Source organism: Kocuria sp. CPCC 205297 (genome assembly GCF_040981035.1).
In the GTDB taxonomy this organism is placed as follows: Bacteria; Actinomycetota; Actinomycetes; order Actinomycetales; family Micrococcaceae; genus Kocuria; species Kocuria marina.
On sequence record NZ_JAVKPY010000011.1, the window covers coordinates 1 to 115,343 of the forward strand.

At 69.1% G+C, this 115,343-nt stretch carries 94 protein-coding genes and 4 tRNA genes (1 of these 98 running past the window's edge); 34 read left to right on the plus strand and 64 right to left on the minus strand.

What is annotated here, in order from left to right:
- Window positions 1-409: 409 nt before the first annotated feature.
- The 3 genes from glgB to RF650_RS11000 form a co-directional block, all read right to left on the minus strand.
- Window positions 410-4,678 carry a 1,4-alpha-glucan branching protein GlgB gene (gene glgB / locus RF650_RS10990; RefSeq protein ID WP_368814927.1) on the minus strand — a complete coding sequence of 1,423 codons (4,269 nt, stop codon included), beginning with the start codon at window positions 4,676-4,678 and terminating at the stop codon, window positions 410-412.
- Between the two features lie 63 nt (window positions 4,679-4,741).
- Window positions 4,742-6,511 carry a maltose alpha-D-glucosyltransferase gene (gene treS, locus RF650_RS10995; RefSeq protein WP_131333367.1) on the minus strand — a complete coding sequence of 590 codons (1,770 nt, stop codon included), beginning with the start codon at window positions 6,509-6,511 and terminating at the stop codon, window positions 4,742-4,744.
- 115 nt (window positions 6,512-6,626) lie between these two features.
- Entirely contained in the window at window positions 6,627-8,663 is a 2,037-nt protein-coding gene (locus RF650_RS11000) for an alpha-1,4-glucan--maltose-1-phosphate maltosyltransferase (protein ID WP_131333987.1), read from the minus strand.
- Window positions 8,664-9,291: 628 nt separating this feature from the next.
- Between RF650_RS11000 and glgP the strand changes: the two genes are divergently transcribed.
- The gene (glgP, locus tag RF650_RS11005; protein ID WP_311254194.1) at window positions 9,292-11,922 is read left to right on the plus strand and encodes an alpha-glucan family phosphorylase; all 2,631 of its coding nucleotides are present in this window, start codon (window positions 9,292-9,294) and stop codon (window positions 11,920-11,922) included.
- Window positions 11,923-11,939: 17 nt separating this feature from the next.
- Here glgP and glgX read toward each other — a convergent pair whose 3' ends face one another.
- The 6 genes from glgX to RF650_RS11035 form a co-directional block, all read right to left on the minus strand.
- Entirely contained in the window at window positions 11,940-14,084 is a 2,145-nt protein-coding gene (glgX, locus tag RF650_RS11010; RefSeq protein ID WP_131333369.1) for a glycogen debranching protein GlgX, read from the minus strand.
- Window positions 14,071-15,039 (minus strand): 23S rRNA (guanosine(2251)-2'-O)-methyltransferase RlmB, encoded by a 969-nt coding sequence (gene rlmB / locus RF650_RS11015; protein WP_064846762.1) that lies wholly within the window; start codon window positions 15,037-15,039, stop codon window positions 14,071-14,073. The genes glgX and rlmB overlap by 14 nt, the downstream gene beginning before the upstream one ends.
- Before the next feature lie 84 nt (window positions 15,040-15,123).
- Window positions 15,124-16,566: a cysteine--tRNA ligase gene (gene cysS, locus RF650_RS11020; protein ID WP_131333371.1), complete on the minus strand. Its 1,443-nt coding sequence runs from the start codon at window positions 16,564-16,566 to the stop codon at window positions 15,124-15,126.
- Between the two features lie 138 nt (window positions 16,567-16,704).
- Window positions 16,705-17,238 carry a 2-C-methyl-D-erythritol 2,4-cyclodiphosphate synthase gene (ispF, locus tag RF650_RS11025; protein WP_131333372.1) on the minus strand — a complete coding sequence of 178 codons (534 nt, stop codon included), beginning with the start codon at window positions 17,236-17,238 and terminating at the stop codon, window positions 16,705-16,707.
- Window positions 17,231-18,079, minus strand: coding sequence for a 2-C-methyl-D-erythritol 4-phosphate cytidylyltransferase (locus RF650_RS11030; RefSeq protein ID WP_242670475.1), 849 nt, complete (start codon window positions 18,077-18,079; stop codon window positions 17,231-17,233). The genes ispF and RF650_RS11030 overlap by 8 nt, the downstream gene beginning before the upstream one ends.
- Before the next feature lie 18 nt (window positions 18,080-18,097).
- Window positions 18,098-18,583 carry a CarD family transcriptional regulator gene (locus tag RF650_RS11035; RefSeq protein ID WP_064846759.1) on the minus strand — a complete coding sequence of 162 codons (486 nt, stop codon included), beginning with the start codon at window positions 18,581-18,583 and terminating at the stop codon, window positions 18,098-18,100.
- A gap of 300 nt (window positions 18,584-18,883) precedes the next feature.
- On the opposite strand from RF650_RS11035, the gene RF650_RS11040 reads away from it, so the two are divergent.
- Window positions 18,884-19,423, plus strand: a complete 540-nt coding sequence (locus RF650_RS11040; protein ID WP_131333373.1) for a hypothetical protein — start codon at window positions 18,884-18,886, stop codon at window positions 19,421-19,423.
- Window positions 19,424-19,591: 168 nt separating this feature from the next.
- On the opposite strand, the gene RF650_RS11045 is transcribed toward RF650_RS11040, so the two are convergent.
- Window positions 19,592-20,272: a response regulator transcription factor gene (locus RF650_RS11045; protein WP_064846275.1), complete on the minus strand. Its 681-nt coding sequence runs from the start codon at window positions 20,270-20,272 to the stop codon at window positions 19,592-19,594.
- Window positions 20,269-21,456, minus strand: a complete 1,188-nt coding sequence (locus tag RF650_RS11050; protein WP_131333374.1) for a cell wall metabolism sensor histidine kinase WalK — start codon at window positions 21,454-21,456, stop codon at window positions 20,269-20,271. The genes RF650_RS11045 and RF650_RS11050 overlap by 4 nt, the downstream gene beginning before the upstream one ends.
- 233 nt (window positions 21,457-21,689) lie before the next feature.
- Between RF650_RS11050 and phoU the strand changes: the two genes are divergently transcribed.
- Entirely contained in the window at window positions 21,690-22,388 is a 699-nt protein-coding gene (gene phoU, locus RF650_RS11055; RefSeq protein ID WP_064846278.1) for a phosphate signaling complex protein PhoU, read from the plus strand.
- A gap of 195 nt (window positions 22,389-22,583) precedes the next feature.
- On the opposite strand, the gene RF650_RS11060 is transcribed toward phoU, so the two are convergent.
- Window positions 22,584-23,342 (minus strand): phosphoglyceromutase, encoded by a 759-nt coding sequence (locus RF650_RS11060; protein ID WP_131333375.1) that lies wholly within the window; start codon window positions 23,340-23,342, stop codon window positions 22,584-22,586.
- Window positions 23,343-23,410: 68 nt separating this feature from the next.
- Here RF650_RS11060 and RF650_RS11065 point away from each other — a divergent pair, with 68 nt between their 5' ends.
- The gene (locus RF650_RS11065; protein ID WP_131333376.1) at window positions 23,411-24,226 is read left to right on the plus strand and encodes a class I SAM-dependent methyltransferase; all 816 of its coding nucleotides are present in this window, start codon (window positions 23,411-23,413) and stop codon (window positions 24,224-24,226) included.
- Window positions 24,227-24,307: 81 nt separating this feature from the next.
- Here the strand turns inward: RF650_RS11065 and RF650_RS11070 are convergent, their stop codons facing one another.
- Both RF650_RS11070 and RF650_RS11075 read right to left on the minus strand, forming a co-directional pair.
- Window positions 24,308-24,655 carry a DUF2516 family protein gene (locus RF650_RS11070; protein ID WP_131333377.1) on the minus strand — a complete coding sequence of 116 codons (348 nt, stop codon included), beginning with the start codon at window positions 24,653-24,655 and terminating at the stop codon, window positions 24,308-24,310.
- A gap of 9 nt (window positions 24,656-24,664) precedes the next feature.
- Window positions 24,665-25,795 carry a PLP-dependent aspartate aminotransferase family protein gene (locus RF650_RS11075; RefSeq protein WP_368814928.1) on the minus strand — a complete coding sequence of 377 codons (1,131 nt, stop codon included), beginning with the start codon at window positions 25,793-25,795 and terminating at the stop codon, window positions 24,665-24,667.
- A 93-nt stretch (window positions 25,796-25,888) separates the two neighbouring features.
- Between RF650_RS11075 and tmk the strand changes: the two genes are divergently transcribed.
- The 4 genes from tmk to RF650_RS11095 all read left to right on the plus strand — a co-directional run bounded on the left by tmk (window position 25,889) and on the right by RF650_RS11095 (window position 29,454).
- On the plus strand, window positions 25,889-26,545 hold the full coding sequence (gene tmk, locus RF650_RS11080) for a dTMP kinase (protein ID WP_242670476.1): 657 nt from the start codon (window positions 25,889-25,891) through the stop codon (window positions 26,543-26,545).
- A complete protein-coding gene (locus RF650_RS11085) occupies window positions 26,542-27,669 on the plus strand; it encodes a DNA polymerase III subunit delta' (protein ID WP_131333380.1) in 1,128 nt (375 codons plus the stop codon). The genes tmk and RF650_RS11085 overlap by 4 nt, the downstream gene beginning before the upstream one ends.
- Before the next feature lie 14 nt (window positions 27,670-27,683).
- On the plus strand, window positions 27,684-29,252 hold the full coding sequence (locus RF650_RS11090; protein WP_131333381.1) for an alpha/beta hydrolase: 1,569 nt from the start codon (window positions 27,684-27,686) through the stop codon (window positions 29,250-29,252).
- Between the two features lie 126 nt (window positions 29,253-29,378).
- Window positions 29,379-29,454 (plus strand) — tRNA-Thr (locus RF650_RS11095).
- Window positions 29,455-29,973: 519 nt separating this feature from the next.
- Here RF650_RS11095 and RF650_RS11100 read toward each other — a convergent pair.
- From RF650_RS11100 to RF650_RS11115, 4 genes are all read right to left on the minus strand, one after another.
- Window positions 29,974-30,558: a hypothetical protein gene (locus tag RF650_RS11100; RefSeq protein ID WP_131333382.1), complete on the minus strand. Its 585-nt coding sequence runs from the start codon at window positions 30,556-30,558 to the stop codon at window positions 29,974-29,976.
- 51 nt (window positions 30,559-30,609) lie between these two features.
- Window positions 30,610-30,828 carry a YbdD/YjiX family protein gene (locus RF650_RS11105; protein WP_064846287.1) on the minus strand — a complete coding sequence of 73 codons (219 nt, stop codon included), beginning with the start codon at window positions 30,826-30,828 and terminating at the stop codon, window positions 30,610-30,612.
- Window positions 30,828-33,113, minus strand: coding sequence for a carbon starvation CstA family protein (locus tag RF650_RS11110; protein ID WP_368814929.1), 2,286 nt, complete (start codon window positions 33,111-33,113; stop codon window positions 30,828-30,830). Before RF650_RS11110 ends, RF650_RS11105 begins: the two co-directional genes overlap by 1 nt.
- A 117-nt stretch (window positions 33,114-33,230) precedes the next feature.
- A complete protein-coding gene (locus tag RF650_RS11115; protein WP_368814930.1) occupies window positions 33,231-34,214 on the minus strand; it encodes an NAD(P)H-quinone oxidoreductase in 984 nt (327 codons plus the stop codon).
- 182 nt (window positions 34,215-34,396) lie between these two features.
- Between RF650_RS11115 and RF650_RS11120 the strand changes: the two genes are divergently transcribed.
- Window positions 34,397-34,484, plus strand: a tRNA-Ser gene (locus tag RF650_RS11120).
- 639 nt (window positions 34,485-35,123) lie between these two features.
- Here RF650_RS11120 and RF650_RS11125 read toward each other — a convergent pair.
- The 3 genes from RF650_RS11125 to RF650_RS11135 all read right to left on the minus strand — a co-directional run bounded on the left by RF650_RS11125 (window position 35,124) and on the right by RF650_RS11135 (window position 38,876).
- Window positions 35,124-36,824 (minus strand): phospho-sugar mutase, encoded by a 1,701-nt coding sequence (locus RF650_RS11125; RefSeq protein ID WP_131333385.1) that lies wholly within the window; start codon window positions 36,822-36,824, stop codon window positions 35,124-35,126.
- Window positions 36,824-37,480, minus strand: coding sequence for a deoxyribose-phosphate aldolase (deoC, locus tag RF650_RS11130; RefSeq protein ID WP_131333386.1), 657 nt, complete (start codon window positions 37,478-37,480; stop codon window positions 36,824-36,826). The genes RF650_RS11125 and deoC overlap by 1 nt, the downstream gene beginning before the upstream one ends.
- A 100-nt stretch (window positions 37,481-37,580) precedes the next feature.
- Window positions 37,581-38,876, minus strand: a complete 1,296-nt coding sequence (locus RF650_RS11135; protein WP_131333989.1) for a thymidine phosphorylase — start codon at window positions 38,874-38,876, stop codon at window positions 37,581-37,583.
- Between the two features lie 122 nt (window positions 38,877-38,998).
- On the opposite strand from RF650_RS11135, the gene RF650_RS11140 reads away from it, so the two are divergent.
- Both RF650_RS11140 and RF650_RS11145 read left to right on the plus strand, forming a co-directional pair.
- The gene (locus RF650_RS11140) at window positions 38,999-40,273 is read left to right on the plus strand and encodes a NupC/NupG family nucleoside CNT transporter (protein WP_242670477.1); all 1,275 of its coding nucleotides are present in this window, start codon (window positions 38,999-39,001) and stop codon (window positions 40,271-40,273) included.
- 33 nt (window positions 40,274-40,306) lie between these two features.
- Window positions 40,307-41,242 carry a sugar-binding transcriptional regulator gene (locus tag RF650_RS11145; protein WP_368814931.1) on the plus strand — a complete coding sequence of 312 codons (936 nt, stop codon included), beginning with the start codon at window positions 40,307-40,309 and terminating at the stop codon, window positions 41,240-41,242.
- 159 nt (window positions 41,243-41,401) lie between these two features.
- Here RF650_RS11145 and RF650_RS11150 read toward each other — a convergent pair whose 3' ends face one another.
- The gene (locus tag RF650_RS11150) at window positions 41,402-43,405 is read right to left on the minus strand and encodes an FAD/NAD(P)-binding protein (protein ID WP_110919346.1); all 2,004 of its coding nucleotides are present in this window, start codon (window positions 43,403-43,405) and stop codon (window positions 41,402-41,404) included.
- 246 nt (window positions 43,406-43,651) lie between these two features.
- On the opposite strand from RF650_RS11150, the gene RF650_RS11155 reads away from it, so the two are divergent.
- The gene (locus RF650_RS11155; protein ID WP_368814932.1) at window positions 43,652-45,142 is read left to right on the plus strand and encodes an MDR family MFS transporter; all 1,491 of its coding nucleotides are present in this window, start codon (window positions 43,652-43,654) and stop codon (window positions 45,140-45,142) included.
- Between the two features lie 141 nt (window positions 45,143-45,283).
- On the opposite strand, the gene RF650_RS11160 is transcribed toward RF650_RS11155, so the two are convergent.
- Both RF650_RS11160 and RF650_RS11165 read right to left on the minus strand, forming a co-directional pair.
- Window positions 45,284-47,242, minus strand: coding sequence for a S8 family serine peptidase (locus RF650_RS11160; protein ID WP_368814933.1), 1,959 nt, complete (start codon window positions 47,240-47,242; stop codon window positions 45,284-45,286).
- A gap of 179 nt (window positions 47,243-47,421) precedes the next feature.
- Window positions 47,422-47,510, minus strand: a tRNA-Ser gene (locus RF650_RS11165).
- Window positions 47,511-47,709: 199 nt separating this feature from the next.
- On the opposite strand from RF650_RS11165, the gene RF650_RS11170 reads away from it, so the two are divergent.
- Entirely contained in the window at window positions 47,710-48,831 is a 1,122-nt protein-coding gene (locus tag RF650_RS11170; protein ID WP_368814934.1) for a glycosyltransferase, read from the plus strand.
- Between the two features lie 10 nt (window positions 48,832-48,841).
- Window positions 48,842-50,344 (plus strand): lipopolysaccharide biosynthesis protein, encoded by a 1,503-nt coding sequence (locus RF650_RS11175; RefSeq protein WP_368814935.1) that lies wholly within the window; start codon window positions 48,842-48,844, stop codon window positions 50,342-50,344.
- Window positions 50,345-50,366: 22 nt separating this feature from the next.
- On the opposite strand, the gene RF650_RS11180 is transcribed toward RF650_RS11175, so the two are convergent.
- From RF650_RS11180 to RF650_RS11190, 3 genes are all read right to left on the minus strand, one after another.
- Window positions 50,367-51,500 (minus strand): glycosyltransferase, encoded by a 1,134-nt coding sequence (locus tag RF650_RS11180; RefSeq protein ID WP_368814936.1) that lies wholly within the window; start codon window positions 51,498-51,500, stop codon window positions 50,367-50,369.
- A gap of 81 nt (window positions 51,501-51,581) precedes the next feature.
- The gene (locus tag RF650_RS11185; RefSeq protein ID WP_368814937.1) at window positions 51,582-53,732 is read right to left on the minus strand and encodes an ATP-dependent DNA helicase RecQ; all 2,151 of its coding nucleotides are present in this window, start codon (window positions 53,730-53,732) and stop codon (window positions 51,582-51,584) included.
- Between the two features lie 598 nt (window positions 53,733-54,330).
- Window positions 54,331-55,371 carry a hypothetical protein gene (locus tag RF650_RS11190; protein ID WP_368814938.1) on the minus strand — a complete coding sequence of 347 codons (1,041 nt, stop codon included), beginning with the start codon at window positions 55,369-55,371 and terminating at the stop codon, window positions 54,331-54,333.
- A 100-nt stretch (window positions 55,372-55,471) separates the two neighbouring features.
- Between RF650_RS11190 and RF650_RS11195 the strand changes: the two genes are divergently transcribed.
- A complete protein-coding gene (locus RF650_RS11195) occupies window positions 55,472-55,870 on the plus strand; it encodes an SRPBCC family protein (RefSeq protein ID WP_368814939.1) in 399 nt (132 codons plus the stop codon).
- 143 nt (window positions 55,871-56,013) lie between these two features.
- On the opposite strand, the gene RF650_RS11200 is transcribed toward RF650_RS11195, so the two are convergent.
- Window positions 56,014-56,089 (minus strand) — tRNA-Lys (locus RF650_RS11200).
- Between the two features lie 278 nt (window positions 56,090-56,367).
- On the opposite strand from RF650_RS11200, the gene glsA reads away from it, so the two are divergent.
- From glsA to RF650_RS11220, 4 genes are all read left to right on the plus strand, one after another.
- Entirely contained in the window at window positions 56,368-58,209 is a 1,842-nt protein-coding gene (glsA, locus tag RF650_RS11205) for a glutaminase A (protein ID WP_368814940.1), read from the plus strand.
- A gap of 43 nt (window positions 58,210-58,252) precedes the next feature.
- A complete protein-coding gene (locus RF650_RS11210) occupies window positions 58,253-58,873 on the plus strand; it encodes a hypothetical protein (RefSeq protein WP_035959140.1) in 621 nt (206 codons plus the stop codon).
- Between the two features lie 256 nt (window positions 58,874-59,129).
- Window positions 59,130-59,747, plus strand: coding sequence for a hypothetical protein (locus tag RF650_RS11215; RefSeq protein ID WP_368814941.1), 618 nt, complete (start codon window positions 59,130-59,132; stop codon window positions 59,745-59,747).
- Window positions 59,748-59,753: 6 nt separating this feature from the next.
- Entirely contained in the window at window positions 59,754-60,785 is a 1,032-nt protein-coding gene (locus RF650_RS11220) for an anion permease (RefSeq protein WP_368814942.1), read from the plus strand.
- Between the two features lie 207 nt (window positions 60,786-60,992).
- Here RF650_RS11220 and pstB read toward each other — a convergent pair whose 3' ends face one another.
- The 4 genes from pstB to pstS form a co-directional block, all read right to left on the minus strand.
- Window positions 60,993-61,772 (minus strand): phosphate ABC transporter ATP-binding protein PstB, encoded by a 780-nt coding sequence (gene pstB / locus RF650_RS11225; protein ID WP_368814943.1) that lies wholly within the window; start codon window positions 61,770-61,772, stop codon window positions 60,993-60,995.
- A 36-nt stretch (window positions 61,773-61,808) separates the two neighbouring features.
- Window positions 61,809-62,924, minus strand: coding sequence for a phosphate ABC transporter permease PstA (pstA, locus tag RF650_RS11230; RefSeq protein ID WP_085108135.1), 1,116 nt, complete (start codon window positions 62,922-62,924; stop codon window positions 61,809-61,811).
- Window positions 62,924-63,871 (minus strand): phosphate ABC transporter permease subunit PstC, encoded by a 948-nt coding sequence (gene pstC, locus RF650_RS11235; protein ID WP_131333400.1) that lies wholly within the window; start codon window positions 63,869-63,871, stop codon window positions 62,924-62,926. Before pstC ends, pstA begins: the two co-directional genes overlap by 1 nt.
- A gap of 149 nt (window positions 63,872-64,020) precedes the next feature.
- Window positions 64,021-65,133, minus strand: a complete 1,113-nt coding sequence (gene pstS, locus RF650_RS11240; RefSeq protein WP_368814944.1) for a phosphate ABC transporter substrate-binding protein PstS — start codon at window positions 65,131-65,133, stop codon at window positions 64,021-64,023.
- 252 nt (window positions 65,134-65,385) lie between these two features.
- Here pstS and RF650_RS11245 point away from each other — a divergent pair, with 252 nt between their 5' ends.
- From RF650_RS11245 to disA, 3 genes are all read left to right on the plus strand, one after another.
- Window positions 65,386-66,543 carry an aromatic acid exporter family protein gene (locus RF650_RS11245; RefSeq protein ID WP_131333402.1) on the plus strand — a complete coding sequence of 386 codons (1,158 nt, stop codon included), beginning with the start codon at window positions 65,386-65,388 and terminating at the stop codon, window positions 66,541-66,543.
- Window positions 66,544-66,600: 57 nt separating this feature from the next.
- Entirely contained in the window at window positions 66,601-67,992 is a 1,392-nt protein-coding gene (radA, locus tag RF650_RS11250; protein ID WP_368814945.1) for a DNA repair protein RadA, read from the plus strand.
- 108 nt (window positions 67,993-68,100) lie between these two features.
- On the plus strand, window positions 68,101-69,177 hold the full coding sequence (gene disA / locus RF650_RS11255; protein WP_085108129.1) for a DNA integrity scanning diadenylate cyclase DisA: 1,077 nt from the start codon (window positions 68,101-68,103) through the stop codon (window positions 69,175-69,177).
- Window positions 69,178-69,328: 151 nt separating this feature from the next.
- On the opposite strand, the gene RF650_RS11260 is transcribed toward disA, so the two are convergent.
- The gene (locus RF650_RS11260; RefSeq protein WP_368814946.1) at window positions 69,329-70,054 is read right to left on the minus strand and encodes a hypothetical protein; all 726 of its coding nucleotides are present in this window, start codon (window positions 70,052-70,054) and stop codon (window positions 69,329-69,331) included.
- Between RF650_RS11260 and RF650_RS11265 the strand changes: the two genes are divergently transcribed.
- Window positions 70,053-71,063, plus strand: a complete 1,011-nt coding sequence (locus RF650_RS11265; protein ID WP_368814947.1) for an A/G-specific adenine glycosylase — start codon at window positions 70,053-70,055, stop codon at window positions 71,061-71,063. The two genes, RF650_RS11260 and RF650_RS11265, sit on opposite strands and share 2 nt — an antisense overlap.
- On the opposite strand, the gene RF650_RS11270 is transcribed toward RF650_RS11265, so the two are convergent.
- The 20 genes from RF650_RS11270 to dacB form a co-directional block, all read right to left on the minus strand.
- Entirely contained in the window at window positions 71,047-71,565 is a 519-nt protein-coding gene (locus RF650_RS11270; RefSeq protein WP_368814948.1) for an amino-acid N-acetyltransferase, read from the minus strand. The two genes, RF650_RS11265 and RF650_RS11270, sit on opposite strands and share 17 nt — an antisense overlap.
- A gap of 115 nt (window positions 71,566-71,680) precedes the next feature.
- Entirely contained in the window at window positions 71,681-74,299 is a 2,619-nt protein-coding gene (locus tag RF650_RS11275; RefSeq protein WP_131333407.1) for an ATP-dependent Clp protease ATP-binding subunit, read from the minus strand.
- Between the two features lie 217 nt (window positions 74,300-74,516).
- Window positions 74,517-74,858: an Lsr2 family protein gene (locus RF650_RS11280; protein WP_368814949.1), complete on the minus strand. Its 342-nt coding sequence runs from the start codon at window positions 74,856-74,858 to the stop codon at window positions 74,517-74,519.
- 218 nt (window positions 74,859-75,076) lie between these two features.
- Window positions 75,077-75,349: a hypothetical protein gene (locus RF650_RS11285; protein WP_239318768.1), complete on the minus strand. Its 273-nt coding sequence runs from the start codon at window positions 75,347-75,349 to the stop codon at window positions 75,077-75,079.
- Between the two features lie 61 nt (window positions 75,350-75,410).
- A complete protein-coding gene (gene lysS, locus RF650_RS11290) occupies window positions 75,411-76,943 on the minus strand; it encodes a lysine--tRNA ligase (protein WP_368814950.1) in 1,533 nt (510 codons plus the stop codon).
- 24 nt (window positions 76,944-76,967) lie between these two features.
- Window positions 76,968-77,810, minus strand: a complete 843-nt coding sequence (gene panC, locus RF650_RS11295) for a pantoate--beta-alanine ligase (RefSeq protein ID WP_368814951.1) — start codon at window positions 77,808-77,810, stop codon at window positions 76,968-76,970.
- Window positions 77,807-78,799, minus strand: coding sequence for a Rossmann-like and DUF2520 domain-containing protein (locus tag RF650_RS11300; RefSeq protein WP_131333412.1), 993 nt, complete (start codon window positions 78,797-78,799; stop codon window positions 77,807-77,809). The genes panC and RF650_RS11300 overlap by 4 nt, the downstream gene beginning before the upstream one ends.
- Window positions 78,800-78,850: 51 nt before the next feature.
- Window positions 78,851-80,686: a PH domain-containing protein gene (locus tag RF650_RS11305; protein ID WP_368814952.1), complete on the minus strand. Its 1,836-nt coding sequence runs from the start codon at window positions 80,684-80,686 to the stop codon at window positions 78,851-78,853.
- Window positions 80,686-81,201, minus strand: coding sequence for a PH domain-containing protein (locus RF650_RS11310; RefSeq protein WP_131333414.1), 516 nt, complete (start codon window positions 81,199-81,201; stop codon window positions 80,686-80,688). Before RF650_RS11310 ends, RF650_RS11305 begins: the two co-directional genes overlap by 1 nt.
- Complete coding sequence (locus RF650_RS11315; protein WP_131333415.1) at window positions 81,185-81,739, minus strand: DUF3180 domain-containing protein; 555 nt, start codon at window positions 81,737-81,739, stop codon at window positions 81,185-81,187. Before RF650_RS11315 ends, RF650_RS11310 begins: the two co-directional genes overlap by 17 nt.
- Window positions 81,727-82,251: a 2-amino-4-hydroxy-6-hydroxymethyldihydropteridine diphosphokinase gene (gene folK, locus RF650_RS11320; RefSeq protein WP_098054258.1), complete on the minus strand. Its 525-nt coding sequence runs from the start codon at window positions 82,249-82,251 to the stop codon at window positions 81,727-81,729. Before folK ends, RF650_RS11315 begins: the two co-directional genes overlap by 13 nt.
- Window positions 82,248-82,664, minus strand: a complete 417-nt coding sequence (gene folB / locus RF650_RS11325) for a dihydroneopterin aldolase (protein WP_206399690.1) — start codon at window positions 82,662-82,664, stop codon at window positions 82,248-82,250. Before folB ends, folK begins: the two co-directional genes overlap by 4 nt.
- Window positions 82,665-82,671: 7 nt before the next feature.
- Window positions 82,672-83,619 carry a dihydropteroate synthase gene (gene folP, locus RF650_RS11330; protein WP_311254191.1) on the minus strand — a complete coding sequence of 316 codons (948 nt, stop codon included), beginning with the start codon at window positions 83,617-83,619 and terminating at the stop codon, window positions 82,672-82,674.
- Window positions 83,616-84,272: a GTP cyclohydrolase I FolE gene (gene folE / locus RF650_RS11335; RefSeq protein WP_131333418.1), complete on the minus strand. Its 657-nt coding sequence runs from the start codon at window positions 84,270-84,272 to the stop codon at window positions 83,616-83,618. Before folE ends, folP begins: the two co-directional genes overlap by 4 nt.
- On the minus strand, window positions 84,272-86,392 hold the full coding sequence (ftsH, locus tag RF650_RS11340) for an ATP-dependent zinc metalloprotease FtsH (RefSeq protein WP_064847374.1): 2,121 nt from the start codon (window positions 86,390-86,392) through the stop codon (window positions 84,272-84,274). The genes folE and ftsH overlap by 1 nt, the downstream gene beginning before the upstream one ends.
- A gap of 230 nt (window positions 86,393-86,622) precedes the next feature.
- Window positions 86,623-87,174, minus strand: coding sequence for a hypoxanthine phosphoribosyltransferase (gene hpt / locus RF650_RS11345; RefSeq protein ID WP_131333420.1), 552 nt, complete (start codon window positions 87,172-87,174; stop codon window positions 86,623-86,625).
- Window positions 87,171-88,340: a tRNA lysidine(34) synthetase TilS gene (gene tilS / locus RF650_RS11350; RefSeq protein WP_368814953.1), complete on the minus strand. Its 1,170-nt coding sequence runs from the start codon at window positions 88,338-88,340 to the stop codon at window positions 87,171-87,173. The genes hpt and tilS overlap by 4 nt, the downstream gene beginning before the upstream one ends.
- Window positions 88,341-88,377: 37 nt before the next feature.
- The gene (locus RF650_RS11355; protein WP_064847371.1) at window positions 88,378-88,839 is read right to left on the minus strand and encodes a hypothetical protein; all 462 of its coding nucleotides are present in this window, start codon (window positions 88,837-88,839) and stop codon (window positions 88,378-88,380) included.
- Between the two features lie 53 nt (window positions 88,840-88,892).
- Entirely contained in the window at window positions 88,893-89,987 is a 1,095-nt protein-coding gene (locus tag RF650_RS11360; RefSeq protein ID WP_085108082.1) for a zinc-dependent metalloprotease, read from the minus strand.
- 87 nt (window positions 89,988-90,074) lie between these two features.
- Window positions 90,075-91,514, minus strand: coding sequence for a D-alanyl-D-alanine carboxypeptidase/D-alanyl-D-alanine-endopeptidase (gene dacB / locus RF650_RS11365; protein WP_368814954.1), 1,440 nt, complete (start codon window positions 91,512-91,514; stop codon window positions 90,075-90,077).
- A 219-nt stretch (window positions 91,515-91,733) separates the two neighbouring features.
- Between dacB and RF650_RS11370 the strand changes: the two genes are divergently transcribed.
- Complete coding sequence (locus tag RF650_RS11370; protein ID WP_035959224.1) at window positions 91,734-92,249, plus strand: inorganic diphosphatase; 516 nt, start codon at window positions 91,734-91,736, stop codon at window positions 92,247-92,249.
- A 227-nt stretch (window positions 92,250-92,476) separates the two neighbouring features.
- Entirely contained in the window at window positions 92,477-93,271 is a 795-nt protein-coding gene (locus RF650_RS11375) for a hypothetical protein (RefSeq protein WP_368814955.1), read from the plus strand.
- A gap of 120 nt (window positions 93,272-93,391) precedes the next feature.
- Here RF650_RS11375 and RF650_RS11380 read toward each other — a convergent pair whose 3' ends face one another.
- From RF650_RS11380 to serS, 3 genes are all read right to left on the minus strand, one after another.
- A complete protein-coding gene (locus tag RF650_RS11380; RefSeq protein WP_098054239.1) occupies window positions 93,392-94,003 on the minus strand; it encodes a hypothetical protein in 612 nt (203 codons plus the stop codon).
- 73 nt (window positions 94,004-94,076) lie between these two features.
- Window positions 94,077-94,991 carry an HAD family hydrolase gene (locus RF650_RS11385; RefSeq protein ID WP_131333423.1) on the minus strand — a complete coding sequence of 305 codons (915 nt, stop codon included), beginning with the start codon at window positions 94,989-94,991 and terminating at the stop codon, window positions 94,077-94,079.
- An 87-nt stretch (window positions 94,992-95,078) separates the two neighbouring features.
- Window positions 95,079-96,383 carry a serine--tRNA ligase gene (gene serS, locus RF650_RS11390; protein WP_064847366.1) on the minus strand — a complete coding sequence of 435 codons (1,305 nt, stop codon included), beginning with the start codon at window positions 96,381-96,383 and terminating at the stop codon, window positions 95,079-95,081.
- A 126-nt stretch (window positions 96,384-96,509) separates the two neighbouring features.
- Between serS and RF650_RS11395 the strand changes: the two genes are divergently transcribed.
- Entirely contained in the window at window positions 96,510-97,451 is a 942-nt protein-coding gene (locus RF650_RS11395; protein WP_064847365.1) for a diacylglycerol kinase family protein, read from the plus strand.
- A 123-nt stretch (window positions 97,452-97,574) separates the two neighbouring features.
- Here the strand turns inward: RF650_RS11395 and RF650_RS11400 are convergent, their stop codons facing one another.
- The 4 genes from RF650_RS11400 to RF650_RS11415 all read right to left on the minus strand — a co-directional run bounded on the left by RF650_RS11400 (window position 97,575) and on the right by RF650_RS11415 (window position 100,783).
- The gene (locus RF650_RS11400; RefSeq protein ID WP_368814956.1) at window positions 97,575-98,969 is read right to left on the minus strand and encodes a GntP family permease; all 1,395 of its coding nucleotides are present in this window, start codon (window positions 98,967-98,969) and stop codon (window positions 97,575-97,577) included.
- A 5-nt stretch (window positions 98,970-98,974) separates the two neighbouring features.
- The gene (pheA, locus tag RF650_RS11405) at window positions 98,975-99,976 is read right to left on the minus strand and encodes a prephenate dehydratase (protein WP_368814957.1); all 1,002 of its coding nucleotides are present in this window, start codon (window positions 99,974-99,976) and stop codon (window positions 98,975-98,977) included.
- Window positions 99,973-100,308, minus strand: coding sequence for a rhodanese-like domain-containing protein (locus tag RF650_RS11410; RefSeq protein ID WP_098054231.1), 336 nt, complete (start codon window positions 100,306-100,308; stop codon window positions 99,973-99,975). Before RF650_RS11410 ends, pheA begins: the two co-directional genes overlap by 4 nt.
- 103 nt (window positions 100,309-100,411) lie before the next feature.
- A complete protein-coding gene (locus RF650_RS11415; protein WP_368814958.1) occupies window positions 100,412-100,783 on the minus strand; it encodes a hypothetical protein in 372 nt (123 codons plus the stop codon).
- 68 nt (window positions 100,784-100,851) lie between these two features.
- Between RF650_RS11415 and RF650_RS11420 the strand changes: the two genes are divergently transcribed.
- Together RF650_RS11420 and RF650_RS11425 are read left to right on the plus strand one after the other, a co-directional pair.
- Window positions 100,852-101,661 (plus strand): aminotransferase class I/II-fold pyridoxal phosphate-dependent enzyme, encoded by an 810-nt coding sequence (locus RF650_RS11420; RefSeq protein WP_144998919.1) that lies wholly within the window; start codon window positions 100,852-100,854, stop codon window positions 101,659-101,661.
- 214 nt (window positions 101,662-101,875) lie between these two features.
- Window positions 101,876-103,504 carry an amidohydrolase gene (locus RF650_RS11425; RefSeq protein ID WP_368814959.1) on the plus strand — a complete coding sequence of 543 codons (1,629 nt, stop codon included), beginning with the start codon at window positions 101,876-101,878 and terminating at the stop codon, window positions 103,502-103,504.
- A 133-nt stretch (window positions 103,505-103,637) separates the two neighbouring features.
- Here the strand turns inward: RF650_RS11425 and RF650_RS11430 are convergent, their stop codons facing one another.
- Window positions 103,638-104,678: an Lrp/AsnC ligand binding domain-containing protein gene (locus RF650_RS11430; protein WP_179861257.1), complete on the minus strand. Its 1,041-nt coding sequence runs from the start codon at window positions 104,676-104,678 to the stop codon at window positions 103,638-103,640.
- 367 nt (window positions 104,679-105,045) lie between these two features.
- Between RF650_RS11430 and RF650_RS11435 the strand changes: the two genes are divergently transcribed.
- A complete protein-coding gene (locus RF650_RS11435; RefSeq protein WP_276401447.1) occupies window positions 105,046-105,168 on the plus strand; it encodes a hypothetical protein in 123 nt (40 codons plus the stop codon).
- A 97-nt stretch (window positions 105,169-105,265) separates the two neighbouring features.
- Here RF650_RS11435 and RF650_RS11440 read toward each other — a convergent pair whose 3' ends face one another.
- Together RF650_RS11440 and RF650_RS11445 are read right to left on the minus strand one after the other, a co-directional pair.
- The gene (locus tag RF650_RS11440; protein ID WP_368814960.1) at window positions 105,266-105,562 is read right to left on the minus strand and encodes a hypothetical protein; all 297 of its coding nucleotides are present in this window, start codon (window positions 105,560-105,562) and stop codon (window positions 105,266-105,268) included.
- Window positions 105,563-105,721: 159 nt separating this feature from the next.
- Complete coding sequence (locus RF650_RS11445) at window positions 105,722-107,098, minus strand: NAD-dependent succinate-semialdehyde dehydrogenase (RefSeq protein ID WP_064847247.1); 1,377 nt, start codon at window positions 107,096-107,098, stop codon at window positions 105,722-105,724.
- Window positions 107,099-107,375: 277 nt separating this feature from the next.
- Here RF650_RS11445 and RF650_RS11450 point away from each other — a divergent pair, with 277 nt between their 5' ends.
- The 3 genes from RF650_RS11450 (at window position 107,376) to gabT (ending at window position 111,920) form a co-directional block, all read left to right on the plus strand.
- Window positions 107,376-108,824, plus strand: a complete 1,449-nt coding sequence (locus RF650_RS11450) for an APC family permease (protein WP_131333433.1) — start codon at window positions 107,376-107,378, stop codon at window positions 108,822-108,824.
- Window positions 108,825-108,927: 103 nt separating this feature from the next.
- Window positions 108,928-110,403 (plus strand): NAD-dependent succinate-semialdehyde dehydrogenase, encoded by a 1,476-nt coding sequence (locus tag RF650_RS11455; RefSeq protein ID WP_035959265.1) that lies wholly within the window; start codon window positions 108,928-108,930, stop codon window positions 110,401-110,403.
- Between the two features lie 173 nt (window positions 110,404-110,576).
- On the plus strand, window positions 110,577-111,920 hold the full coding sequence (gabT, locus tag RF650_RS11460; protein WP_368814961.1) for a 4-aminobutyrate--2-oxoglutarate transaminase: 1,344 nt from the start codon (window positions 110,577-110,579) through the stop codon (window positions 111,918-111,920).
- Window positions 111,921-112,115: 195 nt separating this feature from the next.
- On the opposite strand, the gene RF650_RS11465 is transcribed toward gabT, so the two are convergent.
- Window positions 112,116-113,162 (minus strand): hypothetical protein, encoded by a 1,047-nt coding sequence (locus RF650_RS11465; RefSeq protein WP_368814962.1) that lies wholly within the window; start codon window positions 113,160-113,162, stop codon window positions 112,116-112,118.
- A gap of 263 nt (window positions 113,163-113,425) precedes the next feature.
- Between RF650_RS11465 and RF650_RS11470 the strand changes: the two genes are divergently transcribed.
- A complete protein-coding gene (locus RF650_RS11470; RefSeq protein ID WP_368814963.1) occupies window positions 113,426-114,943 on the plus strand; it encodes an amidase in 1,518 nt (505 codons plus the stop codon).
- Window positions 114,944-115,067: 124 nt separating this feature from the next.
- Window positions 115,068-115,343: the start of a phosphoglucomutase (alpha-D-glucose-1,6-bisphosphate-dependent) gene (gene pgm / locus RF650_RS11475; RefSeq protein WP_368814964.1), read on the plus strand. It continues 1,359 nt past the right edge of the window; the window shows 276 of its 1,635 coding nt (coding positions 1-276); its start codon is at window positions 115,068-115,070; its stop codon lies off the right edge, out of view.

Genomic DNA, 115,343 nt, shown 5'->3' on the forward strand with positions numbered 1-115,343 from the left:
ACCAAAAACAAAAAAACTTTGGTATCAACAAACTAGACACACTATTGAGTTGACAAACAACAAACCACACCACACGGCCCCTCACCAGGGCCACAACGGTCGGTTGCGATCTGCAAGCTTAGCTGCGGGTGACCCAGGCTGCAACTCGAAATGAACTCTCGATTGCTTCCTGCTGTCACCGCTCTTCAGCGGCTTGCGGGGAACCATCCTAGCACACCTTCTCGCCGTTGTGCGCGGCTCGTCAGTGGTGGGATCGACTCCGTTTCGTTGCCCCGTTCGGCCTTCGCGGCCGCTGCCGTGGCAACTCGGAAGACATTACACGCCCCCGCGGGAGACGGCAAACCGGAGACGGAGAACCCGCGGGAGCACGTGCTCCCGCGGGTTCTGCATTCAATGATGCGTGACCTGATCAGTCCCGGTCGCGCGCCGTCGGGCTGGTGCTCGCACCCTTGGCCGGCTTCAGGAACAACACCGCGAGCGGCGGGACGGTGACCTCGGCGGACGCCGGCTTCCCGTTGTATGCACCCTCGGCCGCGGTGACCCGGCCCAGGTTGCCCACGCCGGAACCACCGAAGATGTCAGAGTCCGTGTTGAGCACCTCGTCCCACTCACCCGCCCACGGCAGACCCAACCGGAAGCGCTCGTGGGTGTTGCCCGCGAAGTTGGCCACGCACACGAGCGGGTTGCCCTGGTCGTCCCATCGGGTGAAGGACAGCGTGTTGCGCTTGGCGTCGTTGGCGTCGATCCACTCGAAACCGGACGGGTCATTGTCCCGTGCGTACAGGGCCGGGGTCTCGCGGTAGATCTCATTGAGGCTCTTCACCAGCTCCTGCACGCCGTGGTGCGGTGGGGTCTCGGAGAGCCACCAGTCCAGGCCGTGCTCCTGGGACCACTCGGACTCCTGGGCGTACTCGGTGCCCATGAAGATCAGCTGCTTACCCGGGTGGGCCCACATGTATGCGAGGTACGCGCGCACGTTGGCGAGCTGCTGCCACCGGTCACCCGGCATCTTGCGCAGCAGGGAGCCCTTGCCGTACACGACCTCGTCGTGGGAGATGGGAAGGATGAAGTTCTCCGAGTAGGCATAGACCATGGAGAACGTGGCCTTGTTGTGGTGGTAGTGCCGGTTGACGGGATCCTCGGCCATGTACTCGAGACTGTCGTGCATCCACCCCATGTTCCACTTGATCCCGAAGCCGAGACCGCCGGCGCTCGTGGGTTTGGTGACCCCTGGGAAGGACGTGGACTCCTCCGCAACCATGACGATCCCGGGATTGCGTCGGTACGCGGTGGCGTTGGCCTCCTGCAGGAACGCGATGGCCTCGAGGTTCTCGCGTCCGCCGTACTGGTTGGGCTCCCACTCGCCGTCGTTGCGCGAGTAGTCCAGGTAGAGCATGGAGGCCACGGCGTCCACGCGCAGCCCGTCCACGTGGAACTCCTCGAGCCAGTAGTTCGCGTTGGCCACGAGGAAGTTGCGCACCTCCCGGCGGCCGTAATCGAAGATTAGCGTGCCCCAGTCCTTGTGCTCGCCGCGGCGGGGGTCCGGGTGCTCGTAGAGCGGTTGCCCGTCGAACTTGGCGAGCGCCCACTCGTCCTTGGGGAAGTGGCCGGGGACCCAGTCCACGAGCACACCGATGCCGGCCTGGTGCAGCTGGTCCACGAGGTAGCGGAACTCGTCCGGGGAACCGAAGCGCGACGACGGCGCGTAGTAGCCGGTGACCTGGTAACCCCACGAACCACCGAAGGGGTGCTCCGCGACGGGCATGAACTCCACGTGGGTGAAGCCCTGCCACGTGAGGTACTGCACGAGTTCGCGGGCGAGATCCACGTAGCCGAGACCCATGCGCCACGAGCCGATGTGCATCTCGTACACGCTCATGGGTGCGTTGTGGGGATCCTTGGCCGCGCGGGCCTGCATCCACGCGTCGTCCTGGAACTCGTAGGAGGACTCGAACACGCGCGACGCGGTGGACGGCGGGATCTCGGTGCCGAAGGCCATGGGGTCCGCCTTGTCCCGCCACGAGCCGTCCGCCGCCCGGATCCGGAACTTGTAGGTGTCTCCGGAGCCCATGCCGGGCACGAACACTTCCCACACACCGCTGGAACCCAGCGAGCGCATGGCATGCTCGGAACCGTCCCACCCGTTGAAGTCACCAATCACGCGCACGGCCCGGGCATTGGGGGCCCACACCGCGAAGCTCACTCCGGAGACGTCCCCCATGGAGGACGGGTAGTGGTGCACGTGGGCACCGAGCACGGTCCACAGGGTCTCGTGCCGGCCCTCGCCGATCAGGTGCAGGTCCAGCTCGCCCAGGGTGGGCGCGAAGCGGTAGGGGTCGTCGACCTCGGCGGGCTCCTTGCCCGCATAGGTCACTAGGACGCGGTAGTCGGGGATCTTGCCCTCGTCGTGGGCGGGGACCACGCCGGTGAAGATCCCACCCCACTCGTGCTCGAGGGGGAACGTCCCGTTGAGCGTGCGCACCGAGACGTGCGTCGCGAAGCGTCGCAGGGTCCGGATGGTCACCGAACCGTCCGGGTTGAAGTGCGCCCCGAGCACCGCGTGGGGATCGTGGTAGCGCCCCTCGGCCACCGCTGCGAGCACGTCCGCGCTCACGGGCACGGGCCCGCCCGCGGGGTGCTCCCGTTCCGACGCCGCTGCGACGCTCTGCTGGGAAGTCCCGGCCCGAGTTGACGCGTGGTTCCCGCCCGCGGTCTCCGCCGGAGCCGTCACGTCATTACCGTCGGTGGTCCGAGCCGACGCGTCGTTCGTCCCGGTCGCCTCCGACGCAGCGCCCCGCGCGTTGCGCGGTTCCGCCGACGACGCCCGGCCGTCGGCGTGCTGCGCGGACTCGGATGCCGGGGTCGGCGTGGATTCGGGGCCCGTAGGAGTCGACGACGCCGCGGGGCTGGTGTTCTCGGGGTGTTCAGGGGTCACGAAATCCTCGGTTCTGGATGCAGGTGTGTGGCTCTCGTGTGTTTCACGCCTCACGTTACGGGAGCGCGCACGTTCAAGCGAACGCACCACGGCACCGGCCGGGACCGCGACCCAGCCCGGGCGGTTGCGCTGCTCGTAGACCACTTCGTACAGGCCCTTGTCAAGCCACAGGGCGCGGAAGAGCACCGAATCCCGGTCCACGCCAGAACCGCTCGTGTGGGCGTACCCCTCGAGGAACGCGTCCGAGACCGCGTCGGTCCAGGCGCTCATGTCCTCGTCCCGCTCGCGCGCGGCCATGGCGCCCGCATAGTCGAACGAGCGCAGCATGCCGACGACGTCGCGCAGGGCCACGTCCGGGCGGACACGCTCCTTAATGGGTCGTAGGGGCTCACCCTCGAAGTCCAGGATCCGGAACCCCTGGGCGTCGTTGTGCAGCACCTGGCCCAGGTGGTAATCACCATGGATCCGTTGCAGGGCGGGGATCTCCCGGATCCGGGACAGCTGCTCGAGCAGGTCCTCGACCTCGGCCCGGTAGGAATCGAAGTAGTCCCCGCAGGACTCCCACGCCCAGCGGATCCGCGAGGCGAGGTCGTCCAGGAACCGGCGCCGAGCATCGTCGTCCGCGGTGACGGGTTCGAAGGCGCCGAGGAGGTCGGCGTGGACGCGCGCGGTCGTGGCACCCAGCTCGGCCGCGAGCTCGGAGAAGTCCCGGGCATGGTTCGCCGCGTCCAGGGCCATGGCCCACGCGTCCCGCGAATCGGCGAGGAACTGGGCGGCTACCGCGAGCTGACCGGACGTGATGACCAGGCCCTGGCGCCACTGGGCGTCGAGCCATCCAGCCGTGGCCGGGACCGCGGTGGAACCGTGCGACGTGAGTTTGACGCCCACCTCCACGTCCGGGTTGCGCCCCTCCCCCACCACGCGGAAGAACTTCACGATCACCGCGTCGCCGCCCAGCGCGGAATCCGACTCCTCCGCGTCCTGCGGGGCGAGGATCACGGACGTGTTGGACTGCTCTGAGGAGATCACCCGCACCTGATCCGCGGAGCCAATCCGATAATCCGTGTTCATGGCCCCGGTGTAGCGGCCGTGCAGGCCCATCCCGTGGCGCAGCACCCCGCCCTCGGTCAGCTGCGCATCCATGATCCGCAGCACCCGGTCCATGAAACCTGGGTCCCCCACGGCGTCGTAGAGGTGGAACGTGGCCGTCTCGTCCGCGGTGGTGCTCTCGCTGCCCTGTGCCTCGGCGCGGGCCTCACTACGACCGGACGCGCCGGCCTTCTCCTGGGCGCCGGCGGTTTGACCGGCCTCCGGGGAGTCCTCCGAGGTGATGGGTTGGGCGGCCCGCGAGCGCTCCGAGCGGCGTCGTTCGCGGAAAGAACCCGCGTGCGAGATGGCGCGGCGCAGGAACGAGGCCGAGGCCTCCGCACCCGCGATCAGCTGCTCGGGCAGGGGACGGTCCGGGCCGCCGGAGCAATAGCTGCCGATCGCGAAGCGCTCGAGCTCGGGCAGGGCTTCGGTGCTGCGCACGACCGGTACGTTGAGTAATTCGCTGCGCTCGCCCACCGTGGCCTGGACCAGGAACATGATGCGTTCCGTGCCGCGATGCGATCCGGTGCCGGAATCCAGGGTCGCGCGGCCCACGACGCTCAAGCGCAACTGGTCCGTGGTGGCCGTGAACGGGAACCACCGCTGCCGCGGCAACCAGTCGCGCAACCTGTCGAGAAATTGCTGATCCGTCATGGAGGGTCCCCCGCTTTCGTCTGGACAATCACTGTTTCGCGCGCGGGCCGTACCCGCGCGCGCTCACTCGTTGCGCGTGGGCTTGATGATGGGCATGGCCACCGTCTCGGGGTGGGAACCGTCCGTGCCGGGGGTCGTGCGCAACCGGAGCCAGAAGAAGTCCTGCGAACCGAGCGTGATGCGGTAGTCGCCTTGTTCCGAGAAGGAGCCGAACGGTTCACCGCCGAACAGTTCCCGGGTGCCCCGGCCCGCGTACTCGGCCAGGTGCACGCTGCAGCTCGCGGGGACGTGGGAAAGGTTGAACACGCACAGCAGGGTCTCCCCCGCGCCGTCGTCCGCGTCCTGCGGGCTCAAGCGGCGCAGGAATGCCAGGACGGATTCGTGGTCCGTGCTCACGTTGACGTAGTCCCCCAGACCGAACGCCGGGTGCGCCTTGCGCACCATGAGCATCTGCCGGATCCAGTGCAGCAGGGAGGAGGACGACGCGAGCTGCGTCTCCACGTTCGTCTGCGTGTAGTTGTAGACGAGCGACTGCACGACCGGGAGGTAGAGCTTGCCCGGATCTGCGGTGGAGAAGCCGGCGTTGCGGTCGGGGGTCCACTGCATGGGTGTGCGGGACGCGTCGCGGTCGTCGAGCCAGATGTTGTCCCCCATGCCGATCTCGTCCCCGTAGTACAGGAACGGCGACCCGGGCAGGGACAACAACAGCGCGTGCGCGAGTTCGAGCTCCGCGCGGGAGTTGTCGAGCAGGGGTGCCAAGCGGCGTCGGATACCGATGTTCGCGCGCATGCGCGAATCCGGGGCGTACCACCCGAGCATGGCCTGGCGTTCCTCGCTCGTGACCATCTCGAGCGTCAACTCGTCGTGGTTGCGCAGGAACGTGCCCCACTGCGTGCCCCGCGGGATCTGCGGCGTGTGCTCCATGGTGGAGACGATGGGCGCGGCCTTCTGATCGCGCAATGAGTAGTAGATCCGCGGCATGATCGGGAAGTGGAAGCACATATGGCACTCGGGCGCCTGCTCCGTGCCGAAGTACTCCACGACCTCGTGCGGCATCTGGTTGGCCTCCGCGATGATCACGCGGCCGGGGTACTCGCGGTCCACCATCTCGCGCAGCCGCACGAGGAAGTCGTGGGTCCCGGGCAGGTTCTCGCAGTTGGTCCCCTCCTCCTCGATGAGGTAGGGGATGGCGTCCGCGCGGAAGCCGTCGATGCCCATGTCCAGCCAGAACTTCACGACGTCGAACACGGCCTCGACGACCTTGGGGTTCTCGAAGTTCAGGTCCGGCTGGTGGGAGAAGAACCGGTGCCAGAAGAACTGCCGACGCACGGGGTCGAAGGTCCAGTTGGAGACCTCGGTGTCCACGAAGATGATCCGCGCGTCCTGGTACTTCTCGTCCGTGTCCGACCACACGTAGAAATCGCCGTACGGCCCCTCCGGGTCCTCCCGGGAGGCCTGGAACCACGGGTGCTGGTCCGAGGTGTGGTTCAGCGGCAGATCGGTGATGACCCGCAGACCCCGCGCGTGGGCCTCCGCGACCAGTCGCTTGAAGTCGCTCACGGTGCCGAACTCGTCCAGCACGGAGTAGTAGTCGGAGATGTCGTAGCCGCCGTCCCGCAGCGGGGACTCGTAGAACGGGGGCAGCCACAAGCAATCGATCCCGAGCCACTGCAGGTAGTCGAGTTTGTCGATCAGACCCGAGAAGTCGCCGGAGCCGTCACCGTTGGCGTCCGAGAAGGCTCGCACGAGCACCTCGTAGAACACGGCCTTGCGGAACCAGTCCGGGTCGTGCGCGAGCCCGGGAGCGTTGAGTTGGAAAGGAGTGGTGCTCATGGTCGGCTGGACTGCCCTCTCGGAGAAACGTGCGTGTCGGTCATGACGGGTGCGGGGTGCCGGCCGCCGTGGTGCGCCGCGCTCAGCGGCCGGGGCGCACCACGACGGCGTTCGCTCACTTGACCCCGCGGCGGACGCTGAGCACGTGCGCGGGTTCCACGTACGGATCCAGGCGCACGTAGTTGTGGGTGCCCCACTTCCAGCTCGCACCGGAGATCAGGTCGTCCACCCAGAAAGAGCCGTCCTCGTTGAAGTCCTGGCCCTGCAGGTCCAGGGAGTCGAGGTCCAGCCACACGGTGGCCTCCCGCGCGCTGTGCGGGTCCGTGTTGAGCACCACGATCACGGTGTCCCGGACCTGCTCGCCGTCCCGTTCCACGGTCTTGGTCTTGCTGTAGGCCACGATGGCGTCGTCCGTGGAATTCTGCAGCGTGAGGTTCTGCAGGTCCCCGAGTGCGGGATGGTCCTTGCGGATCCGGTTCAGGCGCGTGATGTACGGCGCGAGCGACTCGCCGCGTTCCACGGCGGCGTCGAAGTCGCGCGGGCGCAACTGGAACTTCTCGTTGTCCATGTACTCCTCCGCCCCGGGACGAGCGACGTGCTCGAACAACTCGAAGCCGGCGTACACGCCCCACAGCGGGGACGCGGTGGCCGCCAGGGCCGCGCGCACCTTGAACGCGGCCGGGCCACCGAACTGCAGGTACTCGGTGAGGATGTCCGGGGTGTTCACGAAGAAGTTGGGCCGGTAGAACCCGGAGGTCTCGTGGGAGATCTCCTGGAGGTATTCCTCGATCTCCTCCTTGGTGTTGCGCCACGTGAAGTACGAGTAGGACTGCTGGAACCCGGCCTTGGCCAGCCCCTGCATCATGGCCGGACGCGTGAACGCCTCCGCGAGGAACACCGTGTCCGGGTGGTTCTTGCGCACCCTGACGATCAGCCACTCCCAAAACCACAGGGGCTTGGTGTGCGGGTTGTCCACGCGGAAGATGTCCACGCCGTGACCGATCCACAGCTCCACGACCCGCAGTATCTCGGCGGCGAGGCCCTCGGGGTCGTTGTCGAAGTTCAGGGGGTAGATGTCCTGGTACTTCTTGGGCGGGTTCTCGGCGTAGGCGATGCTGCCGTCCGCGCGGGTCGTGAACCATTGTGGGTGCTCGGCGACCCACGGGTGATCCGGGGACGCCTGCAGCGCGAGGTCCAGCGCGACCTCGAGACCGAGATCATGGGCGTGCGCGACGAACGCGTCGAAGTCCTCGAAGCTCCCGAGGTCCGGGTGGATCGTGTCGTGACCTCCCTCCGGCCCACCGATGGCCCACGGGGAACCCGGGTCCTGGGGTCCGGCCGTGAGGGTGTTGTTCGGCCCCTTGCGGTGGTTGCGCCCGATCGGGTGGATGGGCGGGAGGTACGCGACATCGAAGCCCATGGCCGCGGCCCGGTCCAGGGCCGCGGTGGCCGTGCGGAACGTCCCCGAGGTCCACTCGCCCGTCTCGGGGTCGTACGTGGCGCCCTCGGAGCGCGGGAAGAACTCGTACCACGCACCACGACCCGCGGCCTCGCGCTCGACGCCGAGCGGGTAGCGCGGGGACGAGCTGAGCAGATCACGCAGCGGCCGCTCACGGACGTAGTCCAGGAGCTGCGGGGACGTGGCGATCTCCCACCGCTGTTCCGGCGTGCGGTCGGTGTCCGCCATCGCCTCGGCGGCGTCCTCGAAGACCCGGGCCTCCTCGGTCGCGCGATCGGACTCCTTGGAGGCGGCGTCGAAGAGCAGGGCCGCTTCCTGGAACATGAGCTCGACGTCCTGGCCGACCCCCAACTTGATCTGCGCGGCGTGGTGCCACGTGTCGTAGAGATCCGACCAGCCCTCCACCGCGAAACTCCAGGGGCCCTCGTGCTCGGGACGCAGCCACGCCTCGTAGCGGTCCGTCCCGGGGGCCACGAGCGTCATGGGTCGGCGCTGGGTCTCACGGCCCTGCGGGTCGTACAGCACCGCGGTCACACCGAGGGAGTCATGACCCTCGCGGAACACGGTCGCGCTCACCCGGATGTCCTCACCGGGAACGGCCGTGGCGGGGAAACGCCCACCCTCGATCACGGGGCTCACGTCCGTCACGGGGATCCGCCCGTACACGAGATCGTCCGACGGGAAGTCCGCCAGGTGCTCGTCGTCCCCGGAATCGGTGTCCTGCTCGGCCGGGGCCTGCGCCGCGGCTTCGGCGTGCGGATCAGGTGCGGACTGAGTGCCGGGCTCGTACTGGGTGTCGGGCTCGTACTGGGTGTCGGGCTCGCGCTGCGCTCCGGGTGCGGACTGTTGGTCGAATGCGGGCTGCGCCTCGGATTCGGTGTCCCCGGTAGGTGTTACGACCGCGGCGACCTCCTCGGCCGCACCCGGTTCCGCATATGCGTGGGCGTCCGGCTGCCCGGCACCGGCGGACGACGCCGCTTCGGTTGCCTCCGGCGCGGACGGGACGCGAGCGGCATCGTCGTGGGCCTCCGCTCGGCGTACCGAGGGGGCGATGTCGGGAACGCCCGTGGCCGGGACCGGCGGGGTCAAGCGGGACCCGACGTCCGGGTGGGCATCGCCCGCGCGGGGATCCGGCACGGGGTCTGAGGACGGACGGCGGCCCTGGGGCTGTGAGTTCTGCTGCGACACGAGACCAACGTTAGCGACAAACGCCCCGATTCATAAGGCCGTGGCCGTGGTCCCCGAACCGCGACGGCGACGCGCTCACGTCACACGTCGGACCCCGTGGAGCGGCGGGGCCACAGCCGCTAGGCTCGGAACCGTGAAGGCCATCCACAGGTTCACCGTCCGCACCGTCCTGCCCGAGTCGATCGCCGCACTCTCACGATTGGCCAAGAACCTCCGATGGACGTGGCATCAGCCCACCGAGGACCTCTTCGCCGAACTCAACCCGCACGCGTGGGACGCGGTCCACGGGGACCCCGTCAAGCTCCTGGGCTCGCTCACGCGCGAGGAGATCCAGCAGATCGCCGCGGACCCCGAGCTCGTGGCGCGCATCCGCGACCTCGACGCCGATCTGGACACCTACCTCACCGAACCCCAGTGGTACCAGCGCACGCAGGGCGAGGACGCCCCGGCGGCCGTGGCGTATTTCAGCGCCGAGTACGGCATCACGTCCGCGCTTCCGCAGTACTCGGGCGGACTCGGGATCCTCGCCGGGGACCACTTGAAGACCGCGTCCGACATGGGCGTGCCCGTGGTGGGCGTGGGATTGCTGTACCAGGCCGGGTACTTCAAGCAGTCGCTGTCCCGGGACGGCTGGCAGCAGGAGACCTACCCGGTGCTGGACCCGGATGAACTCCCTCTCACCCTGCTGCGCGAAGCGGACGGTACGCCCGCGCGCGTGGTTCTACCGCTGCCCGAGGGCCGCACGCTGTCCGCGCAGATCTGGCGGGCGGACGTGGGCCGCGTGCCGCTGCTGCTGCTGGACTCCAACATCAGCGAGAACGACGACGCCGCACGCAACGTCACCGACCGGTTGTACGGCGGCGGCAGCGACCACCGGTTGTACCAGGAACTCTTGCTGGGCATGGGAGGGATCCGGGCGCTGCGCGCGCACAGCAGGATCACGGGTGCGCCCACGCCGGAGGTCTACCACTGCAACGAGGGCCACGCGGGTTTCCTGGGCGTCGAGCGGATCCAGGAACTCATGAACCCCGGGGCCGACGCCCAGGCCATGATGTGGGAGGAAGCACTCACCGCGGTGCGCGCCGCGACCGTGTTCACGACCCACACCCCGGTCCCGGCCGGCATCGACCGCTTCGAACGCGATCAGATCGCCCACGTCCTCGCCGCGGGGCTCGCCCCGGATGTCCCCTCCGAGCGCGTGCTTGAGCTGGGTGCGGAGACCATGCCGGGCGGTGACCCGAGCAAATTCAACATGGCGGTCATGGGGCTGCGGCTCGCCCAGCGTGCCAACGGCGTGGCCGAGCTCCACGGTGCCGTGTCCCGGTCCATGTTCCACGGGCTGTGGGAGGGCTTCGACACCGAGGAGGTCCCGATCACCTCGGTGACCAACGGCGTGCACGTCCCCTCCTGGATCGACCCCGCCGTGTGGCGCATGGCCGTGGACCCGGAGGAGAACGACACCAACCCGGCCGCTCGTTGGCGCAGGATCTACAACGTGTCCGACGCCGAGCTCTGGGCCACCCGCCGCGCCCTGCGGGAACGCCTCGTGCACGACGTCCGCGAGCGTCTACGGGCCTCGTGGAAGCGCCGCGGTGCCGCGGACGCGGAACTGGGCTGGACGGAGTCCGTGCTGGACCCGGACGTGCTGACCATCGGTTTCGCACGCCGCGTCCCCACGTACAAGCGGCTCACGCTCATGCTGCGCAACCCGGAACGGCTCAAGCGGATCCTATTGGACCCCCGCCGCCCCGTGCAGTTGGTGGTCGCGGGCAAGTCCCACCCCGCGGACGAGATGGGCAAGCGGATGATCCAGGACCTCGTACGGTTCACGGATGATCCGCAGGTGCGTCACCGGATCGTGTTCCTGCCCAACTACGACATCGCCATGGCGCGTGTCCTGTTCCCGGGGTGCGACGTGTGGCTCAACAACCCGCTGCGTCCGCTCGAGGCGTGCGGGACCTCCGGGATGAAGGCCGCGATCAACGGCGGGCTCAACCTCTCCGTCCTGGACGGGTGGTGGGACGAGATGTACGACGGGCAGAACGGCTGGGCCATCCCCACCGCGGACAACAAGGCCAGCACGGACGAGCGCGATGACATCGAGGCCGCCGCGCTGTACGAACTCATCGAGAGCCACGTGGCACCGCGGTTCTACGGTGACGGTTCCGAGGACGCCACGACCGCGGCCGGACCCGACACCGCGCCGTCGCGAGCGAGCACCGTGCCGCACCAGTGGCTCGCCATGGTGCGCCACACGCTCGCGACCCTCGGACCCAAGGTCTCCGCCCGGCGGATGCTCACCGACTACGTCAACGAGCTGTACGTCCCCGCGTGTGTCGCCGGCCGGCGCGTGACCACGGACGACGGCGCCCTGGCCCGCGGCACGGCCCACTGGGTCGAGCGCGTGCGTACCGCGTGGCCGCAGCTGCGGATCGAGCACGTGGACGCACACGGTGTGCGCCAGGAACCGCAGATCGGTGACGAGCTCACGGTCAACGCGTACGTAGATCTGGGCGAACTGACTCCCGAGGACGTGACCGTGCAGGTCAGCTACGGGCGTGTCTCGGAAACCGATCACATCCACGAACGGTCCTACGCCACGCTCGAGGACGTGACCGAGCTGGGTGGGGGACGCATGACGTTCTCCGGACCTATCACGATCGACCGCTCCGGCCCGTTCGGGTACACCGTGAGGGTGTTGCCGCGCCACGACGAGTTGGCCTCACCGGCCGAACTCGCTCTCGTGCGCAACGCCGGGGACTGACGTCCGGCCCGCCCGGTTCACGCGATCGCGAACATCGCGATGCTCTGTGCCGGGACCGTGAGCTCCTCCCCGGCACGCCATCGGTTGCCGGTCAGTTCGTCGAGCTGAGGGTCCGTGGCGAGCACGAGCCGGTACGAGGCCACCTCCACGTCCGAGCCGGCCAGGTTCTCGAAGCGCGGCAACACCGCGGCCACGGGCGATGCGGTGCCGTTGAGCACGAACAGTCCCGCGAGGTCACCCCCGCGCGCGCCGATCACGACCTGCAGCGCACGGACCCCGTCCGTCTGCCACAGATCGTCGCTCATGGGCTCCCCGGAACTCGCGTACCAATTGAGCACCACGTCCCGGGGGCGCGTGGGGAAGTCCCGGGGTTGGCTCGCCAGGAAGGCCCGGCGGATCCGGATGAGCCGCTGGGTCGTGCGTAGTATGGACCGGTCCAGGGGTGTGAGTCGCCAGTCCACCCACGAGAGCCGGTTGTCCTGGCAGTACGCGTTGTTGTTGCCGTCCTGGGAGCGCAACAGCTCGTCCCCCGCGGTGATCATGGGGATGCCCTGCGAGAACAACAGCGTGGCCATCATGTTGCGCGCGGTGGCCGCGCGGGCGGCCCGCACGCGCACGTCCGGGGAGAAGCCCTCGTGGTCGTGGTTCCACGAGTGGTTGTCGTTGGTGCCGTCCGCGTTGTTCTCGCGGTTGGCCTCGTTGTGCTTGGCGTCGTACGCCGTGAGGTCGTAGAGCGTGAACCCGTCGTGCGCGGTGATGAAGTTGACCGAGGCCAGCGTGGTGCGCCCGTGCGGGGCGAACAGGTCCGCAGACCCGGAGATCGCCCCGGCGAGCCGACCGGCGGTGCCCCCACCGCCCCCGCGACGCAAGGTGCGCTGACCCGAGAGCCAGAAGTCCCGCACGGTGTCCCGGTAGTGGTCGTTCCAGTCCGCCCAGCCGGTGGGGAAGCGCCCGGTCTGCCAGCCACCGGCGCCCACGTCCCACGGTTCGGAGATCATCCGCACGCCCTGCAGCACCGGATCCGCGGCGATCGCCACGAAGAACGGGTGGTTGCGCGTGAAGTGGTGGTGCTCGTCGCGGCCCAGTTCGGGGGCCAGGTCGAAGCGGAAGCCGTCCACGTGGCACTGCGTGACCCAGTAGCGCAGGGAGTCCAGCGCCATGCGCACGACCTGGGGGTTGCCGAAATCCATGGAATTGCCGCACCCGGTCACGTCCACGTAGTTGCCGTGCTCGTCGTGGCGGTAGTACTCCCGGTCCCCGAGCCCGCGCCAGCAGTACGGGCGCTGCGTGGGTCCGCCTTCTGCGGTGTGGTTGTACACGACGTCCAGGAACACCTGCAGCCCCGCGCCGTGCAAGGCGTCCACGGCGGCCTTGAACTCGTTGAGCACCGCGGTGGGCCCGGCCTCCTGGGCGGCCTTGGTCGCGTACCCCGCATGGGGTGCGAAGAACGCGAGGGTGTTGTACCCCCAGTAGTTGGTGAGCCCGTTCGCGGTCAGGTGGGCCTCGTCCAGGTGGGCGTGCACGGGCAACAGCTCCACCGCGGTGATCCCCAGGCTGCGCAGGTACTCGAGCATCACGGGGTGCGCGAGTCCCGCGTAGGTGCCGCGCAGCTCGTGAGGGATCCCCGGGTGCAGCATGGTGAGGCCCTTCACGTGGGCCTCGTAGATCACGGTCTCGCGCCACGCCGGCCGGGGCCGATCGTGGTCGCGCCACTCGTGGTCCTGGGCGACCACCACGGAGACGTACTCCCCGCCGTAGGCGTCCGCGCCGGGATTGACGACGCCGCGCGGTGGCGCCACACGCGTCAGTCCCCGCCCGTAGGGGTCCAGCAGGACCGGTTCGTACGCCGGATCCGGCACGGGACTGCCCTCGGGCCGGGCACTCACGAATCCGTACTCGGTTCCCTCGGGCATCGCGGGACACACGTCCCGTGCGAGCTCGTCCGGGGTGAGTTCCACTTCCGGCACATGGCGTGGGCGCGAGACGGTCGCGTAATGGATCCCGTGGTTCTCCCCCGCGAGCCGCAACCGCTGCCACGATTCACCGGGGCGCCGGAACATGAGGTCCACCTCGGTCAGTCCCGGGGCGTACACCGCGACGTTGGCGGTCCCGTCCCCGGACGGGGAGGGGTGGACGCCCAGCGGATAACTACGCGCTTGCACGCCGGCGCGCGATCTCGTACAGCGTGATCCCCACCGCCATGGACGCGTTGAGGGACTCCATCGCGGATTCGATGGGGATCGACACGATCGCGTCGCAGTGCTCTGTCACCAGGCGGGACAGGCCCTTACCCTCGGAACCCACGACCACCACGAGGGGCTCGGTGGCCAACTCGAGCTGCGGCAGGTCCACGTCCCCGCCGCCGTCGAGGCCGACCACGAAGTAGCCCTGCTTCTTGCAGTTCTCGAGCGTGCGCGTGAGGTTCGTGGCCTTGGCCACGGGGACGCGCGCCGCAGCACCCGAACTCGTCTTCCACGCCGTGGCCGTGACCCCGGCGGAGCGGCGCTCGGGCAGGATGACCCCGTCCCCGGCGAACGCGGAGACGCTGCGGATGATCGCGCCCAGGTTGCGGGGATCGGTGATCCCGTCCGCCGCGATGAGCAGGGGCGGGCGGGAATCCTCGCCCCGGTCGGCCATGAGGGAGGCCGCGAGCTCGTCAGCGTCCTGGTAGTCGTACGGCGGGACCTGCAGCACCACACCCTGATGGATCGCGTCCGCAGAGAGCCGGTCCAGCTCGCCGCGCGAGGCCTCGAGCGTGGGCACCTGGGCCTCGGCGCACAACTGCAGGATGTCCTTGACGCGGTCGTCCATCTCGATCTTGGTGGCCACGAACAACGTCTTGGCGGGCACCCCGGCGCGCAGGGCCTCCAGCACGGCGTTGCGCCCCGTGACGAGGTCCTCCTTGATGGGCCCGGCCCCCGTGCGGGACGGACGCCGGTGCAGGTTCTGTTGCTTGCGCGCGACCGCCTGCTTGGCCTTGTACGCCTTGTGGTAGACGCGGTCCTCGGCCTTGGGCGTGGGGCCGCGGCCCTCCAGGCCCTTGCGGCGCTGGCCGCCGCTACCCACGACCGGACCCTTCTTCTTGCGCGTGGCTCCGGGTCGGTTCTTCTGGGCCATGGTCAGTACTCCGTGTCTGTCACGGGTCACGGCCCGCGGGCCGCCCCGGGGTGGTCGGCGATCTGGCTCCAGTTTAGGCCAGGCTCATTCCCCCACGGACCACTCGGACCCCCGGGCACCGTCCTTCACGACGACGCCGGCAGCGGCCAGCTGGTCCCGGATGCGGTCCGCGAGCGCCCAGTCCTTCACCTCACGCGCGGCGGCACGCTGGGCCAGCAGGTCCTGGACGAGGGAGTCGAGCGCGCGGTGCTCGGCGCCGTCGGCGTCCCGAGCGCCGTCGAGACTCATCAAGGGGAGCAATCCCAGGACGTCGGACATGCCCGCGATCGCGGAGACGAGCGGCTGGGCGGTCGCGGCCTCCGGGCCCGAGAGAGCCGTGTTGGCCGCGCGCACCGTCTCGTGCAGCACCGCGAGCGCGCGGGGCACGTTGAGGTCGTCGTCCATGACCGCGACGAACTCCTCAGGCACATCCGTGTGCTCCCAGGACACGCTGAGTCCGGAATGCTGCGCGGCCGCGAGGACGGCTTCCACGCGCTCGACGGCGGCGGTGGCCTCCCGCAGGGACGTGGGCCGGTAGTCCAGCACGGAACGGTAGTGGGCCTGGCCCAGGTAGTAGCGCACGGCGAGCGGCCGTGCTTCCTCGAGCATGCTCGCCGGGGAGACCGTGTTGCCGATCGACTTGGACATCTTCTCGCCCTCGTACGTCACGAGCCCGTTGTGCAGCCAGAAGTTGGCGAACGGGCGGCCCGCCGCGGTGGACTGGGCGAGCTCGTTCTCGTGATGCGGGAAACGCAGGTCTAAGCCGCCGCCGTGGATGTCGAAGTGCGCGCCCAGGTACTTGTGGGCCATGGCCGAGCACTCCAGGTGCCAGCCGGGGCGGCCGCGGCCCCACGGGGAATCCCACGACGCCGTGGCGGGCTCGCCCTCCTTGTGTCCCTTCCACAGCGCGAAGTCGCGGGGATCGCGCTTGCCGCGGGGATCGGCGTCCGGGGCGTCCTGCATGTCCTCCACGCGTTGCCGGGTGAGTTCGCCGTAGCGGGGCCACGAACGGACGTCGAAGTAGACGTCGCCGGAATCGTCGAGTGCGGGGTACGCGTGCCCGGCGTCGATCAGCTCCTGGATCAGCGAGTGCATCTCCGGGACGTGGCCCGTGGCCCGGGGTTCGTACGTGGGGGCCTCGATACCGAGCGCGGCGTAGGCCCGCCCGAACACACCCTCGAACCGGTAGGCCAGCGCCCACCACGGTTCGCGCGGGTGGTCACCCTGGTAGTCGTTCTCGAACGAGGCGTGCGCGTTGGCCAGGATCTTGTCGTCGATGTCCGTCACGTTGCGCACCGTGGTGACCTCGTAGCCACGGAAGCGCAGCCAGCGGGCCAGGATGTCGAACACGAGCGCGGAACGCACGTGGCCGATGTGCGGTGCGCCCTGCACCGTGGCACCGCAGTAGTAGAGGCCCGCCTCGCCGGGTTGCACGGGGACGAAGTCCTTGACGGTCGCGGAAGCGGTGTCGTAGAAGCGCAAAGTCACCCTGCCAGTCTAACGGGGTGGCGCCGCACGCTCGCGGCGGGCGGGTTCGGTCGGCCGACACTACTGGCGGGCTCCCCCGGTGGACTCGACCGGCCTGCTGGGTTGCGGCCGGCGGGCTCGGTCGCCGCCCGTTTGGGCTCAGCCGCGCGGGAACACGATCGCGGTGGCGATCGCCGCGAGACCCTCGCCCCGGCCCGTGAGCCCCAGAGCGTCCGTGGTGGTCGCGCTCAGGTGCACCGGCGCGCCGGCCGCTTCCGTGAGCACCGCGGCGGCCTCGTCCCGCCGCGGGGAGAACTTGGGTCGGTCGCCCACGAGCTGGACGGAGACATTGCCCACCCGGAAGCCGGCCTCGGTCACGATCCGCACTGCCTCCGAGAGGATCCGACACCCCGAGGCCCCGGCGAACTCCGGGCGGTCCGTTCCGAAGTGCGCTCCCAGGTCCCCCACGCCGGCCGCGGAGAACAGCGCGTCCGCCGCGGCGTGTGCCACGACGTCCCCGTCCGAGTGCCCGCTCAGTCCCCGCTCGCCGGGCCACATGAGTCCGGCGATCCACAGCGGGGTGCCCTCCGGGCCGAAGGCGTGCACGTCCACCCCGATCCCCACGAGCGGGACGGGGTACGGCCGGGGTTCCGGGGTCGATGGATCGGCGGGGCCTGGGGATGCGTCAGTCATGCGGCCATTGTGCCGGACAGGCCGAGTCCCGCTCACGCACGATCGCGTGGGCGAGTACCAGGTCCAGGGGACGGGTGATCTTGAAGGACTCCTCGTCCCCGGCCACGAATTCCACGGGGTGTTCGGGGGCGAACAGTTCCACAAGACTCGCATCGTCCGTGATGCCTTCGGGATCCCCTGCGGAACCCCTCACCGTGGTGGCCGCCTTTGCCGTTCGAACACTGTGCCCGAGCTGGGGGTCCTCCCCCGTGGCGTCCAGTGGCCCGTCCGGGAGCAGACCGGCCGCGCGGTTCACCCGTTCGAGCAGTGCACGGTCGAAACCCTGGGGTGTCTGGACGCTGCGCAGCCCCGCCCGGTCCACCGTCCCGGTACTGCGCCCGTGGGTGTCCACCCCGCGCACGGTGTCGGTCACCGGGGTCACGGGAACCACGGCCTGTGCACCCGTATGCAGGGCGGTGACCACCCGCTCGAGGACGGCGGGCGGGGTGAGACAGCGAGCGGCGTCGTGCACCAGGACGTGGGTGGCACCCGCGGGCAGGGCGGTCAGTGCCGCCGCGACCGACTGGGCGCGTGTCGCACCCCCGGTCACGGCCGCGGCCCCCGCGGCGCGCGCGACGGCCGTGAGATCCGTGTCTCCGGCGGGCACGGTCACGATCACCGCGGCACCGCGCAGGGTCCCGCGCACCGTGGCAAGCGCGTGCTCCAGGATCGGTCGACCGGCCACGGGGACGAGCGCCTTGGGCATCCCGTACCCGAGCCGCGTGCCGGAACCGGCTGCCACCACAATGACGGCGAGCCCGTCCATGGCGGACGGGCTCGCGAGGTCGGAAATCTGGGACACGAAGACGTGCTGCGGGGATCAGGCCGCGGACAGAATGTCGTCCAGGCGCTTCTCCGCTTCTTCCTCGTCGATCTTCTTGGCCAGCGCCAGCTCGGAAGTGAGGATCTGGCGGGCCTTGGTCAGCATGCGCTTCTCCCCGGCGGAGAGGCCCTTGCCGCGATCGCGGCGCCACAGATCACGCACGACCTCGGCGACCTTGAGGACGTCGCCGGAGGCGAGCTTCTCGAGGTTGGCCTTGTAGCGGCGCGACCAGTTGGAGGCTTCCTCGGCGTCCTTGGCCTGCAGGACCGCGATGACCTCCTTGAGGCCTTCCTCGTCCACGACGTCCCGCACACCCACGAGATCGACGTTCTCCGCCGGGACCTCGATCATGAGATCGCCCTGGGTGACCTTCAACCGGAGATACATCTTCTCCTCACCCTTGATGGTTCGAGTCTTGATCTCCTCGATAGTTGCGGCACCGTGGTGCGGATAGACAACCGTTTCGCCAACCTCAAAAACCATGCACAAACCCCTTTCAGCCCGCCAAGTCTACCACGGTGTATGATTGCCCACCTTCCCGCGAGCCCCGTCCGTGGCCGCTCCACGGACCGCATCACGGGGCCTTATGGAGGCCACCCGGGCAGCGCCCGGGCGGGTGTGCGTGACCCGGCCGTGCGACGTCGTCGTCACTCCATAAGCGCGCGCACCACGGGCCTACGGGCGCGCCACGAACGGGGCGCGGATGCAGACGATCCGTGGCCAAACCGATAGACTGACTGCAGATTTTGCACCCGCTGTCAGAGAGCCCGAGGAGTTCGTGCCGTGAAGAACGCCGCCCACAAGAAGTTGCAGCACCTCGGAATGGGTGCGGCGGCACTCGCCGTCCTGACCGGTGTGAGCGGGTGCGCGTACATCAGCCCGCAGGCCACCATGGACAGCTACGCCCCGACGGACGGGATCCAGATGGACTTGGGTGACGTCCAGCTGCGCAACATCCTGGTCGTCGCCGAGGACGAGAACTCCGAGGGCCGCGTGCTGGGCACCCTGATCAACACCGGCGACCAGACCGAGACCGTCACCATGGACGCCAACGGCGCCCGCGCGAGCGTGGAGGTCCCCGCCAACCAGGAGGTCGTGCTCGAGAAGTCCCGGCCCGTGCTGTTGGACCGAGCCGGCGCGAACCCCGGCCTGATGGTGGACACCACGTTCACCGCGGACGACCAGGACCAGACCACCCAGGTCCCCGTCCTGGACCACACCTACCCGCGCTACGCATCCTTCGTGCCCGGCGGCGCACCGTCCACCCCGGCCAACCCCTCCAACACTCCGGCCCCCGCGGGCGAGGCGCACGGCGAGCACTGACCCCTCACACCACCCGCGCCGACCGGCGAGATCGAGCGAGCGCCCGGGCCCCGAACACGAGGGTCCGGGCGCTCGCTTTCTCAGACCTGTGTACAGACGTAAGAACCGCACCCTGCTAAGGGTGCGGTTCTTACGTCATACGGGTGCCGCTCCGTGGAGGCGTCGGGATCAGGGCTCGAACTTGTACCCGAGACCGCGTACGGTCACGATGTGCTGCGGCGCGGACGGCTCCGGTTCCACCTTGGAACGCAGCCGCTTGATGTGCACGTCCAGGGTCTTGGTGTCCCCCACGTAGTCGGAACCCCACACCCGGTCGATGAGCTGGCCCCGGGTGAGCACGCGGCCCGCGTTGCGCAGCAGCATCTCCAGCAGTTCGAACTCCTTGAGCGGCATGGCCACTGGCTCCCCGCCCACGTGGACCACGTGACGCTCGACATCCATCCGCACGGGACCCGCGGCGACCGTGGCCGTGATCAGTTCCTCCGGTTCGGAACGCCGCCGCAGCACCGCCCGGATCCGCGCCACGAGTTCGCGCGACGAATACGGCTTGGTCACGTAGTCGTCCGCGCCGAGCTCCAACCCGAGCACCTTGTCGATCTCCGCGTCCTTGGCGGTGAGCATGATAATCGGGACCGTGGAGCGCTGCCGGATCTGTTTGCAGACCTCGGTCCCCGACTGGCCGGGCAGCATGAGGTCCAACAGGACGAGGTCCGCGCCGGTGCGGTCGAACTGCGCCACGGCCTCGAGCCCGTCCGCGACCACGGTGACCTCGAACCCCTCACGGCCCAGCAGGTACGCCAACGGGTCGCTCAGGGATTCTTCGTCCTCGATCATGAGAATCTGGGTCACGCGCGCTCCTCCACTCGCTGTTGACGCAGCCCTCCGCGTGGGGGCTCCGCCTGGTCCTCGGGTTCCTCCATGGGCGGCAGCACGAGGGTGAACGTGGACCCCCGGCCCGGCTGGGACCACACGGAGACCTCCCCGCCGTGCTGCGCCATGACGTGTTTGACGATGCTCAATCCCAGACCGGTACCCCCGGTCTGGCGGGACCGAGCGCTGTCCACCCGGTAGAAACGTTCGAAGATCCTGTCCTGCTCGGTCTCCGCGATGCCGGGGCCCTGATCCGTGACGGTGATGTGCGCCATCCCCTCCCGCTCCCGCAGGCCGATGCCCACGCGGGTGTTCTCCGGGGAGTACCGCACGGCGTTGTCGATCAGGTTGCGCACCGCGGTCACGAGCATGTCCGGGTCCCCGAACACGGGGGTCTCGATCCGCCCGCCCACCTTGATGCTGATGTTCTTGGCCTCCGCGGCCAGTTTGTTCCGGTCCACGGCCTCACGCACCGCGCGGTTGAGATCCACGGCAGTGCCTTTGGCCACCACGTCCGTGGCCTGCAACCGGGACAGTTCGATGATGTCCTGCACGAGCGCACTCAGCCTCATGGACTCGCGCTGCAGGCTCGCGGCGAAGTGGCGGACCGCGTCCTGGTCCTCCGCGGCGTCCTCGATGGCCTCGGACAACAGGCTGATGGCGCCCACGGGCGTCTTCAACTCGTGGGAGACGTTGGCCACGAAGTCGGTGCGGATGGACTGGGCGCGCACGATCTCGGTCTGGTCATCCGCGAGCAACAGGATGTACTCGTCCGCGAGGGTCACGACCCGCACGTCCAGCACGATCGACCCGTGTTGGAACTGCCCGCGGGTCAGCTCCAGGCGCTTCTCCTCCACGACGCCGTTGCGGCGCGTATTGCGGATCATCTCCAGCAGGTCCTGGTGCACCACCGTGTGCCCGCGCACAATCCCGAACGCGTAGGACGCGGGGGACGCGCGCACAACGCCGTCCACGCCGTCGACCACGACGTACGCGAGGCCCAGTGCCGCGAGGATCTCCGCGGTGCCCTCGGGCAGCGTGGGCTCCTGGACGTCCGCCAGCGAATGGCGACGCCGCTGGCTCACCCGCACGGCGATCACCCCGCTGATGCCGAGCAAGAAGCCGATGAAACCGGCCAGCAGGGCAATCGACGTATCGCTCACGGTGTCAGCTTAGACGGCCCGCCCGGACGCACCCCGGTGATCCGCGCCCCGTGGGGGCCGGTTCAACGAACGTTCACCTGGGGATGACGATTCGTTCACGGCAGCCTGTGAACCTGGTCGGGCGCGTGCGAATTCGTCGTGCCGCTCCCCCGATGACATCCCGATGGCACCCGGCCCACTCAACCCGCGTAGGCTACGGACCAGGACTTGCCATGAACGAAAGGACGCCCCCTGTGCGTAAGGTTTTCCAGGCTGAGCTCCACCAGGTCGGTGAGGAGCTGATTCAGATCGCCACGCTCGTGCAGCAGGCATTGGGCAGCGCCCGCACCGCATTCCTCGACGCCGACATCCAGGTGGCCGAAGAGGTCATCTCCAACGACGCTCGCATCGACTTCCTGCAGAACGATCTCGATGAGCGTTCCATCGACATCCTGGCCCTGCAGTCCCCCGTGGCCTCCGACCTGCGCATGATCGTGGGCGCGCTGCGTATGAGTGCCTCGCTCGAGCGCATGGGCGACCTGGCCCGTCACCTGGCCCAGCTGGCCCGGTTGCGCTTCCCCGAGCCCGTCCTGCCCGAGGCCATGCGCGGGCACTTCGAGGAGATGTTCGACATCGACGCGCGTCTGGTCGAGCGCGTGATCTCCGTGCTCGAGGACCGGGACATCTCCGAGGCGGACCAGATCTTCGCCCTGAAGTCCGAGCTGAACCTCAAGCACCAGCAGGTGTTCGAGATGCTCGCGGATCCCGACTGGGATTCCTCCGTGCCCACCGCGGTGGACGTCACGCTCGCTTCCCGCTACCTCGAACGCATCGGTGACCACGGCGTCTCCGTGGCCCGCAAGGTCTCCTACCTCGTGACCGGCGACTGGGCCCCCGCGACCGACAGCCACCCCACCGGCCACGGACACATCGGCGCCGACGCCGGCGAGTGAGCGGTGCGGGTCCCGGTGGCGTGAGCCGCCGGGACCCGTGACGGCGCGCCCCGGGTGGGATCATCCGGGGACCGGCCCGAGCGGCGTCGTCCGATCGCTCCGAATGGCGGCGTACCCGCGGCCCCGCGAGACACGGCGACAATGAGAATCCCCGGCACCGAAGTGTGCCGGGGATTCGTCACGGTGCCAGAAGGGTTACTTCTTGCCCTGGTTGGCCACGGCCTGGATGGACTCGGCGGCGGCGTCCGGGTCCAGGTAGCGCCCACCGGGGGTCACGGGCTTGAGGTTCCGATCCAGCTCGTAGTACAGCGGGATGCCCGTGGGGATGTTCAGCCCGGCGATGTCGTCGTCCGAGATGCCGTCCAGGTGCTTGACGAGTGCGCGCAGCGAGTTGCCGTGCGCGGCCACGAGGACCGTCCTGCCGCTCTTGAGATCGGGGACGATCTGCTCCTCCCAGTACGGCAGGAACCGCTCCAGGACGTCCTTGAGGCACTCGGTGCGGGGCAGGTCGGCAACGTCCGCGTAGCGGGGATCCCCGGCCTGCGACCACTCGGAGGAATCGTCCAGGGCGGGCGGCGGGGTGTCGTAGGAACGGCGCCAGACCATGAACTGTTCCTCGCCGTACTGCTCGCGGATCTCCGCCTTGTTCTTGCCCTGCAGGGCACCGTAGTGGCGCTCGTTGAGTCGCCACGACCGCTTGACGGGGATCCAGAGGCGGTCCGCGGCGTCGAGCGCGAGGTTGGCGGTGTTCATGGCGCGGCGCAACAGGGACGTGTGCACCACGTCCGGCAGCAGCTGGTTCTCGGCGATCAGTTCACCGCCGCGGGTGGCCTCGGCGCGGCCCCTGTCCGTGAGCGGGACGTCCACCCAGCCCGTGAACAGGTTCTTCTCATTCCAGTCGGACTGACCGTGGCGCAGCAGGATGAGCTTGTGGGTAGCGGAATCGTTAGCCATGGGGCCATTGTCCCACCCCGGGGCCACCGAGGGAACGCGTGTCGTGACGTGCGCACTACAGTGTGGGTGTGCCAACCCAGCCCCGCCCCGTGGGATCGATCACCCGCGGGACCACGAACCCGAACCGCCTCCGGCGCGCGGACCGGTACCTCACCGGGGTCCTGGCCCCGCTCGTGCGCCGGGCATACGACCCCCTGCTCGTGGACCTGGGGTTCGGGGCGGCCCCGATCACCGCGGTCGAGCTGTGGCAGCGGGCGCGCACGGTGCGCCCGGACGTGGAGGTCATGGGCATCGAGATCGACCCGGACCGGGTGGCCGCGGCCCAACCCCACACCCGCCCGGGGCTGTCCTTCCGGTGCGGGGGCTTCGAGATCCCCTCAGGGTCACGCTCCCCGGTCTTCGTACGCGCGTTCAACGTGCTGCGGCAGTACCCGGTGGAAGAGGTCCCCGCCGCGTGGCACCTCGCGTGCGGGCGGCTCGCGCCGAACGGGGTCCTGATGGACGGCACGTGCGACGAGATCGGGCGCCTGGCCACGTGGTTGTGTTGCACCGTGGAGGGCCCCCGCACCTTCACCGTGAGTATGCGTCCAGGTGCGTTCACCGTGCCCTCGGACGTGGCCGCGCGACTGCCCAAGGCGTTGATTCACCGCAACGTCCCGGGCGAGCGGGTCCACGCATTCCTCGCGGCCGCCGACGCCGCGTGGCTGGCCAACGCGACCCTGTCACCATTCGGTCATCGACAGCGCTGGACGGCGATGTGCCGGGACCTGCGCGCCGCCGGGTGGCCCGTACTGCACGGGCCCCACCGGTGGCGGCTCGGGGAACTCACGGTGCCGTGGTCCGCGGTCGCGCCGGACGAACCGGGATGGCGCGTCGAGGGCTGACACACCGAGCCCGTGGGAGGTCGACCCCACGGTGGCTCGACATGCGCTCCGGGAGAGACCTCGAACGGTAAGTGCCTACTACTAGTACCCGGGGTTCTTGGACTCGCCCGAGACAGCGGGGCGCACGTCCGCGAGGTACACCCCGGCGATCGTCGCCGCGATCAGCATGAGGATCAACGAGCCGGTCCCCGGGACACCCACGGCCAGCAGTGCCATGGTGGAGAACACGGCACTGAACACGGACACCACCGCGGCGCCACCTGTCAGGGCGAGCCAGAACGTCTTGGTCCGCTTCCACGCGCGTTCGAACTGCACCGCCGAACGCCGCAAGCAGTCGAACACCGCGAGCAGCGCGAGGACGGCCACCACCAGGGTGATGGCGTAGTCCAGGTAGTTCGCCAGAACGATGGCCCAAGGAATGGAAGTCACGGGGTCAGTCTATCGATCCGCGAGCGCATCGAGTCCGGCCCGGAGGTCCTCCCAGAGGTCCTCCACGTTCTCGATCCCCACGGACAGGCGCAGCAGGTTCTCGGGGACGGTCTCCGGTTCGTCGTGGTGGCGACGACGCCGCTCGATCAAGGACTCCACCCCGCCCAGGGACGTGGCGGGGGTCCACACGCGAAGGTCCGTCAGGAGACGTTCGGCCGCAGCGACGTCGCCGTGGGGGACCACCGAGATCACCGAACCGAACCCCCCCTGCAATTGCGCGGCGGCGCACTCGTGGCCGGGATCGGACGCGAGGCCCGGGTAACGCACGTGGGCCACGGCGGGGTGGGCCTCGAGCCGGCGGGCCAGTTCCGCGGCGTTGGCCATGGAACGTTCCACGCGCACCGCGAGCGTACGCACGCCGCGCAGCGCGAGCCACGCCTCGAAGGGGCCGGGGATCCCGCCCTCGAGAGATCGCTGGGAATGCAAGCGTTGCCTCAGCTCGGGGGTGGCGCACAGCACCGCACCCATCAACACGTCCGAGTGACCGGCGATGTACTTGGTCGCGGAATGCACCACCAGATCCGCTCCCACGCCCAAGGGACGCTGCAGCAGGGGCGTGGCGAACGTGTTGTCCACGCACGTGAGCACCCCCTTCTCCCGCGCGGCGCGCACGAGCGCGGGCACGTCCGCGATCTCAAGCATGGGGTTGGTGGGGCTCTCGACCCAGAGCATGTCCGCGCCGTCGAGTGCCGCGGAGGTGGCCTCGGTGTCCGCGATGTCCACGGTGCGCACCGTGAAGATGCCACGCTCCTGCCACGTGTGCGCGAGTGCCACGGTGCTCTGGTAGCTGTGGCGCGGCAGCACGAGCGTGCCACCCACGGGCACGAGGGTGAGCACTGCGGTGATCGCGGCGAGCCCGGACGCGTAGGACAGCGCGGGGCACGGGGCCTCCTCGAGCTGGGCCAGGACGTCCTCGAACGCCTCCCACGTGGGGTTGGTCAACCGCGCGTAGGTGCGGTCCGCGGGGTCGAGCTCCCCGGTGCCCCGGTAAGTGGAGGTCAGCACCACGGGCGGGTTCACGGGCGCGTCATGTTCGTGGTCGGGGCGGCCGCCGGCGACCATCACGGTGTCTTTACGCATTGCTCCAGCCTAATCCCGCGGCGCCGTGCGGCCCGTCCTGTGGACGCCCACGGCACCGCTGTAGCTGTCGGGTGCGATCGCTACAGTGGGGGCGTGAAGCAATCAGCGCGCGGGGCCCTCATCGTGTTCGAAGGCGGTGACGGCGCCGGGAAGTCCACCCAGGCTGCGGCGCTCGTGACCGCCCTGCGCCGCGACGGTCGTACCGTGACGCTCACGCGCGAGCCCGGGGGCACACCCCTCGCGGAATCGGTGCGCGCGCTCGTGCTCGATCCCTCCCAGGCGCCGGTGTCCGCGGTGACCGAGGCACTGTTGTTCGCGTCCGCGCGCGCGGACCACGTGGCGCGCAGGATCCGCCCCGCCCTCGAGCGCGGGGAGGTCGTGATCTGCGACCGGTTCGTGGACTCCTCCGTGGCGTACCAGGGGGCGGGACGCGGGCTGGGCACCGAACGCGTGCTCGAACTGAACCGGTGGGCCGTGCAGGGTCTCGTCCCGGAGCTCACCGTGCTGTTGGACGTGGACCAGACCACCGCCGAGGCCCGACGCCGCGAGCGCGCCCTGGCCACGGACCGCATGGAGTCCGAGGCGCGGGCGTTCCACGACGCCGTCAACGCGGCCTTCCGCGAGCTCGCCGCGCATGCACCCTCCCGCTACCTGGTCCTGGACGCGTCCGCGCCCGCGGCCGAGCTCACGGACGCGATCGTGGACCGGGTCACCGGGATCCTCGCCGAGCGCACAGAGGTCTCCGCGTGAGCGTGTGGGACGAGGTCGTCGGTCAGCCCCGCGTGGTGGAGCAGTTACAACGCGCGGCCCGCGACAACGACCCGACCCACGCATGGCTGTTCACCGGGCCCCCGGGCTCCGGTCGCTCCACGGCCGCGCGCGCCCTGGCCGCAGCGCTGTTGTGCGAGCACGGCACGGGCTGCGGCACGTGCCACGCGTGTCGCACGGCGTTCGCCGGGACCCACGCGGACGTGACCCATTTCGTCACGGAGAACCCGCAGATCAGCATCGAGGAAGCCCGCGAGCTCGTGATCAAGGCGCAGGACCGGCCCTCCGTGGGCTCGTGGCGGATCATGATCGTCGAGGACGCCGACCGGATGACCGAGCGCACCTCCAACGTGATGCTCAAGAGCATCGAGGAACCCCCTCCGCACACCATCTGGTTGTTGTGCGCCCCCTCCCCCATGGACGTGCTCGTGACCATCCGTTCCCGCTGCCGCCCCGTGACCCTCAAGGTCCCGTCCCCCGAGGACGTCGCCCGGTTGCTCGTGGCCCGGCACGGGGTCCCGGAGCAACGCGCCATCGAATGCGCGCGGTTGTCCCAGTGCCACGTGGGCGTGGCCACGCGACTCGCCCTGTACGACGACGCCCGCACCCGCCGCCAGGAGGTCGTCTCCCTGCCCCTGTCCATGCACGGGGTGACCCGGGCGGTCAAGGCGGCGGACCGCTTGCACCGCCTCGCCGTGGACGAGTCCACCGCGGACGCCGAGGCCCGCAACAACGAGGAACGCGCGCAGTTGCTCGCGGCCATGGGTGCCCCCGAAACCGGCCGTGTGCCACCCGCCATCCGGGGTGCCCTCAACCGGCTCGAAGCCGATCAGAAGCGACGCTCCCGGCGCATCCAAACCGACACCCTGGACCGCTTCCTGATCGACCTCACCACGTTCTACCGGGACGTGCTGAGCGTTCAGCTCGACACCGGGACGGCCCTGATCAACCAGCACCTGGGTGAGCAGATCCACGGGTACGCGATCAACACCACCGCCGAGCACACCTTGCACAAGATCGACGTGATCAGCGAGACCCGGCGCCGCATCCGCACCAACGTCAGCGCACAACTCGCGTTCGAGGCCATGATGGTGGCCATCGTCTGAGCCGAGAGGACCCCGTGAACCGTTCCCTCCCCCGCCGCCTGGCCGTCCTGCTGTGCACCGCCGCGCTGGCCTTGACCGCGTGCGCCGATCCCTCCAGGGAGTCCGGCGCCCGTGGCAGCGCGGACCCGGACGTCACCTCCGGCGTGGACTCCGCGCTGACGTCCTACTACACCCAGACGCCGCAGTGGCGGGAGTGCACCAAGACCTCCGAACGGCAACAGTTCCCGAGCGGTCTGGAGTGTGCGGGCATCACGGTCCCCGTGGACTACGCGAACCCCTCCGCCGGTGACACCACCGTGGAGATCGCCCGGTTGAAGGCCACCGGTTCCTCCCCCGTGGGTGCCCTGTTCCTCAACCCCGGCGGTCCGGGCGGATCCGGCGTGGACATGATGGGCTCCGCAGACTACTTCACGGCCAAGGAGGTGCGCAGGAAGTACGACCTCGTGGGGTTCGACCCCCGCGGTGTGGACCGTTCGGACGGGATCCGCTGTCTCACGGATCGGGAGATGGACCAGTGGCGTTCCGAACCGGCCTTCGACCCGGGCCGGCAGTCCCTGGACGAGGTGCGGCAGAGCTCCCGGGAGATCGGTGAGAAGTGCCACGAGCACTCCTCGGCCGTGGTCTCCCACATGGACACCCAGAGCGTGGCCCGGGACCTGGACGTCCTGCGCGCCGTCCTGGACCAGCCCACGACCCACTACCTGGGGTTCTCCTACGGCACCGAGATCGGCGCCACGTACGCGCACCTGTTCCCCCAGCGTGCCGGGCGCATGGTGTTGGACGGCGCCGTGGACCCCACCCTGGACGATCGCGCCACCACGCTCGCGCAGGCCAAGGGCTTCGAGGACAACCTGCGCCACTTCGTGGCCGACTGCCAGGAGACGAACAACGACTGCGCCGTGGCCGGCGCGGACGTGGACGCGGGGATGGCCACCATCCAGCGCATGTTGCGCTCGGTGGCCCAGGACCGCCCCACGGTCTCGGACGGACGCTCCGTGACGCCGACCAATGCGATCGAGGGGATCTTGGTCCCCCTCTACTCGACCGCCTCGTACCCGCAGCTGAACTCCGCCCTGCAGCAGGCCCTGGACGGCAACCTGGACGCGCTCATGGCGTTCTCCGACTCCAACCACGGGCGTGAACCCTCCGGGAAGTACACGTCCAACGTGTCCATGGCGTTCACGGCGGTCTCCTGCCTGGACACGGTGTCCAACGACGTCACGGACGAACAGATGGCCCGGGCGGCCCGTGAGATGACGCAGCAGGCCCCCACGTTCGGTCCCTACCTGGGTTATGGTGCGGCCGCGTGCCAGGGCTGGCCGGACAAGCCCGTCAAGCCCTTGGACACGTATCGGGCGGATCTGGAGACTCCCACCCTGGTGATCGGCACGACCCACGATCCCGCCACCCCGTATCCGTGGGCCCATTCCCTGCAGCAGCAGATGGGCGATGCCCGTCTGCTCACCCACGAGGGGTACGGGCACACCGCCTACACCTCCGGCAACCCCTGCGTGACCCGCGCCGTGGACGACTACCTCCTGGACGGCACCCTGCCGGACGAGGGTGCCACGTGCGGTGACTGAGGCCCGCCGCCGGGTGCCATCCACGCGACCACCGGCCCCTGCACCCGGGTGATCCGTGATTGGTGGTGTTCCGGCCCGATCTGATATTGTTTCCGGGTGCATCTGGTCCGCAACGGTCCCGGTCACGCCGCCTTAGCTCAGTCGGTAGAGCGATTCACTCGTAATGAATAGGTCGCCGGTTCGATTCCGGCAGGCGGCTCCATGGACCATCCCCGTTCTCCCCGGCAGGACCTGCTGCGCGGAGGGCGGGGATCGTCGTTTCTGCGCCCGCTCCCTGTCTAGTGCGGCCGGCCCCTGTCACCCACCCTCCGCCGGCCGGCATCTGTGGTTTCAGGCCTGTGGGTCCTTATGCCGGTGACATATTGGCAACGATTTCGCGCAACACTTCCTAAACACAACGCTGTTCCATAACATATGTGTCAGGACGTTGTGGCTCTGGCTGCCCAATGATCCAGGACAGGGGACACCATGGTGCCCCGGGGGTTCCTTCAATCGGCCGAGATCCACGACCGACGGGCAAGGGGAACCCCCGGAGCCCCTCCCGATCCTGAGACGCCACCGTCCACCCCCACATTTGTTGCCTGCGGGCATCGGGTGCGCTGAGGGTGCAATACCTCTGAGACACCGCTCATCCGACGTGAACGTCAACCACCCAGGGGAACGTCAACCACCCCGAGAGACGTAACGGATCCGGTCACACACCCGTCACCCGGTGGGGCCCTCAATCCTGCGGCGAGTGCTCCGCATGCTCACCGAGCAGCCACTCCGCCGCAGTCACGTACTCCGTCACGACCGTTGAGCGGCGTCGGATGGCGCTCACACCCTGCGATGGTGCCGAGAGCTGTTCGGGGGGCCCAGCGGCGTCGCCCCCGGAACCTGACTCGCCCGCGAGACCCGACGTCCCCTCCCCCGCCATACCCGACGCGGACGAATGGGCATGGGAGCCCGCGGCGAACCGCGCCATGGTGAGCGCCTCCGCGGCCTGGGCCATGGAATTGCCGGCCCGGGAGAGCTGCCGGTGCACGTCCGAGAGGTAACCGTCCGTGGAGTGCGGGATGTCCTGCGAGCGCGATGGGGCGCGCACGTGCGCTTCCATGCACACGGCGCGCACCCTGGGCAACAGGTCCGCGAGGTCGTTGGCCACAGGCACGGCGGCGGCGCGCAGTTCGGGGTCGCGCACGGATTCCAGGATCTGGTGGTAGCGGTCCAGGCCGCGCTTGAAGCGGTCGTGGGCCCGGCGCCAGACGCCCTCGCCCAGTTCACGTTCGTCGCGGCGCGTGGCCCTGTAGTCGCTGAAGAAACCCACCGATACCCCTTTCCGATCCGCCACCCGCGGGCAGCAGTCCATGGTACCGCTTCAGCAGCACCGGCCCTCGGGGTGCGCCTCCTGCCAGTCCTGGTAGTCCCGCCAGAATTCGCGTTCCGTCATGAGCGGCGTCCCGCACCCCGAGGCCCGGTGGTACTGCACGTAGTGCTCGTACTTGTCCGCACCGAGCACCCCGTTGCCGAAGCGCAACGCGCCGCGCCACCACGAGCCGACGCGGGCGAGCACCGGGATCTGCGCCGCGCCCGACATCAGTGGTGTCCTCCGCCGGTGGGGGTGCGCTGCTCGATCGGCAGCGCGTCCCATTGCTTGGCCAGGGCTTTCTCGGACGGTGTGGCTCCCAGGCCCGACGGCGCGTAGAAGCGGGACTCCACGTAGGGGTCCTCGTGCGTGCGGCGCTCGTGCCCGCGCAACGCCTTGACGACCTCCACGACGGCCATGATCACCACGATGATCGTGAGCACCACGAAGAGGATGGACAGGGTGCCCTGCACGAACGTGTTGCGCACGACCGCTTCCATGGCCTCCACGTTCTTGGCGGTCCCGAAGCTCGTCTGTCCCTGGGCCAGTGCGTCCTTGAACGCGAAGTGGTTGGCCCAGTAGCCCACCTTGGGGTCCGGGGAGAAGATCTTCTGCCAGGACCCCGTGACGGTGACCAGGACGTCGAATGCGAGCGGCAGCAGGATGATCCACAGGTACTTGAAGCGGTGCAGGTTGGCCGCTATGGCCAGACACACCGCGAGCGCGATGGCCGCGAGCAGCTGGTTGGCGATGCCGAACAGCGGGAAGAACGTGTTGATACCGCCCAGCGGGTCCGTGACGCCCAGGATCAGGATGGATCCCCAGCCGGCGACCATGATGGCCGTGGTGAGCCACGCACCCGCGCGCCAATCGGCATCGCGGAACTTGGGGATGAAGTTGCCCAGGGTGTCGGTGAGCATGAAGCGGGCCACGCGCGTGCCGGCGTCCACCGCGGTGAGGATGAACAGGGCCTCGAACATGATCGCGAAGTGGTACCAGAAGCTCATCATGGAGGCCCCGCCGAGCCACTGGTGCATGATGTGCGACAGCCCGAGCGCGAGGGTGGGTGCGCCACCCGTGCGGGAGATGATGGTCTCTTCGCCCACGGCGTCCGCGGTGCCCTGCAGCAGTTCCGGGGTCACGTGCACGCCGGAGAGACCCAGCGAGTTCACGAACGCCGCGGCGCCCTCCACGGTGCCCATGGTGGCCGCCGGGGAGGAGTTCATCGCGAAGTAGATGCCGCGGTCGATCGACACCGCCGCCACGAGCGCCATGATGGCCACGAAGGACTCCATGAGCATGCCGCCGTACCCGATGAACCGGGTCTGGCGTTCCTTCTCGATCATCTTGGGCGTGGTCCCGGATGCGATCAGGGCGTGGAACCCGGAGAGCGCACCGCACGCGATGGTCACAAACAGGAACGGGAACAGAGAACCGGAGAACACGGGCCCGTCCGAACGGCCCGCGAACTCGCTGACCGCGGGGACTGTGATCTCGGGGCGCACCACCACGATGGCGGCCGCGAGCAGTACGATGGTGCCCACCTTCATGAAGGTGGAGAGGTAGTCGCGCGGGGACAGCAGCAACCACACGGGTAGCACGGCTGCGATGAAACCGTAGACGATCACGCACCACGCGAGGGTCACGCGGTCCAGGGTGAACAATTGGGCGCCGAGGTCCGTGCCCGCGACCCAGCCACCGGTAACGATCGCGGCCATGAGCAGGACGAACCCGATGATCGAGACCTCCATGACCTTGCCCGGGCGCAAGTACCGCAGGTAGACACCCATGAACAGCGCGATGGGGATCGTCATCCCCACGGAGAACACACCCCACGGCGACTCGCCCAGGGCGTTGACCACCACGAGCGCGAGGATGGCCACGATGATGATCATGATCGCCAAGGTCGCGATGATGGCGGCGTACCCGCCCACCACGCCGAGCTCCTCACGGGCCATCTGGCCCAGGGAACGGCCACCGCGGCGCATGGAGAAGAAGAGCACCAGGTAGTCCTGGACCGCACCGGCCAGGATCACGCCCACGATGATCCAGATGGTCCCGGGGAGGTAGCCCATCTGGGCGGCCAACACCGGTCCCACGAGCGGGCCCGCGCCGGCGATGGCCGCGAAGTGGTGGCCGTAGAGCACCCGCCGGTCGGTGGGCATGAAGTCCTTGCCGTTGGCGTTGTACTCCGCCGGCGTAGCGCGACGGTCGTCCGGGCGGGTCAGCTTCCGTTCGATGAACTTGGAGTAGAAGCGGTACGCGATGAAGTAGCTGCACACCGCCGCGAAGACGAACCAGATGGCGTTGATGGACTCACCACGCGCGAACGCGATCATGGCCCATGCGATCGCGCCCAGCAGGGCGATGCCCGCCCAGATCACGATCCGCAGCGGGGTCCAGCGAGTCTGCTCGTGTTCCAGGACCTCGGGGTCCACGTGATTGGGGGGAAGGTCGGTGCGACCCTCGCCCGCGGGCCGGGGTGCGCCCGCCGATTGCTGATGTGTGGTGCTCATGGGGAAGGCTCCGGATCTCGTGCCAACACGCTGGCAGAAGCGTGAGATTGTTGGCACGAGTGTATGCGAGCGGGACCACATTGTCCCGGCATTGGCACCCTGTCGCGGGCACCCCGATCACACGGTCAGCAGCACCTTGCCCACGTGCGATCCGCTGTCGAAGTACTCGTGCGCTTCACGCACCTGGTCGAGCGGGAACGTGCGCGCGACCAGGGGGCGCACCTGTCCGGACGCCACGAGCGGCCACACGTATTCGCGCACCGCCGCCATGATCCGCGCCTTCTCGTCCGCCGGGCGTGCCCGCAGGGTCGTACCGATCACCGCGGCCCGCTTGTTGAGCAACCGTCCCACGTTGAGTTCGCCCTTGATCCCGCCCTGCATCCCGATGATCACGATGCGCCCGTTCGTCGCCACGGCCCGGAGGTTGGGGTCGAGGTACTTGGCGCCGACGACGTCCAGGATCACGTCCGCGCCGTGGCCGTCCGTGAGTTCGTGGACCCGGTCCACGAAGTCCTCGTCCTTGTAGTTGATGGGCGTGGCGCCGAGCTCGCTCACGACGCGCATCTTCTCGTCACTGCCCACGGTCGCCAGCACCGTAAGCCCCAGGGCGCGGGCCACCTGGATCGCGTGCGTCCCGATCCCGCCCGCTCCACCGTGGACGAGCAGGGTTTCCCCCTCCCGGGCCGCGGCGGCCATGAACACGTTGGAGAACACGGTCGCTGCCACCTCGGGCAGCCCCGCCGCGGCGACCGGGTCCACACCGTCGGGCAGCGGGAGGACCTGCCGCCACGGCGCGACCACGCGTTCGGCGTAGCCGCCCGAGTCCACCAGGGCGACGACGCTGTCGCCCACCGCGAGACCCGCCACCTCCGGGACGTCCGCCCCGAGTTCCACGACCGTGCCCGACACCTCCAGGCCGAAGATGTCCGTGGCGTCCGGCGGGACGGGGTAGTTGCCGTTGCGCTGCAGGACGTCCGCGCGATTGAGCCCCGCGGCGGTCACGGCGATCAGGACCCCCTCTGGGGTCAGCTGCGGCTCGGCGGTCTCCGCGGCCTCGAGGACCTCCGGGCCCCCCGATCGGACATCGCGTACTGCTCGCATGGCACTTCCTTCTCTGACGACGGCGTTGTACCCCATCCTCCCGCAGCGGCATCACCCGCGCCAGGGGCGCACCACCGCACCCCTCCCTCCCTGCACCGCGCCGAGGGCATTGGCCCCCCGGGCGCGGCGCATGGAATAATGGCGATTCGTTCGCCCGCGCCGCCGCGGGAGCGCGCGACACTGGAAGGTTGTCCGAGCGGCCTAAGGAGCTGGTCTTGAAAACCAGTGTGCGGTAACCCCGTACCAAGGGTTCAAATCCCTTACCTTCCGCCCAGTTCGAAGGCCCCGGATTCCTGTTCCGTCAGGTATCCGGGGCCTTCGTATGTCCGGCCCTACTGGCACGGATCGGTCGCCCCACCAGCCCTCGGGTTCATGGGGCGCGCGGCGGTCCGCCAAGGTCGCCCCACGTCAGAGAAAGTTTGTCGTTTGCATGGGTCCTGGCCGCCTCCGAAATGGACAGCAGGCTGTGAGTTGCCTCACAGTTCGGCCCGCACCCATCCAGCCAAAAGGCCATCCTCATGAAGAGGTCCGCTCTCCTCGCCCTTCCTACTCTCACCCTGGGGGCTCTGGCGCTCACACCCGCGGCCGCGGGTGCCGTGAACCCGATGAACCCCGCGCTGCCCCTGGCCACGGACGTGCCCATCGCGTGCGGCGAGTTCGTGTCCTCGCACATGGTGATGCCCGGAGGCCCCGCCGACACCGGGACAGACGGGACCGGGCGTGGTGCTGGGCCACGTGAACGCCGCGGGCGGTGGGCCAGGCGTCTTCGCGGACCCGCAACTGCGGCTCATCACGTGCGACCGCTACGATCCCGCCACCGGCACCTTCGACGAGAATCTCGTGGCCCACGCGACCCTCGTCACCGGGGAACCACCCAGCGGTTCCCGAAGTGCAGTCCGGGCGCGGAGCTCAGAGCCCCACGACCTCCCGCAGCTGTTCACTGATCCGCTCGAGCCGCGCCGAGGCCTCCTCGCGGGGAACGGCACCGTTCTCGGGAACCGGGAGGACGACCTCGAGGTAGCACTTGAGCTTGGGTTCGGTCCCGGAGGGCCGCACGATCACGCGGTCATCGGCCTCGGTGCGGATGAGGATCCCCTCGGTGGGCAGCATCTCGGGCCCGCCCTTGGACAGATCCGTGTACTCGACCACAGACGAGCCCGCGATCTCCCGCGGCGGGTTCTCCCGCAGCCGGTCCAGCCCGCGGGTGATGAGCGAGAGATCCGCCACCCGGAACGTCAACGGCGCGGTCGCGTAGAGCCCGTGGAGCGTGGCGAGCCGGTCCAGTTCCTGCTGCACCGTGGCGCCCCGGTCCTTGAGAGCGGCCACGTAGGAGGCCACCCGCACGGCCGTGGAGATCCCGTCCTTGTCACGCACGGCGCTGGGATCGGTGCAATAGCCGATGGCTTCCTCGTACCCGAAACGCAGCCCGGGGGTGCGGGCGATCCACTTGAACCCCGTGAGGGTCTGACGGAACGAGAGCCCGTGGTGCTCGGCGATCCGCCCGAGCAACCGCCCGGAGACGATCGAGCACGCGAGGGTGTCCCCCGCGCGATCGGGATCCGCTGCGGCGTTCTCCCCCAGCAACGCGCCGAGCTCGTCGCCGCTCAGTCGCCGCCAGTCACGTGCGGGATCGCCCGTGCCTGCGCCCGTGGGGATCGCGACGGCGCAGCGGTCCGCGTCCGGGTCCAGGGCGATCGCGACGTCCGCGTCCTGGTCCGCTGCGAGTGCCACGAGCAGGTCCATGGCCCCGGGTTCCTCCGGATTGGGAAAGGCCACGGTCGGGAAGTCGGGATCCGGCTCGGCCTGTTCGGCCACCACGGAGACCCGCTCGAAACCGGCGCCACGCAGTACGGCGAGCGCGGTGTCCAGGCCCACGCCGTGCATGGGGGTCAGCGCGATGGAGATCTCGGAACGGGCCTCGGGGTCGCGCAGGCACCCGGCGCGTTCGATGTAGCCGGCGACCAGATCGGCGTGGGCGGCTGAAACACGCGAGGAGTCCCGGGGAACGCGATCCGCGGGAGGGGCGGCGGCCATGTGCTCAGCGATCAGGGCGTCGTCCGGGGGCACGATCTGCACGCCGCGCTCGTCGTCGGAGCCCACCGCGCGACCGCCCAGGTAGACCTTGTACCCGTTGTCCGCGGGCGGGTTGTGGGACGCGGTGACCATGACGCCGGCGTCCGCGCCCAGTTGTCGCACGGCGTAGGCCACGAGCGGGGTGGGCAGCCGGGACGGCAACCGCACGGCCCGGCATCCGGCGGCGGAGAAGACCGCAGCGGCGTCGGCGGCGAAGTCCTCGGAACCGTGGCGCGCATCGCACCCGACCACGACCAGGGGCGCGGGCCCCACGCGCTCCGTGAGGAAGGAGGCGAGCCCGGCGCTCGCGCGGATCACTACCGCGCGGTTCATCCGCGATTCCCCCGCGCCCACGGCCGCGCGCAGCCCGGCGGTGCCGAACACGAGCGGTCCGGAGAAGCGCGAGTCGAGCTCGGCGAGCGCGGGCTCGTCACCGGAGGCGGCGGCGTTCGACAGCTCGGTGAGTTCGTCGCGGGTCGCGGGATCGGGGTCGTGCTCGACCCACTGCCGCACCCGCTCGAGCAGCTGGTCGCTCATCAGGAATCGAGCCCCTCGAGCACCGCACGGGTCCCGGACAGCCCGAGGCGCGTGGCGCCGGCGTCGATCATGGCCAGCGCGGCCTCGGTCGTGCGGATCCCGCCGGAGGCCTTCACGCCCAGGCGCCCACCCACGGTCTCGGCCATGAGGCGCACCGCCTCGACCGACGCCCCGCCCGCGGGGTGGAAGCCCGTGGACGTCTTGACGAAGTCCGCGCCGGCGGCCTCGGCCTCGCGGCACGCGGCCACGATCTGATCGTCGGTCAGGGCCGCGGACTCGATGATCACCTTGAGCACCGAGGGCGCGGGGCACGCCGCGCGCACGGCCTCGATGTCGTCGCGCACGCCGTCCCAGTCCCCCGCGACGGCGAGGCCCAGGTTGATGACCATGTCCACCTCGTCCGCGCCGTTCGCCACGGACACGGCTGCCTCCGCGGCCTTGATCTGGGCGGGGTGCGCGCCGGACGGGAAGCCGCACACGGTCGCGAGCTTGACCCCCTCGGGCAGGTCCACGTCCAGCCGGGACGGGGAGACACAGATGGAGTACGTCCCGAGTTCACCCGCCTCCCGGGCGAGCTCGGCGACCTGATCGGCGGTGGACTCGGGCTTGAGCAGGGTGTGGTCGACCATGGCGGCCAGTTCTTCACGGGTGATCATGCGGTTCTCCTCGCGGGGGTGGTGCGGCGCGGTGACAATGCACCACGGTGGGGCGACGACGCCCGGTCCCCGAGCGTCGTCGTTGCGGTCGGACGGTGGGTCAGGCGATGCGATCCAGCACGACGTCGTCGCGCGCCCCTGTGCCCTCGGCGGCATCGGGGTCGATCGTGGCGCCGCCGTGGAGGGACTCGAGCGCGCGCTCGAAGCGGTCGGGGGTGTCGGTGTGCAGGGTGAACAGCTTCTGGCCCTTACTCACACGCTCGCCGGGCACCGCGTGGATCTCCACGCCGGCGCCGGCCTGGACGGGGTCGCCCTGCCGGGCGCGGCCAGCACCCAGTCGCCAGGACGCCACGCCCACGGACATCGCGTCCATCTCGATGAGCACGCCCGAGGTCTCGGCCAGCACGTCCTGCGTGTGCTCCGCCTGCGGCAGCTGGGCGTCCGGGTCCCCGCCCTGGGCGGCGACCATGCGCTTCCACGTGTCCATCGCGCGGCCGTCGCGCAGGGCCTCCTCGACGTCCGCGTCGTGCACGCCGGCCGCCGCGAGCATCTCGCGGGCCAACGCCACGGTCAGGCGCACGACGTCGCTCGGGCCACCCCCGGCCAGCACCTCGACCGATTCGCGCACCTCCAGGGCGTTGCCCACGGTGCGCCCCAGCGGGCGGGACATGTCGGTGAGCAGGGCCACGGTGTCCACACCGTGGTCCTTGCCGAGCTCGACCATGGTGCGCGCGAGTTCGCGGGCGTCCTCCTCCGCCTTCATGAACGCACCCGGGCCGGTCTTGACGTCCAGGACCAGGGCCCCGGTGCCCTCGGCGATCTTCTTGGACATGATCGAGGAGGCGATCAGCGGGATGCACTCCACGGTGGAGGTGGTGTCACGCAGCGCGTAGAGCTTCTTGTCCGCGGGGGCCAGGCCGGTTCCGGCGGCGCAGATCACCGCACCCACGGTGTCCAGGATGTCCATCATCTCGGCGTTGCTCAGATCCGCACGCCACCCGGGGATGGCCTCCATCTTGTCCAGGGTCCCACCGGTGTGCCCGAGCCCCCGCCCGGACAGCTGCGGGACGGCCACCCCGAAGCTCGCGACGAGCGGGGCGAGCGGCAGCGTGATCTTGTCCCCCACGCCACCCGTGGAGTGCTTGTCCGCCGTGGGGCGGGACAGCTCCCCGAAGTTCATGCGCTCGCCCGAATCGATCATGGCCTGGGTCCAGTGCGAGATCTCCGCTCGGTCCATCCCGTTGAGGAAGATCGCCATGGCCAGTGCGGACATCTGCTCGTCCGCGACCGCGCCGCGCGTGTAGGCGTCGATCACCCAGTCGATGGCCTCGGGGGACAGCGTCTCGCGGTCCCGTTTCATGCGGATGACGTCGACGGCGTCGAACGCTTCAACCACCGTGATCACTCCCTCGTGTAGCTGCGGCACGGTGTCGTGTCGGCGCCGGGCGTCCCAGGACACGACCTGTCCTGCAATCCTAGGCGGCGTATCGGAAAATATGTCAATTATAGTTTTGACAAATGTTCGCACCGCGGCGGATCCCGTCGCGGCGCCGGAAGTCGAAAGCTGGGGTCACCGTGGACCGTTTCCAGGGCCTGGTGGGGATCGTCCTCATCCTGGGCATCATCATTCTCCTATCCCGCCACCGCACCGCGATCAAGTGGCGCACCCTGGCGGTGGGACTGCTGTTGCAGGTGGGCGTGGCGCTGCTGATCCTCAAGTGGGGTCCGGGCTACGAGGCCCTGAAATGGTTCTCCGGCCTGGTCCAGGGACTGATCGGGTTCACGAACGAGGGCACGCAGTTCGTCTTCGGCGGGCTGCTCAGTGACAACAACGGGTTCGTGTTCGCGCTCAGTGTGCTGCCCGTGATCATCTTCCTGGGTGCCGTGATCGGTGCGTTGTACTACCTGCGGGTCATCCAGGTCTTCGTGCACGTGTTGGGCACGACGCTGAACAAGATCATGGGCACGTCCAAGATCGAGTCCGTGTTCGCGTCCACCGTGATCTTCCTGGGCCAGAGCGAGGCACCGCTCATGATCAAGCCGTACCTGAGCAAGCTCACCCGCTCCGAACTGTTCGCGTGTATGACCGGTGGGTTCGCCGCCGTGGCCGGATCGACCCTCGTGGGGTACTCCCTGCTGGGCGCACCGCTGCCCTACTTGCTCGCCGCGTCTGTGATGAACGCCCCCGGTTCCCTGCTCGTGGCCAAGGCCCTCATGCCCGAGACCGAGACCTCCGTGGCCTCCGTGAACACGCTGAAGGTCCGGGACACCGAGTCCAAGAACCTGATCGACGCGATCGGCAACGGCGCCATCAGCGGCGGCCGGATCGCCGTGATCGTGGGCTGCCTGCTGATCGCGTTCATCGCGCTGATCGCCTTGGTCTCCGCCGTGCTCGGCTGGATCGGCTCACTCTTCGGTTTCGAGGGCTGGTCCCTCGAGGGGCTGTTCGGGATCATCTTCGCGCCGCTCGCGTGGGCCCTGGGCGTGCCGTGGCAGGACGCCGCACAGGTGGGCAACTTCATCGGCCAGAAGACCATCCTCAACGAGTTCGTGGGCTACACCGCGTTCGGCCCGGAGATCCCCAACCTGGATCCCCAGTCCGTGCTGATCACCACGTTCGCGCTCGCGGGCTTCGCCAACCTGTCCTCGATCGCGATCCAGATCGGTTCCATCGGCGGGCTGGCCCCGGACCGGCGCGCGGACGTGGCCCAGCTGGGCTTGTTCGCCCTGCTCGGTGGGTTCCTCACGAACATGCTCAACGCCGCGCTCGTCGGCGTGATCATGGGGCTGTGACGTGGCTGCACGGCCGGTGACCGGAGCGCCGTCGTGGACCTGACCGCGCGGGACGTCCAGTCCCTGGAGGCGGCCCGGCTCTACCACGAACGCGGCCTGTCCCAGGCGGAGGTGGCCCGGACACTGGCCATGTCCCGCCCCACGGTGTCCAAACTGCTGCAGCACGCGCGCGAGCGCGGTTTCGTGAGCATCGAGATCCGGGACCCCCGCACGGTGTCCACGGACGTGGGGCGCGAGCTGTGCTCCGCGTTCGGGCTCGCCCAGGCCACCGTGGTGGCCGATGCGGAGACCGAGCACGAGTTGCTGCACAACCTGGGTGTCGCCGGGGCGCGGATGCTCGAGGAGAATGTGGCCGACGGCGATCTCGTGGGCATCACGTGGGGTCGCACCATGCGCGCCGTGGCCCAGGCGCTGACCCCCCAACCGCGTAGCGGCGTGCACATGGTCCAGCTCAAAGGCGGCAGCAGCCTGGCCTCACCGGCGGCGGGGCACTTCGAGACCGTGCGGATGTTCTGCACCGCGTTCAACGCCTACCCCCACACGCTGCCCCTCCCGGCGCTCTTCGACAGCCCCGAGGTCAAACGCCTCGTGGCGCAGGACCGGCACATCGAGTACGTCCTGGACCTGGGCCGCAGCGCCCGGGTGGCGGTGTTCACCGTGGGCTCCGCCGGACCGGACGCACCCCTGCTCGCACGCGACTACCTGACCACCGAGGAGCGGGAAGGGGTCGCGCAGCGCGCGGTGGGTGACCTGTGTTCGCACTTCATTGACGACGCCGGCAACCCCGCCGTGCCCGAGCTCGACGCCCGCACCGTGGCCATCCCCCTGGACTCCCTGCGGCACAAGGAGATCCGGATCTGCGTGGCCGGCGGCGCGGCGAAGACCCCGGTCCTGCGCGCGGCACTGCGGGCCGGATACGTGTCCCACCTCGTCACCGACGAACGCACCGCCCGCACCGTCCTGGGCTGAGCCGGCGGCGCGGTTGTGGTGGGACCCGCATGGTTCGGCGCGATCCCGGCCGGGTCGACCTGATCCCGGCGGTGTCGGCCCGAGCCCACCCGTCCCGGCCCCATGGCGCGCAGTTGCTCCGCGCGCGATCACTCCCCGTATGACGCCGCCCGGGCCGGATCACTGCCGCGCGCGCGGCTCCCCCAGGATCTCCCGGGCGATGGCGTCCGCGTCCGCGATGGTCCGGGCACCCAGGTGGGCCGGTGCACCGGCCTCGGCCGCGATCGACACACCCCACTGCACCGAGGACAGTTGCAGACCGATCACGTGGATGCCGGGTTCCACCGCGTCTTTGTCCCCCACGGCGCGGTAGACGAACGAGCCGGCCGCGGCGTCGTCGTCGTGGGCACCCCGCGGACGCTCGCGCGAGACGTCCAGACCCGTGCTCGTCTCGGGGCTCGCGCCGTCGCGCGTCTCCATGAGTTTCGCGCGCACCAGGCCGCGCTCGTGCATGTGCGTGAGCAGCGGGGAGATGTTGCGGTGGACGTCGTTACTCGGGGACATGGCCTCGATCATCCACCGTGAGCGCACGGGTGCCGCCTCGACCCACGGGGACGCGGCCACGAAGTAACCCTCGGAGCGGTCCACGACGAAGCGCGGTTCGGGGCCCAGGAACCGCACGATCCCTGCGCGGGTCAGCGCGGCGAGCTGCTGGATCCGCAGCACGGGCGGTCCGGAGGCCAGCCCCTCCACGAAGGGTTCGAACTCGCGCTGCAGCTCGTGGACCCAGGACGAGTCCGAGATGCCGATCTCCGCAAGGACGCACTTGAGCACGCTGCGCGCGGCATTGAGGGACGCGATCGCCATCTTGACGGGATCGTCCTCACCCTGCAGGGACCCGTGGACGTCCCGGTCCAGGTAGTGCACCACGGCGGCCGCGTACTCGTCGTGGCTCGCGAAGCTCACGTCTTCGAAGGGCCGAGCGAGCCGGGCCTGCTGCAGTTGCCGCCCGGGGACCACCGAGTCCGAGATCAGCGCGTCGCTCTTGCGCGCCCAGTTCACGTCCGTGCGATCCGTGAGGATTTCATCCAGCCGGTCCAGGAACGCCCGGGGGTCCCCCAGGAACGCGTCCGGTGCCGTGCGCGCGAGCACCACGTAGTAGTTCCACACGGCGTCCTTGCGGATCAGGGGTCCGAGTTGCCGGTCGAAGGACAGCTCGCCGGGGCTCGAGGCCGCAACGTGGCGCACCGCGTCCACGGTGAAGAAGCGGGTCTGCAACGACGCCGCGTAGTACCCCCGGAGCCGCGGCTTCGCCCGATACGGCGTTCCGCGACGCGAGCCCGCCACGATCTTCGGTTCCCGTCCGGAGGGGTGGTACACCAACCGTTCAGGGTTGTCCAGATCGGTCGTGAAGCGGCCTCCCCGCCCCTCGGTGAGCTGGGCGAGCGCGTCGCAGAAGTTCAGGCCCATGCCCCGCACGAGCACCGTCTCGCCGTGCGGTAGATCGGGCCACGCGGCGTCCGCGGGCACGGTGGGCGGCCAGTACGTCAGTCCGTGTTCGGCGGCGCCGTCCACGAGTTCCTTCTGGGACGGACGCAGGTGCGCGTCCAGGTGGCCCAGCGCGAGCACGACAGCGTCCGCGGGCAGCACCACACCGCCCGCGAGTTCCACGGAGTAGCGATGACGCCCGTCCGTCCTGACCCACGCGTCCACGGCCTCGGCGCGGTGCACCGTGAGCTCCACGGTGCGCGGCAGGTTCTCCCGCAGGGTCGCGAAGACCCACGCGAGGTAGCGCCCGTAGGTGGCGCGCGGCGGGTACCCCTGCGGGGTCAGCCGCGCGAGTTGGTCGCGTTGCTCGTCCGTGAGCGGGCTCACCGGGGTGATCTCCCCGGCGACGACGCCGCGGCGCCACCGTTCGAAGCTCACCCCCCGCAGGGGCTCCAGCGCGGGGACTGCCAATGCGCCGTCGGCGGCGATCACGGTGGGGAAAAGAGAAGGGGTGTTCATGAGGAACAGCTCCGACTGGTCGGTGCGCCACACGTGCCCCGGTCCGGGAGGGAAAGGATCCACCAGGTCCACGTGGACGCGGATCCCGTGGGCCGCGGAGTGCGCCGCGAGCCGTTCCACCACGGACAGGCCTCTGGGGCCCGCTCCCACCACCACCACGCGTTGCTGAATCACCACGTCCTTCAGGATAACGAAGGGTGACCCCCGTTCGGGCCGGGCATGAATCCGACGTGGACGTCCGGCCGGTGTCGCGCTCGAGTGCTCGACGGACCGACCAGTACACCACCCGCGGGCATGCCGCGGGCCTGGCGGAGCGCTCCCGATGCGCATGTGCACGCGCTCGTCTGTGACCGTTACCCTTACAGGGGCCCGGCCCCGGAAGGCCCGCCCGACCCCGTCCGCTCCAACGCTGGGAACCTCTCCATGTCCTCTGCCGCTCCGGCCGAACCACGCACGCTCGCCCCCCAGGGCACCACCGGGACCATTGCGGTGCTGCTCGTGGCCGCGTTCGTGGTGATCCTCAACGAGACCGTCCTGAACGTGGCGCTGCCCCACATCATGGGAGACCTGCACGTGGACGCCGCCACAGTGCAGTGGGTGACCACGTCCTTCATGCTCACGATGGCCGTGGTGATCCCCACCACCGGGTTCCTGCTACAACGCTTCAGTACCCGCGCGGTCTTCGCCCTGGCCATGGGCAGTTTCGCGGCCGGGACCCTGCTGGCCGCGCTGTCCCCGAGTTTCGGGGCGCTGATCGCCGCGCGCGTGATTCAGGCCTTCGGCTCGGCGATCATGCTCCCGCTGCTGATGACCACCATCCTCATGCTCGTCCCCCAGCAGCGCCGCGGGGTGGTGATGGGCAACGTGTCCATCGTGATCTCGGTGGCCCCCGCCCTGGGTCCCACGCTATCCGGGTTGATCCTGGCGCACTTCCCGTGGCGCACGGTGTTCTGGTTCGTACTGCCCATCGTCCTGCTGGCCCTGGTGATCGGCCTGCTGCGGTTACGGGACGTGAGTGAACGCGGGAGCCTCACACTGGACCTGCTGTCCGTGGTGCTGTCCGTGCTGGGCTTCGGTTCCCTGGTCCAGGGCCTGTCCGTGGTGGGGGCCGCCGGTTCCCACGCCGGCACCGAGTCCGGCTGGCTTTCCACGACCGCCGGCGGTGCCACCGTGCTCGCGCTGGGCGTGGTCCTCGTGGCCCTGTTCGTGTGGCGGCAGATCCGGTTGCAGCGCAAGGACCAACCATTCCTGGACCTGCGCACGTTCCGGCACCGGGACTTCACGGTCTCCGTGGCGGTGCTCGCGCTCGGCATGATGGCGTTGTTCGGCGGTGTGATCGTGTTGCCCCTCTACCTGCAGACGGGCCGCGGGCTGGACACCCTGCAGACCGGCCTGATCCTGCTGCCCGGTGGGCTCATCATGGGTCTGCTGGGACCGCTCGTGGGTCGGTTGTTCGACGCGTTCGGCCCCCGCCCCCTGGCTGTTCCCGGCGCCGCACTGCTGACCCTCGTGATGTTCGGCTTCTCCCGGTTGCAGTCCGACACCCCCGTGTGGTGGATCGTGACCCTGCAGATCTCCATGTCCGTGGGGCTCGCGCTGATCTTCACGCCCGCGTTCACCTCCGGGCTGAACCCGCTGCCGCCGCAGTTGTACTCGCACGGTTCCGCGACGCTGTCCACGTTGCAACAGGTGGCCGGCGGCGCGGGCACGGCGTTGCTCGTGGGCGTCCTGCAGGCCGGCACCGTGATTCATCGGCAGGCCGACGGCACCACCGTGACCGATTCCATCCCCGGCGTCCACGCGGCATTCGTCACCGCCACGGTGATCGCGGCGATCGCCCTCGTGCTCACGTGCTTCATGCGCCGCTCCACCCCCACGGAACTGACCCGCGTGGGGGACGACGCCGCTCGGTAATGTCCCCGCGCGGATGCCGCAGCGCTGTCGTACCCCGCCCACGAACCGCCCGAGAACATCCGAGGCCCGAAAAGGCACGCTGCCAATCGGTCGCGTGCCCTTTCGGGCCAGAAATGCAGCGGGTGGATCACCGCGGGACGGTCACTTGATGCGGGTGACCTTGACACCCCCGCGCGGGGTCCAGGTGTACTGCGTGCGCTCGCCCGTCCTGATGTTCTGGAACCGCTGGTAGGCGCCGGTGGACGTGCGGACCTCCGGGGAGATCGGGTACCCCGCCTTGGTCTCGTACCCCTTGCGGACCCAGACCCGGCCGATGCCCGAGCTCTCGACGATCGGTTGCGCACCCGTGCGAGCGCTCCACAGGATCTTGGTGGTCTTGCCCGAACGCGGGTCCACGAAGCTCTGGTAGTAGCCTCCCGTGGCGGTGCGCTGCTCGTTGGTGAACGGGATGCCCACCGCGCGGGCACCGCCCAGGCCCTCGTGGCGCGAGCCGATGCCCGTCCACGTGCGGACCTCGCGCACCCCGGTGCGGGAGGACCAGTAGAGCTTGGTGGTGCGCCCGTTCTTCACGAAGTGCTGCACGACGCCGCCCACGCCCGTGTCCCGCTCCCCGGTGGTCGGATTGCCGTAGACGCCCGCCCCACCGTGGGACTTGTAGTACGTGGCGATCGCCCCGCGCGCGGTGGGCGCCACCGCGCGGGCGGCGCGCACCGCGTCCACCTTGCGGTAACCGTTCACGTTCACGCCGGTGTCCCGCAGGGTCTTGCGGATGGCCTCCACGCCGATGTTCGGGTTGCGCTCCTTCATCAGGGCGATCACCCCGGACACGTGCGGCGCCGCCATGGACGTCCCGCTCAGGTCCCCGTACGAGGGCGCGCCCAAGCTGAACGCCCCCGTGTTGACCGTGGACCAGATCGGCGCGTTGGTGTCCCCGCCCGGGGCTGCGACGTCCACCATGGGCCCCCAGTTGGAGTAGCCGGTGATCCGGTTCTGGGACGACGTCGCGGCGACCACGATCGCGCCGCCACAGTTGGCGGGGGCGGCGAGATTGGCGCTCTTGCCCGCGTTCCCGGCCGCGACCACGAGCGGGACCCCGATCTTGTGCATGCGGTTGACCGCGTTCTGCATGACGGGTGCGCACGTGGGAGCGTCCCACGCCTCGGAGAGGTTCACGACCTTGGCGGGGATCGTGTTGCGCGGGACCCCGGGGATGGCGATGCCCGCGGACCACATCACACCGTCCGCGATGTCCGAGATGTACCCGCGGCCGTCCGCTCCCAGGACGCGGGCGTGCTGGATCCGGGCGTCCGGGGCCACCGCGGCGATACCCGTGCGGTTGTTGGTGTGGGCCGCGGCGATCCCGGCCACGTGCGAACCGTGCCACCAGTTGGGCCGCCCGGGGCTCCAGTCGCCCTCGTCCTGCGGGTTGCCGTCCCGGCCGTTGCCGTCCCGCGAGTGGTACAGGTCCGAGAGGAAGTCGTACCCGCGCACCGTGCGCTGAGTGAGGTCCGGGTGGTTGATCTGGCCCGTGTCCGCGATCCCGATCACCACGCCGTTACCCGTGCCGTGCGACCATGCGGAGGGCACACCGATGTTGCGGGGACCCCACTGGTAGTTCCAGTAGCGGTCGTTCGGGGCGGACGCCGCGTGCGCCGCGAGCCCGTTGACCACGATCAGGTCCGGTTCCGCCGATTCCACGGCGGGGTCCTTCTCGAGGGTCTCGACCACCGCTTGCTGCTCCGCCTTGTCGAGCATCGTGTCGGATTCCACCACCTGCTCGGCGTTGCCCGTGGTCTTGACGATCTCCGGATCCTCGATCTCGGTGGACGTCCCCACCTCGGTCAGGACCTCTTCCTTCTGCGCCTCGGGGACGTGGTCCTTGAACTTCACGACGATCCGGTCGGTTTCCGCCAGGACCTTGCCCTGGGCGCCCGTTCCTCTTCCGAGGGATTCGACGCCGCCCACGGTCGGGGGTTTCGTCTGGGCCTGTTGTTCCGGGGTGGGTCCCTCCGGGGGTGCGGCCGCCGCGGGTGCGGCCGTGGCCAGCAACAGCGCGGAGACGGACAACGTGAGAAGTGTTCGTGCGGAGCGTCGTGGCATGATTTCCCCCTCGGGAATCAGCTCGCGGAGGCGGGATCAGCACCGGATCGAGGTGGCTGACGCCCGTGGACGGGAGCACCGGACTGCGAATGCCACGAACTTTACCAATGTAAATATCGCGGGGGTACCCCCGATACGAACGAGGGCCCCACATGACATGCGGGGCCCTCGACATTCCGCGGAGACGGGGGGATTTGAACCCCCGGTCCGGTTTAACCCGGACCCTTCATTAGCAGTGAAGTCCATTCGGCCGCTCTGGCACGTCTCCGTGTCGTTCGTGATGCTCTGTTCCATGAGAACGAGCTCATCCCAAAACAACGGACGTCAGCTTATCGGCACGGCGCGCAAGCGGTCAAAGCGGCGGGCGCGTCGTTCCCACCGGGATGCAGCGGCAGCACACCCCGGCGTGGTAGTCATAGTGCGGGGCGTTGTGCTCCGTTCGCTTCCGCCCGAAAGGTCTTCGTCCCGTGCGATCACTCGTCGTCACCGCGTGGTTCCCCGACGCGGAAACCCCCAGCCGCACCCCCTTCATCGTGGAGCACTGCTGGGCGCTGCAGGAAGCGGGCCAGGACGTCGCGGTGGTGCACGTGAACATCGGTCGACGCACGCGCACCACGGAGCAAGAGGTCTACCAGCGCATCCCTGTCACCCGCGTGTGGCTCGACGTGACGGATCCGCGCTCCTACGCGCACGTGACCCGCGTTCTCTCCGCCGGGCTGCGCGGCGCGGACGTGCTGCACACGATGGCGTTCTCCGCGGTCCTGCTGAGCGCACCGGCCTGGGCCGTGCGACGGCTGCCCTGGGTACACACCGAGCACTGGAACGGAGTGGTCAATCCCGCGAGTGTGAATCCGCTGTGGCAGCGGTTGGCATGGCTGCGGCATGCCTTGCGACTGCCTCACGCGGTCACGGGCGTGACCGCCGAGCTGTGCACCGAGATGGCGCGCTTCTCCCGCCCCGGGGCGACCCACGTGGTGCCGTGCGTCGTGGAGAACCCTCACCCGGCCGCCGAGTTCCCGGCGAGCCCGCCCCTGCGACTGGTGGGCGTGGGGGCACTCATCGATCGCAAACGCCCCGTCCTGGCGTTGGAGACCGTCGCGGAACTGGTGCGCCGCGGAGTGGACGTGCACTACACCCTGGTGGGCAAGGGCCCCCTCATGGAGTCCCTCCCGGAGACCGCCCGTGAGCTGGGCATCGAGGACCGGGTCGTGCTGACCGGGGCGGTCCCCCCGGCGGAGATCGCCCAGCGGCTCTCCGACGCGCACATCTTCTTCCTGCCGAGCGCCCAGGAGAACTTCTTCACCGCCGTCGCCGAGGCCATCGCGGCCGGTCGGCCCGCCGCGGTCCCCCTGAGCGGCGGGTTCGACGACTACTGCACCCCCGAGAACTCGGTGCTCACCCGCAGCTGGGACGTCCCCGTGCTCGCGGACGCGATCGAGACCGCGCGGGACCGCTTCCGTGAGGCCGATCCGGCCGCCATCGCCGCCACCGTGCGCTCCCGGTTCTCCCGCGCGGAGATCGGTGCGCAGTTCTCCCGCCTCTACCGTGCCGTGACGCGGGATGCGTCCGGTCGACACGCGAGTCGATAAACTCCAGGATGTGACATCCTCCCCCACCTCAGGCTCCCCCTCTCGGCGGTGGCGGGGAATCCTCTTCCCCCCACCGAATCACGAGAACCGGGACAACCCCATCGGTTCGTCGTTCGCGTTAACCGTGATCGCCGTGTTCGTGCAGGGACTCTCCCGTTTCGGATACAGCCTGCTGGTGGGCAACATCCTGGGCAGTGAGATCCTGGGGCGCGTCAACCTGGCCATCTCCCTGGCCCTGTTCCTGGTCCTGCTGTGGCCGCAGGCCTCGGGCAACGCGGCGGCCAAGTTCATCGCCATGGCGCGCGGTCAGCAACACCGCGAGGAGCAGTTGTCCGTGGCGGTCTACACGTCACGCACCGCGGCCCTGGCCTCGGCGGTGCTGGCCGTGGTAGCGGTCGTGGTGGCCACGTACTTCCTGCACCTGCCCCCAAGCTACGCGCTGTCCGCGGGCCTGCTGGTGATCGCGCTGTCCGCCTACAACTTCGTACGCGGTGTGCGCACCGGCAACAACCAGTTCGTGACCACGGCCGTGTGGGACTGCATCAGCTCGGGGATCACCCTGACCCTCCTGGTCGTGGTGCTGCTGGGTGGTTTCACACCGCTGCTGCTGGTGCCGCTGAGCCTGGGCTACCTGATCTACGCGATCCCGGGCTGGCCGCACCGTTCCGGCGGCCCGCTGCCCACATCCCTCAAACGGCAGATCAACTCGTTCACGGCGTGGGCGTCCATCAACATCCTCACCGCTTCGGGTCTGCTGCAGCTGTCCATGATGCTCGGCAAGCACTACGACACCCCCGCCGCGGTGGGTCAGTACTCCGCCGCGGTGAGCATCGCGACGCCGGCCAGCATGCTCTCCTCCTCCATGCTCGTGGCCCTCGCGCCGGCCGTGGCCCGCATGTTCACCGCCGGGGACATGGCCGGCATGAAACAGCAGCTCGATTCCATCCTGCGGGTCATGGTGCTCATGTTCCTGCCCGTGTTCGGCGTGGGCATCCTCTGGGCGCCGTACGTGATCCACGGGCTCTACAACGCCCGCGCCGAGGAGTTCACCGGGGCCGTCCCCCTGCTCATCGTCCTGTTCTTCGCGGTCTCCGCCACGAGCTTCAACGCCTCCAACTCGCGGCTCAACGGCGGGGAGAGCTGGGGGGTCCGCGCACTCGCGGCGTGCAACGCGCTCGGGCTGGCCCTGGGCGTCGCCACCGTCCTGTGGTGGGGTCCGCGGCTCGGTGTCATGGCCGCGGCCATGGGGTACCTGGTCGGCTGCCTCATCAGTGCGGTGGGGCCGCTGATCATTGTGTGGGTCCACGACCGCATGAAGTGGTCCGGTCTCATGCTCCGGGTGGTGTTGGGGTACGTGCTGATCCTGGCCGGGCTGTGGCTCGTGTTCACACATCAGGGCGTGCTCGTGACCGTCCTGGCGACCGTGGGATTCTTGGCGCTGTGGTGTGTGATCTCATGGCGTGATCTCGCACCGCGTGTGGACATGGTCAGGCGCAGGCTCCGTCGCGGCTGACCCGTTCGCGACGGCGGTCGGTTCAGTTCCGCGACCCTGCCGCGAGCGCCCAGCGGTAACGCAGGATCTGGACGGCGCTCGCGGCGACCACCCGCAGGGGTGCCTGCCGGCCCAGCACCCGGGTCCAGCGCTCGGTGAGCAGCGCGTCCGGCGTGGCGAAACGACGTCGCTCGGCCAGGGCCGTGAGCAACTCCTGTTCCCCCGTGCCCGGGGACAATAACCGCGCGACCCGCAGGTCCGCCCGCGAGAGCTGGTCCGCGACGTGCGGCGCGTACTGCGTCAGTTCGCCGAACACGGCGTTCGCCGACCGCGCGTAGGTGGCGTCCCACGCCCCCGAGCGCACGGCGTGTTCCAGAGCGGGGAAGAAGTTCACGCGGATGTACTTGAGGATGTAGGACCGCTTCAGCTCGTCCGGAACCCCTGCGAACCAGGGTTCGCGACCGAGATCCAGGGCGGCTGCCACGGTTTCTCGGATCGGGAGGAGCTGGCGCGAGACTCGGTCCGTACCATCCGCATGCATCAGCACCCCGGGGAGACCGGGCGCGAGATCGATCCGGTGTGCCCCCGCATAAAGGGCCATGACGAACGACTGGTCCTCACCCGTTCTCGCAGACTCGTCAAAGCGAGCCCCCGTGCGCCTGACCGCGGACATACGGATCAGTCCGAATGCCGTGCTGCGGTACCCCAGGCGGTCCTTCACGGGATCCAGATCCGAACGGCGCAACGGCCTGACGATGGGGGTGATGTCCACCCTCGGGTTCTCGTGGTGCTGGAAGGGCATGACCAGGTCGCTACCGCGCCGCTCGGCGATCCTGAGCCACCGGGTCACCGCGCCGGGATCCAGGGTGTCGTCGCTGTCCAGGAAACTGATGTAGCGGGCGCTGGTCCGTCGCAGCGCCTCGTTGCGCGGCACGGCCGCGGTACTCCCCCGGTCCTCGGACTCGATGACGTCCACCACGGCGCGTTGCTCGACGCTCACCATGGAATGCACTTGCTCGGCGGTGAGGTGATGCGCGACCGCCGTCACCCGGCACTGACCGGGGGCCGCACCGGGGGCCGCACGCAATGCCGAGGACACGGCCCGCTGCAAAGGCCGCGAGGTGGAATGGACCGGGATCACGATGTCCACGAGCGGCGGTTGCGGGTGTTCGACCATGTCGCAAGGATAATTTACACACGTTTCCCGTCGCCTGGGTGTCCCCTTAAGAGTGCCCGATCCATCCCACGGCGGCCCGATTCACGCCTGGGCGGCGAGTACGAACGGCAGCACCGCGTCCGCCCCGGCGTGGCGCAACTGCCGGGCCGCGACCGTGAGGCTCCACCGGCTGTCCACGAGGTCGTCCACGAGCAGCACGCTCGCCCGCGGCGCCCGCGCCAACTGTTCCGCGAGGGGCTCCGGGACCAGGAACCGGTCCCACACCTCGGCGAGCCGGTAGGCGCTGTTGCCGCCGTGGGAGCCGCGGGGGACGTCCGGGTTCAGTTCGAGCGAGCCCCAAAACGGCAGGTGCCCCGCGGAGGCGAGCCCGCGGGCCAGCGAGTCCACGAGCTGTGGGCGGGACAGTGACGGCATGGCCACGACCGCGGTGGGCCGTTCCTGCCAGTCCCACTGCGCCAGGACGGTGATGCTCGCGCGTCCCAGGTCCGCCGTGACCACCGAATCCACGGGATCGCCGTGCTCGTCCGAGCGGAAGATTTCCCGCAACCGCTGCCCCCATCCGAGATCGGTGAGCCGGGCCAGGGCGCGGCCGCGTTCGGCGCGTTCCGTTTCCGGGATTTTCCCCTTGGCCTGCAACCCCAATCGATCCATGCCGGTGGGCCACTGCGCGCGGGGTTCCACGGGGACACCGGCCCGGTGCAGGGCGGCGTCCGCGGCGGCGGAGGCGTCGGAATGCACGGTGGTGGGGTACCACGGCCCGGCGCACACGTCGCACCGACCGCACGGTTCCGCGGTGGCGTCGTCGAGCTGGCGGGTGAGGAAGCGCATGCGGCACTCGCTCGTGAACTGGTAATCCATCATGGCCTGCTGTTCCGCGATCCTGGCCTTGCGCACCCGCTCGTAACGCGGGGCGTCGTAGGTCCAGGGCCGGCCCGTGCTCTGCCAGCCGCCGGAGACCCGTTCCACCGCGCCGTCCACCGCGAGTACCTTGAGCAACAGCTCGAGCGGGGAGCGTTTGATGTTGACCCGCGGCTCGAGAGCCGCCACCGACAACGGGCCGCCGTTCTCCGCGAGCGCGGTGAGCACCGCGGTGGCCTTCTCCTCGGTGGGCATGGACGCGGTGGCGAAGTACTCCCAGATCTCCCGGTCCTCGCCGCCCGGTAGCAGCAGGACGTCCGCGGTGTCGGTCGCGCGCCCCGCGCGCCCCACCTGCTGGTAGTACGCCACCGGGGACGACGGCGCTCCCAGGTGCACCACGAAACCCAGGTCCGGTTTGTCGAAGCCCATGCCCAGCGCGGACGTGGCCACAAGGGCCTTGACCCGGTTCTCCTTCAGGGCGACCTCGAGTTCCTCGCGTTCCGCCGCGTCCGTGCGACCGGTGTAGGCCGCCACGGGATGGCCCGCCTCCGTCAGCGCTCGGGCAGTGTCCTCCGCCGCCCCGATGGTCAACGCGTAGATGATCCCGCTGCCCGGAAGCTGGTCCAGGTGTTCGAGCAACCAGGCGAGCCGTGTGGCGGTGGAGGGCAGTCGCAGCACGCCGAGCCGCAGGGACGCGCGGGACAGCGGACCGCGCAGGGTGAACACCTCGCCGCGGTACCCGGAGCCCACCCCGAGCTGCTCCCGGACGTCCTCGATCACGCGTTCGTTGGCGGTGGCCGTGGTGGCCAGTACGGCCACCGAGTCCGAGAGGTCCGCGAGCAGGTCCTTGATTCGCCGGTAGTCCGGGCGGAAGTCGTGACCCCAGTCCGAGATGCAGTGGGCCTCGTCCACGACGAGCAGTCCGAGCCGGGAGACGAGCTGTGGGAGTTGCTCGTCCCGGAAACGGGGATTGTTGAGGCGTTCCGGGGACACCAACAGGACGTCGATCTCACCGCGATCCAGTGCCGCGGAGATCTCCGCCCACTCGGGGGGGTTGGCGGACGAGATGGCCGCGGCGCGGACACCCGCGCGCTGGGCCGCCGCGACCTGGTCCCGCATGAGTGCGAGCAGCGGGGAGATGATCAGCGTGGGGCCGTAGCCCTGGGCCCGCATCAACAGCGCGGACAGGAAGTACACCGCCGATTTCCCCCACCCGGTGCGCTGCACCACGAGTGCCCGCCGGTGCTCCTGGACGAGTGCGGAGATGGCCTCGAACTGACCGGGGTGGAAATCGGCGTGCGGGTTCCCCGTGAGCTCACGGAGGTGGTGCAGGGCTCGGTCCCGGAGGGGTGCGGTGTTCGCGGGCGCGGTCATGACTCGAGTGTCCCAGCAGGTTCGGACACGCAGAAGCGACCGGAGCGCCCACCACGGCGCGAGGCGCGGCCCTCTGCATCAGGCCCCATGACGCGCCGGGTCGGGCGTACGACCCCTTAACGCGTTGCGTCCGCTGCGCCAGGACTCATTCCCCCGAAGGAGTCCATGCTGCGCAGCGGACGCATATGCCGGAGAACCGGCGCGGATCAGGTCCGCTCGAAGCACATGCCCCCCGGCATGAACCTCGTACCGTCGCCTCACGGGTGACCCGGACACACCACGCCCCCCAGCGTGGAACGCGTACGAATCCGTCATCGACGTGCGGCCCGTATTCCCCCCGGTCATGACCGCACATCACTGAATGTCCCGTGTTGCGACATGAATATGCTGACACGTCCGCACCAGGATTTCCAGCGGTCACCGCGTCACGCAAGACCCATCGCAGTTTTGTGGACAAACCAACTCAAGCGCATGTTCTCCCAGGTGGGAGGCCGATTCCCCGCTTCCATTGCGCGCAATCGACCGGACGACGGCGCTGATTCGTAGCGCAAAATGGGGACAGCTCGGACGCCCCAAATGCCCGTCATGGGGACCCGTGTCAGTGGTCGTCGTCCTTCTCGACCCGCTCGGCGTTCCGCTGACCCTGCGTCAACCGCTCGATGTCCGCGTGGCTGTCGAAGTTCGACCCGAGAGCACCGGCGATCGTGCCGAGCGAGGCAGAGAGCCACGCGATGTCCACGTAGTTGCTCAGCGAGGGAGAGACTCCGATCACGGATTGCATGTATCCGACTTCGATCACCACCAGAGCGGCCACGAGGATCCCCGCCATGAGCACGGTGTAGAACGTGAGAACCGTCACGAGCAGCGTGGCGATCGTGGAGGCGTTGTACATCGCGGCCTCCACGCGACTGCCGAGCCGCCGGGGCGGATCCCACAGGCGGTTGCTGAACATCAGCCACCCCACCATGGCCCCAACCGCCAGGAGCGAGATCAGGGCGAGCCGCCACGAGGGCAACGCCAGGGACATCTGCCAGATGGAGGAGTAGAACACGCCGAACGCGCCGGTGGCCGAGGCGGCCGCCCACATGCGCTTGAGCTTGGTGACGTCCTGGAACGGCTGGTTGGTGCGCACCATGCCCAGGACCAGGCGGATGCGACCTGGCCACCACCACGGCGACGCAATGAACACGGAACGCCCGGTGTCCACGTCCTGCTCGTGGACCACTCCGAAGCGCACACGCCGGTCCTGGACGTCCGGGAGGTCCTGATGGGCCAGGGTGTCCAGGGAGTCGAAGATGGCGCGTTCCAGTTTGATCGTGAGCCCCCGCCAGCCCAGCGCGGGCAGCGAGATGATCACGAGCCCGTCCTCGAAGTGCAGCTCCGCCATCTTGGGCAGCTTGCCCGCCCGCCGGGGGATCTCCGTGATCACGACCTGGAAATCGGCCTCACCCTCGCGGGACCACGCGCGCACGGCGTCCACGTCCAGGCTGTTGTCGGGGCGCAGGGGGATGGTCCTGTCCCGGCGCACGAGCTCGTAGTCCCCGAAGCCGTCCCCGCCGTGGCGGTGCTGCAATCGACTGAAGATCGCGGAGCACAGCCCGGGATCGGTGAAGACGTCTACGCGATAGGCCGGGTCCATCCGCCCCATGATCCCAGTCCGCCGGCTCGCCCCACAATCGACAGTGGGCTTACCGTTGCGTGACGCCCCCGTCCGCGCGGATCCCGGGCACACTGGTGCCATGGACATGACCGTGACCCGCACCGGCCCCGCTCGCCCGGCGGACGTGTGGCAGCACTACGAGCGCCTCGATCTGTGGACCGTGTGGGCTCCCCACCTCACGAACGTCCGCGCCGATTCCACCACCCTGGCCCCCGGCACCTCGGGCGTGGTCACGGCCCTGGGCGTGGTGCCCGCGGCGTTCCGTGTGATGAGCGTCCGCGCCAACCTGCATTCGTGGTCCTGGCGCGTGCGCGTGGGTCCCGTGACGCTGGAGCTCACGCACGATGTCGCTCCCACCCCGAGCGGCGGTTCCCGCGCGGACGTCAGGCTCCAGGGCCCCGCCCCCGTCCTGCTGGCCTACCGCCCGCTCATGGGCTGGGCGCTCGCGCGCCTCGTACGGGTCGGCCCGGCGCACTGAGCGCGACTCTGCCAGAGGCGCTGCACGCGGGCAGGTCCGGGGCGCCGAAGGCTGCTCGCCCCGGGCCCCGAATGCGAGCGGACACGGAAATGCCCCGCGCGATCGTGATCGCCACGGGGCACATGGTCTCCGGTTCCGGGAGGTGGTGCGCCCTGTGGGGCTCGAACCCACGACCCATGGATTAAAAGTCCACTGCTCTACCAACTGAGCTAAAGGCGCGTGCCCAGCCGCGAGTTACCGCCACCGAGCACGGCTACTCTACCGCAGCGCGGGCGCATTTCCAGTTCGGGAAGCGGCCTCCCGCGCGGCACCGACGGCAACCACGGGCGGGCCCAGCGGGCCGCACCGCGCGGCGCGACGAGCCACCGCGCCGTGGGCGAGCGCGCGGCGTCGTCGTCGACCGGGCCCGTCCGCAATATGGGACCCTGGGAGGAGACGACACCCGGGGCGTGCGCAGCCCGCCGCGGGGTTCCCGCCGAGCCTTCGAGGAATGACCCATGAGCACCGTCGCGATGTCCAAGCTGGGCCCCTCCCCCGTCACCGAGTACCTGCGCCGCGTGGTGGAGGACCTGCGCCCGCTGACGGACGGCACGGTGAACAATTCCGTCCCGGAGCTCGCGGCCGCGGACGAGAACATCGTGGGGATCGCCGTGGCCACCGTGGACGGCGCGCTCTACCAGGCCGGGGACACCAAGCTCGAATTCTGCATCCAGTCCATCTCCAAGGCCTTCACGTATGCCCAGGCGCTCACGGACCGCGGCCCGGAGGGTGTGTTCGAGAAGATCGACGTGGAACCGAGCGGTGACGCCTTCAACGAGATCTCACTGCAGCCGGAGACGGGACGCCCCGCGAACCCCATGATCAACGCGGGCGCGATCGCGGCGACGTCCCTCGTGCGCAACACGTCCCACGGCACGCGCATGGAACGGATCCTGCGGTTGCATTCCCGATGCGCGGGCCGGCAGCTGCGGATCAACAAGAACATCCAGTCGCAGGAGCACAAGGCCGGGGACCGCAACCGCGCGCTGGGCTGGCTGCTCGCGTCCCGGGGGATCATCGAGGGGGATCCCACCGGCGCGCTCGAGGACTACTTCGGCCAGTGCTCGATCATGCTCAACTGCGTGGACCTGGCCCGCATGGGTGCCACGCTCGCGGCCGGCGGGCGCAACCCCGTGACCGGCGAGCGCGTCCTGGACCCCGAGGTCGTCTCGGACGTGCTGTCCGTGATGAGCACGTGCGGGATGTACGACGACGCCGGGCGCTGGGCCATCCGCGTGGGCCTGCCCGCCAAGTCCGGGGTCAGCGGTGGCGTGGTGACCGTGCTCCCGGGGCAGCTCGCGGTCGCGGTGTTCTCCCCGCCCCTGGACCGCCACGGCAACTCCGTGCGCGGCGTGGCCGCATGCGAACGGCTCACCAAGGACCTGGACCTGCACTTCGCCCGCACGGAACGCAACGGGCACTCCACGGTGCGCTCCGAGTACACCCTGGCGGAAGCGCCGTCGTTGGTGCGGCGCAACGAGGCCGCCACCGAGGTGCTCGACGCGCACGGCGAGGACGCTCGGATCATCGAACTGCAGGGCGATCTGCGCTTCGCCGGGGCCGAGACCGCGGTGCGCACGGTGCGCGACGCCGCCCGCAGGTCCAGTTACGTGCTCGTGGACATCCGGCAGGTGGACGATATGGCCCGCTTCGTCCTGCCCATGCTCAGCCGCACCGCCGAACAGATCGAGAAGACGGGCCACCACATGGTTCTCGTCGCGGAGAAGAGCGGTGAGAACACGCGGAACCTCGAACACCCGCTCACGGTCTTCGCCACGCGCGCCGAGGCCCTCACGTGGGCCGAGGACCAGATCCTGGAGCGCTTCGGCGGCCCCGAGTGCACCCCGGACAAGGTGCACTCCACCCGTTCCGAACTGCTGAGCACGCTCGGCGAGGAGGACGTGGAGTGCATCCGCTCACGCACCGAGTCCGTGGACTGGAAGGCCGGGACCACGGTGTTGCGCACGGGCCAGAAGTTCAACGGCGTGTACATGGTCACGTCCGGCAACGTGGAGGTCTCCCGGCGCTCACCGCAGGGTGACCGCGTGGAACTGGAGGTGATCGGCCCGGGGATGAGCTTCGGTGAGATCGCCCTGGGTACCAATATGCGCCATCTGGTGAGCTTCACCGCGCTCACGGACGTCTCCGCGCGCAGGCTCTCCCCGGAGGCGATCCAGGAGATCGAGGAGGAGGACCCCCGGCTGGCCCTGCGGTGGTGGCGCGCGGTGTCCCAGCAGGCCCTGCTGCGCATCGAGGAACGCTGGCGTCAGCAGGCCGGGGAGACGCACACGGTCGACTGATCCGCCGAGCCCCGTGAAAGGTGCGCGGCGTACACTCGGGCGCATGTCCGAACGCCGCACGCATCATTCGCCCGTGAAGTTCTCCCCCGAGAAGTTCGACGCCCACGAGGGCGGCACGGACCCCGCCCGAGTGTCGGAGGCGGCCCACCTGGCCGCGCAGGCGCTCGTGTCGCGGGGCCGGGAATCCGCGGATCCGGTGGTCCACGATCGCCTCGTTCGGCTCACGGACGAGCAGGGTCTCGAGGGGATCGCGGAGATGTGGGCGCAGGCCCCCGCGGTGTCCCTCCCGGGTGCGCTGTGGCGGCTCTACGCGCTGCGCGCCGCCGCCCGCAAGGACCCCTACCGCATGGGCCGCTGGTTCGCCGCGGGCAAGCAGACCGCGCAGGTGTCCAACGTGGTCGCGGGCGTCGCGGACCCGCCCGGCGCGGAGGAGATCTGCGAGGTCGCGGACGCCATCCTCTCCGGCGCGTTCGACGGCGAGTTCGACGTCGCTCTCGAACGCTCCGCCGCGTTCTGCCGCGTGATCGCCACGGGCCAGGAACGCACGCTGGACATCTCGAGCCTCGGCGTGCGCGATCCGTGGCGCCGCATCCCCCGCCTGATCCGCACCGCGGAGGAACTCGAGTCCGCGGCCGCCGCGTGGCGCAGGGGTGCGCTCGAGTAAGGGACTGCCCCCGCGGGGCGTCCTCGTCCGGACGGACCGCTTTGCGGCGCCCCCGGGGTCGGGGATTATGATGGAGGCAGGTGTCGGGCCGTGGCAGCCCCGGGCTCCATCATTTAGCCGCTACGAGCGGCCTTCCGCCGAGAGGCGCTCCCGGTCCGGCACCGCCCCCTCAACAAGATCCACATGTCCCCCTGGTTAACTTTCGTTCGGTACAGTGACGGCCGAAAAGTGAACGGTTCGACGGGAGGACGAACGGATGGCCTTTCGGATCTTCCCGGAGGACGAGCGGGTGACCGAGCTCCTGGTCCAGATGTCCCAGTGCGTGGGCACCGCGGTGGATCAGCTCGCCGAACACATCGGGCAGATCGACAAGACCTGGCAGCGCCCCATCACGGACCTCCTGGACACCGAGGACCGCTGCACCAACCTTTACTTCTCCCTGATGACCACCACGCGCTCCTCGTACGTGGTGCCCATCCCGCGCCAGGACGTCTACATCCTGGGGCAGTGGCTGTTGCGAGCCGTCCAGTGCCTCGTGGCGAGTGCCGAGACCCACCAGCTGTACAAGCTGGAGCGGCCCACCTCGCACGCGACCGAGCAGCTCGCGGTGATCCAGCACATGTCGCTCATGACCACCAAGGCCATGGGCCGGCTGACCAGCTTGAACGAGCTGGACGACTACTGGTTCGAGATGATCCGTTTCACGCGCCAGGCCGAACGGACCCACCGGGTGTACCGCGCGAGCTTGCTGGAGCAGTTCAAGACGGCCCAGGCCATCCGCCGCATGGACGCCGCCCGCCAGCTCTTCGATGCCGCACGCGCCCTGGGCCAGGTCTCCGCAGAGGTGGGCCGGATCCTCGTGGCAGAGTCCTAACGCGCCGTGACAGAGTTACTGGCCGGCGTAGGCATCCTCCTGACCCTGGTCTTAACGGTCGTCAACGGTTTCCACGACGCCTCCAACGCCGTGGCCCTGCCCGTACGGTTCAACGCCCTGACACCCCGTGTGGCCCTGTGGACCGGAGCGGTGTTCAACCTCATGGGCGCCCTCCTGGTGGGGCTGGTCCTGGACCGGCTGATCTCGTTCGAGATCCCCATCCCCCTCAACGACGCGGGCGTGGTGGCCCTGTTGTGCGCCCTACTCACGGCCATCGGGTGGGACCTCCTCACGTGGTGGTGGCGCATGCCCACGTCCTCCACCGCCGCGATCGGCGGCGCCGTGGTGGGTGCTCTGCTCGGAGCACGCGCCGCGGGGCTCTACGACGAACACCTGGCCATGGGCTCCTACTTCTCCTGGAACGTGCTGCTCCCCCTGCTGATCTCCCCCGTGATCGCGTTCGGGCTCGCGTTCCTGCTGGTCGTGCCCATCGTGTACCTGGTACGCCACGAGACCCCGGGACGCGTGAACTTCCGCGCCGGGGTCGTGCAGGCCACGGGTGCCGCGGCCATCCACTTCGGACACGGGATCCAGCACGCCCGGCGCACGCTGTGGATCCTGTTGGTCCTCCTACTGATCGTGAACCCCAACCTCTCCCGGGACAGCATCCCCGTGTGGCTCACGGTGCTCGTGGGGGCGTGTCTCGCGTTCGGTACCCTGCTGGGCGGCTGGCGGATCTCCTACACCCTCTCCGCACGCATCGTGACGCTGGATCCCCTGCGCGGAGCGGCGGCGCAAACGGTGTCCGGCGCCCTGCTGTTCGTGGGGGGGTTCCTCTCCCCCATTCCGCTCTCTACGTCCCAAACCACCACCGCGGCGATCCTGGGCGCGGGTTCCGCCCAGAAGTTCCGTACCGTGTATCACGCCACCGTGCTGCGGGTCATCGCCTCGTGGGTCGCCACGGTCCCCGTGTGCGGCGTGGTCTCCGCCATCCTGTTCCTGGCGGCCTCCCCGCTGATCCAGGTCCCCGCGGCCTGATCCGTACCCGCGGTTCGCTCGGGGCACGCGTCACGATCGGGGCACGCGGAGGCTGACGACGTCGCACGGTGCGGGTCGCTGCGCGCTCCCGGTGCGTGCGTCGTCGTACCCCCGGGTCCGGCCGGAGCGCCGTCGTACCCCCGGGCGTGCACAGCGAACGGTGCCCTCCGAGACGGAGGGCACCGTTCGCGTGCGCGAGGACGCGGATCAGCCGAAGCGGCCGGACACGTAGTCCTCGGTGTCCTTCTTCTGCGGGTTGTTGAAGATGTCCGTGGTGGGCGCGTACTCGATCAGACAGCCGGGCTTGCCCGTGCCCTCGATGTTGAAGAACGCGGTCTTGTCCGACACACGGGACGCCTGCTGCATGTTGTGGGTCACGATCACCACGGTGTAATCGGTCTTGATCTCGTTGATCAGGTCCTCGATCGCGAGCGTGGAGATGGGGTCCAGCGCGGAGCACGGCTCGTCCATGAGGATCACGTCCGGCTTGACCGCGATTGCGCGGGCGATGCACAGCCGCTGCTGCTGACCACCGGAAAGACCGGAACCGGGCTTGTCCAAACGGTCCTTGACCTCGTTCCAGAGGTTCGCGCCGCGCAGCGAGCTCTCCACGAGCTCGTCCGCGTCCTTGCTCGAGATGCGCTTGTTGTTGAGCTTCACGCCCGCGAGCACGTTGTCGCGGATGGACATCGTGGGGAACGGGTTGGGGCGCTGGAACACCATGCCCACCATGGAGCGCACAGTCACGGGGTCCACGCCCTTGCCGTAGAGATCGTCCCCGTCCAGCAGCACCTTGCCCTGGGCGTAAGCACCCGGGATCACCTCGTGCATGCGGTTGAGGGTGCGCAGGAACGTGGACTTGCCGCAACCGGAGGGACCGATGAACGCTGTGACCGAGCGGGGTTCGATGTTCATGCTGACGTCCTGGACCGCCAGGAAATCGCCGTAGTAGACGTTGAGGTTTTCGACGTCGATTCGTTTCGACATGGGTGTGTTTCCTTAGATCGAATGGTCGGCCAGCACTCAGCGGCCGGCGGTCTTGGGAGCGAAGGCCCTGGCGATCAAGCGTGCCACGAGGTTGAGCAGCATCACGATCACGATCAGGATCAGCGCCGCGGCCCAGGCCCGCTGCAGGGACGGATCGGGGTTCGTGGGCGAGGTGGGTGTCATGATCTGGTAGTAGATGAACGTGGGCAGCGTGGTCATCCAGCCGGAGAACGAGTTCCAGTTGATGGCCGTGGCGAAGCCCGCGGTCACGAGCAGCGGCGCCGTCTCACCGATCACACGGGCGATCGCGAGGGTCACACCCGAGGCGATACCCGAGATGGCCGTGGGGATGACCACCTTGAGGATGGTCCGCCACTTGCGCACACCCAGCGCGTAGGACGCCTCGCGCAGTTCGTTGGGCACGATCCGCAGCATCTCCTCGGTGTTCTTGACCACCGTGGGGATCATCAGCACGGTCAGCGCGACCGCCGCCACGAACCCGGTACGGGTCGAGGGGCCGAAGATCATGCCGAACAGAGCGGCCGCGAACAGACCAGCCACGATGGACGGGATACCGGTCATGACGTCCACGAAGAACGTGATGGCCTTGCCGAGCCAGCCGCCCCGGGAGTACTCCACGAGGTAGATCGCGGTGAGCAACCCCACGGGCACGGACATGAGCGTGGCCCAGAACGTGATGGACACCGTACCGATGATCGCGTGGTAGGCGCCGCCCATCACCTGACTGGGCGCATCGGCCTGGTTGTCGTGGAAGCCCGTGACCCCGTTCATGGAGGTGAACAACATGTTGGAGGTCAGACCGGGGATGCCATTGGCGAGCACCGTCCAGATCACGGAGATCAGCGGGATCACCGCGAGGATGAAGGCGGCATAGACCAGGAAGGTCATGAGCGAATCGGCCCCGGCGCGGGAACCCTCGATCATGCCCACGGCCAGCGGGCCGACCACCAGGAAGATCACGGTGGCGAACAGGGCCCACAGCGCGATACTGAACCCCACCAGAGCGGCAAGCGCGGCCCCCGCCACGATCGCGGCCACGCCGATGACGGGGACGAGCCACTTGGGACGCTGACCGCGGGTGAGCCTTGACTGGCGGACGGGTGAGGTTCCGGGTTGGGTGGACGTGGTCATCAGTTGGCCCCCGAGAATTCCTTGTAGCGAGCGATGATGGCGCGGGCGATCATGTTGACCACGAGGGTGATCAGGAACAGCACGAGACCGGCCGCGATCAGTTCGGACAACCGCAGGCCGTAGGCCTCGGGGAAGTTCAGCGCGATCTCCGCGGCGATCGTCTGGTTACCGGACTTGATCAGGGACGCGATCATGGGCCCGGAGGACAGCACCAGGGCCACCGCCATGGTCTCGCCGAGGGCGCGGCCCAGGGCCAGCATGATCGAGGAGATGATCCCGGGGCGCGCGAACGGCAGCACAGCCATCCGGATCATCTCCCACCGCGTGGCCCCCAGTGCCAGCGCGGCCTCCTCGTGGAGCTTGGGCGTCTGCGTGAAGATCTCGCGGGACATGGACGTGATGATCGGCAGGATCATGATGGCCAGCACGATGCCTGCGGTGAGCATGGTCTTACCCGTCTGGGACGCGGGCCCGTCGAAGATGGAGATGAAGCCCAGGTGCTCGGTGAGCCAGTTGTACAACGGTACGAGCGCCGGCGCGAGCACCGTGGCACCCCACGCGCCGTAGATCACGGAGGGAATGGCCGCGAGCAGGTCGATCACGTAGCCCACCGGCTTGGAGATCTTGGCCGGTGCGTAGTGGGAGATGTAGAGCGCCACCAGGATGCCCACGGGTGTGGCGATCAGCAGGGCGATCACCGCGGCGATGAGCGTGCCCACGATGAGCGGCCAAATGTAGTGGAAGAAGCCCTGCCCACCGGTGATCTCCTCGGCGGGGGCGGCGAACGTGGGCAGCGCCTGCAGCAACAGGAATAGCGCGACGGCCGCGAGCACCGCGAAGATCAGGATGCCGGCGGCCAGGCTGAGTCCGGAGAAGACGGAGTCACCGGCACGTCCGGCCGAGGACTGCCGGGTCCCCGGTTTCCGGGCGCTGATGGTGGTGGACATAAACCAGTCCCTTCGATCAAGGTGTGGAACGAGCTGAGCGGTGAATTCGGACAGCGTAGGACGTGGCGGTCCGAGATGGCCGCGTGCGTGGCCGCGGCGCCGACGCGCGATGACACGCCGGCGCCGCACTCACACGTCGTCGGGGCGGATCAGCCCTTCGCGGTGATGGAGTCCACGGCCGCCTTGGCCTGGTCGCGCAGGGTCTGGCTCAGCGGGGCGGAACCGGCAGAGTCCGCAGCGGCCTTCTGCCCGTCCTCGGAGATCACGTAGTTCTCGAAGGCCTTGACCAGGTCCGCGGTCTCCTGGGAGTCGTACTGGGAGCACACGATGTGGTAGGAGATCAGCACGAGCGGGTACGCACCGGATTCCTTGGTGTCGCGCCCGATGTTGATCGCGAGGTCGTGCTCGCCGCGGCCCTCGGCCTGGTCGGAGACCTCGACGGCCTTGGCGGCGGCCTCGGGCGAGTGGGTCACGTACTGGTCGCCCACCTTGATCGCGGCGGTGCCGAGATCGCCCACGGCGGAGGAGTCCGCGTAGGTCACGGCGCCCTCGGTGCCGGAGGTCGTGGAGACCACGCCGGAGGTGCCCTTGTTGTTCTCCGCCGCGTACTCGGAGGGCCATGCCTGTGCCGGGTCCTTGGTCCACTCCTGCGGAGCGGCCTTGTGCAGGTAGTCGGTGAAGTTCTCGGTGGTCCCGGAGTCATCGCTGCGGTGCACCACCGTGATCGGGGTGTCCGGAAGATCGGCGTCCGGGTTCTGCTGCTTGATCTGCTCCGCGTTCCAGCGCTTGATCTCACCCTTGAAGATCTTGGCGATGGTGGGGGCATCCAGGTTCAGGGACTCGATACCGGGCAGGTTGAACGCCACGGAGATCGGGGAGATGTAGACCGGGAGGTCCATGGCGCCGTCGGGGCCGCACTGCTGCTTGGCCTGCTCGACCTCGTCGTCGGAGAGGTAGGCGTCCGAGCCGGCGAAGTTCGCGCCGCCCGCCAGGAAGGCCTTGCGCCCGGCGCCGGAGCCGTCCGGGGAGTACTGCACGGTGGAGCCGCTGTTAGCGGACTGGAAGCCGTTCTGCCACGCGGTCATGGCGGCCTGCTGGGAGGACGCCCCGATGCCGGTCAGCGTTCCGGACACGCCGCTGCTCTCGCCCGAGCCCCCGCCGCTGTTGGTGTTGCCGGTGGCGTTGTCGGAACCGCAAGCGGTCAGAGCGAGGGCACCAATGGCCAGGACTGCGGCCGAACGGCCGACATGCGAAACCTTCACTGTATTTCCCTTCGAAAGCGTGAACCGGGGAGCCCGGTGGGTGCGGACAACCGGATCTTGGAGTCCAACGCCGCTGCGTCCGCAGCGCGCCCGGGAATTACCGTAGGCAGGCGATATTGACAGATGCGGCCGGGAAGGTGAACTGGCGGTTAACAACCCCTGTGACCGGCGCCACCCCTGGCCACGGCGCCGCCCGGTCACGCGTCCCGCGCGGTACGCGTCCGTCCGAGGCGCCCGCCTAGGATGGGAGCCATGACGTCCTCGGAAGCAGCTCAGTACCGCTCCCGATTCCGTCGTGTTCCCGAGGTCGTGGGCAAGCGCGGGCGCTCCGGCTGGGCACGCATGACGTCCGGTTTCTTCCAGGCCGTGCAGATGACCGTGGCGGCCGTTGGCGCGTACGTGATCGCGGAACGGCTGCTGGGCCATCAAGGCCCCATCTTCGCCGCGACCGCCGCGCTCGTGTCCCTGGGGTACGCCAAGGGCGGGCTGCGCTACCGCCGGGTGCTGGAGGTCTCGATCGGGTGCACCCTGGGGATCGTGATGGGCGATCTGCTCATCCAGGTCCTGGGCCATGGTGAGTGGCAAGCGGCCCTCGTGTTGCTCCTGTCCCTCTTGCTCGCCCGGTTCCTTGACAACGGCGCGATCTTCACCACGCAGATGGGGCTGCAGTCCGTGCTGGTGGTGCTCCTCCCGCCGTCGCAGGACGGCGTGTTCGCGCGGTCCTTCGACGCCGTGGTGGGGTGCCTGTGCGCGCTGCTCCTCGCGTACGTGATTCCCCAAGACCCGCGCCGCGAACCGCGCCAGGACCTCAGCAAGCTCATCGTGGAGTTCACCCAGGTGCTCACGGACTGCTCCCGTGCGGTCTCGGACACCGATTCGCGCCTCGCGTGGCACGCCCTCGTGCGGGCTCGTCAGACGCAGCCGCTCGTGGACTCGGTACGCTCGGGGCTCACGGCCTCCCGGGAGATCGCCCACGCATCCCCTCTGCACCGCCGGCACCGCCGCGAGATCGACGAACTGAGCGAGAGCATCCGGTACGTGGACCTCGCCGTGCGCAACTCGCGCGTCTTCGCACGCCGCCTCGCGTCCGTCCTCAACCGCGTCTCCCTGTCCGACGACGCCGTGGCCTCCCTCTCCGAGGCCCTCGCCGATCTCTCCGACGCCATCCTGAGCCTGGATCACACGTTCTCCGCGAGTCACCCCCAGACCCGTGAAAGCTACCTGCGCCAGACGCGCAATGAACTGATCTCCGTGGCCGGTCGCCTGGAACCCGGGCTCATGGGGGTGCGGACCATGGAGGGCGAGGCACTCGTGCTGCTGATCCGTCCGTTGGTCGTGGACCTGTTGGAGTCCACCGGTCTCACCCACGAGGAGGCGATCCGGTACCTGCCCACGCTGGGCGGTCGGTGACCGAGCCACGGATCCGTGCCGCTTATGCGCGTCAGATCCGCCCCCTACGGTGACAGCATGAGCGCGAAGACCAGAAAGCCGTCCGTCTCCTACCGGTGCACGGAATGCGGCTGGACCACGGCCAAATGGGTGGGCCGGTGCGGTGAGTGCCAGTCCTGGGGCACCGTGCAGGAGATCTCCCCGAACCTGGAACACGGGCGCACCCGGGCCGCGGCCAGCGTGGCGGTGCCCGCTCAACCCATCGGCCAGGTGGATTCCTCGGTGGCCCGCTTCACCCCCACGCGCGTCACCGAGTTCGACCGCGTCCTGGGCGGCGGACTCGTGCCCGGTGCGGTCATCCTGATCGCGGGGGAACCCGGCGTGGGTAAGTCCACGCTGCTCCTGGACGCAGCCGCCAAGGTGGCGGGCGGGCCCGATCCCCGCACCGTGTTGTACGTGACCGGGGAGGAGTCCGCGGCGCAGGTCAAACTGCGAGCCGAGCGCATCGATGCCCTCTCGGAAAAGCTGTACCTCACCGCGGAGACCGACCTCTCCGCGGCGCTCGCGCAGGTCAAGGACTTAAAACCGGAACTGTTGATCGTGGACTCGGTGCAGACCCTCGCGAGCCCGGAGATCGAGGGTTCGGCGGGCGGGGTGAGCCAGGTGCGGGAGGTCGCGGCGAGCCTCATCCACGCCGCCAAGACCCGGAACATGACCACCCTGCTCGTGGGCCACGTGACCAAGGAGGGTTCGATCGCCGGTCCCCGGTTGCTCGAACACCTCGTGGACGTCGTGTGTCAGTTCGAGGGGGACAAACACTCGCGCATCCGCCTCTTGCGGGCCGTGAAGAACCGGTTCGGCCCCACGGACGAGGTTGGGTGCTTCGATCTCGAGGAGAACGGTATCCGCTCGGTCTCGGACCCGTCCGGCCTGTTCGTCTCCCGCACCCCCGTCCCGGTCGCGGGAACATGTCTGAGCGTCACCGTGGAGGGGCGCAGGCCGCTGCTCGCGGAGGTCCAGGCCCTGCTGGACAAGTCCAGCACCGCGCAACCCCGACGGGCCACCTCCGGCCTGGACGGTTCCCGGGTGGCCATGCTGCTCGCGGTGTTGCAGCGCCGGGCGGGCGTGGCCCTGGCGACCATGGACTGCTACGTGTCCACCGTGGGCGGTGTGCGGCTCACCGAACCCGCCACGGACCTCGCGGTGTGCATGGCGCTCGCGTCCGCCGCCCAGGATCGACCGCTGCCCCAGCGGCTCGTGTGCTTCGGGGAGATCGGACTGGCCGGTGAGGTCCGCCCCGTACCGGAGATCAACCGCAGGATCCAGGAGGTCGCCCGGCTGGGCTTCACCCACGCCGTGGTCCCGGCATCCCCCAACGGACCCGGCAAGATCCCTCCGGGCTTCTCCGTGCGTGAGGTCACCACCGTCTCACAGGCCATGGAGCTGCTCTTCCCGCCGCGGCAGGGCTGAGTCCGACGCCGTACGGCCGAGTCCACCGCGGCAGGGCCGAGTCCGAACACACATGCCACGCGAGGCATGTTGGCCTTCGGGCGGGGCGAGCGCACATAGAATGAGGCCGTGGTGAAATCGCACGAGACTGCCCTGAGACGGACCCTGGCCAGGGTCTCCCCCGGTACCGAACTGAGGACGGGGCTGGAGCGCATCCTCCGGGGCCGCACGGGCGCGCTCATCGTGCTCGGATTCGACCGCTCCGTGGAGTCGCTGTGTTCGGGCGGGTTCGACATCGACACCGAATTCACCCCCACCAAGTTGCGCGAACTCGCCAAGATGGACGGGGCGATCGTGTGCGACAAGGAAGCCACCCGCATCCTCAAGGCCGGGGTCCAGCTCATGCCGGACGCGTCCATCCGCACCCAGGAGTCCGGCACGCGTCACCGCTCCGCCGAGCGCACCGCCAAGCAGACCGGTGTTCCCGTGATCTCGGTCAGCCAGTCCATGAGCGTCATCACGATCTACGTGGCCGATTACCGCTACGCGATCGACGGTTCCCAGGCCATCATGGCCCGCGCGAACCAGGCCCTGCAGACCCTGGAGCACTACAGCAACCGCCTCGAGCAGGTCCTGGGCAGCCTCTCGGCGCTCGAGATCGAAGCCGCCGTGACCGCCCGCGACGTGGCCCTGACACTGCAGCGGATGGAGATGGTGCGCAGGATCTCGGACGAGATCGGGTGGTACGTCCTGGAACTCGGCTCGGACGGGCGTCTGATCTCCCTGCAGCTCGAGGAGCTCACGGCCGGGACGGGACCGGGGCCCGGCGTAGTCCTGCGGGACTACCTGCCCGAGGCCACGACGCCCGAGGTGATCGCGGAGTCCCTGGACCGGCTCGCCCGGTTGTCGTCCACCGAACTGATCGATCTGCAGCGGGTCGCGGTGGCCGCGGGGCTCACCGGGCCGCAGGGCAACTTGGAGGTGGACCTGCACCCCCACGGTTACCGGCTGCTCGAGGGCATCAAGTCCATGCCGCGTGCGGTGGCGAAACGGCTCGTGGCCCAGTTCGACGGCCTGCAGTCGCTCATGGCCGCGAACCTCGAGGACCTGATGTCCGTGGAGGGCATCGGCGAGCAGCGTGCCCGCACCGTACGCGAGTCCTTGTCCCGTATGGCCGAGACGAGCCTGTTGGAACGGTTCATGTAGCAGTCCGGGTGGCCCGGTCGCGGACGCGGCCCGTGCACCGCCCGGGCATCGCCCACCGATGGTCACCTCGAGGGCCGCCAACCGGCCGCGCGAACCCCGGGACCGCCGTCGCCGGTGGATCTGCGCGAGCCGCGAGCCGCCCGTCGCCCACTCACGGCAGGCTGAAAACGGCCTGCTGGCTCACGACGTCCCCGAGCGACGTCGTGAGGTTGTAGTACCCGGCGAGCGCCTCGGACTGGCCGGCCGGGCAGCCCTCCGCGGTGCGCACCCGGTTCCACGTGAGCCGTACGGTCTCCTTCTGCCCCGTGTCCAGGGTGATCTGACGGTCCTCACCGGCTGCCGCGCAGTGCCGTGAATCAAAGACAGTGTCCGCACCGGAGGTCACCACGAAGGCCATGTGATTGCTACCGGCGTCCACGCGGCACGGATGCTGGCCCTTGTTCTCGAGGGTCAGTTCGAGCACCGGGTTCTGGCCCGCCGCGTAACTCTGTTTGTCGGTCGCGGCACTCACCGTCAGATCCGCGCCGCATTCCGGCGCCGCCGTACTGCTCGCACTCGGGCTGCCAGACGCGCCGGGTGCGCCAGACCCGGACGGTGTGGGCCGGGCAGTGAAGTCCGCGAACTTGTTCTGGGGATCCGTGCTCGGCTGCGCCGCGGCGTCGGGCTGCTGCGTGGCATTCGCGTCGTCGGCGTCCGGTGCCGTGAGTGCGCGCACGCCCGAGACCACTGCCCACAGCAGGGCCAGGACCAGGGCGACGATCACGGCGAGCGCGACCATGCGGCGTCGCCGGTAGACGTGCTCCGGGAGCCTGCCCCCGGTGTCCGCGGATTCCGCGGGGGACGTGGGGGGATCGTGCTGTTCGGAACCGGAAGCCATGGTCTCCAGGCTACCGTGGACAGTTATGAACTCGAGCCGCACACCAGCCCGCGACGAGCGACTTCACGGCATTCACGCAGCCGTGATCGAGTGGTACCGGCGGGCGTCCCGCGACCTGCCGTGGCGCGCGCCCGAACGCACACCGTGGCAGGTGCTCGTGAGCGAGATCATGCTGCAGCAGACCCCGGTGGGGCGCGTCCTGCCGGTGTGGCGCCGGTGGCTCGAACAGTGGCCGGAACCGGGCGATCTCGCGGCGGCGTCGCCGGCGGAGGTCCTGCGCGCGTGGGACAGGCTCGGCTACCCGCGCCGCGCGCTGCGGCTGCACGCGGCTGCCCAGAACATTGCCGCGGAGCACGACGGGCGGGTGCCCGAGGACCACGCACAGCTGTTGGCATTGCCCGGGATCGGCGCGTACACCGCGGCGGCAGTGGCCGTGTTCGCGTTCGGTCAACGCCACACGGTCGTGGACACGAACATCCGCCGGGTCGAGGCCCGGGTGTTCTCCGGGCGGGCCCTGCCGTCCCGTTCCCTCACCGCGGCGGAGACCCGGTTGGCGCAGGACGTCCTGCCGCAGGACGTCGCGGAATCGGTCGCGTGGAACCAGGCCGTGATGGAGCTGGGCGCACTGATCTGCACCGCGCGTTCCCCGCGCTGCGACGAGTGCCCCGTGCGGCGGGACTGCGCGTGGGTCGCGGCTGGCAGCCCTCCCGCGCAGGAGACGCCCAGGGGCCAGTTGTGGCACGGCACGGACCGCCAGGTCCGCGGGGCCATGATGGCGGTGCTGCGCGCCGCGGACGAGCCCGTGCCCGCGCAGTTGCTGCTCACGGACCTCGCGGGCTCGGAACAGATCGCCGGGGAGCACGCGGCCCCGCCCACTGTGGTGATCGAACGGCTCGGGGCCCTGTGGCGGCTGCCCGCGCCCGCCGAACAACGGGAGCGTGCGTTGAACGGACTGCTCGCGGATGGTCTGGCCACCTCGGACGACGGCGCGGTCAGCCTTCCGGGGTGATCGCGCGGATCATCCGCGTGTTGCCCAGCGTATTGGGTTTGACCCGGGCCAGGTCCAGGAACTCGGCGACACCCTCGTCGTGGGAACGCAACAGCTCTGCGAAGACCTCGGGCTCGATGGTCTCCTGGTTCTCCATCACGGCGAATCCGTGCCGCGCGAAGAACGTCACCTCGAAGGTCAGGCAGAAAACCCGTCCGACCCCGAGCCGAGCCGCACGGGCCAGCAGTTCCTCGATCATCCGCCCGCCCACGCCGTGACCGCGCGCCGCGGGGGACGTGGCCAGGGTGCGCACCTCCGCGAGGTCCTCCCACATCACGTGCAAGGCCCCGCAGCCCACGAGGTTCCCGGCGTCGTCCTCCGCAACCACGAACTCCTGGATACTCTCGAAGTACGTCACCGTGTCCTTGGTGATCAGGATGCGCTCGGCCGCCATGGGCGCCACGAGCTCCTTGATGCCATGGACGTCCGAGGTCCGGGCGGGGCGGATGCGGATCTCTACCATGCCCACGACTGTACGCGTCCGTTCGAACGCGAGCGGGCGGCGTCGCCGACCGTTGTGGTCAACGACGCCGCCCGCTCGCGGAGGCGCCGCGGTGCCGGGCACCGCGCGGGGTGGCTCAGGCCTGCGCCTGGGCCGCTCCCCCGCCGCTGTCGGGCCCCGAATGGGGCGAGCGCGGCACGTCTTTGCCGGACTGGCTGTCGGCGTCGTCCGAGAACGCCGGGGTGTTCTCGATCTCCCGGATCTCGTCGTCGGAGAGCTCGGACATGGGCGTGGAGGAGAAGGTGAAAGTGGCGTCGTCGCCCTCACCCTCGACGTCCACCGAGATCTTCTCGCCCGAGGCGATCTCGCCGAACAGGATCCGCTCGGAGAGCTGGTCCTCGATCTCGCGCTGCATGGTCCGGCGCAGCGGCCGGGCACCCATCGCGGGGTCGTAGCCCTTCTTGGCGAGCAACTGCTTGGCGGCGTCGGACAGCGAGATGGACATGTCCTGCTCACGCAACCGCCGCTGCAGGCGCGCGACGAACAGGTCCACGATCTGCACGATCTCACTCTCGCTCAGCTGCGGGAACACGATGATCTCGTCCACGCGGTTGAGGAACTCGGGACGGAAGTGCTCCTTGAGCTCCTCCTGCACCTTGGCCTGCATGCGGTCGTAGGACGTGGCCGCGTCACCGCTGGCCTGGAAGCCCACGGGAACCGTGCGGGAGATGTCCCGGGTACCGAGGTTCGTGGTCATGATGATCACGGTGTTCTTGAAGTCCACCACACGGCCCTGCGAGTCGGTCAGGCGACCGTCCTCGAGGATCTGCAGCAGCGAGTTGAAGAGGTCCTGGTGGGCCTTCTCGACCTCGTCGAACAGCACCACGGAGAACGGCTTGCGGCGGACCTTCTCGGTCAACTGACCGCCCTCCTCGTACCCCACGTAGCCCGGAGGGGCACCGAAGAGCCGAGATACGGTGTGCTTCTCCTGGTACTCGGACATGTCCAGCGTGATCAGGGCGTCCTCATCACCGAACAGGAACTCCGCGAGCGCCTTGGCCAGCTCGGTCTTACCCACGCCAGTGGGCCCGGCGAAGATGAACGAGCCACCCGGGCGGCGCGGGTCCTTCAGACCAGCTCGGGTACGGCGGATGGAGCGGGACAGGGCCTTGATGGCCTCGTTCTGCCCGATGACGCGCTTGTGCAACTCGTCCTCCATGTGCAGCAGCCGCCCGGACTCCTCCTCGGAGAGCTTGTACACAGGCACACCCGTGGAGGCGGACAGGACGTCCGAGATGACCTCCGGGGTCACCTCCGAGATCTGGTCGTCGCCCTCGCGCCACGCGGTGTCCTTCTCGTCACGCTCGGCGATGAGCTTCTGCTCGGTGTCGCGCAGGGACGCGGCCTTCTCGTAGTCCTGGCCCTCGATCGCGGCTTCCTTGGCACGCTTGGTGTCCGCGATCTTCTGGTCCAGGGCCTTGATCTCCGGCGGCGCGGTCATGCGCTTGATGCGCAGACGTGCACCGGCCTCGTCGATCAGGTCGATGGCCTTGTCGGGCAGGAACCGGTCCGAGACGTAGCGCGCGGACATGTGCACCGCGGCCTCCAGCGCGTCGTCCGAGATGGACACGCGGTGGTGCGCCTCGTACTTGTCGCGCAGGCCCTTGAGGATCTCCACGGCGTGGGCCTCGGAGGGCTCGTCCACCTGGATGGGCTGAAAGCGCCGTTCGAGGGCGGCGTCCTTCTCGATGTGCTTGCGGTACTCGTCCAGCGTGGTGGCACCGATGGTCTGCAGCTCGCCGCGCGCCAGCATGGGCTTGAGGATCGACGCGGCGTCGATCGCGCCTTCCGCGGCACCCGCACCCACGAGCGTGTGGATCTCGTCGATGAACAGGATGATGTCCCCGCGCGTACGGATCTCCTTGAGCACCTTCTTGAGGCGTTCCTCGAAGTCACCGCGGTAGCGGGAACCGGCCACGAGCGATCCCAGGTCCAGCGTGTAGAGCTGCTTGTCCTTAAGCGTCTCGGGGACGTCCCCGCGCACGATCGCCTGGGCCAGGCCCTCCACGACCGCGGTCTTACCGACACCGGGTTCACCGATCAGCACCGGGTTGTTCTTGGTGCGCCTGGAGAGCACCTGCATCACGCGCTCCATCTCGCGGTAGCGCCCGATCACGGGGTCCAGCGTGGACTCGCGCGCGGCGGCGGTGAGGTTGCGACCGAACTGGTCCAGCACGGCCGAACCCGCGGGAGCGCCCTCGGCGCGGCCACCGGTGCCGACGCCGGCGGCTTCCTTCTCCCCGCCGGCGTTGCCGGACTGGTAGCCGGAGATCAGTTCCAGCACCGTGGCGCGGACCTTGCCGGGATCGGCGCCGAGCTTGACGAGCACCTGGGAGGCCACGCCCTCGCCGGCGCGGATGATCCCGAGCAGGATGTGCTCGGTCCCGATGTAGTTGTGCCCCAACTGCAGGGCCTCGCGCAGCGAGTGCTCAAGCACCTTCTTGGCGCGGGGCGTGAACGGGATGTGACCCGAGGGCGCTTGCTGGCCCGGGCCGATGATGTCCTGGACCTGCTCGCGGGCGGCGCTCAGGGTGATGCCCATGGACTCGAGGGCCTTGGCGGCGACGCCCTCACCCTCGTGGATCAGGCCGAGCAGCAGGTGCTCGGTCCCGATGTAGTTGTGGTTGAGCATCCTGGCCTCTTCCTGGGCCAGCACGACGACCCTGCGGGCGCGGTCGGTGAAGCGTTCGAACATGGATACTCCTTCATTGATCTTTGTCAACGATGCTAGGCATCCCGCGCGGCGTTTCCGGCACTGTTCGCCACTGGCGCACGGTATCCAGCCCTCAGCAAAATTCCCCCCGGGGGGCCTTTCGCAACTCCCCGTCCCGTGCTCCCCGGTACCGACGACAACGGCCGGAACACGCCTGTTGCGGCGTGTTCCGGCCGTGATGCCGGGGTGTGCTACGAACTCAGTCGTTGTGAGCGGCGTAGTACTTGTCCTGGATGTCCTGGTGGATACGGCCGCGGTCCGAGACCCGCAGGCCCTGCTCTTTGGCCCACGCGCGGATCTTGGGGGTCTCGGGGTTGCCCGAGCGGTTCGGGCGCGTGGTGGTGTTCTGGCTGCGCCCGCTCTTGGCGGACGCGCGGCGACCGGCCGCGACGTAGGGACGCAGGGCGTCGCGCAGCTTGGTGGCGTTGGCCGAGCTCAGGTCGATCTCGTACTGGCCGCCGTCCAGACCGAAACGCACGGTCTCATTGGCCTCGCCACCGTCGATATCGTCTTCAAGAATGATTTTCACGGTCTGAGCCATGCTCCAGCTCCTCCAAACGCCCTACGGGCTCGTCGATCAATTATTCGCGCTAGCAAATTCATGCTGTGGGGTGAAACACAGGAATTTGCCCCCCGTGTGATTCCGATCTCCATTCCTCATGGAAACTGTTCGGATTCACCCATGGGAACGTCCCCGGAATGAAATGCAGGGACCGCGGATTCACGGTCCCATCATGGCAGATATTCGAATAATTGTCATCACGGGCTATTGGGATCTTCCGGGGATTCACGAATAGGAATGCTGTTGCGTAAGCCCAGACCCCGTTGTTGCCGGGGCTTATCCTCCTGATATCCGAACGGGACTTTGTCCCCCTCGCGTTCGCGTACCGAGCGGTACCACTGCTCGGCGTCGTCGCGGGCCTGTGCCTGCGCACTGCGCTCGGTCCTGTCCCCGCGCAGCAACCAGCGCATCACGAGGTAGAAGACCACACCCACACCGAGTGAGGGTACGAAGACGGCCAGGTAATCCATGACGGTGATCATCCTCTCCAGGACTGGACGGCGGCTGGACGCGGTACTGCGCCGGGCCGGTTCACTCGGGCTTCATGAGTGGGAAGAGGATGGTGTCCCGGATGCCCAGGTTGGTGAACAGCATGATGAGCCGGTCCAGCCCCAGGCCGAGCCCGCCCATGGGCGGCGCGCCGTATTCGAGGGCCCGCAGGAAGTCCTCGTCCAACTGCATGGCCTCGTCGTCCCCCGCCGCGGCGAGCCGGGACTGCTCCGTGAGCCGGTCGCGCTGCACCACCGGGTCCACGAGCTCGGAGAACGCGGTGCCACGCTCCATCCCTCCGATGATCAGGTCCCACGCCTCGATCAACCCCGGCTTCTCGCGGTGGGGCCGGGCAAGCGGTTGTGCGGCCGGCGGGTAGTCGTACACGAACGTGGGTTGGATCAGGGTGGGCTCCACGATTTCCTCGAAGAGTTCCATGACGAGTTTCTGTGCGTCCCATGCAGGATTCACCTGAATATCGCGCTGAGCGGCGATCTTTCGCAGCTCCGTGACATCCGTGTCCGGGGTGACCTCCCGTCCCACGGCCTCGGACAGTCCCGGATACACGGAAACCCATGCCCACTCCCCGAACAAATCAATGCGGCCGTCCTCGGTGTCCACCCCGTCCACATCGAGCGCGCGGGCACATTCCTGGATGATCTCCTGGATCCGCTGCGCCATCACGAATTGATCGGCATAGGCCTCATACGCCTCGAGCGTGGTGAATTCCGGGCTGTGGGAGGAATCCACACCCTCGTTACGGAAGACCCGGCCGATCTCGAAAACCCTGTCGATACCGCCCACGACCGCACGCTTGAGATACAGCTCGGTGGCGATACGCAGCGTCATGTCCTGGTCGAACGCGTTGAGGTGCGTACCGAATGGGCGCGCCGCGGCCCCGCCGTGCACGAGCTGGAGCATGGGGGTCTCGATCTCCACGTACCCCTGTTCCTCCATGACACGGCGTACGGTGCGCGTGATCGTGGAGCGCGTGAGGACGACGTCGCGGGCCTCCTGGCGCACGATCAGGTCCAGGTAGCGCTGGCGCACCCGGGTTTCCTCGTTGAGTTCCTTATGCATGGTGGGCAGGGGGCGCAGGGCCTTGGAGGCCATGGTCCACGAGTCCGCCATCACGGACAGCTCCCCGCGCCGCGAGCTGATCACGCGACCGGTGATGGCCACGAAGTCGCCGAGGTCCACGAGGGCCTTCCACTGCGCGAGGGGTTCGTCCCCCACGTTGGCCTTGGAGAGCATGGCCTGCAGCCGGGTGCCGTCCCCCTCCTGGAGGGTCGCGAAGCACAGCTTGCCGGTGTTGCGCACGTGGACCACACGACCGGCCACGGTCACGACGTGCTCGGTCTCCTCCCCGGCTTCGAGCTGACCGAACTGCTCACGGACCGCGGCAAGGGTCGTGGTGCGGTGCACGTCCACGGGATAGGGCGCCATCCCGGCGACCTGCGCTGCCTGGCGCTTGGCGGCGCGCACGGCCATCTGATCGTTGAGCTCGTGGGCGCTCAGCTCCGGATCGGTGCTGGCGGTGTCTGCGGGAACGGTGGATTCGGGCTGCTCGGTCACAATGGACCAGGATACCGCCCGCGCTCAGATTCGCATGTTGTCGATCAGGCGGGTGGGGCCCACCCACGCCGCCACGAGCGCGAGGGTCCCGGGGCCGGGTTCCACGAGGGAAAGATCTCCCGGGTCCACGGTCACGAAGTAGTCCAGGCGCACCTCCGGCTCGGCGTCGATGGCGCTGCGCGCCCGCTCGAGCGTGAGCTCCCCTGCCGCGAGCGCGCGCAACGTCCGATGCAGCACGAGCGCGTGGCCCGCCTGCTCGGCGGAGAGGTACTGGTTGCGCGAGGACAGGGCGAGCCCCTGCTCCGAGCGCACGATGGGCACCGCACGGATCTCCACCGGGTGATCGAAATCACGCACCATCCGCTGCATGAGCAGCAGTTGCTGCGCGTCCTTCTCCCCGAAATAGGCCCGCAGTTCCGCGGCGGGGCCCGGTGCCGCGATCGTGAACAGCTTGTTGACCACGGTCAGGGCGCCGTCGAAGTGCCCGGGGCGCGTGGCCCCCTCCAGGATCGACCCTGCTCGCCCGGAGGTCACGGACACCACGGGCGTCCCGTCCGGGTACATCTGCTCGACCGACGGCGCGAAGACGAGGTCCACACCCACCTCGGCGAGCCGCGCAACGTCCCCGTACAGGTCCCGCGGGTAGCTCTCGAAGTCCTCGCCGGGACCGAACTGCAGCGGGTTGACGAACACGGACACCACCGCGAGGTCGTTCTCCGCACGCGTGCGCTGCGCGATCCGCGCGTGCCCGTCGTGCAGGGCACCCATGGTGGGGAACAACCCCACAGTGCGGGCGCCGCGGGTCACGCGCGCCCCGATCTCCTCGCGCAACTGCGCCACGGTGGTGCACACCACGGGTCCCGTCACGGGTATTCCTCTCCGTCGAGCGCGGCAAGCACCGCGCGATAGGTCGTCTCGTCGATCCGGCCCGACGACGCCGCGCGGGCCGCGGTCTGCCGCGCCAGTGCGCGGTACCCCGCCAACAACTGTTCCCCGGCGTCCGCCTGGCGCGCTCCCCGCACGGAGGCGTCGGGTGCCGTGACGCGCTCGGGCGAGCGGGCGGCGTCGGCGGCGGAGACCCCATCTTGGGACAGCTCCCGTAGGGCGGCGACGTGGGCGGCCACCGTGGCGACGTCCCCGCGGGCCACGGGACCGGTCAGGGCATCCTCCCCGGAGGCCAGGGCGTTGTCCACCGTGGCTCGCGCGAGGGGGCCCAGGACGCGTTCCGGGTGGGTGACCCCGATCTGCCCGAGCACTTGCATGGACTCCCCGAGCAGGGTCATCACGTGATTGGAACCGTGGGCGAGCGCCGCGTGGTACAGGGGGCGATCCGCTTCCGCGATCACCACGGGCTCGGCGCCCATCTCCACCACGAGGGCTTGCGCGATGGGCAGGACGGGTGCCGCGGCGGTGACGCCGAAGCTGCAGTCCGCGAGCCGGTGCAGGTCCAGACTGAGCCCCGTGAAAGTCATGGCGGGGTGCACGGCCAGGCCAATCCCCCCGGCGCGGCGCACGGGTTCGAGCACATCCGTGCCGTAGCGCCCCGCGGTGTGCACCACGAGCTGACCGGGTTGCCACGCGCCCGTGGCACCGAGCCCGCTCACCAGGCCTGGTAGTTGGTCGTCCGGGACCGCGAGCAGCACGAGTTCACTGCGTTCCACGATCATGGGGACGTCCAACACGGGTACGTCCGGCAACAGGGCGCCCGCGCGCTCCCGGCTCTGTTCGGAGGACGCGTGCACACCCACGACGGCGTGTCCCGCAGCCCGCAGCGCGGCGCCCAGCACCGCGCCCACCTTGCCGGCACTGATCACGCCCACGCCCAACCGGCCCGGGCGGTCACTGGGTTGTCTCACGGAAATTCTCCTCGACGGGGACGACGGCACGCACAGAGTAGCGCACGCGCCTCAGCTCCCCCGCGGGTCGGGCGTGCCTGCCAGCGCAGTGGCGTGCTGTTCGCGGCCCCGACCGTTGACGCGGTCGCGCGCCGCGCGGGCAAGGTCCGTGTGGCGTGCCTGCAGCTCGCGGACCTGTGCGGTGTCCAGGTGGTGCACGGACGTGGTCACCGACCCGGGGGTCACGTGCACCGCGAAACCACTCAGCCGCAACCGCCGGTCCACGGGACCCTGGGTCACGGCCACGGACTGCGTCTTGTGGTGCGGGATCACGCTCGCGTGCCGTGCGAGTCTGCCCCACCGCAGCACGAGCGCGGACGTGTTCAAGGCGAAGCCCGTGCGACGCCACGTGAGCGGATCCAACCAGCGGGCCCTCCGGGGGCTCGTGGTGAAGTCCTCCGAGTCGCCGATCCCCGTGAGTCCCTGGTCCACCAGCTCGGTGGGCGCGTGTTCGAGCGGCAGCACGAGGTCGAGGATCTCGTGCACGTTCTCGAGTGTGCCCACGGGCAACACCGTGGAACCGAGCCCCTCGCTGCCCTCGGAGCCGCCTTTACCCGCGGTGATCACCCGGACGTGGTGGCCGTCGAAACCGCGCCACATCAGGGGTTTACCGACCTCCAGGGCCTGCACCCTCCCCGTGGGAATCGTGGAGGAGCGCTCATTGAACAACCCGGATCGGGTGCGCACCCCGGAGGGGACCACGCTGAGCGTGAACCCCCAGCTCTTCTCGAGCCGCGAGTACACCGTAGAGACCACGCCGAGCAGCAGGGGGACGAAACTGGGGATCATGACCCGCATCACCTGGGCGTTCCAGAACGCGGCGATCACCGCCGCCACCGCCATGAGCAGCAGGATCACGGCAGGCGGGGAACATACGAGGCTCAGCAGCACCCGGCTCGTGGGCACCGTGAACACGCGCCGCAACTCGTCCTGTTCGCCCAACAGGCCGTACTTCCGGGCGGCCCGCACGTCCACGGTGTCGCGCCTGCCGCGCTCGCCCGTACCGGCCGCGGGGTCCCCCGGGTACGCGGGGTAGCGGTCGGTCGCGCCGGAGTCCACGGTGGGGACGACGGCGCTCGCCGCCGAACGGTCCCACGGCGCCACGCGCCCGGGGCGGGTGACCTGCGGATCCCGGTACCGGTCGGCAGCCGCCTCCCCCGTTGCTTGGCCGTCATGAGCAGCCGACGCCTCGTGGGCGTCCGGGGCGGGGTGCGGGATCGGCGCGTCCGACGCGTGGTGCGCGGCCACGAGCAGTTGTTGCCGCAGCTGGCGGGCGTGGTCGCGGCGAAGGTAGGACAGCTCGAGGACGCTGGACCCGCCGTCTGCGACGTCGAACTTCAAGGACGCGAGACCCAGGATCCGGGGGACGAACTTGCGCTCGATGTCGATGCCCTGGACCCGGTCCAGGCGGGCCTGGCGGTGCGTGCGAAACAGCCACCCCGTGCGCAGGCGCACGTGTTCGTCCGTGATCTGGTAGCGGATGAACCACCACGAAAGTAGACCCAGACCGATGAGCAGGCCGAGCACACCGCACAGGATCGCGATCGCAAGACCCGCGCCCGCGAGCTGCACCGCCCCGCCCACGTCCATCTCGATGGGGTCCCCGTTGAGCACCGCCGTGACGAGGTCATCCAGGAACACGTTGCCGAAGCCCCACGCGAGGGCCACCACGAGTAGCCAGCTGCGCACGAAAGGCGTGAGCGGGTGCACCCGGTGCCACGCGCCGTCGGCGTCCGCCCCGGGGCGTGGACCCGTGCCAGTGCGCTGGGCGGGCCCGGGGAGCGGACCGGAGCCCGGGTCTGCCGGCGACCCCGGCTGCGCGTAGCGGTGGGACGGGTCCGGGCTCATCACAACCCCACCATGTGCTCTTCCCCGCGCTCCGTGAGCTGCTCACGCAACCGGCCCGCCTCCGCGCGGGGTAACCCGGGCAGCACGGCGTCCGTGGCCGCGGACGCGGTGTGGAGCGTGAGCGTGGCCAGCCCGAACGCGTTGAGCACCGGCCCGGTCTTGATGTCCACGTACTGCATCCGCCCGTACGGCACCACGGTCACGCTGCGGAAGAACAGGCCCTTGCGCAGCCACAGTTCGGTGGGTGCCTCCGCGTAGCCGATGGCCCGGACCCGGCGCGGGATCAGGGACAGGTTCACGAGACCCAGCCCGAGCACGATCCCGGACAGCATCCACATCCACCACTGCGGGCGGTCGCCCCAGGTCCCGAGCAGACCCAGGATCAAGGGGATCGAGAAGATCGCGGTCCACACGATGGTGGAGATGGCGGAGCTGATCAGGCGTACGGAAACGTACTGGGGCGCCACCTGGTGCCAGGTCAGTCCCGGAGGTGACAGTTCATCGGTGGCGGGCATATCCTCCCTCTCCTGGGGCGTACGGGTCCCGCCGTCCACCGTAGGGGGTTTCCTCCTCCGCGTCGGGGTCATCGGGTGGGAGCCGACACGATTTCTCCACGATCCAGCCCACGACCGCCAGCACGATCCCCGCCACGCCTTGGGCGATGCACAGCCACAACGGTTCCTGCGTGGAACGCACCCCGAGCAGGGTGAGCTGGTCCACGCCGATCCCGGCGTGCCACCCGGCGGTCAGCGCTCCGTAGTACGCGATTGCCTGCGCCGCCGCTGCCGTACCCACGGCCCACACGGGATCGTACGGTTTGCGCCGAGCCGGGTCGCGACGTCGCCCGGCACCGCGTTCGGGGTCCCGGTAGGCGCGCAACCGCAGCCCCAGGTACCCCACCACGAGCGCGGCCGCGAGTTCGGCGAGCAGACTGAGCCACGGCAGGATGAGCAGGCTCTGGTGTTGCCCGCTCACCACGTGATTGAGGCTCCACCCCACGGCCGCCGCGACCGCGGCGGCCGCCACGAGGGACAACACGTTCAGGTATCGCACGGGGACCCCACCTCCGGTCGCACGCGGTGCTCGGTCACGGTCAGATCCGCGAAGTCCGAGGCCTCACGGGCCAGCTCGCGGACGGGTCGGCCGTCGAGGTGGGCCCGCGGATCCATGAGGGCCCACGGTTCGAGCACGAACGCGCGTTCGTGGGCCCGCGGGTGCGGCAACTGCAAACGCGGATCGTCGCTGTGGACGTCCTCGAACCACACGACATCCAGGTCCAGGGTGCGCGGCCCCCAGCGCACGTCACGCGTGCGACCGTGCTCGGCCTCGATGCTCTGGCACACCGCGAGCACCTCGAACGGCGTGAGCCGGGTACGCAGTTCCACGACCGCGTTGAGGTAGTCCGGGGAGTCCTGCGGTCCACCCACCGCGCGGGTCTCCACGACCGGTGAGCTCGCCGTGACACTGATCCCGGGTGTCGCGTCCAGCGTCCGCACGGCCTGCCGCAGCACCGTCAACCGCTCCCCCAGGTTCGCCCCCAGGGCCACAACACACCGGGCCGTCATCCGTCCGCGCTCGCCTCGTAGTGTCCTCGGCGGCGGTGGATGCTCACGGCCACGTCCGAGAACGTCACGTCGATCGGCGCCTTGGGTTTGTGGACCGTGACCTCGAGCTCGGCCACCGCGGGGAAATTCTCCACGAGCGCCCGCGCGATCTCCTCCGCGAGTGCCTCGATCAACTGGAACCGGGTCCCGATGATGATCTCCCGCACCATTTCTGCGACTTCCCCGTAGTGCACGGTGCGGGTGAGGTCGTCGCTGGTCCCGGCCGGTCGCAGGTCCATGTAGAGCACGAGGTCCACGAAGAACGGCTGGCCGCTGCGGCGTTCCTTCTCGAACACGCCGTGGTAGCCCACCGCGCCCAGCCCGGTGAGGGTGATCCGATCGCGATGGTTCTTGTCAGGGGTGGGTGTGTTCATGGCGGGCTCAGTTTCCCATATCCCGGGGGTGCAGTACGGGCGGGGTGACGCCGCGCCACGCGTGAGCCGCGGCCACCGCGTCCACCGTGGTCGGGACGTCGTGAACGCGCACGGCCCAGGCTCCCCCGAACGCGGACAGTGCGCTGATGGCTGCCGTGGCCGTGTCCCGCTCATCCACGGGACGCGGCCCGTCCTGCGTGGCCAGCAGGGCGCCCACGAAGCGTTTACGGGACGCGGCGATCAGGACCTTGCCGAGACCGGTCAGCCGGGGCAGGGCGCGCAGCAGTTCCCAGTTCTGCTCCCCCACCTTGGCGAAGCCGAGCCCCGGGTCCACAATCAGGTGCTCCGGGCGGATCCCCGCGGCGAGGCAGCGCTCCCGCAGCTGCTCGAGCTCGGCGAGCACCTCGGTCACGGTGTCGTCGTAGTCCGCGAGGGACGTCATGGTCTGGGGGGTCCCGCGCGAATGCATGAGCACGTACGGCACGCCCCGGTCCCCGGCCAGCTCGATCATGCGGGGGTCCAGGTTCGTCCCGGAGACGTCGTTGATGATGTGCGCCCCGGCGTCCAGGGCGGCCTCGGCCGTGTCCGGGTGCAGGGTGTCCACGCTCACGACGACGCCGCGGTCGCTCAGTTCGCGGATCACGGCCAGCACGCGCCGCTGTTCCTCCCGCGGATCCACCCGTTCGGAGTCGGGCCGGGTGGACTCCCCGCCCACGTCCACGATGTCCGCGCCCTGTTCGGCAAGCAGCAGCCCGTGCGCCACCGCCGCGGCCTCGGTGTCGTGGCGACCGCCGTCACTGAACGAATCTGGGGTCACGTTGAGGATGCCCATCACGAGTGTGCGTCCGGTGGGCAGGGCGTCGAACGAACCCCAGCCAAGCGCGTGCCGAGCGAGCCCGGCATGGTGGGTCCGAACGCCGTCGGGCGAGCTCGCGGCGTCGTGCGGCGCGCTCATTGCGCGTGCCCCGCCTGGATCAGGTTCATGGCCTCGGCGCGGGTTGCCGGGTTACGCAGTTGACCGCGCACGGCCGACGTCACGGTCATGGCACCGGGTTTGCGAACCCCCCGCATGGACATGCACAGGTGCTCGCACTCGATCACCACGATCGCCCCGGCCGGGTGCAGGTGCTCGCTCAGGGCCTCAACAACCTGCGTGGTGAGCCGCTCCTGGACCTGGGGACGCTTGGCGTAGAGGTCCACGAGCCGCGCGAGCTTGGACAGGCCCGTGACCTTGCCTTCCGGACCCGGGATGTACCCCACGTGAGCGAGCCCGTGGAACGGCACCAGGTGGTGCTCGCACGTGGAGTAGAACGGGATGTCCCGCACGAGCACCATCTCGGAGTGGCCGATGTCGAAAGACGTGGCCAACAGGTCCGCGGGGTCCTGGTGCAGACCCGCGAAGACCTCGGCGTACGCGCGTGCCACCCGGGCCGGGGTGTCCCGCAGACCATCGCGGTCCGGGTCCTCCCCCACGGCCAACAGGATCTCGCGCACCGCGGCCGCGATCCGAGGTTGGTCGATCGTCGGATCGAGCTGGGGGGCATCGGCGTAGTCCGCGTAGGACCCCGACACCGGCTCGTGCGGATCGTCCTCGTGGGTGCCGTGCATCAGGGGTTCTCCCGCCGCACACCGCCCGGTTCCTGTCCGGACGGCCCGTCCGGGCCCGCGCCGGAGGCGTCGGCCCCCGGCTGTGGGTCCTGGTGCTCGGGCACCTCGAGCGGGTGTTCCGGCTTGGCGGCCACGGCCTGGTCCTGCGGTGCCATGGTGCTGGGGTCCTGGAGGTTCTTGCGGCGGGCCTCCTCCCGTTCGGCGGACGTGACCACCGGCGGGATGTCGGAGACCTCGCGCTCCTCCCCGGAAAGCCACACCGGGCGCAGGTCCCGCTTGGTGACGTCCCGGAAGATCTCCTGGATCTGGGCCTCGTTGAGGGTTTCCTTTTCGAGCAGCTCCAGGGCCAGGCGGTCCAGGACGGGACGGTTCTCGAGCAGGATCTGGTGTGCCTCGGTGTGGGCCTGGTCGAGCAGTGCCCGCACCTCGTCGTCCACGACGGCCAGCGTGTGGTCCGAGTACTCCTTGGAACCCGAGCCCATCTCGCGGCCCACGAACGGGTCCGAGTTGTCCCCGCCGATCTTGACCGAGCCGATCCGCGAGCTCATCCCGTACTGGGTGACCATCTTGCGCGCGGTGTCCGTGGCCTTCTGGATGTCGTTGGACGCACCCGTGGAGGGGTCGTGGAACACGATCTCCTCCGCCGCGCGACCGCCCATGGCGTAGGCCATCTGGTCCAACAGCTCGTTGCGGGTCGTGGAGTACTTGTCGTCCGAGGGCATCACCATGGTGTAGCCCAGCGCGCGGCCGCGCGGCAAGATCGTGATCTTGGTGACGGGGTCCGTGTTACGCAGTGCCGCGGCGACGAGCGCGTGGCCGCCCTCGTGGTACGCGGTGACCTTGCGCTCGAGTTCCTTCATCACGCGGGAACGCTTCTGCGGGCCGGCGATCACGCGGTCGATCGCCTCGTCCACCGCGCGGTCGTCGATCAGCTGCGCGTGGGAGCGGGCGGTCAACAGCGCGGCCTCGTTCATCACGTTCGCGAGTTCCGCACCCGTGAACCCTGGCGTGCGCTTGGCCACGGAGGCCAGGTCCACGTTGTTCGCGAGCGGCTTGTTCTGGGAGTGCACGCGCAGGATCTGCTCGCGGCCCTTCATGTCGGGGGCATCCACGCCGATCTGGCGGTCGAAACGGCCCGGGCGCAACAGCGCGGGGTCCAGGACGTCCGGGCGGTTGGTCGCGGCGATCAGGATCACGTTCGTGTTGGCGTCGAAGCCGTCCATCTCCACGAGCAACTGGTTCAGGGTCTGCTCGCGTTCGTCGTTGCCGCCGCCCATACCGGCACCGCGCTGGCGGCCCACGGCGTCGATCTCGTCCACGAACACGATGGCCGGGGCGTTCTCCTTGGCCTGCTGGAACAGGTCGCGCACGCGGGACGCACCCACGCCCACGAACATCTCCACGAAGTCGGAACCGGAGATTGAGTAGAACGGAACACCGGCCTCACCCGCCACGGCCTTGGCCAGCAGGGTCTTGCCGGTACCCGGAGGGCCGTAGAGCAGCACACCCTTGGGAACCTTGGCACCCACGGCGGTGAAGCGGTCGTGCTCCACCAGGAACTGCTTGATCTCGTCGAGCTCCTGGACGGCCTCGTCCGCGCCGGCCACATTCGCGAACGTGACCTCGGAGTTCTCCTTGTTGAACATCTTGGCCTTGGACCGGCCGAACTTCATGGCCTGCCCGCCGGTCTGCATGCGGGCGAAGATGAACCAGAAGATACCCAGGATGATCAGGAACGGGAGCAGGAAGCGTACGAGCGACAGGAACCAGTTGTTCTCCACGGGTTGGTCCGTGAAGCCGCTCAACTGGGCGTCGTTCATGGTCCGCACGACGTCTTCCGCGCGGGGCTGGACGTAGAAGAACTCCACGTCCTTACCGAGGTTCTGGCCGTCCCGGTTCAGATCGTCCCTGAGGCTGAGCTCCACCTTCTGCTCGCCGTCGTAGATCTTGGCCTCGTCGACCTTGTGGTCCCTGAGCAGTTCCAGACCCACGTTGGTGTCCACGCGGGACGAGGTGGGGCTGAACACGCTGGCGCCCACGGGAACCAGGACCACAATGGCCAGTAGGATCCAGAAGAGTGGACCCTTGAAGAAACTCGTGGGTTTTTTTGCCGTGGCCAAGCCGTTGATCCTCCCATGGACGTGACACGTTGCGTCACGGCCCGCTCGTGCACCTGTCTCCATGGGGCGGAGGGGTGGGGAACGGTGGCCGTGACGTGTATGGCACAATCTATCGCTTCGAATGGCGCTGCGACGCCGTGCGTGCGGTCCGTTCTTTCACAGCGCACACGATTGGGCCACGGTACACGCCTCTGCCCGACATTGGCTGGGCGTGAGGGTCCGTGCGCGACTCACTCGTAAACGTGCGGTGCGAGCGTGGCGATGCAGTCCAGGTTGCGGTACTGCTCCGCGAAGTCCAACCCGTACCCCACCACGAACTCGTTGGGGATGTCCCAGCCCACATAGCGCACGTCGATGTCCGTCTTGGCGGCGTCGGGCTTGCGCAGCAGCGTGCAGATCTCCACCGAGGCGGGTCCGCGCGACTCCAGGTTGGTGCGCAGCCAGGACAGCGTGAGGCCCGAGTCGATGACGTCCTCCACGATCAGCACGTCCTTGCCGTGCAGGTCCGTGTCCAGGTCCTTGAGGATGCGCACCACGCCCGAGGACTTGGTGCCCGAACCGTAGGAGGACACCGCCATCCAGTCCATGGGGTACTGCCCCTCGAGCTCGCGCATGAGGTCCGCCATGACCATCACCGCACCCTTGAGCACCCCCACGAGCAGCACGTCCCGCCCGTCGTAGTCGCGGTCGATCTGCTGGGCGAGTTCATGGACCTTCTGCGCGATCTGTTCCTTGGTGAACAGGACGTTGCTCAGGTCGTCGTGGACGTGTTCGGCCTTCACTGTGCACTCCCGGGGTTGTTCGTGGGTGGACTTGTCTCCAGCGGGCGAGGTCCGCGCTCACCGCGCAGCTCGAGGCACCCTCGCGCATGGGTCGCGTCCGAGCGGTGCCGCCACGCTGCCACCTTACCCGCCATCTGCACCGGCCCGGCCGCCCCGTACCCGAGCGCGAACTGCTCGAGCGCGCTCAACCGTTCGAACGTGGGCGTCTCCCCGCCCGCGAGGACACATGCCTTCGCGAGCATGCGTCGGCGCAGTGCCGCCGGGGTCCCCTGGAGGACGGCACCGTCCAGCACGACCGACGAGCCGGACGACGCCGCGGGCACCAGGGCGGCGTCGAACGCCAGGGACGCCTGTTCGTCCAGGTAGTCGGCATCGGCGCCGAGTACCGACGCCGTGCGGGCCAATGCCCTGGCCACCCCCGGCCCCAGCTGGGACTCGAGATAGGGCAGGACCTCGTGGCGCACGCGTGCGCGGGTCAGTGCAGTGTCCGCGTTGGTGGGATCGCGCCATGGCAACAGCCCCTCGGCCGCGCACACCGTCTCGGTCTCGGCGCGCGTGACGTTGAGGAACGGACGCAGGTACAGCACGTCGTCGACATGATGCCGCTCGGGCATCCCGGACAGCGAGCGCGTTCCCGAGCCCCGGGCGAGGCCCAGCAACACGGTCTCCGCCTGGTCGTCCCGTGTGTGTCCGAGCAGGACGGCGGCAGCGCCGGTTCGGCGCGCGACGTCGCTGAGGGCGCCGTAGCGGGCGAGGCGCGCGGCCATCTCGGGGCCGTGGTGCTCGCGCACCACCGTGACCCGCTCGACCGCGACGGGCTTGAGGCCGAGCTCCCGCACGGTGCGCGCCGCGTCACGGGCCACCTCGGCCGAGCCCTCCTGAAGTCCGTGGTCCACCACGACGGCGCCCACCCGCAGGCGGCCGCGCCGCGCGAGGTGCGCAGTCGCTGCGGCGAGCGCGAGGGAATCGGCGCCACCGCTGCATGCCACGAGCACGAGGGGCGGGCGGGGATCAGTGCCCGCCCCCGCGTGCTCGGTAGTTGTTTCCCGCGGGGTCGTCGAGGGGTCCGGACGCATCGGATCACGTGCGTCCGCTCCCCCGGCCGACGTCTCACGGGGTAGGTGGTCGACGGCGCGGGCCACCGCACGCCGGGCGCGGGCGACCACGGGATGGAGGCGACCGGCCCGTCCGTGCTGCACCCCGTCAGTCCTGGGCGGACCTGGCGCGCTGCGCCGTTTCCTCGGCCATCCCCAGGACCTTGCTCAGCACAGGGGTGGTGTCACCGAGCATGACCAGGGCGCGTTCCAGTTCCCCCACCGGAACCACCGAGGCGAGCGCGGACACGGCATCCGTGTCCGTGGTGATCCGCGTGCGGATCTGTGACGTGGACAGCACCGGTTGGGATGCCTCCACCCTGTTCAGGACGGCCTCCTGGTCCGAGGACCCTGCGCTGTCCTCGAGCATGACCAAGCGTTCGTAGACCGCAGGGTTACCGATCTTGATGCGTCTGCCGCTGATGAGTTGGGAGAGCATGGGCGCGGACAGGCCCAGGACCTGGGCCAGCCTGCGCTGCGTAATACCGTAGACCCCCACCACGGCGCCAAAACGCTCTGATAGCGGCTGACCGTACAGCCGGATCTGTTGATTGATGTTTTCAGAGCTCACACGGTCATCTTGGCACAGACAACCGGGGGAAAACCCGAGAGCACGTCCCGGACTCAGCCCAGGACGCGATCCATCCAGGCCTGCGGGTCGTGGATCTCCACCTCGGTGGGCAGGGTCTCGGGTGAGGTCCACACCGTGTTGAAGCGCTCCATGCCCGCACGCTCCACGATGTACTCCACGAACTTCTGGCCGTTGCTGTACTGGCGCATCTTGGCGTCCATGCCCAGCAGGGAACGAATGAACCGGTCCAGGGCGCCGTGGGTCGCGGAGCGGTCGTCGAAGCGGCGGCGGATGGTCTTCACGGAGGGCACGATGGAAGAGTCCACGGCGTCCATGACGGCGTTGGCGTGACCCTCGAGCAGGGACATCACCGCCGTCACGTGGGAGACCGTGTCACGTTCGGCGTCCGTGAGCAGATGGGTCATGGGACCCAGACCCGCGTCCGGGCGGCCGGCGGAGCGGCCCGTGATCGACGCCGCGGCGGCGCGCAGGCGATCCCACGCGGACGCGTCCAGCGAACCCAGGCGGGAGATCTGCTCGAGCATGTGATCGCGCAGCCACGGGGCCGCCGCGAACTGCACACGGTGGGTCTGTTCGTGCAGGCACACCCACAATCGGAAGTCCTCGGGGGCGACGTTGAGTTCGTGCTCGGTCCACAACACGTTGGGTGCCACGAACATGAGCCGACCCCCGGGGTGGGAACGGGCCGCCTGTTCGGAGACGAGCCCGGCGTAGGGGTCGTACTGCCCCAGGACCTTGGCGGACAGGAAACCCACCAGGGCCCCCATCTCCGCGGCGATGGCCGTGGGCGCCACGCCCCGCAGGGCGGCGTCGAACGTGCCGGGGTCCTTGGCGTGCAACCGGTCGAAGACGGGCTGGACGAGCACGGAGAACGTCTGCGTGTTGGCCTTGGCCCAGCCCGCGCGATCCACCACGAGCACGGTGGAGTCCCGCAGGTTCTCCGCGGCGTCCAGACGCGTGATCGCGTGGACGTGGTGCACCGATTCATGTGCGAAGTAGCGCAGGGACTCCACGGCGCGGGACATCTCACGCGGCCCGGGCGTCGGGCCCGGCGGGGTCAGTTTGGCAGCGATCTGGGCGGCTGCGTCCCAGTCCACGAGCGAACGACGTGTCAGTTCTTGGCTCATGCGCTCACTCAATCACACCCGGGCGGTCACGCGAATGGGCGGAGGCTGGAAACTCCCGGGGCACGACGCGTTCCGCGAGTGGTCGGCTCACGCAGATCTCGCGAGCGCGGCCACCGTGCGATCCACGGTGTCCTTGGCCCGGGTGGTGTCCCCGCTGACCCCGTTGAGCACCAGGGAGTACACGAGCACGCTGCCGTCGGAGCGTTGCACGTACCCGGACAGCGCCACGACGTCCAGCAGGGTCCCGGTCTTGGCCCGGGTGACACCGCGCGCCGCGGCCTCCGCCGGGTCGTCGAAGCGCTCCGAGAGCGTTCCCTGGGCTCCCGCCAGTGGCAGCCCCCGGCCGTACGGACCGTAGCGGGGATCCGTGACCAGGGTGTCCACCGCGCGGGCGAGTGTGGTGGCGCTGACCCTGTCCTGCTGCGCCATCCCGCTCGCGTCCGCGGCCCGCAGGCCCTCGGTGTCGATCCCGTGCTCGGCCAGGGCGGCCGGGATCAGCTCCTGCACACCCGTCACGCTGCCCTCACGTCCGGAGGCCACCGCGGCGACCCGCGCGAGGCTCTCGGCGAGGGAATTGTCCGAGTGCGCGAGCATATAGGCACTCTGTTCGGACACGGGCGCGGATGCCACGCGCGCGAGCCCCACGGCGTCCTCCGGGGCACTCGCGGCACCTCCCACTGTGACGCTCGCCCCGGCGCCCAGGCGCTGTTCGAGCTGACGCGCGAATTCTCGCGCGACCGCGGCCGCGGGGTCCTGGGGCCGTTCGCCGCGGGAGCTCGGGTCCGCGCCGTCCGCGGTGGGCACCCGGTGGGAATACAGGGCCACGGGCGCCACACGGGTGATCTCCCCGGCGACGATGTCCTCCCCCTCCCACGCGGGGTTCAGCTCCGGTCCGGCGAACAGGTCCGTGTCCAGTTCCACGGTCCACTGCCCGGAGGCCGCGGCATCGGGATCGTCCTGTCGCAGGGCCTGCGCGGTGCGTTCCGCGAGCGTCCCCAGTCCCGCATGACCGTTGACCGCATCCGCCCGCCCCTCGCCCGGAGCGAGCAGGGTGTCGCCACCGGCCACCAGGACGAGTTTCCGCGGCTGATCCCCCCGGACCACGGTGGTCTCCAGTCGTTCGTACGGGTCCACGGTCGCGGCCAGCGCCAGGGCGGTCAGCACCTTCTGGTTCGACGCCGGCACCATGGGCCGCTCCGGCGACCGCCCCGCGACCACGGTGTCCTCCCCCGCCACCGCCACGGCGGCTGCCACGGTTCCCGGGGCCCCGGTCAGACCCGTGTCCAGGGCCTCCGCCACGCCCTCGGCATCCACCGTCCCGGACGCTGCCGCCAGACCGGCCACAGCGGGATCGGACGACGCCGCGGCGTCGTCCGCGTCCTGCGCGTGCTGCCATGCCGGCCGTAGCTCCGCGACGACCGCGGGCACGGCAAATGTTGCCGCGACGAGCACCGCGAGCGCGAGCAGTGCACACGCGAGGGGCCAGGAGCGGCTACGCGCGGAGGTACTCGGTGGGGGTGCGGGCATGGCCCTCATTCTCCCGTACCCGCCCGACACGGACAACGCACCGAGCGCCGTCGTACGCCGAACACCGGACCGCTACGGGCGGGCGCTGCCCTACGGCGCGGCCACGGCCGGTATCGTGGGAGCATCCGATCGAACGCGCGGCGGCTCGGCGCTGTCCCGCGCGGTACCCGGGTGCGCGAACCGCCCGGCACACAGCACTACGACCCGAGGAGTTTCACCATGGAGCTTGACGTCACCATCGAGATCCCGCGGTATTCCCGCGTGAAGTACGAGATCGACCACGAGACCGGTCGACTCCGCCTGGACCGCGTACTCTTCACCTCCATGCAGTACCCCACGCACTACGGCTACTTCGAGAACACCCTGGGCGAGGACGGCGACCCGCTGGACGCCATGGTCATCCTGGACGTGGACGTGGTCCCCGGTGTGATCGTGGAGGCCCGGCCCATCGCCGTGTTCAACATGACGGACGAGGCCGGCGGGGACGCCAAGATCCTGTGCGTGTCCACGGACAAGCGCTACGACGAGATCCAGGGTCTCGAGGACGTCAACGAGTTCAAGCAGAAGGAGATCCAGCACTTCTTCGAGCGCTACAAGGACCTGGAGCCCAACAAGTGGGTCAAGGGCGAGGGCTGGGACGGCAAGGAGGCCGCGGAGCGGCTCATCGTGGAGGCCCAGCAGCGCTTCGAGCAGTCCCACTACGACAGCGCCGCGGAGGCCGAGCAGGACGACTGAGCCCGCCCCCCCCCTCCACCCGGGGTCCCCGTGGTCGGTGTGCGCACCGAGCACGGGGACCTCACCCGTGCACACCTGCTCGGTGACGGTCACGCCCGGTGACTCCGCATCCCGCGCCCCTCGGAACCGCGGGCGCTTATGCCTGTCGGCGGGCCGTGGTGGGATGATCCTGCGGGACGCGCCCGCGAGAACCCGCTGGTCCCCTGCGCTTCGGAAAGGTGGTACCCGTGTTCGATCCGCACGCACGTGAACACGGGCACGTCTACGTCTTCCACGGCACCGAGTCCACGCAGGTCCTGGGCCCCGAGCACCTCATGGGTCATGTGCGCACGCTGCTGTCGGCGGCCGGAACCGATCCGGCGCCCGAGCCGTCCCTGCACCCGGACATCGTCCCGCGCCCCTACACCTCGGAATCCCATCAGGATCCCGATGACCCGGCACCCGAACACTGGATGCACGTGCGTAGCACGGTCACGGAAGTCTCCGTGGACCTCGGGGCGGACGCCTTCTGGGACCGGGTGGACAAGGGCAGTTGGGCCACGTGGCAGGACCGCTGGCCCGATCCCCCGGGGGGACCGTTGTTCCCGCCCAGCGCACCGGACTGGCTCGTGCGCGCCCCGCGATGGGAACTCGATCCCCTGGCTCCGGCACTCGGCCCCGCGGCGTCGGGCGGGTGGGTACGCAGTCCCGCGCGGGCGTGGGGTTCCGGGGAGCCCGCGGTCCCCCGCGACCCCTCTGACCGGCCCGGTGATCCCGCCCGCCCGGAGCCCGGAGGCACCGGCGTGGGGCTGTTCCAGCTCACGGACCTCGAGTCCTTCTGGGTCTTCGCCCCCGCGGCGGACGTCGCGGACATCATGGCGCGCTGCGAAGCGCTTGCCACCGACCACCCCGCCTTCACGTGGCTCACCGGGTACTTCGACGCCCGGGACATCGCCGGGTCACTGCGGCTGCCGTCCCCGTGCCTGCCCATCCTGGAAGCGGACCTCGCGAGCGCGGGTTATGCCGTGGACACGTGGTGGTGACGCCGCAGCCACCCGCTCACGCGAGCGGGCATTGACGTGTTCGACCGCTGACCCGGCCGCCGTTCCCCGACCGGGCACCGCCTCGGACGCCCATAGCGCGGGTACCCATTGGCCCAGGGCTCACTCGCACAGGCGCAACAGCGTCGCGGCCGCCGGACGGGCCTGCCACTCCTCGTTCCACAGGGAGCGCACCACGGCCTTGGACACCGCTTGGGGTGTGATCCCGAGCTGCTGGGCCACGGTCTTCTGCTGACCTCTGGCTCCGGGGACCAGCAGGTCCACCACGCGCCACTCGGCCTCGCTGCGCTCGCTCACGATCCGGCCCACGAGCTTGAGCACCGCCTGGGCCTGCTCCGCGGCCGTCGCGTCCACCGCGCTGACCCGCACGGCCGCCCGCTCGGTGTCACGGCCCGGTTGCGCAGCGAGGTGACCGTGGTTCATGCCCGGCCCCTCGGCGGTCACGGCCACGCGGCCGTCCTCGTGGTCCACGCGCGTGAGGAACACGTCCCCCACGCCGATGCCCACCGCATAGCGGTCCTCGCGCACGGCGATCATGGCCGCCGCGACCGCGGCGTGGGCGTCCTCGGTCAGACCACGCACGTCACCCGGCGCCATGGGTTGGAACGGGGCGCGCGCGGGCACGTCACGCAGGCGCCGACACAGTTCGTGGTCCATGGCGGGGTCGGGGCGGGACGCGTCCGCCACACGCTGGGTCAGGGTCAGGACGAACACGGTTCCAGTATCGCAGTTCCGCACCGGGCAACCCGGCCACGACGCCGCGCATTTCCCGAACCGGACGTCCCGCTCAGAGCAGCGTGTGCAGGATGGCCGCGGCGCCGTCGTCGTACACGCTGCCGGTGACCTCGCGGGCGACCTGCTCGACCTCGTCCGGGGCCTGACCCATGGCCACACCGCGCGCGGCCCATTGCAGCATCTCGATGTCGTTACGCCCGTCCCCCATGGCCACGGTGTGCGCGGGGTCCACGTCCAGCTGCTTGCGGATCTGCTCCAAAGCGCTGGCCTTGGAGACGCCGTTCGCGGCGACGTCGAGCCACGAGGACCAGCCCACGGAGTAGGCGACGCCGTGCAGACCGGCCTGCTCGATGGCCTGAGCGAAGTCCCCGGGGGCGTCCGTGGCGCTGTAGACCACGAGCCGCACCGCGGGCATCTCGGAGAGCTCCTGAAGGTCCACGCCCACGGCCTCGATCCCGAAGGACGAGTCCTGGAAGCGTTCGGTCGAGTAGAACTGCCCATCCACACCCTCGAGGGCGAACTTGGCGGTGGGCAACTTGCTGGACAGCGCCCGCAGCGCGTTGGAGGGGTCGAAGCTCACGCGGTCGGTGATCTCGTAGCGCTGCTCGAGCTGCGGGTCCAATCGCAGGGTCACGCCCCCGTTGGAGCACACCGCGAACCCGGAGTGGATGTGGCCCTGGCGGATCACGGGCAGCGTGGCGCCTTTGGAGCGGCCCGTGGCGATCACCACGTGGTGGCCGGCGCCCACGACGGCGCGCAGGGTGTCCTTCACGCCGCGGGACATGTGGCCGTCGTGGTCCACGAGGGTCCCGTCCACGTCCAGCGCCACGAGGTACCGGACGCCCTCTTCCCTGGTCCAGGAACTCGAACGGGGGGTCTGCATTTTCATGGGCGCGAACGCCGCTGCAGCACTCTGTGCCTTCTCCTCGGTGTGCCGGTCATCGATGCCGGCCTGGATATCAGTCATGACAGTCATGGTGTCACATCACCATCGATGCATGTCTTGCGATGGACCGCCCGGTGACGGGAGCGTGAAGTTCCCGGGCGATGTGCGTCACCCGACTGGGCGCAGGACCTCCTGGCCGCGCAGGTACGGGCGCAAGATCTCGGGGACGACCACGGAGCCGTCCTGTTGCTGATGAGTCTCGAGGATCGCCACGAGCCAGCGGGTCGTGGCGAGCGTCCCGTTGAGCGTGGCCACCGCGCGGGTCCCGCCCTTCTTGGTCCTGCCCTGGGCGTCCGTGGTCTCAGGCAGGCGTTCCCGGATGTTGAGCCGGCGCGCCTGGTACGTGGTGCAGTTGGATGTGGAGGTCAGCTCACGGTACTTGCCCTGGGTGGGGATCCACGCCTCGCAGTCGAACTTGCGGGCCGCGGAGGTCCCGAGGTCCCCGGCCGCGGTGTCGATCACGCGGTAGCTCAGCCCACACGCCCGCAACATCTGCTCCTCCCACGCGAGCAACCGCTCATGCTCGGCGGCGGCGTCCTCGGGGTGGCAGTAGACGAACATCTCGAGTTTGTTGAACTGGTGCACGCGGATGATCCCGCGGGTGTCCTTGCCCGCGGAACCGGCCTCGCGGCGGTAGCACGAGGACCAGCCGGCGTAGCGCAGCGGCCCGTCGCTGAGGTCCAGGATCTCGTCCGCGTGGTAGCCCGCGAGCGCGACCTCGGACGTGCCCACGAGGTAGAGGTCGTCCTTGCCCACGCGGTAGATCTCGTCGTCGTGCTCCACGTCGAATCCCGTGCCGTTCATGATGGCCGGGCGCACCAGGTTGGGCGTGGACATGGGGATGAACCCGTTGTCCAGGGCGAGGTCTTGGGCCGCGAGCAACAGGGCCGTCTCGAGGCGGGCGACGTCCCGTTTGAGAAAGTAGAAGCGCGAGCCGGAGACCTTGGCCCCGCGTTCCATGTCGATCCCGTCCAGCAACTCCCCCAGCTCCAGGTGGTCCCGGGGTTCGAAGCCCTCGGCCTCGAAGTCGCGCGGGGTGCCCTCGGTGCGCAACAGGACGAAGTCGTCCTCGCCGCCGGATGGGATGCCCTCCACGATCAGGTTGGGGAACTGGGCCACGAGCTCCTGCTGGGTGAGCTGGGCGGCGTCTGCTTCCGCCTGGGCGGCCTTGACGTCTGCGGCGAGCTGCTTGACCTGGGCGAGCAACTGTTGCTTCTCCTCACCCTGGGCCTTGGCCACCTTCTTGCCGAACGCGTTCTGCTCCGCGCGCAGGGACTCGAAGTCGGTGATCGCCCCGCGCCGCCGGGAGTCCGCCTCCAGGATGCGGTCCACCAGTCCCGCGTCCGCCCCCCGGGCGGTCTGGGAAGCACGGTAGGTCTCAGGGTCGGCGCGCAGGTCGTTGATGTCGATCACCCGTCCAGGGTATCCAACGAAACGCACGGGTGCGCGATCCGACGTGGAGGCGGCGCCCGGCCCGCGCGCCAGTAGACTGGCCGCGTCCGACAGCCGCCTTTCGAACGATCCAGGAAGGGGACTCCGGTGCCGCAGCACACAGTGGAACCCCAGCGAGTGGCCGTGGTGATCAACCCCATCAAGGCCCAGGCAGACGCAGCACGGGACGCGGTGATCATCGCGTGCCGCAAGGGTGGTTGGGCGGATCCCGTCTTCTACGAGACAGAAGTGGACGATCCCGGGTTCTCCATGGCCCGCGGCGCCGTCGAGGAGGGCGCGGACGTCGTGCTCGCCGCGGGCGGTGACGGCACCATCCGTGCCGTGGGCGAGTCGCTGGCCGGCGGGGGCATCCCGCTGGGGCTCGTGCCGCTGGGCACCGGCAACCTGCTGGCGCGCAACCTCAAGGCGGACCTCGCGGACCCGCACCACTCCGTGGACGTGGCGCTGTTCGGGTCCCAGAAGGCCATCGACACCGTGGCCGTGCACCTCGAGACGGACGACGACCGCACCGAGGACCACCGCTTCCTGGTCATGGGCGGCGCGGGTTTCGACGCCCAGATCATGGCCGACACCAAGGACGACCTCAAGGACCTCGTGGGGTGGGCCGCCTACGGCGAAGCCGGCTTCCGGCACCTGTTCAACCGGCCCCGCTGGGCGCGCTACAGCATCGACGACGGCCCCTGGGAGTCCAAGCTCGTACGCTCCGTGATGGTGTGCAACTGCGGCGAACTCACCGCCGGGTTGATCCTGGTGCCGGAGGCCAAGATCGACGACGGCGTGCTGGACCTCGTGGTGATGACCCCGCGCTCGCTCGTGGGCTGGCTGGGCATGGTTGCCAAGGTCGCGTTCCGCCACCGCCACGAGCTGCCCGTGATCGACTACCGCAGCGGCAAGAAGGTCCGGGTGGAGTTCCACGAACCCATCGAGTACCAGGTGGACGGCGATCCCCTGGGGCGGATCAAGGCGTTCGAGACCACCATGCACCACAAGTCCCTGCAGGTCCGCGTGCCACCGACCCAGGCCGACTGATCCGCACGCGAACGGCCCGGTCCCTCCTCTCGGAGGGACCGGGCCGTTCGTTCATGCGGGCCTCAGGGCCGACGACGCCGCGCGGGCATCATGTGCCGCACGGGCGCCACGCGCCGCGCGGGCTCAGACCGCGCCTGCGAGTCCGAAGATCGCCGCGGCGATCGCGAAGCCCAGCACACCAATGATGGTCTCGAGCACCGTCCAGGTCTTGAACGTGGTGCGCACATCCATCTCCAGGAACCGGCCCACGAGCCAGAACCCGGAGTCGTTGACGTGGGAGAGCACCACGGAACCGGCGGCCACGGCCACGACCATGGCCGCGAGCTGCACCACGTTGTAGTCCGCGGCCAGCACCGCCGGGGCGATCAGACCCGCGGCCGTGGTCAGCGCGACCGTGGCGGAACCCTGCGCCACGCGCATGACCGCGGCGATCAGGAAGCCCGCGATGATCAGGGGGATGCCCAGGTCCGCGAGCACGTCCTCGAGGGCGTTGCCGATCCCGGAGGTGCGCAGCACACCGCCGAACATGCCACCGGCGCCGGTGATCAGGATGACCGAGCACACGGGGCCCAGGGCGGACTCGAACGTCTTCTCGATCGCGGAACCGCTCACCCCGCGGGCCTTGCCGATGGTCAGCGCGGCGATGATGAGCGTGAGCGTCAGGGCGATGGGCGTCTCACCGATCGCGCGCAGCAGCTCGAACCACGCCTGGGACGAGGTCTCCTCGGAGACCGCTCCGGACTTGGCGAGCGTGCCCAGGCCGGTGTTGAGGAAGATCAGCAGCATGGGCAGCAGCAGCATGGCCACCACGATGCCCACCGCAGGGGGGTTGCGGACGTCCTCGGCCTGGCCCAGGATCGCGGGGACCGGGAGCTTGATCCGGCGCCCCGAGAACTTGCCGAACAGGTAGGAGGAGACGTACCACGTGGGGATCGCGCAGATCAGGCCCACCAGGATGATGTAGCCCACGTTCGCCTCGAAGAACGTGGCGGCGGTGACCGGACCCGGGTGGGGCGGCAGGAACACGTGCATCACGGAGAACGCGCCCACGGCGGGCAGCGCGTACGTGAGCACGCTGCCGCCCAGTCGGCGTGCGACCGAGAAGACCACGGGCAGCATGACCACCAGACCGGCGTCGAAGAAGATGGGGAAGCCGAACAGTAGTGAGGCCACGCCCAGGGCCAGCGGCGCGCGCTTCTCCCCGAACGCGCGGATGAGCCGGTCCGCGAGCACCTGGGCGCCGCCCGAGGTCTCGAGCAAGCGGCCCAGCATGGCTCCCAGCCCCACGAGCAGCGACACGCTGGCGAGCGTGTTACCGAAGCCGTAGAGCAGGACGGGCACCACCTGGGAAGTGGGGATGCCCGTGGCGAACGCCGTGAGCGCCGAGATGATGATCAGCGCGAGGAAGGCGTGCACGCGGAATGTGATGATCAGCACCAACAACACCGCGATGGCCGCCGCCGCGATCAGCAGCAACGGCCCGGCTGTCAGTGTCTGACTCCAGCCCTCGATCTCCATGGACGTCAATGTCCTTTCAGGTTGTTGACCCACGAACGGGCCTGGATGAAGGCGGCGTCGCTGTAGTGCTTGGCCACGTGGACCGCGCGCCCGTCGGCGCGGGGGTAGGACCCGAGGAATCGGGTGCGGGGGCAGATCCGGCGCACACCCATGAGGGCTTCGGAGACCCGGTCCTCCCGAATGTGGCCGTCGATGTCTACCGAGAAGAAGTAGTCGCCCAGGTGGGTGCCCGTGGGGCGGGACTCGATGCGGGTCAGGTTGACCCCGCGCGTGGCGAACTGCTCGAGGATCTCCAGCAGCGCCCCGGGACGGTCCTCCCACAGCGGGATCACCAGGGACGTCTTGTCCGCCCCGGTGGGCTCGGGCATGGGTGCATCTGGGCGGGCCACGAGCACGAAACGCGTGACCGCGTGCTCGTTGTCCCCGATGTCCTCGGCCAGCACGTTCAGCTCGGGGTGGCGCTGCACGACCACGGGGGAACACACGCCGGCGTCGTAGCCCAGGCCCTCGGTGCTCACCCCGCCCGTGCCGTCCAACATGTCCATGGCCGAGGCCGCCGTGGAGGACGCGGGGACGTAGCTCACGCCTGGGAGGTTCTGTTCGACCCAGCCGCGGATCTGCGCCCAGGCGTGACTGTGGGTCGCCACGGCGTGGACGTCGGACAGGCTCACGCCCGGCGGGGCCACGAGGACGAACTGGACGGGCACCAGGATCTCGCGCAGGATCCGCAGTTCGGCACCGAAGGAGACGTCGTCGAGTGTGGCGGTCACGCCGCCCTCCACCGAGTTCTCGATGGGCACCACGGCGGCGTCCACACGTTCCTCTCGAACGGCCGCAAGCGCGGCCGGGACGGAGCTCATGGGGGTGCACGCGGCGTCGTCGACCCCCGGGACCTGCCTCAGTGCCGCCTCGGTGAACGTGCCCTCGGGGCCCAGGAAGGCGTACTCACGAGCGCATGGCCCCGGGTCCACAGGACCCGAGGCCACGCCGGACAGTGCTGCGTTCACAGAACGCGCGCCGTTTCCCCGGTCTCGGACACGATGGGCTTCTCCGCGTCCGCCCACGCGCCCATGCCGCCCACCACGTTGACGGGGTCGTACCCGTACTGCGCGAGGTACGCGGTGGCGCGCAGCGAGCGGCCGCCGGAACGGCAGATCACGTAGACGTCCTGATCCAGCGGGACCTCGTCCGTGCGCTCCGCGAGCTGCGACAGCGGCAGGTGCTGGGCACCGTCGATGTGCCCGGCATCCCACTCGTTCTGTTCGCGCACGTCCAGGATGGGTGCGCCCGCCGGGATCTCGTCCACTGTGGCGGACGGCAAGTTGTTCACGTTGTCCATGGCGTCCCTCGTCGTTCGACTGCTCAGTTCACTCGGACCCCCACCATAGCGGCAGGGCGCGGTGTTCAGCGCCGACGGCGCGGGGTGCCGCGGGCGACGTCGCTCAGCGCACGTCGGTGCCGGTCTTGTCGTGCTCGGACGGGTGCGAGCGCCCCAGCTCGGACAGGCCGTGCTTGGCCACGTGACGCGTGGAGATCTCGTAGCCGATGTCGGTGCCCACGAGGATCACGATGCCCGCGATGAGGCTGTAGTACCAGTGCGGGTTGGTCATGTCGAACATGATGTACAGGCTCAGCAGGATCAGGAACGCGAGGCACAGGTAGTTGGTCACGGGAACGTCGGGCAGCTTGAAGGACACGCCGCGCGCCTGACCGTGGGCCGCGAGGTTGCGCAGCGAGCGGGCGCACGCGTACAGCGTGGCGTTCACGCGTGAGAACGCGCTCGTGACCACCGGTTCCCAGAACGGTCTGGACACCCTCGCCCGCGTGATGATCGATCCGGGGGTACGTCATCCTCGCGGAAGCGCCTTCCTACTCGGGCGCCATGGCCGTGTTCGCGGGCGCCCAGGCGGAGGTCGTCCACGTGGCGATCGACCACGAGGGGCTGACCCCAGACGAACTCGAGGAGACCATCGAGGAGCTCGAGTCCCAGGACCGGGGCATCAAGTTCCTGTACACCATCCCGAGTTTCCAGAACGCGGGCGGGACCATGATGCCGCAGCAGCGCCGCGACCGGATCTGTGAGGTCCGCGCCGCGCACCCCGTGCTGATCGCGGAGGACAACCCCTATCGCCTGCTGGGCTTCGAGGGTCAGACTGCCCGTGCCATGCGCGCGGACGACGAGAACGTGGTCTACCTGGGCTCGGCGTCCAAGATGTTCACGCCGGGTCTGCGCGTGGGCTGGACCGTGGCCCCCGATTCGCTCGCCACGATCCTGTGTCTGCAGAGCGAGGCCCCTGTGCTCAGTCCCTCGGCCTTCGCTCAGGAAGTGGTCGCCGGGTGCCTCGAGAAGTACGACTGGCGTTCCGTGCTGGACGAGTACCGCGTGCTGTACGGCAAATGGGCCCAGACCCTGATGGACGCGTTCGACGAGCACATGCCCGACGGTGTGACCTGGACCCGCCCCGAGGGCGGCTTCTACTCGTGGATCACCCTGCCGCAGGACGTGGACTCCTACGACCTGTGCATGGAGGGCATCGACAAGGGCGTGGTGTTCGTCCCGGGCACCGCGTTCTCCACGGACTGCCGCGGTGAGTACGAGGTGCGCATGTCCTTCTGCCACCCCGCCGATGGCGAGATCCGCAAGGGTGTGGAGATCTTCACCACCACCCTGAAGAAGGCCATGAACGCCTGATCGGTTCGCCCGAACGCCACGGCGCCGGTGTCAACAATTCTGAGGCCCGGCGCCGTCGTTCTGCCGGGCCGTATCCGCTGCGACCTAGACTGATGGATCGAGGACTGCGGTTGCCCGATCCTTGCACTCCGCTTCGTGGGGGCGCCGTCGCGGGGGTCGGCGCACCATCACACAACTGTGTCGGCGCCGGGGCCGGCCGTTAGGAGCCCGTTCCATGTTCCGCCTCTTCCACAACGCCACGGTGCACGCCATGAATCCGGCCACCGGATGGACTCCCCAGGCCCAGTGGCACTCCCACGACATGCCCCATCCGGACGCCATCCTGACCTCCGACGACCGCATCGTGGCCGTGGGCGACTACCAGCGGCTCAAGGACCTCGCGCCGCTCGGCACCGAACGTACCGATCTCGGCGGCACCTACGTGCTCCCGGGCATGGGCGACGGCCACATCCACTCGGCCATGTACTCCCGCTCCCTCATCGAGCCGGACATGCGCCACTGCACGTCCCTGGAGTCCGCGCTCGAGGTGCTACGCCCGTTCGTGGAGCGAGGCATGGCGGACGAGTCCATCACGTGGATCTTCGGCGGGCAGTGGAACGTCAACGCGTGGGACGTCCCCGAGCTGCCGGACCGCCACGCGCTGGACACCGTGGCCCCGGACATCCCCGTGGCCCTGGGGTCCCTGGACTGGCACACCCTGTGGTTGAACTCCAAGGCGCTGCGGGAGCTGGGCCTGGACCGGAACGTCAAGGACCCTGACGGCGGCGAGTTCGTGCGGGACGAGCACGGTGAGCTCACCGGCGTGATCCGGGAGGCCGCGGCCATCCCCATCCGGGACGGGCTCATGCAGTCGGACGTCTCCGGCAACATCGACGATTACCTGCCCCTGGGTCAGCGTGAGCTGCTCAAGCGGGGCATCACATCCATCCACGACATCGACGGCGCGGACTGCCTGTACGCGTACCAGAAGCTGCGCGAACGCGGCGAGCTGGACATCCGCATCCACAAGGTGCTGCACCAGGAACAGGTCCACGACGCCATCCGGCGCGGGATCCGCACGGCCTCCGGGGACGAGTGGATCTCGATCGGCCCGCTCAAGCTCTTCGCGGACGGCGCCCTGGGCTCGCACACGTGCCACATGTCCGAGGCGTGGCCGGGCACCGAGAACCACGGCATGACGGTCACGTCCCCGCACGAGCTCGAGCACTGGATCGGTCTGGCGGCGTCCGCCGGGATCGCCACGGCCGTCCACGCGATCGGTGACCAGGCCACCACGGAGGTGCTGGACGCGTTCGCCAAGAGTCAGTCGATCGCCCGGGTCTTCGGCCTGCGCCAGCGCGTGGAGCACGCCCAGTACATGAAGCGCTCGGACGTCCCCCGGTTCCGTAAGCTGGGAGTCACCGCGTCCATGCAGCCCATGCACTGCACGGCGGACATCCCCATGAACGACTTCCTGTCCGAGCGCGACCTCGTAGCCTACGGGTGGAACAGTCTGCGCGAGGCCGGCGCCGAGCTCGTGTTCGGTTCCGACGGCCCCGTAGAGGACCCCAACCCGTTCCAGGGCATCCACGCGGCCATCACCCGCACACGGGACGGCGCGCCCGAGGGCGGGTGGCAGCCCCACGAGCGGCTCCCGCGCGCGGAGACCGTGTACTACTACACCCACGCGGTGGCCCGCGCGTCCTACGAGGAGAACCTCAAGGGCTGCCTGGCCCCGGGGATGCTCGCGGACTTCGTGAGCGTGGACCGCGACATCTTCTCCGAGGACGCCGAGGGCGTGAAGGCCACCGTGGTCGAGGCCACCGTGGTGAGCGCCCAGATCCGCTACCAGCGCGCGAACTGACAGCGCGGGGCACAACGACGACGCTCACGCACGTCCCACGGGCGACGTCGCCCGCGTGCGTCTCCGGGCGACGTCGTCCGGGCGGGTGACCCTGCGGCGTCGTACCCCGCGACCGCGCAGACCGACCGCGCGCTCAGCTCAAGTGCAGGTGCGGGGCCACGAAGGTCCTGGTGGCGTTACGTTCGTTCTCCAGGACCCAGCCCATGCGCTTGAGCGGGCGCAGGGAGATCACCGATTCCTGGATCTCCACGTCCGAGACGAGACTCTGGATGGCCTGCTCGGCCTCGATGATCTCCCCCACGGAGGAGAGCCACATGACCACCATCATGTTGGAGCGCCCCGTGATGGAGGAGACCACGCGGGTGCGTGGGTCCTTCGCGAGTGCCTCGGCCGCGTCCTCGTGCCGATAAGCATTCAAACGCATGAACCACTGCGCGGTCACGGGGGAGGACGAGAGCCCCTGCACCAGGTCGCAGCGAATACTCAACAGCCCGGAGGCCAGGACCTTCTGCAGGTAGCGCCGGGCCGTAGCCGGGTGCAGCCCCGTGCTGCGGGCGATCTCCGCGGCGCTCGCGCGGCCGTCACGCATGAGGGCCTCGATCACCGGGCGCTGGTCCTCCCCGAGCGCGGTGGTTGAGGTGGGCAGGGCGGCCTGTTCGGCGGAGGTCCACGCCTGGGCCGCGGCGCGCTGCTCGTCGCTGAGCTGGTCCAGTCGCCACTTGTCGCCCGCTCGGTGCAGGCGTGACGAGAGCATGAGCTGCACCTTGGCCACGCCCGGCACCTGCGAGATCTGTTCCTCCACGAAACGGGACAGCGATTCCAGGTCGTGACTGAGCACGGTCAACCCCAGGTCCGGGGACGGCGCGAACGCCTCCACGGAGATTACCTCGGGCATCGCGGTGAAGGTGTCCACCACGTGAGCCCAGCCTCCCGGATCGCACGAGATCTCGATGAAGCTGAGCTGGTTGCGGGTGTCCGAGAGGTTGACCTGCGCCGTGATCCACGCGATGCCCGAACGTTCCAGCTTCTCCCACCGGCCGGCGAGCGTGGTGGCGTGCGCGCCCAGGATCTCGGCCGCCTCCCCCCACGTGATGCGCGGCGCCCACTGCAGCAAACTGATCAGTTCCTGATCCTGGGGGGAGAGCTCGCTCTTGATGTGGCCGTTGCTCAGCATGGGTCCTCTGTTTCCTGGGCTCGTGGCACGGGTGGCGCCGGGGTGGCGGCGCGGGCGGTGCCGCTCAGCCGTCCCAGGATGGCGGCATGCGACCCGTGGGACGGACGTACTCCCGGGCCCGACCGCGGCTCCCAACGCCCCATGATGAGTGCGAGGACCGTCCGGTGCCAAGTCGTAACCGAGACGTTCGGACACCCGAGTTGAAATAAGATCGATTCAAGCGACCCAAAATTGTAGAAATTTATGTCATACAGTTGGCTATTTGTATCACATCATGCAGAGCGGCTAGCACGCTGCATGGCTGTTACCCGCGGTGACGACTTGACAGGGCTGATCTGACCCGCCCTCACCTCTCAGGATGCACGACATGTCTACTCCCGCTGCTTCCTCTGAGATAGCCACCGAGACCAACCTCGGCGGCCCGGCGGTCTCCTCCAGGAAAACACTCATCCACACCGGTATCGGCAACGCACTCGAGTGGTACGACTGAAGCATCTACGCAACGTTCTCCATCTACTGCGCGCGTGAGATCTTCAACCCCCAGGCCACCGCCCTGCAGGCGAGCCTGTTGGCCAACGTGGTCCTGATCATTCCCTGCCGTTGTGGGGCAAGCTCTCCGACATCTGGGGCCGGCGTCCGTCGCTGATCATCGGCAATCTGGTGCCGCTGCTGCTGTTCTTCCCGCTCAACGCCATGGTGGGCCAGATGTTCCTCTCCCTGTTCCTGCCCGCCACGAGCGTACGCACCGTGGGCGTGGCCTTCCCGTACGCGGTAGCCGTGGCCATCTTCGGCGGCCCCGCCCCGTACCTCCAGAACTGGATCAACACGCAGTACTCGGCGGGCAGGTTCTCGCTGCACATGGGCCTGCTGCTGGTGGTCTCCACCGTGGTTGCCTCCATTCCGCCCGAGACCAAGGCCAAAAGGACCTGCGGCACTAGGGTCCGCCTTCTCTCGGTACGACGTCGCCCCCGCACCTTCTCGGTGCGGGGGCGACGTCGTCGTACAGGGCCGGGTCCCGGATGTGGAACCCGGCCGCGCGGGAATTACTTCTTGGGGGTATGCAGCAGCTTCTTGTTGGCGAACTCCTCGATGCCGAACGGGCCGAGCTCACGGCCCACCCCGGAGCGCTTGACGCCGCCGAAGGGCAGGTCCGGAGCGGTGCCGGTGACCTCGTTGACGAACACCATGCCGGAGTCCACACGCTTGGCGACCTCCAGGGCCTCGGCCTCGTCGGCGCCGAACACGGAACCGCCCAGACCGAACGAGGAGGAGTTGGCCAGCTCGATGGCCTCGTCCACGTCCTTGACCTTGTAGACCACGGCTACCGGGCCGAAGATCTCCTCGGCGTAGGCGCGCATCTCGGGGGTCACGTCCGCGAGCAGCGTGGCCTCCATCCAAGCACCGGGCTTGTCCAGCTTCTTGCCGCCGGCCAGCACCGTGGCACCCTTGTCCACGGCGTCCTGGACCTGCTCCATGATCTCGTCACGCGCGGACACGGTGCACAGCGGGCCCAGGAAGGTCTTCTCGTCCGTGGGATCGCTCGGGGTGATCCCCTGCACGGCCTCCGCGAAGTTCTCCACGAAGGTCTCGTACGCGTCCTCGAGCACGATGAACCGCTTGGCGTTGGTGCACGCCTGGCCGTTGTTGTTCATGCGCCCATTCACGGCCTGCTTAACGGTGCGTTCCACGTTCTTATCGTCGAGCACGATGAAGGGGTCCGAACCGCCCAACTCCAGCACAACCTTCTTGAGGTTCTTGCCGGCGGTCGCGGCCACGGAGGCACCCGCACGCTCGGAGCCCGTGAGGGACACACCCTGGACGGCGGGGTCCGGGATGATGATCTCCGCGATCTGGTCGCTGGACGCGAACACGTTGATGTAGACGTCCTCGGGGAAGCCCGCCTCGTGGAACAGCTCTTCCTGCACCAGCGCGGACTGCGGGACGTTACCGGCGTGCTTGAGCAAGATGGTGTTGCCCAGCATCACGTTGGGGGCCGCGAAACGGGCCACCTGGTAGTACGGGAAGTTCCACGGCATGATGCCCAGCAGGACACCCGTGGAGTCCAGGACCACACGGGCCTCTCCCCCGGTGGAGGGGGTCAGGCTGCGGCCCTTCATGAACTCCTCCGCGTTGTCCGCGTAGTAGTCGTAGATCGCGGCGACGATCTGGACCTCGCCCGCGGCCTGCGCGGCCGGCTTGCCCATCTCCTCCGTGAGGATCGCGGCGAGCTCGTCCTGACGCTCGCGGTACAGCTCCGCCATCTTGTGCATCAGCTGAGCGCGCTCGGCCACCGGGACATTGCGCCAGGAGGAGTACTCCTTGGCGGAACGCTGGACGGCGTCCTTGATCTCCTGATCCGTGGCGGTGTCGAACTTCTTGAGGGTCTCACCCGTTGCAGGGTTGATTGTTGCGTAAGCCATGCTGTGAGCGTATGCCCCGCCACACTCTCACGACATAGCGTTCACCGAGGGCGAGACTTCATGACACCTGCCCCCACCCCGCGCCGTCATTCCCCTCTCTGCCGGGACCTGCTGCCCACCGACGACGCCGCTGCTTCCGCGGCCAAGGGGACCCAGCGCCGTCGCCCTCCGCCCGCTGTCGATGACACGAACTCGCACACAAGCCCCGGGGGGCGCCGTCCGCGCGGACAATGGAGCGCAACAACCTCTACATCCTCGACATCCCAGGACGGCATGCATGACACACGAACGCCATCTCCCGGAGCACGGCGCAGGGTTCAAGAAGGTCCTGGGGCGGCTGGACGCCATCGCCCTGGGCGTGGGGGCCATGATCGGCTTCGGCTGGGTGGTCCTCACGGGAGGCTGGCTGAACGACGCCGGGACCATGGGCGCGGTGCTCGCCATGGTGGCCGGCGGGGCGATCATGGCCGTGGTGGGCCTGGTGTACGGCGAACTCGTGGCCGCGATGCCCGCCGCGGGCGGTGAGCACAACTACCTGCTGCGGGGCATGGGTGCCAGGTGGGCATTCATCGGCTCGTGGGCGATCACGGTCGGGTACATCACGATCGTGGCGTTCGAGGCCGTGGCCGTACCTCGCACCGTGGAGTACATCTTCCCGAACCTCAGCCACGTCCCGCTGTGGACGATCGCCGGATTCGAGGTGAACCTCACGTGGGCGCTCGTGGGTGCGCTCAGCGCCGTGGTGATCACGTGGATCAACCTACGCGGTGTGAAGCAGGCGTCCACGGTGCAGGTCTTCGTGATCATCTTCCTGGCGATCGTGGGACTCATGATGGTCTTCGGCGCGTTCACGCGCGGCTCGGAACAGAACATGGAGCCCTTCTTCCACAACGGTGTCTCCGGGTTCTCCCTGGTGCTCGTGGTGGTCCCGTTCCTGTTCGTGGGCTTCGACGTGATCCCGCAGGTCTCCGAGGAGATGCACCTGCCGCCCAAGAAACTGGGCGGCACGATCGTCATCTCCGTGCTGATAGCGACCGCGTGGTACGTGATGGTCATCCTCACCACGTCCTCGGCGATGTCCGCACATGACCTCGCGAACGCGGACATCGCCGTGGCGGACGCGTTCGGCAACCTCTTCACCTCGGGCGCCATGGCCAACGTGCTGCTTGCCGGTGGCCTGGCCGGGATCCTCACGTCCTGGAACTCCCTGCTCATGGGTGCCTCACGTCTGCTCTGGGCCCTGGGCAACTCCCGGATGCTGCCCCGCTGGTTCGCCAAGCTGCACCCCAAGTACGGGACCCCCTCCAATGCCCTGCTGTTCGTGGGGGCGCTGTCCTTCATCGCCCCGTTCTTCGGCACCGAGATGCTCGGCTGGCTCGTGGACTCCGGCTCGCCCTCGATCGTGGTGGCGTACCTGCTGGTGTCGATCGTGTTCGTGATCCTGCGACGCCGCGAACCGGAGATGGAGCGGCCCTACCGGATCGGCGGGAAGCACCACGGCGGTGTGGTGATCGGTGTGCTGTCCGTAGTGCTTTGCCTGGGACTCGCTGTGCTGTACCTGCCCGGGATGCCCGCGGGGTTGGGCACCGCCCCCTACGTGATCTTCGCGCTGTGGTGGGTCCTGGGGCTGATCTTCATGCTGCGCATCCCGCGCGGGATCGCCCCCGGCGCGGACGCCGAGGAGCGGCTCGTGGCAGTGAGCGAGTCACGAACCCGCAGCCGCTGATCGCACCGTTGCGGCCGGGCATACCATGGAGGAAGGGAGCTATGTCCCACGAGTTCGAGACTGCACCGGACCACGCCGAGTGGAGTTCCCAGAAAGGAACCAGATGAGCATCAAAGACCGGGTTTCAGAAGTCCTCGAGGCCACACCCAAGGGCCTCCTGATCAACGGCGAGTGGCGAGATGCCTCCGACGGCGGGACGTTCGACGTCGAGAATCCCGCGACCGGCGAGGTGCTGGCCACGCTGGCCTCCGCGACCGAGGAGGACTCGCGCGCGGCCATGGACGCCGCCGCGAACGCCCAGGAGTCCTGGGCCCGCACGAGCGCTCGCGAGCGTTCCGAGATCCTACGCAGGACGTTCGACCTCGTCCAGGAGCACAAGGACGATCTCGCACTGCTGATGACCCTGGAGATGGGCAAGCCGTTCAAGGAGTCCCAGGGCGAGGTCGTCTACGGCGGCGAGTTCCTGCGCTGGTTCTCCGAGGAGGCCGTGCGTCACTACGGGCGCTACGTGGACACCCCCGAGGGCAACCTCAAGATGATCGTGACCCACAAGCCCGTGGGCCCGTGCCTGCTGATCACCCCGTGGAACTTTCCGCTGGCCATGGCCACCCGCAAGGTGGCCCCCGCGGTGGCCGCCGGGTGCACCATGATCCTCAAGCCCGCGCGCCTGACCCCGCTGACCTCACAGTTCTTCGCGAAGCTCATGATCGAGGCCGGCATCCCCGCGGGTGTGCTCAACGTGGTGTCCTCCGCGTCCGCGTCCAACGTCTCCGGGCCCATCATGGAGGATCCCCGGCTGCGCAAGATCTCCTTCACGGGCTCCACCCCGGTGGGCAAGCAGCTCATGAAGACCGCTGCGGACCGCGTGCTGCGTACCTCCATGGAACTGGGCGGCAACGGCCCGTTCATCGTGTTCGAGGACGCGGACCTGGACAAGGCCGTGGATGGCGCCATGGCCGCCAAGATGCGCAACATGGGTGAGGCGTGCACCGCCGCCAACCGCTTCCTGGTGCACGAGTCCGTCGCGGACGAGTTCTCCAAGAAGTTCGCGGAGAAGCTCGACGCCCTCAAGCCCGGCAACGGTCTCGAGGAGGACACCACCGTGGGTCCCCTGGTCGAGAAGAAGGCCCGCGACAGCGTCGCCGAATTCGTCCAGGACGCGCTCGACAACGGCGCCGAGGCCGTCGTGGGCGGCAAGGCCGTGGACGGGCCGGGGTACTTCTTCGAGCCCACCCTGCTGACCGGTGTGACCGAGCAGTGCCGCGTGTTCAAGGAGGAGATCTTCGGCCCCGTGGCCCCCGTGATCACGTTCAAGGACGAGGACGACGCCGTCCGCCTGGCCAACGCCACCGAGTACGGCCTGGCGTCCTACGTGTTCACCGAGGACATCTCGCGTGCCCTGCGCATCGGCGACCGCATCGAGTACGGCCTACTGGGCATGAACGTGGGAGTGATCTCCAACGCCGCGGCGCCGTTCGGCGGCGTCAAGGAATCGGGCCTGGGCCGCGAGGGCGGCGCCGAGGGCATCGAGGAGTACACCACCGTGCAGTACATGGGCATGCCCTCGCCCTGGGCCTGAGCACGCCCGCGCCCGTCTGACGGGAGGAGGGCCCCACGAGGGTCCGAACTCCCGGCACCGGCCGCACACGGACCCGCCTCGGTTGGAGCCCCGGATCACCGGGGCTTTCCGGGGCGGATCCGATTATCGAGTTTTCGCGTCCCCGTGCCGCTGTAGTGAAAGGGCAACCGAACATGGCTGACATCGAATACCGGCTCGAGCAGAAGCGCGATCTGAAGACCGCCCTCCCGGGCCCCAAGTCGCAGGAACTCGCGGCGCGGCGGGAGAAGGCGGTCGCGGCCGGCGTCGCCTCCTCCGTGCCCGTCTACGCGGACGAGCTCGACGGCGGCATCATCAAGGACGCGGACGGCAACCAGCTCATCGACCTGGGCTCCGGCATCGCCGTGACCTCCGTGGGCGCCACCGCGCCCAAGGTTGTGGAGAAGGTGCGCGAGGCCGTGGGCAAGTTCACCCATACGTGCTTCATGGTGACCCCCTACGAGGGGTACGTGGAGGTCGCCGAGAAGATCGCGTCCCTGACCCCTGGGGCCTTCGACAAGCGCGCCGCGCTGTTCAACTCCGGTTCGGAGGCCGTGGAGAACGCCGTGAAGATCGCGCGCGTGCACACCAAGCGCAACGCGGTCGTGGTCTTCGACCACGCCTACCACGGCCGCACCAACCTGACCCTGGCCATGACCTCCAAGGTCATGCCGTACAAGCAGGGATTCGGGCCGTTCGCCAACGAGGTGTACCGCGTTCCCATGTCCTACCCCTTCCGCGATCCGGAGGGCATGACGGGCGAGGACGCCGCCAAGCGCGCCCTGTCCCTCGTGGAGAAGCAGGTGGGTGCGGAGAACGTGGCCGCGATCGTGATCGAGCCCATCCAGGGTGAGGGCGGGTTCATCGTCCCGGCCCCGGGCTTCCTGCCCGCCCTGTCGCAGTGGTGCAAGGACAACGGCGCGGTCTTCGTCGCGGACGAGGTCCAGGCCGGCGTGGCCCGCACGGGCAAGTGGTTCTCCTCCGAGTACGAGGGTGTCGAGCCGGACCTCGTGACCTTCGCCAAGGGCATCGCCGGCGGTATGCCTCTGTCCGGCGTGGTGGGCCGCGCAGAGCTCGTGAACGTGGTGCACGGTGGCGGCCTGGGCGGCACCTACGGCGGTAACCCCGTCGCGTGCGCCGCCGCTCTCGGCGCGATCGAGACCATCGAGGACTGGAACCTCGCGGACCGTGCCCTCGAGATCGAGAAGATCATCAAGGATGAGCTCGGCTCTCTGGCAGAGTCCTCCCCCATCGTGGGCGAGCTGCGTGGGCGCGGCGCCATGATGGCGCTCGAGTTCGTGAAGCCCGGCTCCAAGGAACCCAACGCGGACGCCGCCAAGCAGATCGCGGCCAAGTGCCTCGAGCAGGGCGTCGTCATCCTCACGTGCGGCACCTTCGGCAACAATGTGCGTCTGCTGCCGCCGCTCGTGATCGACTTCGACCTGCTGCGCGAGGGCCTACGGATCTTCTCCAAGGCCATCGAGGCGGCTGGCGCCTGATCCGCGCTTCTTGAGCTTTACCGCGTACGACGGCGGGCGGTCACCGGGGTTCCGGTGGCCGCCCGTTCGTGTGTCCGGGGCGCAGGGCTGGGGTATCCGTCAAACGCACGGCATCGACTGAGCCGCAGTCAGCCCGAAGTCGGGCTCTACCCCCCCCACAGTTCCCCAGGGGGCGTCCGATCCGGAGCCGGGAGGCTACCTCACGTACACCGTGGCTTCCAGAGTCGAGTTGCCCAGGTAGTGGCCCACGGAGGCGACGCTGGTTTTGGTGGCAGCAGATGTGTCCGGTGACTGGATGACGGCGCAGGATCCCCCGTGAGAAAGTTCCGCCAGCGAGGCCGCCTCATATTCTTTGGACTTCGCATCGCCGCTGAGTGGGGGCGCACCGCTCTCAGTCACCGCGTACTGGAAGGGCCGCCAATTGTGGCCGTTCGCGTTGACGCCAGTCTCCATGAGCTGTTCCTGGGTGGCGGCATGTGAACACAATGCGCCCCATGCGCCATTGAGCTGGGGAGGCATCACGGCGTTGAGTTCTTTCTGGGCATTCGGGCTGAAAATGCGGAAATTGATGTCATTGCCCTTCAGCGTGGTGCCGTAGAGCTCAGCCAGCCGATCATTGCTGCCGACGGGCACCTTTGCCTCGGGGGCTCCGGTGGCCCTGTCCGTTTCAGCGGATCGGTCGGAGGGAGTAAGGGTTATGCCCTCTCCCACAGTCGCGTGAGTCACCTGGTGAGGGTACGCGCTCTCCGTGCCGAGAACGACGGTCTTCTTCTGGCCCGCAATTACTTCGTATTCATCCCAACTGAAAGCGTTGTGCACCTCGATGATCCGGTTGGTGGCATCGACGCTCGAGCTCTCCGGCGCTTCCGATTCGTTCAGGTAGTCGCCGAGTGGGGTGTATTCGACCAGGTCACCGGCCGGCGTCGTGAAAGTCGCCTTCAGCGTGGTGATTGAGTCTGCGCCCTTGATGTTGTCAACGGTGACGGCCAGGAAATGCAGCGGAGTGTTCGATTTTCCCATCAACTGGCGGGCTTCCTCGACCCCGGACGGCGCTTTCACCTCACCGGTAGCGGTGAATCGTGCCCCGTTATCACCGGCGCCTGACCAGTTCTGCACATCCTGGTACACCTGGGGGCTGGGCGCGCCTACGCTTGATTGGCCGGTGTCCGAGGCGTCATTGTTCGCGGAACACCCGGTGAGCACGACGAAGGCCAAAACCGCGACGGAGAGCGACCGTTTCATGGGGGATCTACTTTCTCGGTGTGATGCGTGAGGGGAAATTCGAGCATACTGCGGCGATTTTGGCGTCGGGATCGAACAGGCGATCATGACGGAGCTCAGAGGGTTGGACTGGTTCGATTCCCGGGTACGAGTCCTCGAAAACCTTTCCCAGGCAGTGTCGGTCCGACCGTCCTCGGCAGCGCCGCCCCCGCTCTGAGAACTTCATGACGCGCAATGGTTAGGCTGGGGTCCCCGCACACGTCCCGAACGCCATGGAGGACACGGTGGAACACTTCCCCACGTTGACCGAGACCGTTGCCGCCCTGCGCCGCGGGGAGGTGACGAGCGAGGAGCTGACCCGGCGGACGCTCGAGCGGATAACCGAGCTCAACGCGCACTTGGGGGCCTTTGTCCATGTGGTCCCAGAGGCCACCCTCGAGCGGGCCCGCAGCGCGGACGAGCGGCTCTCGAGCGCCCGAGGCGACTCCGAGGAGGATGCCTCCGAGCTCCCCGCCCTGCTGGGTATCCCCACCGCGCTCAAGGACGGGCACGACGTCGCCGGGATGCCCACCACGTGGGGCTCACTGACCACGCGGGACGAGACCGGTACCGTGCCGCCCGCCGCCGCATCCGAGCCGCTCGCCGCGACCCTCGAAGCCTCCGGTGCGGTGATCCTCGGCAAGACCCAGGTCCCCGAGTTCCTGCTCAATTGCTATTCGGAGAATCGCGCCTTCCCTCCGGCCCGCAACCCGTTCGCCCTGGACTGCTCCCCTGGCGGGTCCTCCGGGGGTCAAGCGGCCGCCGTGGCCGCGGGGATCCTGCCCGGGGCCGTGGGCTCCGACGGCGGCGGCTCCATCCGGATCCCCGCGGCGGCCTGCGGACTCATCGGCCTGAAACCCAATCGTGGGCGTGTCCCGAGCAACGACGCCCTGTCCAACGTGGGACAACTTGGGGTCAACGGCCCCATCACGCGCACCGCCGGGGATGCCGCCCTGCTCATGGACGTGCTGTGCCACACCCCCGGACACGATCGGATCGACCGCCCCGTCCGGGCCGCGCCCGAGCCGTCCTTCACGGCAGTGGTCGACGCCGCCCTGGCCGGGCGGATGCCGTGGGGTGAGCGCCCGCTGCGGATCGGTGTCAGCACGGCGTCGCCCTTCGACGAGACCTACGACATCTCCGTATCACCCGAGGCGCGTGCCGCGCTCGACGACGGGGTGCGGCGCCTCGAGCGGGCGGGGCACGACGTCGTCGACGCCCGGATCTCCTACGACCCGGCCTACCCGGACGCGTTCTTCCGGCTGTGGAGCACCGTCATGGGGCAGCTGCCGCTAACCGGGCAGGAAGGTCAGCTCACGGGCCTGGCCCGGGCGTTCCGGGACCGCGCGCTGACACGGTCCGCGGTGGATCTCGCCGATGCCGTGGCGGTCCTGCGGGACATCGAGGCCAATGTGATCAGCCAATATGCCCAGTACGACATGATCCTCACTCCGGCGCTGGCCATGCCTCCGCGCCCGATCGGCTGGTTCCACGAGGGCTTCGACATCACCGACCCCGCCGGTGCCGAGCAGGATTATATGCGGCAATGCCAGTACACCCCGTGGACCTCCCTGATCAACGTGGTGGGGCTGCCCGCGATCACGATCCCCACCACGTGGGCTACACCCGAGCGAGGCAACTATCCCGGGCCGGTGCCCATGGGCGTGCACCTGGTGGGAGCGGCGTCGTCCGAGGCGTGGCTGCTCGCGCTCGCGGCGCAGTTGGACCCGCCGACCACGCCGCGCGCGTCCTTGGTGGCCTGACGGCACCTGCTCTGAGCGCGAGCTGCGAGCCCGCTGCCACCGGCCGTTCGGGCCCCGGCGTGCGGTGCGCGGAAACCTGCGGAAAACGACTGACGGGCGCCGCGATCGGGACTAGGTTTGAACCATGACCAACCGTGCGGGCACCGTCGCCCAACCCAGTGACCTCGTGGACATCGACCAGCTCCTGGCCGCGTACTTCGACCGCGTCCCGGACGCGGACGATCCTGACCAGCGTGTGGTGTTCGGCACCTCCGGGCACCGCGGGTCCTCACTGAAGACCTCGTTCAACGAGCACCACATCGCCGCGATCACCCAGGCGATCGTGGAGTACCGCGCGGAGCAGGGGATCACCGGGCCACTGTTCATGGGCAAGGACACGCACGCGCTGTCCGGACCCGCG

Bases quoted from the DNA above. Each gene is read 5' to 3' on its own strand.
- radA (WP_368814945.1), top strand. From the start codon at position 66,601: ATGAGCGCGAAGACCAGAAAGCCGTCCGTCTCCTACCGGTGCACGGAA.
- RF650_RS11125 (WP_131333385.1), bottom strand. From the start codon at position 36,824: ATGAGCGACCAGCTGCTCGAGCGGGTGCGGCAGTGGGTCGAGCACGAC.
- RF650_RS11060 (WP_131333375.1), bottom strand. From the start codon at position 23,342: ATGGCTAACGATTCCGCTACCCACAAGCTCATCCTGCTGCGCCACGGT.
- RF650_RS11160 (WP_368814933.1), bottom strand. From the start codon at position 47,242: ATGCCACGACGCTCCGCACGAACACTTCTCACGTTGTCCGTCTCCGCG.
- RF650_RS11450 (WP_131333433.1), top strand. From the start codon at position 107,376: ATGACACACGAACGCCATCTCCCGGAGCACGGCGCAGGGTTCAAGAAG.
- RF650_RS11465 (WP_368814962.1), bottom strand. From the start codon at position 113,162: ATGAAACGGTCGCTCTCCGTCGCGGTTTTGGCCTTCGTCGTGCTCACC.
- folP (WP_311254191.1), bottom strand. From the start codon at position 83,619: ATGAGCGCGCCGCACGACGCCGCGAGCTCGCCCGACGGCGTTCGGACC.
- RF650_RS11195 (WP_368814939.1), top strand. From the start codon at position 55,472: ATGGACATGACCGTGACCCGCACCGGCCCCGCTCGCCCGGCGGACGTG.
- RF650_RS11410 (WP_098054231.1), bottom strand. From the start codon at position 100,308: ATGGACAACGTGAACAACTTGCCGTCCGCCACAGTGGACGAGATCCCG.
- RF650_RS11210 (WP_035959140.1), top strand. From the start codon at position 58,253: ATGTCCGAACGCCGCACGCATCATTCGCCCGTGAAGTTCTCCCCCGAG.
- glsA (WP_368814940.1), top strand. From the start codon at position 56,368: ATGAGCACCGTCGCGATGTCCAAGCTGGGCCCCTCCCCCGTCACCGAG.
- folB (WP_206399690.1), bottom strand. From the start codon at position 82,664: ATGAACACACCCACCCCTGACAAGAACCATCGCGATCGGATCACCCTC.
- RF650_RS11260 (WP_368814946.1), bottom strand. From the start codon at position 70,054: ATGGCTTCCGGTTCCGAACAGCACGATCCCCCCACGTCCCCCGCGGAA.
- RF650_RS11140 (WP_242670477.1), top strand. From the start codon at position 38,999: ATGTTCGCACCGCGGCGGATCCCGTCGCGGCGCCGGAAGTCGAAAGCT.
- RF650_RS11155 (WP_368814932.1), top strand. From the start codon at position 43,652: ATGTCCTCTGCCGCTCCGGCCGAACCACGCACGCTCGCCCCCCAGGGC.
- glgB (WP_368814927.1), bottom strand. From the start codon at position 4,678: ATGACGGATCAGCAATTTCTCGACAGGTTGCGCGACTGGTTGCCGCGG.
- RF650_RS11285 (WP_239318768.1), bottom strand. From the start codon at position 75,349: ATGGATTACCTGGCCGTCTTCGTACCCTCACTCGGTGTGGGTGTGGTC.
- pstB (WP_368814943.1), bottom strand. From the start codon at position 61,772: ATGTCGAAACGAATCGACGTCGAAAACCTCAACGTCTACTACGGCGAT.
- dacB (WP_368814954.1), bottom strand. From the start codon at position 91,514: ATGCCCGCACCCCCACCGAGTACCTCCGCGCGTAGCCGCTCCTGGCCC.
- pstC (WP_131333400.1), bottom strand. From the start codon at position 63,871: ATGTCCACCACCATCAGCGCCCGGAAACCGGGGACCCGGCAGTCCTCG.
- RF650_RS11400 (WP_368814956.1), bottom strand. From the start codon at position 98,969: ATGGAGATCGAGGGCTGGAGTCAGACACTGACAGCCGGGCCGTTGCTG.
- RF650_RS11455 (WP_035959265.1), top strand. From the start codon at position 108,928: ATGAGCATCAAAGACCGGGTTTCAGAAGTCCTCGAGGCCACACCCAAG.
- rlmB (WP_064846762.1), bottom strand. From the start codon at position 15,039: ATGGCCCAGAAGAACCGACCCGGAGCCACGCGCAAGAAGAAGGGTCCG.
- RF650_RS11115 (WP_368814930.1), bottom strand. From the start codon at position 34,214: ATGCGAGCAGTACGCGATGTCCGATCGGGGGGCCCGGAGGTCCTCGAG.
- folE (WP_131333418.1), bottom strand. From the start codon at position 84,272: ATGCACGGCACCCACGAGGACGATCCGCACGAGCCGGTGTCGGGGTCC.
- RF650_RS11185 (WP_368814937.1), bottom strand. From the start codon at position 53,732: ATGACCGCGCCCGCGAACACCGCACCCCTCCGGGACCGAGCCCTGCAC.
- pstA (WP_085108135.1), bottom strand. From the start codon at position 62,924: ATGACCACGTCCACCCAACCCGGAACCTCACCCGTCCGCCAGTCAAGG.
- RF650_RS11420 (WP_144998919.1), top strand. From the start codon at position 100,852: ATGGCCGTGTTCGCGGGCGCCCAGGCGGAGGTCGTCCACGTGGCGATC.
- RF650_RS11360 (WP_085108082.1), bottom strand. From the start codon at position 89,987: ATGAGCCAAGAACTGACACGTCGTTCGCTCGTGGACTGGGACGCAGCC.
- RF650_RS11265 (WP_368814947.1), top strand. From the start codon at position 70,053: ATGGTCTCCAGGCTACCGTGGACAGTTATGAACTCGAGCCGCACACCA.
- RF650_RS11275 (WP_131333407.1), bottom strand. From the start codon at position 74,299: ATGTTCGAACGCTTCACCGACCGCGCCCGCAGGGTCGTCGTGCTGGCC.
- RF650_RS11310 (WP_131333414.1), bottom strand. From the start codon at position 81,201: ATGCCCGCCACCGATGAACTGTCACCTCCGGGACTGACCTGGCACCAG.
- RF650_RS11035 (WP_064846759.1), bottom strand. From the start codon at position 18,583: ATGGTTTTTGAGGTTGGCGAAACGGTTGTCTATCCGCACCACGGTGCC.
- folK (WP_098054258.1), bottom strand. From the start codon at position 82,251: ATGACGGCCCGGTGTGTTGTGGCCCTGGGGGCGAACCTGGGGGAGCGG.
- RF650_RS11110 (WP_368814929.1), bottom strand. From the start codon at position 33,113: ATGAGCACCACACATCAGCAATCGGCGGGCGCACCCCGGCCCGCGGGC.
- RF650_RS11370 (WP_035959224.1), top strand. From the start codon at position 91,734: ATGGAGCTTGACGTCACCATCGAGATCCCGCGGTATTCCCGCGTGAAG.
- RF650_RS11385 (WP_131333423.1), bottom strand. From the start codon at position 94,991: ATGACTGATATCCAGGCCGGCATCGATGACCGGCACACCGAGGAGAAG.
- RF650_RS11180 (WP_368814936.1), bottom strand. From the start codon at position 51,500: ATGGTCGAACACCCGCAACCGCCGCTCGTGGACATCGTGATCCCGGTC.
- RF650_RS11105 (WP_064846287.1), bottom strand. From the start codon at position 30,828: ATGTCGGGCGCGGCGCAGATCCCGGTGCTCGCCCGCGTCGGCTCGTGG.
- RF650_RS11305 (WP_368814952.1), bottom strand. From the start codon at position 80,686: ATGAGCCCGGACCCGTCCCACCGCTACGCGCAGCCGGGGTCGCCGGCA.
- deoC (WP_131333386.1), bottom strand. From the start codon at position 37,480: ATGATCACCCGTGAAGAACTGGCCGCCATGGTCGACCACACCCTGCTC.
- RF650_RS11245 (WP_131333402.1), top strand. From the start codon at position 65,386: ATGACGTCCTCGGAAGCAGCTCAGTACCGCTCCCGATTCCGTCGTGTT.
- gabT (WP_368814961.1), top strand. From the start codon at position 110,577: ATGGCTGACATCGAATACCGGCTCGAGCAGAAGCGCGATCTGAAGACC.
- RF650_RS11445 (WP_064847247.1), bottom strand. From the start codon at position 107,098: ATGGCTTACGCAACAATCAACCCTGCAACGGGTGAGACCCTCAAGAAG.
- treS (WP_131333367.1), bottom strand. From the start codon at position 6,511: ATGAGCACCACTCCTTTCCAACTCAACGCTCCCGGGCTCGCGCACGAC.
- RF650_RS11270 (WP_368814948.1), bottom strand. From the start codon at position 71,565: ATGGTAGAGATCCGCATCCGCCCCGCCCGGACCTCGGACGTCCATGGC.
- RF650_RS11425 (WP_368814959.1), top strand. From the start codon at position 101,876: ATGTTCCGCCTCTTCCACAACGCCACGGTGCACGCCATGAATCCGGCC.
- RF650_RS11190 (WP_368814938.1), bottom strand. From the start codon at position 55,371: ATGGACCCGGCCTATCGCGTAGACGTCTTCACCGATCCCGGGCTGTGC.
- RF650_RS11280 (WP_368814949.1), bottom strand. From the start codon at position 74,858: ATGGCTCAGACCGTGAAAATCATTCTTGAAGACGATATCGACGGTGGC.
- RF650_RS11435 (WP_276401447.1), top strand. From the start codon at position 105,046: ATGTCTACTCCCGCTGCTTCCTCTGAGATAGCCACCGAGACCAACCTC.
- RF650_RS11430 (WP_179861257.1), bottom strand. From the start codon at position 104,678: ATGCTGAGCAACGGCCACATCAAGAGCGAGCTCTCCCCCCAGGATCAG.
- ispF (WP_131333372.1), bottom strand. From the start codon at position 17,238: ATGACTGACGCATCCCCAGGCCCCGCCGATCCATCGACCCCGGAACCC.
- RF650_RS11075 (WP_368814928.1), bottom strand. From the start codon at position 25,795: ATGCGTAAAGACACCGTGATGGTCGCCGGCGGCCGCCCCGACCACGAA.
- RF650_RS11215 (WP_368814941.1), top strand. From the start codon at position 59,130: ATGGCCTTTCGGATCTTCCCGGAGGACGAGCGGGTGACCGAGCTCCTG.